Genomic DNA, 97,835 nt, shown 5'->3' with positions numbered 1-97,835 from the left:
GCCGCGGTGTCGGGGACGCCCTCGAACTCCGCGGGGTTCGTCCCGCCGCGGGTCTCGGGAGTGTCGATCCCGAGCAGCCGGACGGTGTCGAAGGTCCCGTTGTCGTACCGGATCTCGACGGTGTCGCCGTCGACGACGCGGGTGACCGTGGCGTCGACGGTGTCGCTCCCTGCCGGGACGGCGTCGCCGGGCGCGGCTGGCGTCTGTGGCCCGCCCGAGAGACAGCCGGCGAGGGCGGCCAGGGCCAGCACGGCGACGAGCAGTGAACACCGACGGTCCATCGTGTGTCCGGTGGCCGGGGAGACCCAAAGCTCTAGCGTCGGGACACGAGATTGATGTGGGAGGGCGGTGCAGTGACGGACGATGCCCTCCAAGCTCCGCGACCCTCGCGTCATCGCCGCCGTCGGTGGGATCGTCTACGCGACCGTCGTGTTCGCGTGGCTGCGCGCGAACGGCGTGTACTGGGCGACCGACGACGTGGCCGCGACCGCCTTTGGCGTCGGCTACGCCCTCGTTGGCCTCTTCCTGATCGGTGCCGTCCCGCTGTACCTGCTCGTCCGACTGTCACTGGTCACGCCGGCCGCCGCGACCCTCTGGGTGCTCGGCGATACGGTGTATCAGTGGGCCTACGGCACGCACCTGCATCCGCTCAGTTCGTACCTCGTCGTCTGGCCGCTCCTGCTGGGGTTCGCACTCCTCCCCGGCCTCGCGGAGGCACTCGTCCGGTACGGGACCGATCGGTTCGTCGACCGGGGCGGACTGGGACCGCTCGTCTAGGGGACGAGCAACAGGACCACCGCGAGCGCGATGAACACGACCTTCAGCGTCGTGTTGACCGCGATCACCTTCGAGCCGAAGTCGGCCCCCCAGATGCCGTACTGGAACGGGATCGAGCGCTTGAACGTCGAGACGGCGAAGGAGACGATCCCGCCGACGAGCATCGTCGCGACGGCCTGACGAGGGGTGAAGGTCCCGTTCTCGATCAGCGGCGCGAGGACGATCGAGCCGTTGGTGGTGTCGATGGTGTAGACCGCGACGACGCCGACGGCGGCGCTTGGCAGGCCGACGGCGCTCGTGAACGCGCCGACGCTCTCGGACAGCGACGGGACGACGCTGGCCGCGCCCGACTCGCTCAGGGCACCGACCAGCGTCACCAGCGCGGGGATCTCGCGCCAGGCGACGAGGACGGCGACGATCGCGTAGATGACCAGCAGACGTGGCAGGATGTCCCGGAGCTTCTCGGCGGTCGACGCCGCCGCGTCCCGAAACTTCTCGTGGGCGGTGTCGTTCTCCTCGGTCGGGTCCTCCACCTCGGGCATCCGGCTGCGGTCGACGTTGCGGTTCGAGAGGAGGAGTGCGCCTGCGAGAATGCCTACGAGCGTAATCGCCAGCGAGATACCGGCGCGAGCGCCGACGTACAGCAGTCCCACCCGGAGCCCGAGGATCGGGATCAAGACGGGCGCGTAGAAGGTGAAGATGTGCTGGGCGAAGCCGAAGAACGTGTTGATGGTGACGGCCACCAGCGTCGCGCGGTCGTCCAGCACGCCCGACTCGCGAAACTCCGCGAGCATCCCGTAGCCCGCCGTCGGCGAGGCCGTCGTCGCCAGGATCGCGGTGCCGACCTCGCGGGGGAGGTTCGCCGGCTCGGTGAGGTACTTCGAGAGCGTCGCGATGTACTCGACGATCCCGAAAGCGACGGCGAGATCGGCGAGGAACACGCCCAGCGCCAGCGTGACGGCGATGGTCCCCACCCGCGGGAGCACCGTCCCCCAGAGCAGATCGACGACCGGACCGACCGACTGGAGGGCGACGTGTGGCTGCACGGGCGGTGCTGGGGACCTGACGAGCAAAGGCGCGTCGGTCCCGGCCGATCACGCCACGACCCGGTAGACCCCGAACAGCACCAACACGCCCAGCACGTCACAGACGTTGGTGACGACCGGCACGACCACGTCGTCGGGGTCCAGACGGTAGCGGTAGGCCGCGTAGGTCGTGACCACGGTGACGACGACGGCCAGCACCGACAGCACGAGGCCACTCAGGAGCGCGATCAGGACCACGGTGCCCAGTGTGAGCCCCGTCTCGCCGACCACGGCGGTCAGCCCCCACGCGCCGGCCCCGACCAGCGGGAACACCGTCAGCGAGAGCCCGATCGTCGCGACGGCGTTGCCCGCGAGGCGGTCGTCGGTCGGCGAAAAGGAGAGCAGGCCGAGGTGAAGCGCCGTCGAGAGCCGGGCGGCCAGCACGCTGCCGAGATTGCCGCCCATCCCGATGGTCACCGGGACGAGCAGGAGCAGCGACGGCGCGGCCAGCAGCGTCGCCTCGAAGGACTCCAGGACGAGTCCACTGACCAGTTCGATCGCGGTCAACACGCACAGCAGCGGGAGCATCGTCCGCACGATGGCGGACACCGACCACTCGGCCGATCCCTCGACCATCTCAGCCACCCCCGACGGCGAGCACGACCCGTGCGGCCACGAGCATCGTCGCGATGCCGACCACGTCGCCCGTCGTCGTCACGACCGGGCCGGCGAGCGTGTCGGGGTTGAGTCCGCGACGGTAGCCGACGACGACGACCGTGACGACGGCCACCGTCAGCAACAGTCCCGACAGGAGACCGGCGAGCAACGAGATCGCGACGAGCGTCGCGAGGCCGGCCGACTCGCTGCCCAGGACACGCAACACGACGACGCCCAGCACGGCCGCGAAGCCACTGACGAGAACGCCGTTCGCCAGCGCGGCGGCGATCGCGGCGTTGAGCCGCTCGTCGCCGAAGCCGAGCGTGGGTTCGATGACACCCTGGTGGAGCGCAGAGCCGAGCCGCGCGCCCAGCGAGCCGTAGACGTTGCCCCGCGTCGCGAGCAGTGCCGGCACCAGGACCAGGAGACCGGGGACGGCCGCGAGTTCTGCCTCCATCCCCACCAGGACGAGCCCGGCGAACAGGCCGCCGATCGCACTCAACACCAGCACCGGGATCGTCTCCCGGTAGGCCGCCGCGGCGATCTCGCGGACCGTCATTGACGACGGAACGACCGGACAGTCCAAAAAGGGGGTGCATCGCTGCGCGTCGCGGGCCGACAACGTGAGTTGTCACTTGCCGCGGAGAGCGAAGCGGCCGGCGGGTGTGTCTGCGTGCAATCGACCGCCACTCGCATAACGTTTATCTGTCATTTCGACCATAGAGTTTTCAAACAGGCGTTAGTACCGACCCAGTGTACATCATGAAAAATGGTGATGCTGACGACGGCAGCACAGCCGACGAGTCGACCACCGAGTCCGACCCCCGCCCGGACGGCGGCGTCGCGACCGAGGACGGCGTGGCGTACCTGGACGCTGAAGTCAACATCTTCAGTCCGTCGACGCCGTTCATGCGCGACCACCTGCGGATCATCTGGTCGGGCTTCGTCGCGTGGCTGCTCATCGTGTTCGGCCCGGTCTCGCTGACGCCGATCATCCCCGGCGTGATGACGGCACCCATCCCGGTCATCGGGTTCCCGCTGCACTACTTCCTGGTCGGGATCGGCGCGCCAGTCGGCGCGTTGCTCCTGTCGATCTGGTACGCTCGCAAGCGTGACGCGCTCGACGAGGAGTACGGGATCAGCCACGAGACCGAGCCCGAACCGGAGACGGAGGTCGCGACCGCGGCCGACGGAGGGACCGCCGAATGAGCGGCCTCCTCCTCCAGTCGGGCCTGCTCCCGGAGGGACTCGAAATCTCGTTCAAGCTCATCCCCGGGATCATGGTCACGGCCATGCTCTTGCTCTTTCTGGCGGTCGGCTACGTGTTCAAGGTGGCAGACACCGAGGGCATGTGGGTCGCCGGCCGCTCGATCGGCAACGTCGAGAACGGGATGGCAATCGGCGCGAACTGGATGTCTGCGGCCTCCTACCTCGGGATGGCCGCGACGATCGCGCTGTTTGGCTTCTACGGATTGGCCTTCGTCGTCGGCTGGTCGACGGGCTACTTCATCCTCCTGATCTTCATGGCCGCCCAGATGCGCCGGTTCGGGAAGTACACCGCACCGGACTTCGTCGGTGACCGCTTCAACTCCGACGGCGCACGCGCGATGGCGGCCGTGACGACCTTTTTGATCGGGTTCGTCTACGCCATCGGGCAGGCCCGCGGGATGGGACTGGTCGGCCTGTACATCTTCGGCGACATCGGCATCCCCGGCCTCTCGGGGTACCAGTCGATGGTCGTGTTGATGATGGCGATCACGGTGGGCTACCTCACGCTGTCGGGCATGCTGGGCGCGACCAAGAACATGACCGTCCAGTTCGTCATCCTCATCGTCGCGTTCCTGGCCGGCCTCTACGCGGTCGGGTACACCCAGGGGTACTCGACGGTGTTGCCCCAGCTGGAGTACGGTCGGTTGATCGGCGCGCTCAGCGCCGAGTTCAGCGAGCCGTTCACCACCGAGAGCTACTACACGTGGATCGCGACGGCGTTCACGCTCGTGGTCGGGACCTGTGGCTTGCCACACGTGCTGGTGCGGTTCTACACGGTCGAGAGCGAGCGGACGGCCCGCTGGTCGACAGTCTGGGGCCTCTTTTTCATCTGCCTGCTGTACCTGAGCGCGCCGGCCTTCGCCGCCTTCGGGACCGACCTCTACGCCAAGGAGATCGGTGCCGTCTACGGCGATCCCGGCATGTCCAGTGCCGCGGGCGACGTGATCGTCGTGCTGGCGACCCAGCTCGCGGGGCTACCCGAGTGGTTCGTCGGCCTCGTCGCCTCGGGCGGGATCGCCGCCGCCATCGCGACGACCGCCGGCCTGTTCATCGCCGGCTCGTCGGCCATCTCCCACGACATCTACAAGGGCATGATCAACCCCGACGCGACCCAGCGCCAGCAGGTGCTGGTCGGTCGCCTCAGCATCGTCGCGCTGGGCGTCATCACGACGCTGGCCGCGCTCGACCCGGCCGCGCCGATCGCCGCGCTGGTGACCTACGCCTTCTCGCTGGCGGGCTCCGTGCTCTTCCCGATGTTCTTCCTCGGCCTCTGGTGGGAGAACACGAACCGACAGGGCGCGCTGGCCGGGATGTCGACCGGGCTCGTCATCTGGCTCGTCCCGATGATCAACGAGGTCGTCCCGAGCTACGGCATCCTCGCGGGTGCCGCCGGCTCCGACGGCGTGCTGTCGGCGGCCCTCGCACAGTGGCTCCCGGCGATCGGCTCGGCGCTGGTCGCCGCGCCGGTGGTGTTCGTCGTCACGATCGCCGTCTCGCTGGTCACCGACGAACCGCCACTGGAGACCAAACGGATGGTCCGCCAGTGTCACAGCCCGGAGCCGATGGGACAACAGCAGACGGCCGAAGAGGTCGTCAGCGGTGCGGAAACGCCAGGTGATGACTGATGTACGACAACATTCTCGTCCCGACAGACGGTAGCGACACGGCCGAGAGCGCGGTCGAGCACGCGATCGACATCGCCGCGAAGTACGACGCGACGCTGCACGCGCTCTACGTCGTCGACATCGACGCGACCAACTACTCGCTGGGCACCGAACAGATCGACCGCATCCGTCGGGGCGACCTCGACGAGATGACGGAAGTCACCGACGAGGCCGAGAACGCCACCGGCTACGTCGTCGACCGGGCGGCCGAGCACGGCCTGACCGTCGAGGAACACGTCACGGCCGGCCAGCCGGCCCGAGCGATCCGACAGTTCGTCGAGGACAACGACATCGACCTCGTCGTGATGGGATCGCACGGCCGGTCGGGGCTCTCGCGGGTCGTCCTGGGCAGCGTCGCCGAGAAGGTGCTGCGCCGGACTCGCCTGCCGGTGCTGGTCGTCGACGCACACGGGGAGGGCGACGAGGCCTGATGGGCGTCCTCGAAACGATCGGCAAACACGTCCAGGAACACCGCTCTGGCATGCTGGTCGACCTGGCCTTCGCGGTGATCTGGGTCACGGCCGTGACCCTGCTGTTCGACCTGCTTGCCGGCCCACAGTGGGCCTACTACCTCACGATGGGGGCCGGCGTCCTCGCCTACTACGGCTTCTTCTGGTCGCTCGCGGCGGCCAGGAGTGAGGGCGAGACGGACTGACCGCCCGAAAACGGAATCGCTTTTTTCGAACGGGACGTAAATCGCCCCATGGCGCGGCCGTTGTTCGTGCAGTCGCCGTACCTCCGCGTTCTCTTCGGGACGGCGTGCCTGCTGGCACTGCGGGAGGCCGTCGCCCGGTGGCTCTGGGACGCCGACACCGACATCCCCGTCGAGCGTGGCTCCTTCGGCGTCCTCTGGGCGGCGACGACGGTCGGGACCGCCCTCGCCGTGGGCGTCCCCTTCACCGGCGTCGGCTCGCTGGGCGCGCCCGTCCTCGCCTTCTGGCTCGGGATCGCCACCATGCTCGCGGGCTTTGGCCTGCGGCTCGTGGCGATGCTGGCGCTTGGCGAGCAGTTCAGTCACCGCGTCGCCGTCAAAGACAACCACACCGTCGTCGAGTGGGGTCCGTACCGGTGGGTGCGCCATCCCTCCTACACCGGCGCGGTCGTGACCTACCTCGGGATCGGCCTCGTCACCGGCAACGCCGTGAGCGTCCTCGCGGCGCTGGGCGGTGCACTGATCGGGTTCAGCCATCGGATCACCGTCGAGGAGCGCGCGCTCCGTGAACGACTCGAAGGCTACGAGAACTACGTCGAACGGACGCCCTACCGGCTGATTCCGGGCGTGTGGTGAGAAAAACTCAGTCGCCGAAGGGACCGCCACCGCCGCCCATCCCGCCCATGCCGCCGCCGGGGCCGCCGCCCTGCTGTTGCATCTGCTGCATCATCCGTTCCATGTCGCCCTCGCCCATGCCCTGGAACTGGTTGAGCATCTGGTCCATCTGCTTGTGCTGCTGGAGCAGTTCGCGGATGCGCTCCTCGGGTTTGCCCGACCCGCGGGCGATGCGCTCGGTGCGAGACTGGCCGACGACGCGGGGGTTCTCCAGTTCCTCTTCGGTCATCGAGTCCATGATGACCTCGAAGTCCCGCATCCGTTCCTGAGTCACGTCCATGGCGTCGTCGGGCAGCTGGTCCATGAGCCCGCCGCCCAGCCCGGGGATCATGTCCATCACCTGATCCAGCGGCCCCATGTTGTTCATCGCCTCCATCTGCTTGCGCATGTCCTTCAGCGTGAAGGAGCCCTCCATCATGTCCTCGGGCTCCCACTCGCCCTCCTCTTCGCCGGTCTCCTCCATGGCGCGCTCGACGCGCTCGGTGAGCTGCTTCAGGTCGCCCATGCCCAGCAGCCGGGAGATAAAGCCCGACGGCTCGAAGCGCTCGATGTCCTTGACGGTCTCGCCGGTCCCGAGGAAGGCGATGGTGGAGTCGGTCTGGTCGACCGCGGCCAGCGCGCCCCCACCTTTCGCCGTGCCGTCGAGTTTCGTGATCGTGACGCCGTCGATGCCGATGGCGTCCTCGAACTCCTGGGCCTGGTCCTTCGCGGACTGCCCCATCGCGGCGTCGATCACCAGCAGGTTCCGGTCGGGCTCGACCGCCGCGCCGATACGTTCGATCTGCTCGATCAGTTCCTCGTTCAGCCCGTCACGACCGGCCGTGTCGACGATGCGCACGTCGGCGTCTTCGGTGGCTGCCAGCCCGTCGCGGGCGATCTTCACGGGATCGTCGGCGTCCTCGTCGCCGTAGAACTCCACCTCCGCGCGCTCGGCCATCTGCTTGGACTGGTCGTACGCGCCGGGCCGGTCGGTGTCGGTCTGGATGATCGCCGGCCGGAGCCCCTTCTTCGAGAACCACCACGCCATCTTTGCCGCGGTCGTGGTCTTCCCCGACCCGTAGAGGCCGGCGAGCATGATCGTCTGGTTCTCCAGTGGGATCTCGGTGGATTCGCCGACCAGATCGACCAGTTCCTCGTAGACGATGCGCAAGACCCAGTCCCGCGGGGTCGTGCCGGCGGGCGGTTCCTCGTCCAGCGCCCGCGACTCGATGTTGTCCGATAGCTCCTGGACCAGCCCCACGTCCACGTCCGCCTGCAGCAGCGACCGCTGGATCTCCTTGACGATGCCCTCGATGTCCTCCTCGGAGATGCGGGACTTGCCACGGAGATCGTCGAGCGTCCCCCGCAGGGAACTGCCCAGATCGTCGAGTACCATTTGACGGAGATACGCGACCCCGTCGTTAAAGCCTTTGTCTGCTGGGACGAGCCCTCGGCAGTTCCACAGCACTTATATCAGTCGAATTCGGGGCGGAAATATGCCGGCTGAATCGCCGCCCTCGGAGCGAAGGCAGAGCCTCGTCGCGGCCCTCCAGTGGGGACTGTGCTGCTCGTTCGTCGTCGACAGTGCCGCGAGTGCGGTCAGGAACTACTACAGGGCGACCTCCGAGGCCTTCCTGCCGCCCCAGTGGGTGTTCGTCCTTCAGTTAGCGACGTTCCCTGCACTGCTCGTCGGCGGTGTCGCCGGGTACTCGTGGCTGCGGACCGACCGTGGGATAACGACCACCGACGCCCACCAGCGGCGGATACGGTTCACCGGCGCCCTCTTCGCCGGTTGGGCGCTCGCGATCGTCCCGACACTGCTCTACCAGAGTGTACTCGGTGACGGACTGTACACCGTGCCGTGGTTTCTGCTGCCGTCCCTGACCTCCCTGTTCGTCCTTTTGATCGCTGACGTGCTGGGCTATCGAACCGATCCCGGGTGGTACGAACAGTACCGGAACGTACTTCTCGGTGCTGTCCAGGGCGCTCTCGTTGGACTCTGTCTCGGGCTCGTCGGGTTCGCGATCTACACGGAGTACCTGCTGCGCTCTCCTGCTCGGAACGTCAGCGTTGACGCTGGGCCGGCGACGATCGGTCTCGCAGTGGCCGGCGCGGCAGTCTGTGCAGGCCTGAACGCTCGGTACGACGGCGGGGACCGGGCCTCAGAGTTCGTCACGCTGCTCGTCCTGTCCGTGTTCGGGCTCTCTCTGGCAACAGTACCGGCACTGTTCGTCCTCAGTGCCGTCGGAATCCCCTTCGGAGCGGCCGGCGGGCTCGTCTATCCCGGTCTGTCGACCGTTTGCGCGCTACTCCTCGCCACTATTCTGGCCTATCGGGTCCGGACGAACGTGTATCGACGGCTGACGGGCCAGTGAGTCGTGCCGTCACCCGAGCATCACCGGCGACTGTGGTAATTACCCAGCAAATTTATTCGGGCACATCGTCAATCGATAGGCATGTCCAACACCACGGAGGACGAGACGACGGTCAACGACAGTTACTCCGTGACGGTGCCGGCGAGCGTCCGGGACGAACTCGGACTGGAAGCTGGCGACAGACTCCGCTGGCGTGTCACGGACGACGGCGAATTGAGCGTCGAGATCGTCGAACGCCGTCGCGGGGCGTTCTCGGATCTCGATCCCGTCGAAGCCGAGGAACCCACAGACGCCGCCGCCGACCACGACGCAGTCGCCGGAGACTACTGATGGCGACTGCACTCGTCGACTCGAACGTCCTCATCGCGGCCCGGATCGCGAACGACCAGCACCACGAGGACGGGCGCGCGATCAGGGCGGCCATCGAGACCGGGACCCTGCCGACGGGACGAATCCCGGAACACACCCTCACGGAGACGCTGAACTACCTGCACACGCGGGTCGGCAACGAGACCGCGATCGAAACGCTCGACGCGCTCCAGGCGAGCACAGACTTCGAACTCGACGAGACGACCAGGACCGACTTCGACGGTGGTCGCTCACTGTTCCGACAGTACGACGGACTCTCGCTGACGGACGCGATACTCGTGGCCTACATGCGACGGACCGGCATCGAATACGTCTACAGCTTCGACGACGACTTCGACGCTGTGGACGAACTCACCCGTCTCGACACACCACACGATCCACACAGCTAACTCATGTACCACCAGATCGACCCCGACGAGATCGACGCGACGCCGGACTACCCCTGTGACCGACGAGCGGTCTCCGACCAGGCGGACACGTCGCTGCTCCACCTCGCCCGGTACACCATGGCCCCCGGCGAGCAACTACCCCGCGTCTACCACGCACACCGCCAGCGCGAGGAGGCCTTCGTCGTGCTCTCGGGGACGCTCCACGTCGAGACGCCCGAAGAAGCGTTCGTCGTCCCGGAAGGCGAGGTGTTCGTGGCCGAGCCCGAGAGCCCCCACCGGGCGTACAACCCCGCCGAGGCCGACGGCGACGTGACCGTGATGGGGACGGGCGCGCCCAAGACCGATCCGGCGATCCCCTACGACGACGCGGAGTGAAGCGTCTGCGATTCTCAGATCCGGCGGGCAAAGAGATGGGCTTTAGTCACCGCCCCACGCAGCCTCGCCCATGACGAACAAACAGGCAGTCGTGGACAGCATCGTCAACAGCGGCGTCACCGCAGTCATGCGCGACATCCCCGAAGACGACATCGTCGACGTGGCCGAAGCGATCCACGCGGGCGGCGTGACGGCGCTGGAACTGACCGCCGACGCCAAGCGCTGCAGCGAGATGATCGCGAAGGTCGACCGCGCGCTCGAAGGGACGGATGCGGTCATCGGCGCGGGCACCGTGATGGACGCCGCCGCGGCGCGCAACGTCATCGAGGCCGGCGCGGAGTTCGTGCTGGCCCCGAACCTCAACGAGGAGGTCATCGAGGTCTGTAATCGCGAGAGCGTCGTCGCCATCCCCGGCGTCATGACCCCCACCGAGGCCGACGCGGCGATGGCCGCCGGGGCGGACATCCTGAAGATGTTCCCCGCCAAGACCGTCGGCCCGAGCCACATCGGCGCACTCCAGGGCCCGCTCGGTGACGTGCCGATCATGCCGACCGGCGGCGTCTCGGCCGACAACGTCGCCGACTACTTCGATGCCGGTGCGGTCGCGGTCGGTGCCGGCTCTGCGCTGGTGAACTACGAGGCCATCGAGGCCGGCGACATGGACGGCGTCCGCGAACAGGCCGCGGAGTTCGTCCAGGCCGTCGAGGACGCGCGGAACTGATCGGCGACAGTTCGCGTCGGAGATCGCGAAAAACGGAGACGCGTACTCAGGTGTCGAGCAGTCGATCGACGACTTCCTCCGGATCGAACCGTTCGAGATCGTCGTACTCCTGGCCGGTGCCCAGGAAGAGGATCGGTTTCCCGGTGACGTGTGCGATCGAGATCGCCGCCCCGCCCTGGGGATCGGCGTCGGCTTTCGTCAACACCGCGCCGTCGATCTCGGCGGCCTCGTCGAACTCGCGAGCCCGGTTGACGGCGTCCTGTCCCGCGACTGCCTCGTCGACGAAGACGGTCATGTCCGGATCGATCACGCGGTCGATCTTCTCCAGTTGGGCCATCAGGTCGTCCGAGGTGTGAAGCCGCCCCGCGGTGTCGCCAAGCACTACGTCGGTGTCGTTCGCCTCGGCATACTCGACGGCGTCGTAGATCACCGCTGCGGGATCGGACCCCTGCTCGTGGGAGATCAGCGTCCGGCCGAGGTTGTCGGCGTGCTTCTGAAGTTGCTCGTTCGCACCCGCACGGTAGGTGTCGCCGTTCGCGAGCACGGTCGAGAGCCCCTGCCGTTCGAGTCGCTCCGAGAGCTTGGCGATCGTCGTCGTCTTTCCGACGCCGTTGACGCCGGTGAAGATGATGACGACGGGCTTGTCGGCCTCCCGAATCCGCTGCTCGAAGTCGAACTGCCCGACGCTGATCACGTCGTACAGCGACTCGCGGAGCGCGTCGCGGACGAGATTCCCCGTACTGGAGAGACGACGACGCGTCTCGCCGACGAGGTTCTCCTCGACGCCCGAGAGGATCTCTCCGGCGACGCCCATCTCCACGTCGCTTGAGAGCAGAGCAAGCTCCAGATCGTCGAGGTGGCCCTGGAGGTCCTCCTCGTCGATGATCGACTTGCCCGACGCGAAGATCTTGGCTTTCTCGGTCAGGCCGCGACCGTCGTCGTCCGACGCATCGTCCGCGTCGGCTGCCTGAGCGTCCGCTGTGTCCGCGTCTGCCGAGAGAGCGGCGTCCGTCTGTTCGGCATCGCTCTCGGGAGCCGCGCTGTCTGCCTCGGCAGCGTCTTCCTCGATGGCCTCCTGTGCCTCGTCGTCGACGTCTTCCTCGACGTCGGAGGTGAAGCTACCGAGCTTGTCTTTCAGTCCGTCGAACATCGGCCCCTTACTCGTCGTCGCCTTCTTCCTGCTGTTGCATCATCTGCTGCATCTGCTGTTGTTGCATCTGCTGGGCCTGCTGTTGCATCTTCTCGGCCTCGGTTTCGAGCTCGGCGATGTCGGATTCGAGGTCCTCGATGCGGTCGTCGATGGTGTCTTTCTTCGTCTCGAGGCTGTCGATGGCACCGGCTTCCGCGCGCTCTGCGGCGTAGCCGCCACCGAGCGAGACGATGACCTCGTCGATGTCCTGGATCTCGGCACGGAGGTAGGCGTCGCCACCCAGCGGGACCTGCACCGTGTCGCCGCTGTCGAGCGTCTCGATGGCCTCGATGGCCTCGTCGATCTCGGTCTGCTCGTTGCGCAGGGACTCGATCTCCTCTTCGATGGCTTCCTGCTCCTGTTCGATCTGCTCGATCTCCTGTTGAATCTGCTGCATCTGGCCGCCGCCACCGCCGCCACCGCCCATCATTGTGCCACCTCGCTGATCTCGACCTGTGTGCGCTTGAGGCCGTGCTCCGAGCCGAAGGCGGCGAACGCTCGGTCTCGCGCGACGTTCTCGTTCGGTGCTTCGACCGTCTTCTCGAAGTCTTGTGGGCCGTCGCGGGATTCGAACGTCCCGGTGACCGTGAATTCACTCATGACTCTGGATGCGGCGGGGATAGGGAAGTATCTTCTCCTTGCGCGACAGCGAACGGGCGTCGCCGATCGATTCGCGCCCAGCGTACGGCGTTCGTCGATACTGGTAGTACGTACGAGAACTGTGTGGCGAGAGCGCCACCGAGAGAACACGGAACGAATCGCCGACGACGGGAAACTAGTCGATGTAGCCAAGTGCGTCTTCGATCCGACCCAACTCTGGACCGGACGTGTCGTTGCCGACGACGTAGCCGTTGGTGTTTGCCAGCAGGCCAGAGCCCACCAGCGGTCCGCCGTAGTTGATCGTCCCGATGTCGGCGGGCACGCCCAGGAGCGCTTCGAGGGCGTCGAGCTCCGGGTCGGTCGCCTTGGGGTGACAGAGGACGCCGCGGTTCGTCGCGACGGCGGCGGTCCCGACGGTCTCGACGTCTGCGAGCGTCCCGCGCTCGACCGGCACGTCGAGTGCGTCCTCGACGACCGAGACGGCGTCGTCCGAGAGATTCGCGTGGACGTACGCACCGGTATCGTTACAGAGTACTACGTTCCCGGCGGCGTTGATCCGGCCGGGGAGTTCGTAGACCGGGATGTCGACGGCGTCGGTGATCCGGTCGACCTCGCGGTCGCGGACGCGACTGGAGACGAGGAGCCCGTTCTCGTTGCCGGTCGCGAGTGCGCCGACGGTGCCGGAGCCGCCGACGTTGGTCGGGACGACCGGCACGTCGAGTTCGGCACCGAGTGCGTCCTGTAGCGGCTGCTCGATGTCGGGGCGAACCAGCAGACAGTCGTCCGTCGCCCGTGCGAAGACACCGACGTACGACGAACCCGAGAAGGCCGCGCGGAGCAAGATTTACTCTGCAGTCTCGGCTTCCACGACGCTCTCGCCCTCTTCGTCGAATCGGGCGGCGCGTACGCGGAGCTTGCTCGGCGGGTTCGACCGACCGCGTTCCCAGATCGCTTCGTTGATCGATGGGTCCAGGCGGACGGCGTCCTCGTCGACGGCGAAGTGCTTCGCGAGGTGTTCGCGGACGATGGACATCGCCTTGTCTGCTTTCTTGTGGTTCGCTTCGGCGTCTGCGTCGCGGAGCGGAACGGTGACGACCCGTTCCTCGAAGTCGTTAGCGCTCATTATTCGTCAGTGTTGCCTCGCCGCCAGTTGCGACGCTTGTGGTTGCGCTGGACATCGCGGTCGGTCTTGAGCATGACCCACGCGGGGATGCGGCTGTTCTGGCGGTCGAGCTTTGCCAGGCGCTTCTTCTGGGCTTTCGATTTGTTGCTCATGATGTGCGTCCCTTCCGCGCCGTAGCTTAAATGTGTGTTCTTTTCGGTCAGCGTTGGCAGCACCGTCGACGACCACGGCGCTGTGGCGGGAGTTATCAGAGATGGAAACTGGCCAGACAGTATTATGCTGTTGTGATCGTGATAGTATCAGTAATGAAAAGGCGGAGCTTTCTGCGGTCTGCCGGCGTCGCAGTGTCGCTCGGAGCCACCGGTTGTCTGGGGCTGGGCGGAGAAGCGATCGTGAGCGTTCAAAAGAGCATCCGCGTCGAGCCCGGTAGCGGCTGGGTCGAGACGATCCCGGACGTGTCCGACACCGGCGGTGCCGTCTCGTACACGGTCCGATCGGACGATCGGCGCTTCGACGTGTATCTGTTCGTGGGCGAAGACCAGTACGAGCACTACGACGCGTACGTCAAAGACGAGGAGCCCACCGAGACCCCGAGCGGCCACGAGGAGTTCAGCAAGGCCGCGGTCCCGAAGTCGGACGACGGGTCGACCTACGAGGCGTCGACCCAGAACGGCGCACGGGAGTCACTCGACGTGGCCGGCCCCTACTACTTCGTCGTCGACCACTCGAACTATCGGATGGAGAACCGCGTCGACGAGTACGGGGAGACCCTCAGTGCGTTCGTCGACCTCGAAGTCGTCAAGAATCGCATCTAGGCGGCGGCCACTCCGAAATCGCGTCCCCCGCTGTCGTGGGTCGACCGGGCAAACGGCGACAACAGTTCGTCTCAGACGAACGCCAGTGGCACCATCAGGAGAATACCGGCAGCCGCACCGGTGACGAGTTCTCTCCGACCGCCGTCGGGGAGATCACGCCCGTATTCGAGGGCTTCCGGAACGAACTCCGTGACGACGAGATACACCATCGCCCCGGCTGCGAAGCCGAAGCCAAAGGGGAGAAACTCCTGTGCCAGTCGGACGAACGCGAAGGCGATGACCGCACCGATGGGCTGGGGCAGCGACGAGAAGACGGCCCACCATACCATCTTCCACTCGCTGACCCCAAGGGTCCGCAGCGGGATCGAGATGGCGACGCCCTCGGGGACGTTGTGGATCGAGATGGCGACAGTCATGAACACCGCGAGCACCGGGAGTCCGAGGCCGAGGACGGTGACAGTCTCAGCGCCGGCCAGCCCCAGTTCCGCGAAGCTCACGCCGACGGCGACACCCTCCGGGAAGCTGTGGATCGTCAACACCCCGAGGATGAGGACGAGCTTCTTGAAGTCCGCTTCCTCGAACGTTTCGGGATGATGGTCGTAGGAGTCGACGACGCGGTGACCGACGACCACGAGCACGACCCCCGCCAGCAGTCCGGGCACCAGCAGGATCGACGAGCCGTAGGCAAGCCCCTCTCGGACGAGTCCGAACAGCGACGCCGAGACCATGATCCCGGACGCGACGCCCCACAGCGCGACGTTCCAGCGATCGCTGAAGTCGTCGACGACGAAAAACGGGATCGCACCGAGCCCCGTGGCCAGCGCCGTAATCAGTCCAGCGACGAAGACCAACACGAGATTCTCGACGAGAGCCATATCGACCCTTGCAGATACGACGGGATAAAAACTATCACTAATCCGATGTTTTTGGGAGCCCTAAATCGGGGGACGGGGAAGTCCTAGTACACCTTCGATTGTCACATCGTCCTTGTACTGGCGGGCACCGGTATAACACATCGAACTGTTCTAACCACCTTTTGGGGAACGTTTATACAGGAATTAGTGGAATTCAGAAACATGTCTACGGTGAAGTCAGGAGATAGTGGGAAGACGTTCGTTATCGAGAATGCGGTCGGCGACGACGGCTCGGTGACGGTCCGGGAGACCGGCACGACTACCACCCACCACGTGGTCGACTACGCCGACGCGCTGGTCCGCGAGAAGCTGGCGGCGCGGCCGGTCGGCACCACGGTCCGGCTCGCACTCGCGCCGGCCGACTCGGCGGGCGAAGAGTGGATCGCGACTCGGATCAAACCGGGCGCACCGCTCGGGCTGGGTCCCTGATCGGCCGGTCACGACAGCGGCACCGACGCGACCGTCGAGTACAGCGCCCCCGCGTCGGTGCGGACGCTCTCGGTCAGTCTGATTTCCTCGATGTGGCGCGTGCCCACAGTCGGATTGCGCTCGCGAACGAGCTCCTGGACCAGTTCCTTGTCTCCGGCGTGGTTCATCCGGGCGAGCGTGACGTGTGGCGTGAACTCGTGGTCGGACGGTTCGAACCCCATCGCGGTGGTCCGGTCCTCGATCGCGTCGTGGAGGCGGGTCAGCTGCTCGCTGCCGTCCTCGACGCCCAGCCACACGACCTCGATGTAGTCCAGACTCGGGAAGACGCCGAGCCCCTCGAAGCCGGCGGTGAACGGATCGACGCCGCTGTCGGCGACGGCGGCGTGTAGCTCCTCGACGAGTTCCTCGACACGGTGGGACTCCGTCTCTCCGAGAAACTGCAGGGTGACGTGGGCCTGCTCCGGGTCGACGTGGTTCAGGCCGCTGGCGTCGACGAAGGGTTCCTGGACCGTGGCGACCGCCTCGGACAGCCCGTCCAGTCCGACGCTGACGAACAGTCGCTTGCTCATACGGAACGGTCGGGCGTCGCTGACTTGAGTCTTCCACAACCACTATTTCGCCCGGCGCACAGAGACCGATATGGAAGACGTTGTCGCCCTGCAACGGACTGTCCGGCGCTGTACGGCGGTCGTCGTGGTCGCGGTGGGACTCCTGGTCGGTGCTGTCAGTCCGGGAAACGTCCCCATCGCCGCGCTCCTCGTCGTCGGCGGTCTCCTGTACCTCGGTGTGAGTGCCGTCTACGTTCCGGCAGACGCCGTCGAGTCAGACGCGACCGCCGCGGACGGCGAGTGACGTAGCCCTTAACCATCCTGACCGCCAACCCCGGTGTATGACTGATCGAGAGCGCGACGACCACGAGTTCTCCTCGGGGCAGGGGTTCGACGAGCCCTACGAAGGGTTCGACATCGATCCGCCCGAGCTGGCCGTCGACACGGACAAGGTCGATCCCGTCGACTCCCGAGTCGTCACCGACATCCTCGACGAGCAGAACGTCCCGACCGACGCAGTCGACGCCGAGGAACTGCTCGACGTGGGCGTCTCGTACGTCCACATCAACCGCCACGAACAGGCCGCCGAGACCTTCGAACGAGCCGCTCGCTTCGCCGACGACGAGCGGATCGAACAGGAGGCCTGGACCAACAAGGGCGCGGCCCACGCCGAGATGGAAGAGTGGGACGCCGCCATCGGTGCCTACCGGGAAGCCCTCAACGTCGAAGAAGAGAGCGACGCTGGCGGTGCCCTCGGGGACGACGCGCCGAGCGCGAGCAACGAGCACGCGGCCACGGCCGAGACGAACCTCGCGTACGCGCTGTGGGAGTCCGGGCGGACCGAACAGGCGCTCGAACACGCCGAGCGAGCGGTCGAGATCGACCCGCGCTTCGCCGAAGCCTGGTATAACCGCGGCTTCTTCCTGCTTGAGCGTGGGCTGGCCGAGGACGCCGTCGACGCCTTCGACAACGCCACCCGCCTCGGCTTTCGCAACCCCGACATCCTCGAAGAGAAGGCCCGCGCACTGGAGGAGATGGAAGAGTACGAGCGCGCCGAGAAACTGGTCGAGGAAGCCGAAGAGATGCGCGAAGAGGCCGAACAAGAACTGCTCGAATGATCCTCAACGAACGCGAGACCGACGAAGGGACGCTGGTCTCCGTGTGCGATCCCGACATCATCGGCGAGACCTTCGACGACGGCGATATCTCGCTGACCGTCGACGAGGGATTCTACGACGGCGAGGAAGTCGACGAGCAGACCGTCCTCGACAGCCTCTCGCAGTGTACCGTCGCCAACCTCGTTGGCACCGAGACCGTCACGCTGGCGGTCGAACACGGGTTCATCGACGAGGAGAACGTGCTGGACATCGACGGGACGCGCCACGCACAACTGCTCTGGATGTGACGCAGGGATCGTCGAGTGGGTGATCGACGGCGGCTCGTACTGGTGGCCGTCCGTCTGGTCGTCATGCGCGTCCGGAATCAGGACGCCTCGAAACAGTGACGACCGGCGGGAGCGACCTGGCAACGAGCCGACGAACCGAAGGAAAGTTCCCCGTCCGAGCCTACGCTATAGGTAATGAGCCACAGTGAGACAGAGGCCCTCGACGTCGAGTCCATCCGGGACGAGTTCCCCATCCTCGACCGAGAGTTCGACGGAACGCCGCTCGTGTACCTCGACAACGCGGCGACGAGCCAGACGCCCGACCAGGTCATCGACTCGATCAGCCACTACTACCGACACTACAACGCCAACGTCCACCGCGGCCTCCACCAGCTGAGCCAGGAGGCCTCGATCGCCTACGAGGAGGCCCACGACCGGGTCGCGGAGTTCATCGGGGCCAGCGGCGGGCGCAAAGAGGTCGTGTTCACGAAGAACACGACGGAGTCGGTGAACACGGTCGCCTACGCGTGGGGGCTGGCAGAGCTGGGGCCGGGCGACGAGGTCGTCCTCACGGAGATGGAGCACCACGCCGCGCTCGTGACCTGGCAACAGATCGCCAAGAAGACCGGTGCGACGGTGAAGTTCGTCGAGGTCGACGAGGACGGACGCCTCGACATGGACCACGCTCGCGAGCTGATCACCGACGACACCGAGATGGTCAGCGTCGTCCACGTCTCGAACACGCTGGGGACCGTCAACCCCGTCGCCGAGCTGGCCGACGTCGCCCACGACCACGACTCGCTGATCTTCGTCGACGGGGCGCAGTCGGTGCCACACATGCCCGTCGACGTGGAGGCCATCGACGCGGACTTCTTCGCCTTTTCGGGCCACAAGATGTGTGGTCCGACCGGCGTCGGCGTCCTCTACGGCAAAGAGCACCTGCTCGACGCGATGCAGCCGTACCTCTACGGAGGCATGATGATCGAGAAGGTCTCGTTCGAGGACTCGACGTGGCACGAACTCCCCTGGAAGTTCGAGGCCGGCACGCCGGTCATCAGCGAGGGGATCGCACTCGCCGAAGCCTGTGACTACCTCGACGAGATCGGGATGGAGCGCGTCCACCGCCACGGCACGGAGCTGGCGTCGTACGCCTACGACCGCCTCCAGGCGTTCGACGACGTCGAGATTCTGGGGCCGGGCGGCGACGAACGGGCCGCGCTGGTCTCGTTCACGCTCGACGACATTCACGCCCACGACGTCTCGGAGATTCTCAACGCCAACGGCGTCGCCGTCCGCGCGGGCGACCACTGTACGCAGCCGCTACACGACAAGCTCGGCGTCTCCGCGTCGACGCGGGCCTCCTTCTACATCTATAACACGCGCGAGGAGGTCGACGCGCTGGTCGACGCACTCGATCAGGCCCGCGAACTGTTCGCTTGACATCCTCCTCCGCGTGAACGCGGAGGAATCCCGAGCGGTGGGAGTTTCAGGTCTGGAGTCCAATCACCGGACTCCCAGTCCTTTCGGGCACGGGTAGTCCCACAGTGTCGGACTGGTGGACTGCTGGCCATGCCAAGTGGCCGTTACCCCTATCCTCGACCGTATATGGCGTCCCGGTGTTGTTTTTGCCACAGGGACGCCAGTAGGCGTCAGCAGAGTCGGGGGTACCTTCTGACTCGCTTTGAGCAGTCGGCACAGACACACTCTGCTGGAATGTGCGTTCACCGACTCCCCTTTCGGATACTGTCTCATTGCGTGGGTGGACAGGCCACCTCCGAAGGACGGTTCGGAATCCGCTCCGTTCCGACCGATTCCTCCCTACTGATAAGGTTTCCTGTCGCTTAAACACCAGTATTCTGAAACTCAGAATGCTGTCGAACGTGGATACTTTCCCCAAGTGACGGCGCGTATCCACGGCGTGAACGCCGTGGTATTGCGCCTGTTCAGCGTATAACCGACGGGCGTCCGCGCCGGAGCGCGGTCCCGCGAGCGAGGTGCCACGCTCCGTGGGCGACGGCGGCGGCTGGCCCGAGGATGGCGTCAGCCGTCGTCACCGGGCTGGTGGCGCTCTCGGGCGACGTACTGCCACTCGTCGCGGCCGAGGCCGTCCGTGCCGTTCGAGTAATCGAGCTGGTCGTACAGCCCGTTGTAGTTCATGACGCTGTCGTACTCCTCGGTGGAGTACGTCTTGCTGTCGACGCCTTCGGCCCGGCCGTCGAGTCCGAAGGCGTGTCCCAGTTCGTGCATGAACAGCGACGCGGTGAGTTTCGGCGCGTCGAAGGTCTGCATCGCGACGATACCGGGTCGGCCGGCACCGACGTAGCGGGGCTGTCCGTCGTAGGCCACGTCGTCGGCCAGGACGACGTAGTAGTACGCCGAGCCGCTGGCGTCGAAGTGGTCCTCGCGGAAGTCGTACATGTCGTCGCGCGGTCCGGGTCTGTCGGTAGAGTAGACGGTGGCGTTGCTTTCGAGTCCTCCGTCGTCGACGAGCACGTGCATGTCGATCCCCGACTCACCGCTCGGATTCTCGACGGGCGCGTCCGCGAACGTCCGCTCGATCAGGTCGACCGCGGTCTCGCTCAGCCGATTCTCGCCGGTCGCGTCGACCTCGACGTAGATGTCGTGTTCGAGCGGGTCGGCGTCGGGGTACAGCACGTCGTCGACCTCGGCACCGTCGGGGATACCGTCACCGTCCGTATCGGGATCTGTCGGGTCCGTTCCCAGGCGGCGTTCCCGCTCGTCGACCAGTCCGTCTGCGTCGGTGTCCGTCGCGTTCACCGACGCGGTCGGACCGTCGGACTCGGTCGCACCGCCGACGCTCTGTCGGCGAGCCGCGGCCCCCTCGGTTTCGGTGTCGTCGGCGTCGGCCAGCCGCTCGGCCACCGTCGCGCCGCCGGCAGGCCGAACCTGCGTCTCGTCGTCGCTGACCGACACCGCCAGTGTGCCGCTGGCGACCGCCGCGACGACCAGCAGGGCGGTGACGACGTGGATCGGCCCCACGCTCACGGCGTCGGCGAGCGCGGCGAGGCGACGGCGAGCGCCCCGTGGCCGGCTAGCCATCGCCCACCACCCAGCAGGTATCAGAGCCGATACTGCTACATGGGACGCCGTGCTTCGGCCGCCGACGGTAGACGGGTCCTGTCGCCGCCCGAGCGAGTAAGCGGGTCGACAGAGCGATACGCATACGAGTAGAAGGAGGCGACTAACGGAACATAAGACACGGCATCAAATTATCGGCGCTGATACTGTGTCGCTCCGGGCCTCCCGAGCGCGTGGGCACGGCGTCGCAAGTGGCGCTACCTTTTTGCCGGGTGTCGTAAATCACAGAGTATGAGCCTGAGTGACCGGCTGCGGCGTAGTTTCGTCGCCGGCCTGATCCTCCTCGCGCCGCTGGTCGTGACCGTCTACGTCGTACGGACACTCGCCAACTGGACGCTCCAGCTCGTGGAACCGATCGTCGCCAGTACGCGACTGGCGAGCTACACCGGCGACGACCAGCTGCTGGCCCAGTTCGTCGCGATCGGTGCCGTCCTCGTCGCGGTGGTCCTGCTCGGCTCGCTCGCACAGCGCAACGCCGGCCGGCAGCTGTTCGGCAACGTGGGGCGGATCGTCAACGTCGTGCCGCTCGTGAACACGATCTACACCAGCGTCCGGCAGGTCGCCAACTCGCTCGTCGACCGCGACGAAGCCTACGAGAGCGTCGTCCTCGTGGAGTACCCCCGCGACGGGATCTACTCCATCGGTCTCGTCACCGGCGACAGCCCGGTCGACGTAGACGCCTTCGGTGGGGAATCGGTGTACAACGTCTACTTCCCCAACAGCCCGAATCCCACCGGCGGGCGTCTCGCGCTCGTTCCCGAGAGCGATCTCCACGAGACGGACATGAGCGTCAAGGCAGGACTGCGCCTGCTCGTGACGACCGGCGTCACCGAAGACGGCGAGCCGAAGTCGATTCCGGCGACGCCGGGCGAGACGATCGCGACCCGCGACGAGGCTACGGATCCCCGGTAGCGGGGACTCATCAGCCGAGACACCGGTATCTCTGGACGGCAGCCGTCGGACGGATGCCTGATCGTGGTCCTCCTTCGCCGGCGCGACCGGTCCGAGAGTCGTCGGCAGGACGAAATCCGGCGACGACTGGCCCTCCCCAGCAGTCGACACACTCGATCCCCCGGCGAGTGGTCGAACGACCGTCCGTGCGTCACCTGCTGAGATCGGTGTGATCAGGGCTGTACTGGCCGAACTACGTTCCGCCGCGCCAGCCACGCAATTGATCGCCGAGCACTGCCAGCACCGTCCCCAGAGCAGTTCCGGCGACAATCGGTCCCGTCCAGAACACCAGGATCGGGACCGTCCAGCGCCAGACGACGGGGCCGAGCAGTGCAAACAGGGCGGCGACGCCGACAGCCTGGACGATCACAGTCCGGGGCATCGCGAGTCGACTGGCCCCGAGGACGCCCACGCTGTACGCGAGGACTCCGCCGATGCCACACGCCAGACAGAAGCGAACGACGTGGACGGCCCACTGGAACGGGTGCAGCGGCGGTGAGTCACCGCGGACGACCGCCGGAACGGCGGCGGTGTCGAGGAGCCACGACGTGAGGGGCCAGTACGCGACCGCGAGCGCTCCCGAGAACACGGCGACACCGCCAGCGAGGAACGAGGCGAACCGGCGGCGTCGCTGCCACGGATCCGGGAGTGTCGCACGCACCGCTCGCCACCACTCGAACGAGAGACGTGTCGTCCCGACACAGATACCGAGGAGCCCGGCGACGGTCACCTTTGAGACCAGAATGTCGAACGGCGTGGGCGTGCCGAGGATGATGGCGGTCCCTTCCGAGAGCCGTCCAGCGAGCAGACCGTCGAGGAGTGTTGGCCAGACGAACCGCTGGAGGACGATGAGGGAGGCGACAGTCGTAACCAAGCCGTCTCGGATCACGCACCAGGCCACGCCCGGATGCCGAAACGGGACCGTCAGCAACCGAACGAGAGCGTCGAGACCGCCAGACTGGAGGGGGCCGCCACCACGACGGGGACACATACTCGACAATTCCCGAACGATCACATCAACTTTCTGTAGTGTCCGAGAACGACAGCGGCGCGCGGATTCGATGCCGACTAGTAGCGTCGGCGGCTTGCCCCAGGTATGGCTGCGTTCGATCCCGAGAAGTTCGAGGACAAGTACGAGCACTACTTCACCGAGCTACAGAAGGCCTACAAGCAGGCCTTCGAGGTGATGAACGACCGCTACGACTCCGAACTGATCCACGCCATCGACCAGCAGATCCTCAACGAGTCCGAGCCGGTCTACGAGGGCGACGGCGAGTTCGGGATCGACCTCCCGGAGAACCCGACCGAGCGCCTGACCGCGATCGTCGTCGACGACGAGAAACTGGCGACCGTCCTGGAACGGTACGTCGAGGAACTGGAGTCCCAACATCGGGAGGTCTTCGGGTTCGAGGGGTAGGCGAGGCATCGCGACCACCGGGAGCGATGCCTCGCCGGACAATCGAGCGGGGAGGAACGACCCGCGAGATAGCGAGAGCCCGAGCGAAGCGAGGGGTCTCCGGACATTCGAACGGCGACCACGCCTCGCCGCTTCCGAGATCCGGAAAATCCATACCCGTCGCCGGCCAACGACGATTCGATGGACGCACCGCTGTGGACCGAGAAACACGCCCCATCGCTCGCAGACATCCCCCAGCCACAGGCTCGCGAGCACCTCCAGGGCGCGATCGAGGAGCCGATGAACCTCCTCGTTCACGGACCGATCGGGGCGGGCAAGACCGCGGCCGTGCGGGCGCTGGCCGAGGAGACTCACGAGAACCCCGACGCCGATCTCGTCGAGATCAACGTCGCCGACGTGTTCGATCTGACCAAGAAGGAAGTCGCCAACGACCCCCGGTTTTCGTCGTTTATCGACTCGAAGCGTAGACGTGACTCCTCGAAGGCGGACCTGATCAACCACGTCCTCAAGGAGTCGGCGAGCTACACGCCGATGTCGGGCTCGTACAAGACGATCCTGCTGGACAACGCCGAAGGGATGCGAGAGGACTTCCAGCAGGCGTTGCGTCGCGTGATGGAGCAGTACTACGAGGCGACGCAGTTCGTGATCGCGACTCGCCAGCCCTCCGCGCTGATCCCGCCGATCCGCTCGCGGTGTTTCCCGATCGTGATGCGTGCGCCGACCCACGAGGAGACCGTCGGCGCGCTGGAACGAGTCGTCGAGAGAGAAGGCGTCGACTACGACGCGGACGGACTGGAGTACGTCGCGGGCTACGCCGACGGCGACCTCCGCCAGGCGGTGCTGGCCGCCCAGACCACCGGCGAACAGGCGGGCGAGATCACCATGAACACCGCCTACGAGGCCCTCAACGCCGTCGAGGCCGACGACCAGGTCGAGTCGATGATCGCGGCCGCCGAGGCCGGCGAGTTCACCGACGCGCGTGCGACCCTCGACGACCTGCTCGTCGACGAGGGCCACAGCGGCGGGGACGTACTCGAAGACGTACTCGAAGTCGTTCGGGCTCGCTACTCGGGCGACCGCGTCGCCGAGATCCACCGGATCGCCGGCCGGATCGACGCCGACCTCGTCGAAGGGACGAGCGACCGGATCCACGTCTCGCATCTGCTGGCCGAGATCGGCGAACTATAGTAACAATTGAAACGATTTACACACCGATCGCACTGCTGTCGTGCGATCGGGTGTGCATTGAATTTCAATGGCTACTATAGCACAGACAGAGGGGTGAGCGGCGGTGGTCGGCCGGGAGACCGGACCGACCGGCGTGCGTCGTGCATCTCCAAAAGTAGTTCAATATTTACACTATCAGAAATACTTTTCATCTGAGTATCAGTAGTACTCGGTGATATGAGTCAGATGTCAACCGGTGTCAGCACCGTCCAGCTCTGCATGCGACGGTTCGCGCCGGACGCGGCCCAGCAACGCCAACGGGAGGTGGTCGCACGGCTGGAAGCGCTGTCCGACCGGGGGCTCGTCGAAGAGGTGACCCGCGAGTGGTGGAGCACGCGCGTCTGTACACCGGGGACAGACGGCAACGAGGGTGCCCCCTGTCCGATGATCGTCGAAGAACTGCTCGACGCCGTCGAGGGAACGGGAATCTCGTTGCAGCCGGCCTTCCGTCACGCGACGGGCCACGAGACCGCGGACTCGGACGTGCTCTACCTCCCGGTGATCTGTCTGGTCGTCCGCGAGGACGGCGAGGTCGCGGGGATCTATCCGGCCTGTGACGGCCAGACTCATCACCGCGTCGAGGACGCACTCGACCGGATCGAGTCTGGCGAAGCCGTCTCGAACCTCTAAATAGCGGGCCACACAGAGGCCGGTGTCGACCACCCGTCGCTCGACATGGGAAGCTTCCTTAGGATCGAAGCAGTAGCTACCGTCATGAAACGAGAGCCGCCACAGACCGAAGAGGGCTGGTACGTGTTGCACGACCTGCGCCACGTCGACTGGGACGCCTGGCGGGCGGCCCCCGAACGAGACCGAGATCGAGCGCTGACCGACGGGATCGACTACCTGGAGTACTTCGAGGCCGTCGAGGACAGTTCGGAGGGCCAGTCTGCGGTCTACACTGTACTGGGCGACAAGGCCGACCTCATGATCCTGCACCTGCGGCCGACGATGGCCGACCTGGACGCCGCCGAGCGACAGTTCGAGCAGACCGAGTTCGCCCGCTACACCGAGCAGGCCACCTCCTACGTCTCCGTGACGGAGGCCTCGGGCTACACCGAGAAGGCCCGCGAGTACTTCGAGGGCGAGGTCGACGACGACTCCGGGCTGGCACAGTACATCCAGGCCCGCCTGCACCCCGACATCCCCGACGAGGAGTTCGTCTGCTTCTACCCGATGAGCAAGCGTCGCGAGCCGGACCAGAACTGGTACGACCTGCCCTTCGCCGAGCGGGCCGAACACATCAAGCGCCACGGTGACATCGGCCGTCAGTACGGCGGCAAGGTCGAGCAGATGATCGCCGGCTCGATCGGCTTCGACGACCACGAGTGGGGGATCACGCTCTGGAGCGACGACATGACCCACGTCAAGGACCTGCTCACGCAGATGCGCTTCGACCCTTCGACGTCGAAGTTCGCCGACTTCGGGCGCTTCTACGTCGGTCGCCGGTTCGCGCCGTCGGACCTGCCGGCGATGATGAACGGCCAGCCCGTTCCGGCCGAGGGCACGAACGCACCGGGAGCGACGACCGACGGACACGCCCGGCCCGCCGACGGAGACCATCCCGGGACCCGCGAGACCGCGACGGCCGGCCAGTCCGGCGACGCGGGCAGTCACGGCGGCGTCCATCCGGGCAGCTCCGCCGAGGGCGACCACCCACACGACGGCGGCGAGGTGGCCAACCAGGACGACGCGAGCGAGACCGACGACGACGGCCACCCCGGGAGCAGTGGCCGCCCGTCGCCGGGCGAGACCACGTACGAGGACGTCGACGACCTCACCCAGCGACTCGCCACGATGGGGCTGTCCGAGGGCGAGGACTACGACGCCGGCGACTACGGACTGCTGTTCTACTCGGAGAGCGACGCCGAGGCACTGGCCGACGAGGTCGCCGACCTCCGGGAGAGCTTCGACCACTACGACCGCCACGTCGCGACGACCGTGCGCGCCCAGAGCGGTCGGGCCGCCGTCGTCAGCATCTGGACCGCACAGGAAGCCGCCGAGACCGCCGCCGGGTTCCTGGGCGACGTGTCCGGCGTCGACGATACCTACGGGGGCCACCTCGGCGACGGCGCGGACGACGAGCCCGAGCCGACGACGGCGAACTCCAGCGAAGAGATCCAGCAACAGCTCGCCGACGCAAACGTCTACGCCGGGCAGCCGAACGGAGAGGACGTGTTCGCGCTGGTGCTGTACTCCGAGGCCGACCCCGAGACGCTGTCTACCGAAGTGGCCGAACTCACGGAGAGCTTCGATCACTACGACACGCACGAGGGCACTGCGGTCTACGAGGCCGGCGAGCCCCTCGACGCCGCGACGGCGGATGCCGACCAGCCCCAAGCGGCCGTCGTCAGCCTCTGGGAGACCCAGAGCGCCGCCGACACGGCGAGTGGCTTCCTCACCGACCTCCCGGGGATCGTCGGTCGCCCCGACGAGGGCGACGGCTTCGGTACGATGGGGATGTTCTACACCGTCGAGCCGGACCACCGCGAGGAGTTCGTCGAGACCTTCGATGAGGTCGGCGAGCTACTCGACGAGATGGACGGCCACCGAGAGACGACGCTGCTTGCGAACCGCGACGACGAGAACGACATGTTCATCGCGAGCCAGTGGGACAGCAAGGAAGACGCGATGGCGTTCTTCCGGTCCGACGAGTTCGCCGAAACCGTCCAGTGGGGGCGGACGGTCCTCGCGGATCGCCCGCGCCACGTCTTCCTGGCCTGAGAACGGCCACGAGTGACACGAGTGGTCGTTTTTTCACCACCGTCGCTCTAACGGCGTTTTGAGCGACGGGAACTATTTCGACGCGTCGGCCAGATCGACTGTGTATGTACCGACGTTCCTTCCTCGCGGCACTGACCGGCGGCGGCCTCGCCGCGGCCAGTGGTTTCGCGGCCCATCGACCGCGTCTGATCGACGGCGAGCGGCGCGGTCGCGGCGATCCCGTCTCGGTGACGCGGACGATCACCGACGAGTCGATCACGTACGACGCCGACCGCGACACGATCCGCTATCCGACGCTGGTCGGGAGCGACGGACCGATCGAGTCCCGGTCGGAGCCGTTCGTACTGTGGGCGAACCGGCGCTGTGCCAGCGTGGGTTCGGAGGCGGTGCTCCCGGTGATCGCGGATCGCGTCGACGGTGAACCGACTGGCATCGGAAAGGGAGTCCGCGGTGTGTCCTTCGGGCTGGCGATCACCGTCTCGGCGACGACGACGCGCGACCGCGACGGAGCGGTCGTCAGCGAGCCGACCCTCTCTGTCGAGCGACTGGTGGCGGTGACGCCGGCGACCGTCTCCGCGACGATCGCGTTCGACGGGCGGGAACACACCCGCCACGTCCCGGTGTTCGTCGAGGAGAGCGAAGTGAGTTACCTGTAGCGAGGCGATGGAGAATCGAGTGCTACTGGGCGTCGTCGGGCACGTCGGCGTCGTCCTCTTCGGTTCTGGTCTTTTCCACGTCGAGTTCGCCGAAGTAGATGTCCGCGCCGTCCTGTGCGACCTTCTCGGCCAGTACGGCACACTTGACCCGCATCGGGGAGATCTCGACGCCGAGCATGTCGACGATGTCGTCACGGTCCATCTCGTCGAGTGCTTCGACGGACATACCGTGGAGCTGTTCGGAGAGCATCGAGGCCGAAGCCTGAGAGATGGCACAGCCGTCCCCCCGGAACGCCACCCGTTCGATCGTCTCCTCGGCGTCGTCGAGGACGACGTCCATCTCGATAGTGTCGCCACACATCGGGTTCTCGCCGACGTGGGTGAACGTTGGCTCCTCGATCTCCCCGTAGTTGCGAGGACTCTTGTAGTGATCGAGGATCTGCTGTCGGTACATATCGGAGCCGCCAAGACCCATTGTTGGAGGCGAGTAGGGGAGTCCCGGCCAAAAGGGTTCCGGGGCCGACACAGTCCCGAGCGCCCCAGGTCGCCCGTCGAAACCGTCGTATCTGTCGATAGGGCGACAGACTTTCACGGACGATCACCGAAGATTATAATTGCAACAGCGTTGTTAATAGTTCGCAAGGAACTTCGATGTTCGATCGAATCAGTGAGCTGTCGAATAAGTCGCTGTCGAACGGTGAGACGCCGTCGGCCGACGAACTCGATGGTGGGCCGCTGGCGTCGCTGCTGGGAGAGGGGGAGACACTGCAACACGTCGTCGCCGGGAACGGTGGGCTCGATCACACGACCAACGGGCGTTCGACGTCGATCGAGCCAAGCGGCGGCCACACGGCGTACATGGTGGTCACGGACCGTCGCGTCTACTTCGTGCTCGGCGACGACCCGGAGACGGCCGAGGTGACCTTCCCCCACGCAGAGATCACGAGCGCGGAGTTCAACAGCGGGCTCCTCAACGCGACGATACTGGTCAAGATCGCCGACGGCTCCGTCCGGTTCACGCCCAAAGACGCCGATCAGGGGGCGACGGTCACCGACTACATCGAACGGATGGCCACCGCCTGGGGAGAGTTCGACGCCGCGCTGACGGACGCACGGAGGACGATCGAGGAGATCGAACAGCGACTCGCCAGCGGCGAGGAGACCTCGCGACTCGTCCAGGGTGCCAGATCCTACATCTCGAACGCCCACCACGCTGCCACCCACGACGACGACGCGCCCACAGAGCGCATGACGGAGCTGATCGAACCCGTCGAGACGCAACTCGACCAGCTCTGTGTGGCCATCGACACCGAGCAAATCGAGTCGCTGCTGGCCGAGGCCCGCCAGGCCAAGATCGAGGGCGACCACGAGACGGCCTTCGAAACCCTCGCCCGGGCTCACTCGACGATCGCCGACGGACGCAAGGCCGTCACCGACGGCGGCGTCCTCGAAGCGATCAACGAACTGGGATCGACCTACGACGAACTCGTGCAGATGACCTTCGAGGACGCGACAGCGGCCTGCCACCGCGGACAGTCGACGGACGATCCCGCGGACGCGGTCGACGCCTGGCGGGAAGCACGCCAGCGCTACCGGGCCGCGCTCTCTGCGGACTGGGACGGCGAGGCGAGCGTCAGCGCCGAGGCCCTCGAGTTCCAGCTTGCGTGGGTGACCCAGCGCCTGATCGACGCCCACATCGACTACGGCGACGCACTCGAAGCCGAGGGCGAGGAGATCGACGACAGCGACGAGGCGACCGACCGCTACGAACGAGCCAAACGACAGCTCACCCGCGCACGGGAGCTCGCGAGCCAGCACACCTACGCGACCGCGCCGGTCTCGACGGAGCGACTCGACGACATCGAAGAGAAGATCGAACTCGGAGCGTGGCAGTGGGGCGGAGCCGAGTAATCATCGTCTAGGGAGTCATAGAACGGTTGGCACACCCGTCTTCTGCCCTCTCGAATCGCTCAATGCAGGCGATACACGGATCACCAGCATCTGCGCGAGCGAAGCGAGCGCAGTTCACCGACGGCGAGACCAGTGGTCGAGCCGTCGGCCTTTTTCACCGACGTTTTTCGAGGAGCGGTTCCCGCAACGAGCGCAGCGAGTGAGGAAACCCGACGCAGAAAAACGTCGATGCGCAGGCTTACTGAGCAGCGTATTTAGTCAATCAACGCCGAAAAATAGTCACATTGTGAAGAGTTCTATGACGGCCTATCGTTGTCGGTAAAATATTCTGAATTTTATCTACTGGATCGATAGTTATAATCAGACAGCAGCGGGACTGCATCCCGGGGGCCACTCAATGCTCGACCGAATCAGCGAACTTTCGAGGGAGACCGTCCGGGGGGAACCGACGATCACGGAGCTCGGTACCGGACCGCTCGAATCGCTCCTCGGGGACGAGGAAGCCGCACAGTACGTCCTGGCAAGCACCAGCGCGATCGAACACACGGTCGACGGGCAACCGACGAGCATCGAGCCCGACGACGGCCACGGCGCGTACCTGGTCGTGACGGACCACCGGCTGTACGCGCTGCTGGGCGACGAGCCGACGACGGCGGCGCTGACCCTCGCCCTCGGTGCAGTCTCCCGGTCGGTGCTCGACGACGGACTGCTACGGACGACACTGACCGTCCGGACTCCGACGGAGGCCGTCGTCTTCCACCCGATCGACGCCGAACAGGCCGCGGCGGCCGAGGCGTACGTCGACCGCGTCGGCTCGTGCTGGTCCGAGCTGGCGACGGCACTCGACGACGCACGGGCCGGGCTCGACGCGCTGCGCGAGGCGATCGAGGCGTCGGACGCCGTCGACCGTCACCGACAGCACGCACGCGCCCGGCTCTCGAAGGCCTACCACTGTGCGACCCAGGCGGACGACGCGCCGACGGCGGCGATGCGGGCACAGATCGAGCCCGTCGAGGACGAGCTGGACCGGCTCTGTGCGGTAGCGACGGCCGACGAGGTCGAGACGCGACTCGAAGCAGCTCGCAGCGCCCACGAGGACGGCGACTACGAGACCGCCTTCGAGACACTGGTCGCAGCCGGCGAGTCACTCGACGAGGCCAGCGAGATCGACGACGTCGAGAACCGCTTCGAAGCGCTCCGTGAGACCCACGACGAGCTCGCGGCGACGGTTCTGGAGCGCGCAGAGCAGCGCTGTCGGGACGCACTCGATGCGGCGACGCCCCCAGAGAGGGTCGACGCCTGGGAGGACGCGCTCGACCGCTACAGGGCCGCAGTGGCCGCCGGATGGACGGCCGCCGCGGGCGTGACCGAGGCGATGGTTCGGTTCCAGCTGGTCTGGGTGGTCGATCGCTGCGTCGACGCGCTCTCGACGGCGGCCGCCGAACTGGCAGCCCAGGGCGACGACCGGGGCGAGGGACACGCGGACGCCGCCGACTACTACGAGCGAGCGCTCGAACGCCTCCGCCGGGCCGAGCAGCTCTCGGACGCACATCCCGAGGCCGGCGACAGCTTCGCGGATAGGATCGACGCGCTCGAAACGAAGGCCGAGCGTGCCCAGTGGCAGTGGGGCGGCGAGGACTGACCGAACGCAGCGTCAGTAGCTCACGACCGGATCGCGCTCCCGAAACCACCTTTTCGCCTCGTTCGTTCCTCACTCGGCGAAAACGTGGGCGAAAAACGACAGCGTCAGTAACTCACCACCGGATCCCGCTCCCAGAACTCGCTGCCTTTCTCCAGTTTCGGCACCCAGGTCTCCGCGTCGCGGGCCAGCAGCGTCACGTGGGACTCCTCGACCTCTTTCAGGGTGTCGTGCTCGGGGAGGAACTGGCCGACCTGCTCGGTGAAGGCCCGAACTTCGTCGTGGCTGGGCATCGACTCCCGATCCAGACGCCCGCGAGAGTGGCCGACGTGCATGTAGGCCTTCATCTCGACGTAGTCGGCGTCGGCGCGCTGGCACATCGCGGCGTACCAGGCGGGGTGGTGCATGTTGTGGCCCTTCACGAGCGTCGTCCGGATCACAGTCCGGGTGTCGTCTTTGTCGGCCAGCACGTCCAGCGTGTCGATCAGCGAGTCCCATGCGCCGTTCTCGACGGCTTTGACGGTGTCGTCGAAGGTCTTTCGGTCCGGCGCGTCGACGGAGACGTACAGCTGTGTGGGGTCACAGCGCTCCAGCACGTCGGGGTTCGTGCCGTTGGAGACGAGGAAGGTGGTGATGTCCCGGTCGTGGAACTCCTCGATGAGTTCCGGCAGATAGGGATAGAGGCTCGGCTCGCCGTCCAGCGAGATGGCGACGTGGCGGGGCTCCATCGCCTCCTCGAAGCGCTCGCGAGGGACCTTCTCGTTGCCGCCGAAGCCCGAGAGGAGTTTCTTCTGGAGTTCCAGCGAGGCGTCGGCGACCGCCGACGGATCGTCCCACTCCACGTCGCCCAGTTCGTAGGCGTGGCCCGCGTGGTCGCGCCAGCAGAAGACACACCGCTCGTTGCACTTGACGACGGGGGTCATCTGGATGCAGCGGTGGGACTCGATGCCGTAGAAGATGTACTTGTAACACTTCCCCTCACCGCGTAAAGCGTTCGCCGTCCAGCCACAGGTCTGTGCTGCAGTGTGATTCTCGCTGTGGTAGTCCGGGTCGTCGACCTGCTTTGGCCCGTCCGATTCGCTCATTGTAGAGCCGATAGACCGGGAGCCTGAAACATCCTTCCGTCCACAGCCGTTCGAGCCGGCGTCACCGACGCGTTTTCCACTCTCCCGGCCGAAGGGGAGCTATGGCAACCCAGCCCTGTGACGGCTGTGGCGTCGAAGTGACCATCGCCGGTGGCATCGCCAACATCTGGACACAGGACCACACCCCGACCGGCGGGATCACGCTCGAACTTGTCGACGACACCGAGCACTTCCTCTGTTTCGACTGTATCGACCGGCTCCCCGACGAGGACGTGACCGCCGACGACGTGGCGGCGCTGTAGCCTCGGCAGGACGGTCGGGTTCAGGCCTCGGGTCCGCTGGACGAGCCAAGCGTCACGCCACGGCCGGACTCGGGCGAGTACAGGACGAACAGCCGGTACGTCGGCGTGACACCGACGACGACACTGTCACCGGCGACGACCGTCTCGTCGTCACCGCTGGTCTCGCCGTCCCATAGCCCGGACTCGCTCTGATCGGCGCTGTCGCGCTCGGCGAAGCCGTCGCCCCGGAGTTCGAGTCGTGTGGCCGGGACGCTGTCGCCGCCGTTGTGGGTGACGGTGACCGTCCCCGCGTCGGCGTCGTAGTCGAAGTCCAGCGCGACCTGCGGTGCCGCGTCGGGCGACGAGGAGAGTTCGAACGGCCCCAGCTCGCCGGTCGGAACGTCGGCGGTCGCCGAGACGACCCGCCCGTCACTCGCGGTCGCTGGCGCGGTCTCGCCGAAGGGACCCGACGCGGCGGCCCAGGACGCCACGGCGTCTTCGTCCGTCGCGTCCGCGCTCTCGAAGACGGTCGCAGCGGCGACCGCCGTCGTCTCGCTGTCCAGTCGCCAGCGAGCGCCCTGTGCGACGCCGTCGTCGCCGTCGAGTGCCGTCGACCCGATCCGGCCGGTACGGACGTGGCCCGTCCCGAGCGCGTCGAGCAGCGTCGCGCAGTCGTCGCTCACGTCCTGGTAGCGGTCGCCCTCGCCGGTCACCGCGTCCAGGGCCGCTCCGGCGACGCTGTCGGCGGTCACGGAGAGGTCGCCACCGCGGAGGTCGACGAGCAACACGTCGCTCTCGCCGACGGCGACCAGACGCTTGTCGTCGGGCGTGTATCGGTCGAACCCGTGAGTGGAGCCGATCTCCTCGAAGCCCGCTTCGGTCAGTTCCGTGACGAGTGGGTCGCGGTCGAACGGACCGTCGTAGACGGCGACGCCCTGCCCGAGCTGGTAGAGGCCGTCGAGCGAACCGATCGTGTCGAAGCCGCTCAGCCCGATGTCGGACTGGAGGTTGCTGACGCGTGCCTCTGGCAGCGCGTCGGCGTATTCGAGCATCGCCGAGGGGTGCAGCGTGACGAAGGGGTAGTTGTCCCGTTCCAGCGCCGACGGCGGGAACAGCCACTCTGTGGCCGACGAGTCGCCGTCGAGGACCGGCTCGGGGGTGTCGGTCGCCGTTTCCGTCGCCGGTTCGTCGTCGCCAGAGAGGGCCGAACAGCCGGCGAGCCCGGCTGTCACACTCATCGGGACCGCACGGAGGAGGGCGCGGCGTGTCTGATCCATACAGTGGCCCACCCTCTGGGACGGCAAATACTTGTTCGTCTCGACGGCGCTCCGCTGACCGGCAGTTTTACGACCGACGCACGGTTGCCATCCCTCGTGGATCCCGCCCGTATCTTCGACGAGTTTCCGGCCCCGGAATACCGGGGGAACCAGCGCCAGGCGCTCGCGGACATCCGCGACGCCTTCGCGGCCGGCAACGACGTGGTGCTGGTGCGTGCGCCGACCGGGAGCGGCAAGTCCCTGCTCGCGCGTGCCATCGCCGGCTGTGCCCGGACGGCGGGAGAGGCCGGGGCCGAGGAGGTCATCGACGCCTACTACACGACCCCGCAGGTCTCGCAGTTAGACGACGTGGCGGAGGACCCGCTGCTCTCGGATCTCGAAGTGATCCGCGGGAAGAACAACTACGACTGCATCCTCCCCGGCGAGACCGACACGCCGGTCGATCAGGCACCCTGTGCCCGCGAGCGGAAATTCGACTGTCAGGTGAAACACCGCTGTCCGTACTTCTCGGACCGGGCGATCGCCTCGAACCGGCCGGTCGCGGCGATGACGCTCGCTTACTTCATGCAGACGGCCGGCTCGGACGTGTTCGGCCCGCGCGACGTGGTCGTGATCGACGAGGCCCACGGGCTGGGCGACTGGGCGGAGATGTACGCGACGATCGAACTCGGACCCGAGACGGTGCCGGTCTGGGAGGACACCAGGCCCCAGGCGGTCGACGATCTGGAAGACGCCGCGGGCTACGCGCAGCGACTCGCCGACGTGGGCGAGCGCCGGGTGCAGGAACTGCGCCAGCAAGAGGAGCTGACGCCCGAAGAGGTGGCCGAGCGCGATCGACTGAACAAACTCCGACAGGACCTCTCGTGGTTCGTCGAGGACTACCGCGATCCCGAGAGCGTGACGACGTGGGTCGTCGACCAGCCAGAGGGCGAGGGCGGGAGCGTGACGATCAAACCGCTGGATCCGGAGAAGTACCTCAAGCACACGGTCTGGGACCGCGGCCAGCGCCACGCCCTGCTGTCGGCGACGATCCTCAACAAGGAGGCGTTCTGTGCCAACGTCGGACTCGATCCGGACAACGTCGCCCTCGTGGACGTGGGCCACACCTTCCCCGTCGAACACCGGCCGCTGTACGACGTGACCCAGGGGAAGATGACCTACGAACACCGCGAGGAGACCCTGCCCAAGATCGCCCGGATCGTCGTCCGGGCGATGCAACACCACCCCGACGAGAAGGGGCTGATCCACTGTCACTCCTACGCGATCGCCGAGCAACTCGAATCGCTGCTCGTCGACTTCGGCGTCGGATCGCGCCTGCGGAGCCACGACAGCGAGGATCGGGACGGGCAACTCACCGCCTGGAAGCGCAGCGACGACCCCGACGTGTTCCTCTCGGTGAAGATGGAAGAGGCGCTGGACCTGGAGGGCGATCTCTGTCGCTGGCAGGTGATCTGCAAGGCACCGTATCCCAACACCCGCGACTCGCGGGTCGCCCAGCGCCTGGAGGACGGCCAGTGGGGATGGTACTACCGCACGGCGCTGCGGACGGTCATTCAGGCCTGTGGCCGCGTCGTCCGTGCGCCGGACGACCACGGCGCGACCTATCTCGCGGACTCGTCGCTGCTGGATCTGTTCGAGCGGGCCCGCGTCGACATGCCCGACTGGTTCGCCGAGCAAGTCGATCGGATGGCACCGCCGGACCTGCCCGCGTTCGATCCCGCGAGCGCGCTCGGTGGCGGCGGCTCCGGTGATTCGACTGGCGACAGTGCCAGTAGCGGGCGCTCGCGTTCGCGGTCCCGGCGGCGCTCCTCGGGAACGAGTCCGATGGCCGACGTGTGGGACACCGAGTGAGACGAGCCCTACTGGGAGTCCGTCTCCGGCGGGTACTGTAGGTCCGTCCAGTAGATGGTTCCCTCGTAGCGAGCAAGCCACGTCCCGCCGTGTTCGGTGGTGTCGATACCCGCTCGGTCGCGGAAGCGATCGGCCAGTGATCGGAACGCGTCGGGCACCTCGCCGCCGTCGGGGAAGTAGCTCCCATCGATCGCCTCGGTGACGATCTCGCGTTCTGCCTCGGAGAGCCCCGAGAGGGAAAACAGGTACTGCTCGCGGAGCTGTGCGCCCAGATCGGTAGCGCTCTCGGCGACCTGCTCGGCGCTGTACTCGTAGGTCTCGATCGTCACCTCCCCGCCGTCGGCCACTCTGACGCGGTAGGTCGACCCCTCGTGAGAGATCCCCTCGTACGCGGGATCGGAGGCCAGGACGCTCTCGGAGACGTCTTCGTACCGGTGTGAGCGCCCGATGTCGAACCCGTCGTTGTCGGGGTGATCTGCTACCGGCGGGATCAACTCGCCCAGCGCCCGCTTGTCGGCCTCGGGCAGGTCCTCGTAGGCGATCACCGACGACGGGGTCGTCTCGGGGTCGTAGTCGACGTCGATCGTGTACCGGGTCTCGGTACGGCTGTCGACGACCTCGTGAGTGATCCGGTAGTACGCGCCCTCGTGTTCGATCGGACGATCCCGTTCGTAGGGATACCGGCCCTCCCGTGTCGGTGCGTCACCGGCGACGGCGGCGTCGATCAGTGCTTTCCGTTCTGGCGGGAGTCCCTCCGTCTCGCCGGCATATCGCTCGGCGATGGCGCTGTCGCTCGTCAGTTCGCTCATCGAGAGCGAACCGTCGTAGGGGTGGCCACAGCCTGCGAGGGGGAGGGCAACGGCGGTCGCTGCGGTCGCGAGGAATGTTCGGCGGCGCATACGTCGGAGCACCGCAGGGTGTAGTGAATAGTTTGTGATACGCCATCGACAGTAGCCGCGGCGGCTGAGCGGCCGGCCGATCAGAACATCGAGAGTGCGTAGGCGGCCGAAGAGCCCACCATGAGCAAGACGAGGACGATCGCGAGGATTTGCTGTCGATCCATACCCACGCCTTGCCAGTGAGAACGGATAGTCGTTTCGAGGCGCTACGGCATCGTCTCCCCCGGCGTCGACAGTTTCGCCCAGTAGATCCGGCCGTCGTATCGGACCAGCCAGTGGCCGGTTTCGGCCGTCGATCGGACCGGCTCGTGTGAGCCAAGTCGTTCGGTCAGCGACCGGAACGCCCGGTTCGGGCTGTCGGGATAGTAGCCCTCGTCGGCGGCCGCCAGGACGATCTCCCGTTCGGCCTCTGGGAGTCCGCTGAGGGTGAACAGGTACCGCTCGCGCAGCTGACGGCCGAACGCCGCCGGGCTGTCGGCGATCCGATCGGCGCTGTACTGGTATCGGTCGACTTCGATCTCGCGGCTCCCGCCGACACCGACCCGGTAGGCGGTGCCGTCGTAGGAGAGCGCCTCGTACTCCGGTTCCGGGACGAGGACGCTCTCAGTGTCGTCGAGGTACGTGTCGGCAACGTCTACGTCGAAGCCCCTGCCGGTCGGGGGGTCTGCCGGCGGCGGCAAGAGCCGGGAGAGGGCGCGCCTGTCGACGGCCGGGAGGTCGGCGTACGCGACGACCGACGACGGTTCCGCGACCGGATCGTAGTCGATCTGGAGATCGTACTGGGTGGCCGAACGGCGCTCGACGACCTCGTACCCGATGTCGTAGAACGCACCGTCGTCTTCGAACGGCCGGTCGGCGTCGAACGGCGGACCGGTGTCTGCTCTGGTCGGCGTCTCGCCGTCGATGGCGTCCCTGACGAGGGCACGGGAGTCCGGCGGGAGAGCGTCGAGGTCTTCGGCGTGGCGTCGAGCGATCGCCGCGTCGGACGCCATCGACGCCATCGTCAGCGAGCTGTAGTCCGGACGCACACAACCGGCAAGCGGGAGGGCGAGAGTCGTCGTGGTCGCGAGGAACGAACGGCGGCGCATACGTACCCGATCCGAGACCAGCGCCGAATAGGTTCCGGACGCGGACGGGCGGCTGTCACCGCTGGGAGCGGTTCGCAATCCCGAGCAGATGCCGACACGATCACTCGATCCGGGCGTCGACGACGACGTGTGCGACGCCCTCGCTGTAGCTCTTGACTCGTCGGGTGTCGAGGATCTCGACGCCCCGGCCCGCGTCGGCGGCCGCGGCCTCGATCCGCTCGATCGGGCGCTCGAAGACCAGCCCGTCGGGCGTCGCCTCGTGCATGTGGACGACGCCGCCGGGAGCCAGCGCCGGCAGTGCGGCGTCGAGATACTCGTGGGCCTCGTAGTAGCCCATCACGATCCGGTCGACCGGGTCGGCGGCGAGATCGGGAGTCACGTCCCGGCAGTCGGCCCGGTAGGGCTGGACCCGGTCGGCGACCTCGTTGAGCTGGACGTTCTCGATCAGGTACCGGAAGGAAGCGGGGTTGCGCTCGACGGCAGTGACCGTCGCCCCAGCGCGGGCCATCGGGAGCGTGAAGTAGCCGATGCCGGCGAACATGTCGAGTACCCGCTCGCGCTCGCCGCTTTCGATTGCACCGCTGGCGCTCGTCGAGGCTCCCGACTCGCTCCGTCCCTCGTGGGCCTCGCGGACGACCTCGCCCATGTGGCTCCGCTCGGCCTTGTTGCCCGGCGAGAACATCACCTCGGCGAGGTCCAGCGCGTAGGCGGTCCCGTGCTCGCGGTGGACGGTCTCGGTGTCGCCGGTGCCGGCGACGACCTCGACCGCGGGTTCGCGGTGTTCGCCGGTGATCGGCCCCCGCGCGAGGACGGTGTCGGCCTCGCCGTGGAGCTGTAAGAGTGCCTCACCGACCTCCTCGGGCCGTGGCGCGTCGCCGATGTCCACGAGGACGACGCTGCCGACGACGGCCCAGGACGCGGGTGCCCGATCGATCTCCGCGTCGGTCCACCCCCGTTCCCGGAGGTAGTCGTCCAGGTCTCGGAGCCGGGGCTCGCCGACCTGCTTGACCACGTCTCGAACGGCGAGGTCGGCGGGGACGCTGGTCACCGGGACGGCGACGCTGTCGTCGTCCCACGGCTGGACCGTCCGGTCGTCGTCGTAGGCGTCCAGTTCCCGGAGCCGGTCGATGACCGTCTGGGTGCGGTCGCGGGCGACGACGACGGCCAGTCGATCGTCTGCGCTCATCGTGGGACGACAGGCGGCCGGGACGGAAACCCGTTTCGTGTCGACCGGTCGGCCGTCAGCCGGTCGTACCGGCCACGGCAAACCTCAAGCGGGGCCGAACCCGTACACGGCCCCCTCCCGAAGTCTCTCCTCAGCTCTCGTCGGGCAGGACGTGCAGCCCCTCGCGGTGTTTGAGGACCGGCACCTCGTCGGCGTCGGTGTCGAGGTAGTCGGGACGGGGGATCGTCTTCGACTCGTAGGTCTCGGGGTCGAGCACCTGGACCGCACGCTCGTCCTCGACGGCGACGAGGGTGGTCCGTTCGGCGTCGGCGTCGGTCCCCAGGCGGCGGGCGTCGGGGGCGTTCTCGTCCTTGAAGGACGCTTCGAAGGAGTCGCCCGTCGCGAGGCGCGTCCCCTTGAGGTTGCCCTGCACAGAGCGGACCAGCACCGGACCGTCGCCGTCCTCCGGATCGATCACCTCGCCGGGGCGATAGCGCGGCAGCCGGATCGCGTACGTGACCCGATACACCTCGTTGCCGTCCGTGTCTTCGGTGACCAGCGTCTCGTTGTCGGTGAACGTCCCGCCCAGCTCGGTCGTGATCTGGCGGGCGACTTTCATCCCGATCTTGTTGGTCGAGACCTTGATGTTGACGCCCGCTTCGGGCTCGGAAATTTCGGTGACGAAGGCGTCCCGGTCGCCCGTGGCCTCCATGGCGTCGACGACCTCGTGGGCGATCTCCTTCGCGCGTTCTGCCTCCTCGTCGGTCGGCGTGCGCTCGTCGGCCCGCACCTGCACCGTCGAGGCGTACGAACCGCCCGCGATCTTGCCACAGCGCGTGCAGGTCTGGCGGCTGATCTTGACCGGGACGACCACCTCCTCGGTGACCGGCGTCTCCCGGATGACCCCGGAGAACTCCGCGTGCATCCGGATCGTGTTCTTGTCGACCTGTTCGGGCGCGACCTGCCAGGCGACCGACTGGGCGTCGACGTGGACGCCAAGGGCCTCGCTCACCTCGTCGACGGCGATGTCGGTGTAGTCCTCGGCACCCACGTCGACCCAGCGGTTGCCCCGGTGGACGGCACCACACTGGGCACAGACCCGGACCTCGATGCGGTCCGGCGCGTCGACGAGATCGAACTCCTCGAAGTAGCAGGCGTCACAGAGCACGCTGTCGGGGTCGTGCTGGCCCGCGACGCTCGGGCGCTCGCGCTCGTGGTCCGGTATCTCGTCGCCACAGCGCGGGCAGAAAGCTCCGGATCGACTCATTGCGACGCCGTTGGTGGCTGTCGCGGTTAAGTCGTGCGTTCCGGAGTCGGGAGCCGAATCTTCAGGCGTTCAGGACCCAGAACCGATAGTTCAGCAGGGCCGCGAACAGGACCCAGACGAGATAGGGAACCAACAGCGCCGCCGCCCGGCGGTCGACGCGATCGAAGGCCCACGTCGTCGGGACGATCAGGACCGCCAGCGCGACGATCACCCCGAGCGCGGCCAGCGGTCGCTGGAGCGTGAAAAAGACCGGCGTCCAGGCGACGTTGAACGCGAACTGGAGGGCAAACAGCCCCAGCGCGACCCGGACGCGACGCTCGTCCAGCCCCTCGCTGGCGACCAGGTAGACCGCGACGCCCAGCAGGGTAAAGAGCAGCGTCCAGACGACGCCGAAGGCCCAGCCCGGCGGATAGATCGCTGGCTCGACCAGCCCCTCGAACCACGCCGAGTCCGGGCCACCGAGGACGGCCGGGACGCCGCCGACGACGTTGACGAGGACGACGGCCGCCAGTGCCCAGAGGAGATCGCGACGATCGAACCGATCGGGAGCAGCGTCGGCGAGTGACATACAGATAATACAGCCAACAGGAACAAACCAGTTGTGGTCGAATCGGCTCCGTCGGTGTCGTTGCGTGCCAGAAACCGGTAGAAAGCGGCGAGATCCATTCGCAGTCCGTCGAACAACCCTTTTACTCGTCAGCCCCGTAGCACGGATATGGAGTGGCAAACAGACTGGGGTCTCCGCGCTCGCATGATCCTGACGATGTTTCTGCTGTTCGCGCTGTACATCGTCTTCGTCGCGGTGATGACCCAGACTCGCTTCTTCGGTATCGCGATCCTGGGGATGGGCGTGTTCCTGCTCGGACAGTTCTTCTTCAGCGACAAACTGGCGCTGTACTCGATGGGTGCCCGCGAGGTCGAACCCGACGAGTACCCGGAGCTCCACCGCTCGATCGAGCGCCTCGCCCAGCAGGCCGACCTCCCGAAGCCGACGGTCGCCGTCGCCGACTCTCGGGTCCCCAACGCCTTCGCGACCGGCCGCTCGAAGAAGAGTTCGGCCGTCTGCGTGACGACCGGGATCATGGAGACGCTGGATCAGGAGGAACTGGAGGGCGTCCTGGCTCACGAACTCGCTCACATCAAGAACCGCGACGTGATGGTGATGACCATCGCCTCGTTCCTCTCGACGATCGCCTTCCTCGTCGTCCGGTGGGGCTGGCTGTTCTCGGGCGGGCGGGATCGCGGGGGCAACGGCGGCGCGCCGGTGCTGGTCGCGATCCTCGTCTCGCTCGTGGTGTGGATCGTCTCGTTCCTCCTCATCCGTGCGCTGAGCCGCTACCGGGAGTACGCCGCCGATCGCGGCGGCGCGTCGATCACCGGCAACCCCTCGGCGCTCGCGACGGCGCTGATGAAGATCGACGGCCGGATGGACAAGGTCCCCAAAGAGGACATGCGCGATCAGGCCGAGATGAACGCCTTCTTCATCATCCCGATCAAGTCCGGCTTCGTCGGGAAGCTGTTCAGCACGCACCCCTCGACGGAACAGCGGATCGATCGCCTCCAGGACCTGGAGCGCGAGCTGGAACAGCGGTAACTATCAGTTCTACATAACTGTCGGTACTTGAATAGTCGGGAACTGGTCAGAGTACCCACCGAAATTCAAAAGCGGTGAGCAGATTCGTCTTCGAGGTCGCTGCGAAGTTCTCGGTAGACAAAGAGAAGCTGACGTGCTCTCGAAGCGAGGTCACGGACACCGAACGCTATTCCCCTACTTTCACCACGGATAGCCCGCCTGCACTTCGGTATGTCACAGGCAGGCCGGTCGAACGTCAACTGATGCGCTACTGTTCGGAGACAGTCACAAATGCGAAGCCATACGCAAGTTACCACTCCTCTCGGACCATCGTGGTGCGACGTGGCGGGGGCGTCCGTGTCGCCGTACGGACCGTCCTCCCGTGACGAACGCCGGTGTAGACGAGACTGGTGACGGTCCCCATCGCCACCATTATTGGCGTCGGCGTCCTTCGATGGACGATGAGTGATTCGCTTAGCCACGGTGTCCTGACACACGACATCGAGTCAGTGTCGGCCGACGAGGTCTCGGCGGACGTGCTCCGGTCCGGACTCGAACACGAGACGAACCTCGTTCGTACTCACGCCGTGCGGGTCGCCGCCGCCGTCGCGGACGACGACCCCGCGACAGCGGTCGAACACGCTCCGCAGTTGATCGCCAACCTCGAACACGAGCGGACGAACGTGAAGCTCCACAGCGCGCTGGCGCTGGCCTCGCTCGTCGACGAAGCGCCCGAGGCCGTCGAGGACGCGGTCGGACCGATCGTCGACCTGCTCGATCAGGACCCGCCGATTCTGCAGCTGGCGGCCGTCCAGTTCGTACGCGAGTCGATCACGACGATGCCACGAGCCTACCGTCCCCACCTCCAGCAGCTGGTCGATCGGACGATGGAAGACCCGGCGGTGGATTTCACCGAGGGACGGGCCGGCGAAACGCCGAGCCAGGAGCGAGCGGAGTTCTACCAGAACGTCTCGGAAGACGAGACCAAACGGCAGTGGGCGACGCGGGTCGTCACGGCCAACATGATCGCCGAGCTGGCGTCGATCGAGCCGGCGGCCGTCGCCGACCACATCCCGACGCTGGTCGGCGTCCTCGACAGCGAGAGCGACGCCGTGGGGGTGTTGACGACGGTCGCGAACATCGTCGCGTCGGTCGCCGAACACGATCCGACGCTCGTCGACGGTGCCGTCGATCCCCTCGTCGAACTGCTGGCCCACCACGACACGCCCACGGTCAGTACGGCAGTCGCCGCGCTGGGCTTTCTCGCACCGCCAGCCGCGATCGAGCCGCTTCGCGACGTCGCTGCGGACGAGCAGCGTGACGAGGACCTGCGCGAACTGGCCAGCGAGACGGCGACGTTCATCGAGGAACAGGCCGACGCCTAGTACTCTTCTATCTCGCGGCGAGTACACGCGTAGAACACGAGGAAGGCAGTCCCACCAGACACCGTCAACAGGCCGACGTTGACGAGCGAGAGGGTGTACGACGCCGTTCCCGGCTGTCCGACCACCAGTCCGAAGATCGCGAGCAAGAGCAAGAAGATGTGGACCATGACGGCGAGCCAGATGTACGACCGGTACGCACACATGGTCCGCCAGAAGGCCTCGAAACGCGCCATGGAAGTGTACTACCGGCGAGTAGACAAGAATCTTGCTCTGTCCACTGGCATTGGATCACGGGCGTCGAAGAAACGCGGATGGGCAGACCGCTGCTACTGTCAGGTCACCGCCTCACGACCGTAGCGGCGAGGGTCCTGACAGACTGCGAGCAGGATCAGTCCGTCAGTTCCGGGCTCTCCCAGTACTCGTGGTCCTCGTCCTCGCGGAAGCACCTGACGCGCTGGTTCTCCGCGTGGTAGCTCTGTGGGTCTGCCTGCCGGCAGGCTTCTCGGGCCTCCGGACACCGCGTCTGGAAGTTACAGCCCTTCGGCGGATCGACCGGATCCGGGATGTCGATCTTGCGCATCGGCAGGTCGCCCGCGTCCTGCAGGGAGAGGTCCGGCGTCGCCCACCGGAGGACGTTGGTGTATGGGTGGTGGGGATCCTGGATCATCGCCTCGGCCGGACCGATCTCTGCGATCTGTCCCAGGTACATCACGCCGATTCGCCCACCGCTGTGGGCGGTGAAGTAGCGAGCGTTCGAGAGGTCGTGGCTGATGAACACGTAGGAGGTGTCGAACTCCTCTTGGAGGTCGAGCATCAGGTCCATCATCTCGACGCGCAGCGACACGTCCAGTGCGCTGATCGCCTCGTCGGCCAGGATCACGTCCGGGTTCATCAACAGCGCCCGGCAGAGGGCCACGCGCTGTTGTTCGCCGCCCGAGAGCTGGTGTGGGTAGCGCTCGGCGAAGTCGGCGGCCGGCGTCATACCCACGCGCTCCAAGAGCGCGTAGATGCGTTCGCGCTTCTCCTGTTTCGAGAGGTCCGGGTTGACCTGTCGGAGCGGCTCCGAGAGGATCGAGACCAGCCGGCGGTTCGGGTTCAGCGACGCGCCGGGGTCCTGGTGGATGATCTGCAGCGATTGGCGGATGTCGGCCCACTCGGTGTCGGTGTCGACCTTTCCGTCACGGATGTCCCAGATGTCTTCGCCGCGGTACTTCACCGAGCCGCCGGTGGGTCGCTGGAGACCGATCGAGGTCTTGCCCAGCGTCGTCTTCCCACAGCCGGACTCGCCGACCAGTGCGATCACGTCGCGCTCGTAGATGTCGAGCGAGACGCCGTCGACCGCTCTGACGACCTCGTCTTCGCCACCGAAATCGAGGAGCGACGACTTGTTCTCGAAGTGAACCTCGACGTCTTCGAGGCTCAACACGACTTCGTCACCCGGCATCACTCCTCACCTCCGGAGCGGGCGGCGTCGCCAAGGTTCTCCGAGTAGTTGAGCGAGATTTCGTTTCGTGCGTCCTCCCAGTGGTAGCACGCAGACGCGTGACGATCGCTGATCGACGCGTAGTCCGGTTCCGAGGAGCGACACTGCTCGTCGGCCAGCGGACACCGCGGATGGTACGCACAGCCGTCTGGCACGTTGATCGGTGCCGGCTGTGAACCGGGGATCGGGACCATCTCTTCGATCGGTGCGTCGAGGTTCGGCGTCGAGTTCAGCAGCGCCCGCGTGTACGGGTGGGCCGCGTTCCGGACGATCTCTTCGGTCCGTCCGATCTCGACGGGGTGGAAAGCGTACATGATCGCGAGTCTGTCTGCGAGTGCCGCGATGAGCGGGAGGTCGTGCGTGATAAAGACCATCGTCAGGTCGTACTTCTCTTTGAGCTCGCGGAGCAGTCGCAGGATCGAGCGCTGCATGAGCAGGTCCAGCGCCGCCGTGGGCTCGTCCATCACGAGGACCTCCGGCTCCAACACCAGCGACAGGGCGATCAGGGCCCGCTGTTGCATCCCGCCGGACAGCTCGTGGGGATAGGAGTTCAACACGCGGTCAGGTTCGAGATAGAGGTCCTGGAGCAGTTCGCGAGCGAACTCCAGCCCCTCGTCGACGTCCGCGTCGTGGGCGGACAGCGTCTCCTCGAAGTGCTTCCCGACTCGCATCGTCGGGTTGAACGACGACATCGCGCCTTGGAACACCATCGAGATCTCTTCCCAGCGGAGCTGTCGCAGCTCTTCGGTCGTCAGGTCGAGCACGTCGACTGGCTCGCCCTCACTCGGGTTGTACGTGACCTGTCCGCGCAGTATGCCGGGGTCTGGAATCGAGTCCAGCATCGACTCGGCGAGCATCGACTTGCCCGAACCGCTCTCGCCGATGACACCGATCACTTCGTGACGGTGAACGTCCATCGAGACGTGATCGAGGACGTAGGAGTTGCCGTCGTCGTAGGTCACCGAGGCGTTCCGGATCTCTACGACGGGATCCTCTGCGTCTGGCTCGCGAGTTTCGACAGTGGTACTGGCCATTTAGACACCCCCCGTGTGGACGACATCGTCATCATCTTCTTCGATCGACTCCGACTCCCCGGCCATCCGAGTGCGAACGCGCGGATTGAAGATCCGGTCGAGCCCCTGGGCGAGCAACACCAGCGAGAGCGACAGCAGGGCGATGGGGATCATCGGAACGATCACCAGATACTCCGAGCCGCTGCCGACAAGCGCGCTGTAGTCGTTGTACGCACTGTCGAGTTGCAGCCCCCAGTTTGCCAGGTCCGCCGGCAACACGCCGAGGTAGTACAGTCCGACGCCCGCGAAGATGCAGTATCGCGCGGCGAACGCGAAGTTGACCAGGATGTACGGCATCAGGTTCGGGATGATGTCTTTCGTCAGAATCCGCCGGGTGCTCACACCCATCGTCCGCGAGGCCTCGACGTACGACTCCTCGCGCAGCGTCAGCACCTGCGACCGGATCGCTCGGCCGAGGCCGGACCAGTAGTTGATCGTGAGGAGGATCCCCACGACAGCCGGGTTCTCGGGCTTGATGGTCACGGCCAGCACCATCACCAGCGGGAGTCCCGGAATCGACATCGCGATGTCCGAGATCGTCGTGATGACGCGGTCGGTCGTGCCGCCCTTGTATCCCGCGACGGTCCCGGTAAAGACCGCGACGAACGTCGAGAAGACCGCACCCGCGGTCACCAGGATCAGCATCGACGGCGTCGCGTGGATGACCTGCGCGAGGAGGTCGGTCCCCGACGGGTTCGATCCCAGCGGTGCGTTCATCGTCTCGAACGGCTTGAGGCTTCGCTCGACCTGGTTGGTGACCGGTGCCGGATACACCCGCGTCCCGACCAGTGCGATGAGGATGAACACGAAGAGGATCACGCCGCCGATGAGGGTCCGCGAGTCGTCGAGGGCGACGAGACCCGGCTTGTAGATGAACTCCTCGTAGAAGTCTCGCAGCCGTTCGCTGCGAGACGTTTCGACAGTCGAGGTCTGTGTTTCGAAGACGAACTCTTCTCCGTCCGTGTCTGAGTCAGTATGCTTCACTTGCATCACCCGATTTGACCCGCGGATCGACCCATGAGTAGGTCAGGTCTGCGATCAGCACTGCGATGACGAGAACGATGGTAAACACCAGGAACACGCCCATCAGTATCGAGTAGTCCTGGATTTCGAGCGCGTCGAACATGACGTAGCCGATCCCCCGGTAGGTGAACACCTGTTCGAGGATCACGGAGTTTCCGATGTTGAAGCCGATCAGCGTCAGGAAGCCGGTGTACATCGGCAAGATCGCGTTTCTCGCAACGTACCGCGTCGAGATCCGGCGGTCAGAGAGCCCACGAAGTCTGGCCACACGGACGTAGTCTTCACCCAGCACCTGGATGCTGTTCCCACGCATCGACAGCATCTGGAGCCCGGCCTGGACGACGACGACCGACGCGATCGGCAGCGCCGCGTGGTGTAGCACGTCGATGACGAAGCCGACCGAGAGGCGCACGTCGGTCAACGCCGTCATCCGGCCACTGGCCGGGAAGAACTTGTTCTGGTAGGCCAGGAACAGCAACAGGATGAACGCGAACACGTAGAACGGGATCGATCCCAGGAGGACACCCACCACCGACGAGACCTTGTCGAACGTCGACCCTTCCTTGTAGGCCGTCAACGCCCCCCAGACGATCGCGATCGCGAAAATCAGGATCGTCGCCACCGTCATCACGAACACCGTCCATGGGAGCGCTTCGCCGATGAGCTGGAGCACCGGCTCCCCCTCTTTGAGCGATTGGCCGAAGTCCCCCTGAAGCAAGTTCGAGACGTATGCGATGTACTGCTCGTGGATCGGCGCATCGACGAGATTGAGTCGTTCTCTGTACACTGCGATCTGGTTATCTATCTCCTCCGGTGTCATGTTCTGGCGAGACAGTTGCCCCCGGAGCTGTACCAGTGGTCCCCCTGGCATCAGTCGAAGGATTCCGAAGGTTAGTGTGATGGCGGCCCACACCGTTAACACGGAGCGAGCTACCCGTTCTGCGTAGTAGCGCATGGTGGAGTCCTTACGCTTCACACAAATATGGATTACGGTTCCCGGCGGTTCGTCGAACCGGGTGCCCCCGAAGAAAACGTCAGTTCATCAACTACGTCGATCGTAGGCCCCCTGTCACTCCGTCGATGCCTGGACCGAGCCTCGCGACGACAGCGGCGTGGCCCCGACCTCCCACCCAGGGGACCGGGCCAGGTAGCTGTCCGTTAGTTACCGTTGTACGTCATCTCGCCCTGGCGCGGGAGCCAGGTGTTGGCGTACTGCACCTGTGCGACTTCGGCGTCTTCGGCCGGCACGTCGAACCGCTTCGAGGAGATGAACGTCTGGTTCAGCCCCTCCTGGATCGGGATCATCGGGAGATCCTGGTTCGAGACCCACAGGAGTTCGAGTGCGAGCTCGGCCTCGGTCTCGCTGTCGGAGGTGGTCCCGAGCGTCCCGACGTCCTCGACGGGGTTGACCGTCAGCTCGCCGGAGCCGTCGCGTGCCGGAACGGTGATGTCGGCTTCGGAGCCACCGCGGTCCTCGACAGCACCCGGATAGGAGTAGTTGTTTTCGCGCAGCGTCGCCTTGGGGTTGACCATCTGGTGACGCAGGTTGTGGTACGGGTGAGCGGCACGCGCGAACGCCGCAGTCCAGTACTCGGCCGTCGCGTCGAAGTTCCCGTTCGCCCAGCGACCGTCGGAGCCACCGAGTTCGCCGAACGGCACCGTCGAGAAGCTCACGTCCATCCCGAAGGCGTTGAGCTGGTCGGCCACGGACTCCATCGCGGTGACCCAGTCGGACCAGCCACCGGGCGCGATGAGCTCGAAGGAGAGGGTGTTGCCGTCCTCGTCCTCCCAGACATCGTCGCCGTTGCGGCTGTAGCCGGCCTCTTCGAGTACGCTCGCGGCCTGCTCGGTCTCCTTGGACTCGCGACCGTACGTCTCGAAGTCATCCATGGCGTCGCCGAGCCAGTTCTCGAGCTGGGCGTTGGGCAGTGCCGTGGGGACGCGCGGAGCGACCTTGGTACGCGGGTCGGAGTTGGCTGCGACCTGCGTCCGGTCCATGGCGTACGCGATCGCCTGGCGGACCTCGCGTCGACCGAGGTGCTCGTGGGTGTGGTTGGGGATCAGCCCGACGCCACCGTTGCGGGGCGTGCGGTACTCGTTGACCGCGTCGGGCAGGTCAGAGACGACGTTGCCCGGCGTGTAGATGGTGAACATGCTCTCGATGTTGCCCGAGAGCAGCGCCTGGTGGATCGCCGTGTTGCCGTCGAAGTACTGGAACGCGTACTCTTTGAAGTTGACGTTGTCCGCATTCGGGTGATCGGCGTGACGCTCCGTGAGGATTACCTGTTCGTCGGCTTCGCCGTACTGGAAGATGCCGTTGCCGATCGGCTCCTCGTCGACGAACTCGGTCAGTGCCGAGTTATCCTCTGCTTCCTGAACCTCCGAGAGAACGTCACCGTAACGGGAGTGCTTGGTGACGAGTCGGTTCTCCATCACGGAGAACTCGATCAGCGACGGGTTGATGTCGCCTTCGACCGTGATGGCGACGGTCCGCTCGTCGATCTCCTCGACGTCGCTGCCCCAGTCCCAGATCGAGCTACCGGACTCGCGGTCGAGTCGCAGATAGGTGGCCAGGTCCTTGGCGGTGACCGGCTCGCCGTCGTGCCAGGTCGCACCCTCCTGAAGCACCATCTCGAAGGCGTCGCCCGTGTACTCCCACTCCTCGATGATCGCGGGCTCATACTCGCCAGTGGCGTAGTTGAACTCCGCGAACGGATCGAAGATGAGTTCGTTCGAGATCTGTGCCGTGTTCTGGCCCCAGGGGTTGAACTGGATGTCCGCGGGCGAAAGGCTCGTCCCGCTGAGGTGACGAACGTCAGCGACCTCCATCGAGTCGTCTTCGGTCGACATGTCGTCGTCTTCGGTCGACGTGTCGTCCCCACCCTCGTCGGCCGGCGTACTGTCATCCGTACCCTCCGAGCCGTCACAGCCGGCAAGTGCAGCAGCACCTGCCGCGCCTGTCAGCGCGACGAACCGGCGGCGGCTAAGAACGTCTTTGTAGTCGTTGGACTTGTCTGCCATATCCACGTTATCCCGCGTCGTTGTCTGATAATAAAGGTTTTGGATGATTCTACACAGGGGGTTCAGATAAGGATTTGAAGAAGTTAGCTAACCTTTTTTCGGCCTATGTCGGAAAACCCGAGCCTCAACGTGCATGTCGAACAGATGGTATTGATCCACACACTGAACGGCGGATGGCTCGCAGACAGCAACGTCTGCCAAGCTATGACGGACATAGTTATGCATATTCCATACAATATTGATGCAGGGAGAAGCAGTCAGCCGGTGAGCAGGCACCACAGCCAGATACATGCCAGCGTCGCCGAGATACCGACGAAAGTGCTTCTCTCCGAGGATTCAGACCCGATACACGATCGAGGACTTCGACGGCGAACGCCGGCTAGCATCTGAGATCGGACCGTCGGCGTACCGGTGTGAGCGAGTCTATTGCGATAGGCAGCCAAGACCATCACTATCGATGTTGAACGAGACACCAATCGACAGCAATTCGTTGTGGGTTCGACTGATAGGGGATCGTTCGACTATCGTCCACCTATGACCGGATCAGAGCGTCTCTCGATAGGTGTTGCGCGATCAGTACGGGAGAGTAACCAGGGAATCAGAGAGCACCAGGAGTGTGCTGGTAGCCACGAGAGGAGAGGATTCAGCTGTTGTCCGATTAAATCCGCTTCACAGACCTCGACGAGAAGGTCTGCGTATTCGTACGACGGTCGTCGAAGACCTGGTCTCGTACTACCCGAACAGTGTCTGGGCGGCTGTATTATCACTTTTCTATACCATCTCACATCTTGAATGTTTGGCGGACAGCCAGAGTCACGCGCGTGAGACGTTCGGTGCTGATACTGTCAGATGTGAATCTGCAAACGACTTACCACCCCACATCGGAGAATATCTTCGTGGACCGAAGCTAACAGTACAGGACCACGTACGCTCGACGATCGGACCGAAACGCACCTCGACCGGCTCGAACTGAGAGAGCAGCGATGTCGTCGGCCGTCCATCCCCGAACGTGATCGGCAGTTCAGAGCTGCGAAGCTGACAGTGCAGGCAGCGGGGTAGAGATTCGGCGAGACACGAGAGACGCAGACTCCCGAACCCTGTTTCGGTTGAGTATCTCTGTGAGAGTGTTTCCCCTAAGATTCCTGATTGTTTCTATATAGCGGCGATGGTCTCGGCACGACTGTCTGTCGGCATTTTCGATCATGGGGTTCATCTGCGAGTTCGACCGCAGTGACCCACTCAACGCCTTTGCTGTGCGTTGTTGGTCGTTCACACGCCCCGTGTCCCCTGTTGACTTTCATCATAGAAAACGCACGCTGGATATGTCCTGAACAACTGGCATACATATACTATCAAGAAACGCCGGGCGGAAGAGTAATACTAGTACAATTGTTATTGCTATCAGAGATCGCCACATCGGCGGCCGAACTCTGAGGACGACTTCCCTCGAGAGCGAGTCTCGACGGACTTGAGAAGCGTGTCGGCCACCCGGAAACGTCGTACAGTCCACTCGTCCAGCAGTGAAAAGATCCGTTATACGGGATATCCCGAGGTCCTAATAACCAGGGACCGTAGATTCTTCCAGTAGGCGGCAACCCAGACAGTGGGAAACACACGTCGGCTGGAGTGGTCCGACGCAGCCGTGTATTGTGCGAAAGATCGTGTACTTGTTCTCTAATAGTGAACAGCTGGCGAGGATAACACTGGTGCTCTCGACACGGGCGTCGGACGGTGCATCGTGACTACCCTTCACCGAACCGCGGCCGTCGATGCCTGTATCCGTCTAGCGAAGCAGCGTATGAGGGTTTGAGTTATTAACGAACCCATTTGTATAGATATTCTCCCATGATATACTTGTTTAGCCCTATCTATATCCGTAATTCTATATTTGGTAGAGTTCTGGGCCAAGTAGTACCACCAATCAGTCATATAAGGTTTATATTGTCTATTCACACACCAGAGTGGGAGATTCCGATCGGTGTGCTGGATGGCCCCGTTCTACAACACATAAGAGCACACGTCCCCACGGAACGTGTATGGGACTGCTGGACGGACTCAAGAGCATCCTCGGGACGAAGGCCGAAGCCGACGCAACTCGGGACGCCGACCCGGAAGACCTCTTCGGGATGTCGACGGCCTACGTCACGATGGAGGCCGACCTGGGCTACGCCCCGACCGGCGACGCCGCGCTGTGTTTCGCCGACGTCGACAACACCGACTTTCAGGACGCCATGGCGGAGGTCGAGGCGATCCTCGAAGCCGGCGAAGTGGATACGGGAACGACCGCCGACTTCACGACCGACGAACACGGCTACGACTGGATCGTCCTCCACGACGACGGCTTCGAGGATCTGGTCACGTCGATCCACTTCGCCGCAGACACGCTGATCGAGGCACGGTACGGATCTCGGCTCCTGGCTGCGGTCTTCGCCTTCGAGCGCGAACGCGACGGACAGCTCGTCTACTGGGTGTACTCTTTCCGGCGAGGTGCGTACTACCCGTTCGCACCGAAAGACGACACGGACCACGAACGCGACGCCAGCGCCGAGTTCAAACTGGACTCGAACCTGAGCGGAGAGCTGACTGTCGAATCGGACAAGGAGTACTGGTATCCGCTGTGGCCCGACCGGCCGGGGAACCACCCGTGGGAGTGACGCCAGTGCCTGACGGCATCGCGGTCTCGGACCACGTCTCGCTGTCGGAGCCAGCGGCGATCGACCCCGACGCCACGCCCGGCGTCTACCGCGTGGTCGGAACCGGCGACGGGACGGTGACGCTCCTCCGGGTCGCTGACGCGGACGCGCGCCGCGAGCACACCGGGGAGGTGTTCACCGTCGACCGCGACGATCTCGCGGCGTTCGAACCGGCCGACGACCCCGACGGTAACCGCTCAGTCGGTGAGCGACTCCGGGGCGGTCTCGATACGCTCGGCTGGCAGCTCCGGGCGTTCGCCGGCTCGCTGGCCGACAGTCCCAGCCGTTCGACCCTCGCGGGGGCCGTCCTGCTCGTCGGGCTCGTCGGCGAGCAGTTCGTGTCCGCGCCCGAGTGGGTCTTTTCGGTCGCGGTGTTCGCGGGGAACCCCTCGCTCGGCGCGCTCGACTCGAATCTACTGTAGCCCGCAGCAAACCAGTTCTCTAACGCTGGTAATCTATATTCGTCTAAACCCTAATATCGGAAAGTTATTTGTACATACCTCTGCAACGCGGTATCGGATGACACGAAAGACGACAGTCCTGTTCATCGCACTCCTGCTCGTGTTCGGCGGCGGCACGGTCGCGTATCTGGTCCAGACCGACGGCGGAAGCGTCGACACCAGAGACGTGCGCTTTGCCGCTCCGGACGGACAGATGATCCACGGGACCCTGTACGTCCCGCCCGGTGTCAGTGCCGACGACCCCAGTCCGGGCGTCGTCGCGACCCACGGCTACATCAACACCCGCGAGACGCAGTCTCCGTTCGCCATCGAGTTCGCGCGTCGCGGGTTCGTCGTCCTGGCGATCGATCAGGCCGGTCACGGCCACTCCGATCCGCCAGCGTTCGGGAACGGCTTCGGCGGCCCGCCAGCCCTGTCGTACATGCGGTCGCTGGCGTTCGTCGACGACGACAACGTCGGGCTCGAGGGGCACTCGATGGGCGGCTGGGCCAGCGTCGCGGCGGCCCAGAGCGATCGCGACGGCTACGAGTCGGTCGCACTGGTCGGCTCCTCGACGGGGAACTCGGGCGTCGCCGAGGGCAACGCGACCTTCCCGCGCAACACGGCCGTCGTCTTCAGCGAGTACGACGAGTTCTCGATGCTGATGTGGGGTGTGCCCCACGCCTCGAACGTCGAGCGAAGCGAGAAGCTCCAGACGTTGTTCGGTACTGACGAGCCCGTCGAAGAGGGCCGGACCTACGGGAGTCTCGAAGACGGGACCGCTCGCCGTCTGTACACCCCGGCGACGACCCACCCCGGTGACCACCTTTCGACGACCGCCGTCGGCGACGCGGTCGAGTGGATGCAGGTGACGCTGGACGGCGAGGACGAACTGCCGCCGGGCAACCAGATCTGGTGGCTCAAAGAGCTGGGAACGCTGGCCTCGCTGCTCGGTGGGGTCCTCTTCCTGTTCCCCTTCGGCGCGATGGTCCTCTCGGACCGGCGCTTCTCGGAGCTCCGTCGGACGGTACCCGAGCCGGCCGGCGTCGAGGGGCGGAGCTGGTACGGCGCGGTCGCGGTGGCCGCACTCGTCCCCGTGGTGACCTACTTCCCGCTGAACCTCGTCGGCCAGGGGTTCGTCCCGATCAACTGGCTGTTCCCCCAGCAGGTCACCAACGGCGTGATGGTGTGGGCCCTGGGGAACGGTCTGATCGTCGCCGGGCTGGTCGGCGCGTGGCACTACCGATCCGACCGTGACTCGCTCGCGCGCTACGGGTTCGACACGGACGGCTGGCGAACGGTCGCCCGGTCGGCCGTCGCGGCGGCGACGATCGTCAGCGGCTTCCTCGGTACGCTCGGAGCCGTTGGCTACCTCTTTGGCACCGACTTCCGGTTCTGGGTGTTCGCGATGAAGCTCCCGACGCCCACGCAGTTCCGGATCGCGCTGGTGTACCTGGTGCCGTTGACGCTGTTCTTCCTCGCACTGGAGCTGCTACTACACGGTCAACTCCGAACGGGTGACCGCTCCTTCCGGGAGGCACTGGCCCACAACTGGATCGCCGTCGTCGGCGGGTTCGTCCTGCTCCTCGCGGTGCAGTACGGCGTTCTCCTGACGGGGAGTCCGTTGCCCGTCGTCCAGCCGCTCCTGACGGTGCTGGCGTTCCAGTTCGTCGCCCTGCTCTCGATCGTCACCGCCGTCTCCACGTACTTCTTCCGGCGGACCGGCCGCGTCTGGGTCGGCGCGTTCGTCAACAGTCTGCTCGTGGCGCTGGTCCTCGTCGCGGGGACCGCGACGCACGCGCCGCTGTAGCCGTCCGGTCGGCTCTCTTTTGGCCGTCCGTTCCCGACGACGAACCGCTGCTCTCGTTTGAACGTTCGCATCGACTGTCGAGTGGCCCGTCGCCGGCAGCCACTTTCACTTTCACTCCCCTGTTAACGGAGGTTTATTACCCCCGACGCACAAGCCCCGTGTATGTCCACATCAGAGGACCTCGAAGAGCTGCCGGGCGTCGGTCCGGCCACAGCGGAGAAGCTCAAGGACAACGGCTTCGACGGCTATCAGGGAATCGCCGTCGCCTCCCCCGGCGAGCTGTCGAACACGGCCGACATCGGCGAGTCGTCGGCCGCCGACATCATCCAGGCCGCCCGAGAGGCCGCCGACATCGGCGGGTTCGAGACCGGCGCGACCGTCCTGGAGCGTCGCGAACAGATCGGGAAGCTCACCTGGTCGGTCTCGGAGGTCGACGACCTGCTGGGCGGTGGCATCGAGACCCAGTCGATCACCGAGGTGTACGGCGAGTTCGGGGCCGGCAAGTCCCAGGTCACCCACCAGATCTCGGTGACCGTCCAGCTACCCGCCGAGCACGGCGGTCTGGAGGGCAGCGCGATCTTCGTCGACTCCGAGGACACGTTCCGGCCCGAGCGGATCGATCAGATGGTGCGTGGCCTCGACGACGACGTTCTCGAAGACACGATGGTCCTGCACGGCGTCGTCGAAGAAGCGGGCGACGCCGACGCGGGCGACGAGGAACTGCTCGAAGCGCTCGTCGAGTCCGTCCTCGACAAGATCCACGTCGCGAAGGCGTTCAACTCCAACCACCAGATCCTGCTGGCAGAGAAGGCCCAGGAGATCGCCAGCGAGAGCCAGGACGACGAGTTCCCCGTCCGCCTGCTCTGTGTCGACTCGCTGACGGCCCACTTCCGTGCCGAGTACGTCGGCCGTGGCGAACTGGCCGACCGCCAGCAGAAGCTCAACAAGCACCTCCACGACCTGATGCGCGTCGGCGACCTCAACAACACCGCCGTCGTCGTCACCAACCAGGTCGCGGCCAACCCCGACTCCTTCTTCGGCGACCCCACCCAGCCCATCGGCGGGAACATTCTGGGCCACACGTCGACGTTCCGCATCTACCTCCGGAAGTCCAAGGGGAACAAGCGGATCGTCAAACTCGTCGACGCGCCGAACCTCCCGGACGGCGAAGCGGTCATGCGCGTCGAAGAGGGCGGCCTGATGGACGAGTAACGCACGACGCCCGCCGTTCGAGACCGGCCCCCGCGATGCGGTGAGAACACTCACCACGACCCCTTCGTTTCCCCTCGAACCCGCCGCCGTCCCGCGTCTTTCGCGCGTCTGACGCACCGCGGTGAAAGTGAAATCGGTCCAGAAGAACCACAAGACGGCAGTCGATCTCTAGTCGAAACGAGGGGGTTCGTGACGTGAGAGCGTCTCACGTCCGTCGAATCAAGCCGCCGACCGAACGGGCGGCAGCATTTTGTGGGATGGTGACGTACCACGCGGTATGAAGTTCGTCATCGTCGGCTACGGTCGGGTCGGGACGCGGACGGCACGCATCCTGGACAGCGAGGGCCACGCCGTCGTCATCGTCGAGAACGACCTCGACAAGGCCGATCGGAGCGCGGAGGAAGGGTTCGAGACGGTCCGGGGCGACGGCAACGACGAGTCCGTCCTCGAAGCGGCGGGGCTGGACGACGCCGACGCCATCGCGGGGCTGACCGGCGACCTCAACACCAACTTCGCGGCCTGCATGGTCGGCAAGGAACACGGCTGTCGAACGGTCCTCCGGATCGACGCCGACTACCGGGAAGAGATCTACGAGAAGTACGCCGCCGACGTCGACGAGATCGTCTACCCCGAGCGGCTCGGTGCGGCGGGTGCGAAGACCGCACTGCTGGGCGGGGATTTCAACGTCCTGGCAGATCTCACCGAACAGCTCTCGGTCGCCAGCGTCACCGTCCCAGACGGATCGCCCGTCGTCGGCGAACGCGTCGTCGCGCTCGATCTCCCCGGCGACGCGCGGATCTACGCCCACGGGAGCGACCGCGAACCCATGACGATCCCGCTCCCACGGACGAAGCTGGCAGCCGGCGACACCGTCGCGGTCATGGCCAGTCCCGAGACGCTCGACGACGTGCGAACGTCGCTCAAGGGAACGTAGTCTACCGCTCTCGGCCAGCGGCGTCGGCAGCGCTGGCGGCCAGGCGCGCGACCCGGAGCGGTTCCGGCCGTCCGCCCTCGGGCGTGAACGCGCAAACGACCTCGCCGGCCCTGTCCTCGTCGATGCCGACACTCCGGACGTACACCGTTCCGTCTGCGACCGAGACCAGACGGCGCTCTGGCTGGGCTCGATAGATCGCCAGCCGATCGTCCGCGACCGCGGGATCGTCGAACGCGTCACGGATCGCCGATTCGAGACCCTCGCTCGCCTCGTAGGTGATCGAACAGACCGGGAGTCCGGTGGCGTCGTGGAGTTCGGTGAGATCGACGACATTGAACCACGCGGGCGCGATGCCCGAGACCAGCAGGTATCGAACGTCCTCGCGGTCGAGTCGGTCGACCATATCGGCGATCTCGGCGGTCGCGTCGCTCCCACCGACCGTGCAACTGCCGAAAACGAATCCGTCGACGACCCGGCTGGCGCGGACGACGACGCCGGCCAGCGTACTCGTCGCCCCGCGATACGACTCTGCGACGCCCAGCGCGCGGACGCCGGCTTTCATCTCGAAATCACTCCCGAGCCCGCAGGCTGTCGATTACGTGTTCTCGTCTTTGATGTCGTCGAGCCGATCCAGTAGTTCGTCGTTCGAGGCCGTAAACTCGAACTCCACGTCACCGTCGTGCTCGTTTTCCGAGGTGGACAGTCCATCCTCGTCGTCGTACTCTGTGTCGTACTCCTGATTGTCTTGTTCGGATTCGTCGTAGCTCCCAAACCCCATACATGTAACCATTATAGATTCCCCGTGATAAATCACTCGGCGGTTTTGCCGCTACCGTCGCAGAACACGACAGCGAGCCTATAAGAAGCCGCTGTGTCACGACAGTCGCCGCCTCGGGTGTGACGTCTCTTACCGGACAGCCGGCAGTCTGAAACACGAGCCACCCCTATCGAGAACGATGGCAGTCTACACCGTCACCGACGGCGCAGAGACGTTCACCTGCAACGCCTATCTGGTCACGGGCGAACGGACGACACTGGTCGACGCCGGTGCGTACGTCGGCGTCGTGGACGCGATCAGAGACCACGTCGACGAACTCGATCGGGTCGTCCTGACCCACCAGCACGGCGACCACGTCGCGGAGCTGGCCGCCGTTCTGGACGCGTTCGACGCCGAGCTGTACGCCTACGGCGAGCACCCGCGACGGGACCACGCGCTCGCCGACGGCGACACCGTCACGGTCGGCGACCACGACTGTACGGTCGTGTACACGCCGGGCCACGCCGACGACCACGTCTCGCTGGTCTCCGAGACGGCGCTGTTCTCCGGCGACGTGGTCGTCCACGACGACGGCGCGTTCGACGACGGGAGCTTCGGCCGGACCGACGCCCCCGATCAGTCTCGCGAGCGGCTCATCGAGTCGATTCGGAACCTCCTCGACCGACTCCCCGCGTCGGTCGAGGCGATGTACGCCGGCCACGGCAGCGTCTTCGAGGGCGACGTGCGAGCGGTCGTCGAACGCGCGCTCGAACGGGCAGAGCGCCGAGAGCCGAAGTACCCAGACGAGTAGCGAGAGGTCCCCCCCCACGGCTGCGAGCGATCGCGAAGACCGCTCTCGTTGATTGTCGGGACGGACGGGCAGTCGGCAGTGTCACTCGAACACTCGACCGAGGACGTACAGCCCGGCACCCACGACTGCGAGCGGCGCGTGGACGACGCTGGTCACGCCGTCCCGGACGATTTCGAGTCGGCTGGACAGGCCGTCGGTGACGGGGACGATCTCGATCCCGAAGCCGACGGACGCGAGCGAGCCGACGTCGCGGGGGGCGGCCGCGACGAACATCGCCGTCGTGCCGAGCACGACCAGCAGGAGGGTCGTGTGGGTCCCCGTCCAGTTGGGGAGCGCGTCGGTGAAACGGACTACGATCCCGAAGACCACCGGCACGGCGATCGCGGCGGCAGTCACGGCCAGGGGTGGTGCGGTCGCGAACGCGACGATCGAGACGATCCCACCCGCGACGAGGACGACCGTGACGCCCATGAACTTCAGCGAGAAGCCGTCGTGGAGCCGCAGCGTCCAGGTACAGGCCAGCGCGGTCGTCATGATGTAGGCGATCCGGTGGGCGATCGTCAGGACACCGTCGGCGAAGCCACTCGCTGCGTAGACGAACTGCAGCGCCAGCAAGACGCCGAGGACGCCGAGCGCCTCGACGACGCTAACGCCCGGGAAGCCGGGTCTGGTCTGCTCTGTGGCGGTGTTGCTCATCGCTTCGGCGTCCACTGCGTGGGGCCGACGTAAGTCTCTGTGGGATCTGGTTTCGGCGCGTCAGCTCGCGGACGAAAGAGAGGGGTGGGTTGCGGTGTCCGGGCGCGCTCGGGAGGATGGGAGACTGAATGTACAGTCGGTGTGCGCGCCCGTGTCGACGGGTCATGACGACCGTACATAAATACCCGTCAGACGGGCGTTCGACGACGGCGTAGTCCGTGGGTTTTTCTCTCGCGCGTGCCTCCCCTCGGGCATGACCTGGGCGGCACTCTTCGAGCGAGCGACGGCGTACGAGACGAGCGTCGAGAGCGTGCGTTCGGCACTGGAGGAACGACGCCGTGACGAGTGAGTCGACCCGAGTCGTGGCCGACGCCGACGTACTCGCCGCGGACCTCCTCGTCGGTGGGGACGCCCGCGCCGCGCTCGATCACGTGCGCCGGCACGACTGGGTGACGCTGGTCGCCAGCGTCCCGCTGCTGGACGACGCCGAGGCGGTGATCGCCGATCTCGCAGACGCCTCGCTGGCCAGCGACTGGCGCGAGCGCGTGACGACGGCGTGTCACTGCGTCGAGCACCCGCCCGACGACCATCCGGGGCTGGCCGCCGCCTACCGCGGCGAGGCCACGCACCTGCTGTCGTACGACGATACGCTCCGGTCGGCCAGGACCGGACTGTCGATCCAGCCCCACGCCGACCTCAGCGTCCGTCCGCCGGACGCGTTCGCCCGGCTGTTCGATCCCGCGGCGGTGTACGAGGCGACCCACGACGGCGACTACCCCGGACCGGACAGCGACCCGCGAGCGTAGGTCGCCGTCAGCGGTTCCCGTTGACGAGCCGGCTCCCCCACCGCTGGAGTGGGCGCGGGACGAACGAGAGCAGCCCCACGAGGACGGTCATCGCCAGCCCCGGCACGACGACGGCCTCGCCGCGCTGGAGTCCCCGGTATCCCGCCCGCGCCACCCGTTCGGGCGTGTCACAGAGCGTGCGACCGACCGCCGAATCGCCCATCCCCGCCCGCTCCTGGAACTCCGTCTCGGTCGGGCCGGGACACAGGACCGTCACGTCGACGGCGCTGTCCCGGTGTTCGGCCGCTAGCGCCTGGGAGAAGCTGTTGACGTAGGCCTTGCTGGCGTAGTAGCCAGCCATGTACGCGCCGGGGACGAAGCCCGCAACCGAGCCGACGTTGAGCACCTGCCCGGCGTCCCGGCCGTCGAGAAACCGGCGGGTCAGTTCGACGAGCACCGAGACGTTGAGCCGGAGCTGTGTCCGCTCCTCGTCGGGGTCGCTCTCCGCGAAGGGGCCGTGCGTACCGACGCCGACGTTGTTGACCAGCGTCTGGACGGCGATGCCACGGTCCGCCAGCGTCGCCCACAACCGATCGGGCGCGTCGTCCGCCGCCAGATCCATCGCGACGACGTGAGTCGTGACGCCGTAGCGTTCGAGGTCGGCCGCGAGTGATTCGAGGCGGGCCGCCCGGCGGGCCACGAGAACGAGGTCGTGTCCGTGGCGGGCGAACTCCCGGGCCAGCGCCGCACCGATCCCGGCGCTGGCACCCGTGATCAGCGCCGTCCCGGCCGTCTCCCGTTCGCTGGTCACGCGTCACCCACCCCAGGGCCGTCGCTCGCGTACAGCGATGGGCGACGGGACCGGTGGGTGTGGGCTCGCTCGTTAGCCATCGATCCGACCCGTCGTCTCGACCCACTCGGCGAACGTCGAAAGCGCCCGGCCCCGGTGGCTGACGGCGTTTTTCCGCTCGGTGTCCATCTCGGCGAAGGTCGCCCCGTCGTGTTCGAAGATCGGGTCGAAGCCGAAGCCGCCGTCCCCTCGGGGCGCGACGATCGTCCCGGGGACGCGCCCGCGGAACAGCTTCACCGGGAGCGCCGCACCGTCGACCTGCGCGTCGGTGGTCGCTCCGCCCCGCTCGTCGGCAGCCAGGTCGTGTCCGCGCCGGTCGTCGTGATCGACGGAGCTGGGTGCAGCCTCGAAGCCGTCGCCGTCGCAGTAGGCGACGACGGTCTCGAAGGCGGCGCTGTGGTCGTCTTCCGGTTCGGTGAGTCGCCAGACCCGCTCGATGCCGAGTCGGTCTTCGACGTACGACGAGTACGGGCCGGGGAACCCATCGAGCGCGTCGACGAACAGACCGGAGTCGTCGACGATGACCGGCTCACCGACCGCCCGGTAGGCCTCGCGTGCGCCGTGGGCAGCGACGGCGGCGAGGTCGTCGCCCTGCACCTCGGTGTAGTCGAAGTCGAACTGTTCGACCGTCTCCGCGCCCAGGTACTCCCTGGCTTCGTGGACCTTCCCGGGGTTGGTCGTGACGAACTTGAGCATACCGCGAGTCGGGCGAGGACGGGAAAATAGCCGTCGATGTTCGCGACTCAGTCGACGACGACTTCGACCGCTTCGTCCTCGGCGTCTGGCTCCTCCTCGATGCCGCCCTGCTCTTGCCAGACCAGTGCGCCGACGACCGCGAGGACGACCCAGGAACGCCAGTTGGCGAGGTTCAGCGAGTACCCGATCCCGAACGGTTTCTCGACGAGCATCGAGTCGCCGGGTTGCCAGTACGAAGACAGCATCCGTCGAACGCTCGGGCGTTCGAAGTTGTACGGCACTCCGAAGAGTTCGCCGGACTGTGGTTTGTCGGCCATGGAATCCGGTACGGCACGCCGCGTTAAGTCGTTTTTCCTCGCTCAGCCCAGCAGTGAGGTGACGGGGCCGTCGAAGTTGATGATCACGGCCTGGGCCCGGTCGCCGAACACCGCCTTGCCGGTCGGGGACCGCTGGTCGCCGGTGAGAAACACGTGGTCGATGTCGTTGTCCGCGGCGGCTTCGAGGATGCGGTCGGCCTCGGTTTCGGCCTGTCCGATGCGTCCCGCGAGGACGTCCCACTCGACGTCGTAGTCGCCGACGACCTCCTCGACGACCGCCGCCGCCTCCTGGTGAACGTCGTCCATGATCTCGCTGTCGTCGTAGCTCGTGTGTTCCTCCTCGGCCACGGCGTCGAGCGAGTCGCGTTTCTCTTCGAACGCCTCGTGAGTGAGCAAGGAGAGCACGTGGAGTCGCGCGTCCGCGCCACCGGCCAGCTGCGCGGCCTCGGTCAACAGTTCGCGACCGCGTTCGTCCGTATCGAGTACGACGAGTGCGTCGTCCATGTCAGGAGCGATCTGGCGGAACCCACTTAATTTTCACTGGTATCGGCCGCGATCTTCGATCGCGTCGAGACGGTCGAGGACGGTGTCGTCGCGCTCGCTTGCGGTCCGGTAGGCGTCGGCCACGGCGGCCCGGAGCCGCTCGGCGTCGTCGGTGGTCCCGGCCAGCGACTGATCGAGGACGTGCAGGTCCATCGCGTGGTCCTCGGTGTCTCGCGTGTAGTAGCCCAGTCCGAAGTCGATGAGGAAGACGCCGGGGTCGCCCTCCCCGACGCGGACGTTCCGCGTCGTCGGATCGCCGTGGACGAAGCCGGCGTCGTGGATCGCAGCGAGGTGCCGGCCGACCGCCCGGACCCGCTCCTCGGTCAGCCCGTCGCGCAGTTCTCGCCGGCCGACCCGCTGGAAGACGATCCGGGCGTCTCGTGGGTCCACGTCGTAGATCACCGGCGTCGGAACGCCGTGCCGGCGGGCCTCGCTGGTGAGGCGGGCCTCCTGTCTGGTGCGCTCCGAGCGCAGCCGTTCGTCCAGTTTCGGGTGGCGATACGAGCGAGGGCGGCGCTCCTTGATCACGCGGTCGCCCTCGAAGCGGACGAGCGCTTCGGCCCCCTGAATCTCGTCGGCGTCACCGCCAACGCGGGCGACCGGTTCGCCCGCGTCCCAGGTCACCTCGACCTGATCGGGCCGGAAGTCAGAGTCGATGCCGGAGTCGGGTATCGACAGCGTGTCGCCGGCCGCGTACATCCGCGCGCCCAGAATCGCGATCATCCCGGCGTTGTCTCGGAGAAAGCGGGGCTCGGGCGCGTAGAACTCCGCACCGCGCTGTGTACACATCTCCGCGAGCATCGAGCGGAGACGCTCGTTCTGGCCGACGCCGCCCCCGAGGACGAGTTCGTCGGCGTCAGTCAGCGAGAGGGCGCGCTCGGCGACTTCGGTCAGCATCGCGAAGATCGTCTCCTCGAGCCCGCGACAGACGTCCTCGACCGGCGTACCGCGGTCGGTTGCCTGCTTGGCGGCGGACATGATCCCCGAGAAAGAGAAGTCCATCCCCTTGACCACGTAGGGAAGGTCGACGTACGTCCCGCGCGTCGCGTGGTCTTCGACCTTGGGACCGCCGGGGTGAGACCAGCCGACGTGGCGCGTGAACTTGTCGAGGGCGTTGCCGACGCCGGTGTCCATCGTCTCGCCGAGCACGCGATATCGTCCCGATCGGTACCCGAGGACGTGCGCGTTGGCACCGGAGGCGTTCAGGCAGATGGGCGAGGAAAACCCCGAGAAGTAGCGCCCGACTTCGAGGTGTGCGACCATGTGGTTGACGCCGACCAGCGCCACGTCGAACCGCTGTGCGACCGCCCGCGCCGCCGTCCCGACGATCCGCAGGCACGGTCCCAGGCCGGGGCCACGCGAGAAGGCGACGGCGTCGATTGGCGGGCCGGTCTCCGTGTCGGGCGCTCGCTCGCGGGCGTGTTCGAGCGCGCGCTCGACGACGGCTGGAATCGCCTCACCCATGTGTTCTGCGGCCTCGCGGGGGTGGATGCCGCCGCTGTCGGGCTGGTAGGCGTCGGTCTCGATGAAGACGTGGTCGTCACTGGCGGCCGCCGAGGGATCTCGAAGCTCACTTTCGTCCGCCTCGAAGATCGCAGCACTGGCTGCCCAGGCTGTGCCTTCGATGCCGAGAACGCGCATTGTGAAGCCGCTATGCGGGCGTTACTCCCACTCGGTGTAGCCGCACTTGCCGCAGTGTTTGCGGTCGTCGTGCTCGGCGAGGAAGGTGTCGCCACACCGGGGGCACTGCTCGCGCTCGATCTGACCGTCGTCGCTGTAGTACTCGTGACGGGCCATCTTATGCCTCCTCACCCGACTCACCGTCGGCGACGATCTTGTTGCGTTCGAGCATGTGGTCTTGCTCGACCTCGCGGGCGAACTCGGGCGCGTCGTACACTTTCGCGTAGCCGACGGTCTTTCGCATCCCGAACTTCGTGTCGAGCTCGTGGACGACGACTTCTTCGGCGTCCTTGTTGAGCTTGGCCGTGAGCGAGTCGCGCACGGAGAGTCGCGACGGCGTCGCCTCGTCGTGTCGCACCTCGAACCGAACGTCGGTCCGGTGTAACATCGGGTTGTCGTCTTCTTTGATGATGTCGATTTCCATGGTTCGTTGTCCCTACATTGCCCCTGAAGCGCGTAAAAGGATTTCGAACGGCGTACAGCTCCCAACCCTCGCGGCGGGCGCGGACCCGACGGCGTCGCGAACGACACGTGAAGAGAGAGCCGGATCGACGGGGACGACGAGTCGACCGTCGACACGCTCTACCAGACGATGTATAAGAAAGTGGAGTTAAGAAAACGAATACCGTGGTAACTGTTGCACCACATTTTGAGGCGTGAAAAGTATTTCTACAGAGTGTGCCGTGGTACCGTCTCTCAAAACCAATCGGCTTTCTGAAACTTTTTGTATGGCGAGAGTCTTGGTGTACGTACGGCAGTGGTCCCGCGACCGCTCGCCCCCACGGAGCACCCACAATGTCATCGAACACGTCCCATCTTCGCACACGATCCGAGCGTGGTCCCGCAGTCGATTCCCCGTCGTTCGCGACGCTGGTCGGTTTCCCCGTCCTCCTCGTCGCCGCTCTCGTCGCCCTGAGCTATCCGCTCGCGGCCGCGACGGCACTCGCCGCGACGGCACTTGCAGTGAAAGGCACACAGTTCGGACTGGCCGCACTTGTCCGCCGGACGAACGACGCGCCTCGTCGGGTCACCGTCCCCGGCGTCGGCACCGTGACCGTCAGCATCGCCCCGCTGTGAGACTACCCGTCACGCCGTGACAGCCGCCGGTGCGAGAACGAGACGCCACGCTCTTTGAATCACGACTGCTTTTCGCTGCGACGACGCCACCGCGGCGAGGTCGCCGTCACCTACTCCTCGGTGACCGGCGCGTCCATGCGTCGAACGTCGAGCACCAGCTCGTCGGCGGTCTCGGAGACGGCCGTCACTTCGCCCGCGACGACCAGATCCGCGCTGGGCGTCGGCCCGACGACGACCGGATCGCCGACCTCGATACTGCCGAGGGTCCCCTGGAGGGAGACGTGTGCCGTACACTCCGTCGGGTGGTGGACGTTGGTCAGGTCGATCTCCTCGACTGTGGCGTCGATCCTGTCGAACGCCTGCGAGACGGTCACCGTCTCGGCGTCGTCCATCGGTTCTCGCCCGATCGCGGCGAAGGCCGCTGGCGTCGGCTCGTACCCGCCGGTGGGTCCCTGGACGCTCTCGACGAGTCCGATCGACTGGAGGGTCGTGAGCTGGTTCTGGACCGTGCCCGAGCTGCGGTCCAGGACCTCGGCGACCTGGCCGCTCGTGACCGGGCCGTCCGCGGTCTCGTGTTCGTTGATGAGTGTCGTCACGAGCTGGGTCTGTGTCGGAGAGAGGTCGATGTCGTTCGTATTCATTTGTTGATTGTCTGTTGACGGTCGGCAACCATGAGTTTCGTGGTCGTGACTGCTAGAGATCGATCGACGGCGTCAGCGGCGGACGGCGCTTGTGTCTGGTGGTTTCGCACCATTTCCGGACCCGCTGGACCGTCGCTCGATCGACGGCGAGTCGCTCGGCGACGGCGGCCGGTGGTTGTGCTTGGTCGACGAGCGCGTGGAGGATCTCGTCGAGCGTCTCGGGGTCGACCCCGAGTTTCTGTGGGTCACTGTCGGCGCGTTCCGCCGTCCGGGTCGACCGGTCGAGAATGTTCGACGGCACGTCGACCGCTCTCGCGAGCGCACGTACCTCGGTGTGATAGAGCGGTGCCAACGGCGCGAGGTCGACGCCGTCGTCCCCGTGTTTCGTCACCGACCCCAGGAGCTGCCGGGTACGGTCGACGGAGCCGAGCACGAGCCGGTCGGTCGTGTTGGCGACGTAGTACAGGCAGGCCATCCGGAACCGTTCGCGTGCGTTGTCGAGTGCGACGACGTCGTCGGCCGGTTCCCCGGCGGCACCGATCGCGCGCTGGAACGCCGAGAGCAGCGGCCGCAACTGGAGTCGCTCGTACTCGATCGACAGCATCGACGCGACCGCCTCCGCTGCCCTGGCCGAAGCCTCGTCGTTCATGTTGGCCGGCAACACGAGACCGCAGACCCGATCGACGCCGACGGCCTCGATCGCCAGCACCGCCGCGACCGTCGAACCGACTCGCCCGTCCAGCGCGACGACGACGCCCTCGGCACCGGCCCGTTCGAGCGTCCGTTCGACGAAGCGGGGCAACTGCTCGCGAAGTTGCTGGACCGCCTCCGACTCGGTCGCAAGCTCGGAGCGCTCACGGGCCAGTGCAGGATCGTGTGCGCTGGGCTTCGAGTCACTCACGACGACCACCACCCGGCGACGCGCGCGAACCGCGACCGTGTCGCTCCAGAGGGCGGACACCGCCGGACCCACGGCGGTGCCGGCTGCCCCGCCCTCGTGAGACGGAGACGACCAGCGCGATAGCTGTCGCCGGCCACCGGACAAACGACGTCGGCTGTCGGCCGGACGACTCGATCACAGATCGTGGCGTGCAGTACACGATACCAGCAGTTCGACTCGTTACTGATAGTGATTCCCTACCAGGAGAACTAATGGGTGGGGGTCTCTGGGAGGTCCTAGTACAGGTACAGTGGCCATCGACTTTCAATGGCTACGATATCAGACGGGCAGCCGGCGCATCAGCGCGGGCAGACGGTTGCGAAGCTTCGTCTTGAAGCCCCCCTCCAGCTCGTGGATGCGGGCCATCTCGTCGTCGGTCAGGGAGAACTCGAAGACAGCGAGGTTGTCGGCCAGGTGATCGCGGCTGGTGCTCTTCGGGATGGCGACGACGCCGTCCTGCTGGACCAGCCAGCGCAGTGCGACCTGTGCCGGAGTCCGGTCGTAGCGGTCGCCGATCCGGGCCAGCAGATCGTCCCCGAGGACGCGGCCCCGCGCGAGCGGGCTGTAGGCCGTCAGTGCGATCCCCGCGCCGACGCAGTACTCTCGCAGCGCCGACTGATCCTTGTAGGGATGGTACAGCACCTGATCGGCGACGATCGGGGCGTCGACGGCGTCGCCGGCCGCCCGTAGCTGCGACCGCGTGAAGTTGCTCACGCCGAGGTGTTCGACCAGCCCCCGCTCGCGCAGTTCGGCCATCGCGGCGAGGGGTTCTTCGACGGGGACGCGCGGGTGAGGCCAGTGGATCAACAGCAGATCCACGTAGTCGACGCCGAGCGTTGCCAGACTCGCTTCGACCGTCGAGACGACCGCCTCGCGCCGGAGGTTCGAGCGCCACACCTTCGTCGTCAGGAAGATGTCGTCGCGATCCACGTCGGCCGCGGCGATCCCTTCGCCGACCGCCCGCTCGTTGTCGTACACCTGTGCGGTGTCGACGTGTCGATAGCCGAGATCCAGAGCGGTCCGAACCGTCTCGGTACACGCTGTCCCGGTGTTTTGCCACGTCCCGAGCCCGATCTTCGGGATCGACGCACCGCCAGCTTCGACGTGTTCCATAGCCGACGTTGCGCCGGGACCACAAAGAACGTCGCGGCGTCGCGGGAGGGAAAGGACAATGACACTTGGCCCCGACAGTCGACGTATGAGTGCCGACACTGTTCTCGTCGAAGACGTAATGTCGACGCCGCTCGAGACGACGAGCCCGAACGCGACCGTCCGAGCCGTCGCCGAGCAGATGCGCGAAGCGAACGTCAACGGGCTCTTCGTCCCCGGTGCAGACGCAGGGATCGTCACGACGACCGACGTGGTCCACGCCGTCGCCGAGGGCGCGGACCTCTCGGAGACCCGGGTCGCAGACGTGATGACCTCCCCCGTCGAGCGCGTCGAGACGACGACGGAACTCAACGAGGCCGCGGCTATGATGACCAACTTCGGCATCAAACACCTCCCGGTGATGGACGACCACGGCGACTACGTCGGGATGGTCTCCTCGACGGACACGACCGGCGAGTTCGCCTAGGCCGTCTCGGGGCGGGCTCTTTTCTCCCGCACGCTCGAACGACCGGACATGAAAGTCGACTGCGAGGGGTGTGCCGGCTGCTGTATCGACTGGCGGCCCCTGACCGACGCCGACACCGATCACGAGCGGCGCGGCAGTCGCCAGCCACTCGACGAGACCAGCAACCTCGTCCCGCTGACCCGCCCGGAGGTGCGTGCGTTCGTCGACCGCGGTCACGGCGACGCCCTCACGCCCCGCCTGTTCGCCGACGACGACGGCGTCACCATCGACGGGCACAGCGTCGCCGCGATCGACGGCCGGCCGGCGTTCTACGTCGGCCTTCGCAAGCCGCCAAAATCCGTCGCGCCGTTCGACGCCGACCCCACCTGGCTGGAGACCTGTGTCTTCCTCGATCCCGTGACCCTCCAGTGTCGGCTCCACGACGGCGAGCTGTACCCGGACACCTGCGGAGCCTACCCCGGCGAGAACCTCTCGCTGGCCGTCGAGACCGAGTGCGAGCGCGTCGAGGCTCACGCCCCCGGCGAGGCCGCTGGCGAGCGACTCAGCGACGACGAGCCGCCGGCCGACGCCACGCCGCTGCTCGGCCCGGCCACGCTGGGCTCGAAGCTGTTCGCACACCCCGAGCCCGAGCGCCTCTCCGGCGTCGTGTCCCGCCTCGTCGCCGACGAGCTGACGGCCGCCGACCGCGCGGAGTTCGTCGCCGTCGCGGCCGCCTCCGCACCCGGGACCGGAGCGATCAGCGACGACTGGTACGAACGGTACCGCGAGCGCGCGCGGGACGCAGCGTCGTGGACCGGGCGAGCGATCGAGCGCTGGCAGACGATCGCCGACGCGGTCGGCGAGCCGGCACCGGAACCCGAATGCGCACGCGAGATCGAGGACGACGACGGCGCACCGCCGACGCCGGGGTGGGACTCGATCGACGACGACACGTCCACCTGAAGCGAGCGCTCGCCGGTCGCCGCGACGAGACGGCGCTCGTCCTGCCAGGTCCCGGCGTTGTTGACGAGCGCGTCGAGCCGGTCGTAGTCGTCGGCGATCGCGTCGGCCAGCGCACCGACGGCGTCGAGTGTCGACAGGTCCGCGTGGTGGAACGTCGCCGTGCCTGCCGTCTCCCGGCGGACCGCCCGACAGATCTCGTGGCCACGCTCGGCGTCGCGGCCGTGGACGAGGACCGTCCAGCCCCGTGCTGCCAGTCCGCGGACCGTCTCACGTCCGATCCCGCTCGTTCCCCCAGTGACCAGCGCGACCCGGCTGTCGCTCATGGCAGGTCGTTGGGCGACCGAGCGAAAAAGAGCGGGGTTACAGTGACTCGTCCTCCGGGCTGCCGGCCACCGCGAGCGAGGAGCCCCGATCGTCGTAGTACTTCCGTCCGATGTAGGCGTCGGGCAGCCGCGAGACGACCGTCTCGAACAGTTCGTCGGCGCTCTCGTAGCTGTCGTCGTCGACGTGCGCGACGATCGACGCCAGCGTCTCCGACTCGTCGCTGTCCGGCGCGATAACCGTCACCTGTCCGAGTCGGTCACGCACCGTCGAGAGGGTGACCGGGTACGACAGTTCCGCGTCGAGATACGCCCGCAGGTCGTTTCGCTCCGTCAATCGTTCCTGTGACATAACGCGACGGTGTCGACGGCCCGCCCGCCCCACCGTCGTCCGGACCTTCCCGTGACGGTACTTCGTTATAGGGTGCTTTGTGAGTCGTCGGCATCGTCGCGCCCGGCTTACCGCCACCGGGCAACCACGCGCCGGCCGGCTTACTCGTGGCCGTACACCGGGACCGGCTCGTACGGTTCTTCGAGGTACTCCATCTCCGAGGTCGAGAGGTCGATCTCCAGTGCTTCGACGGCCGCTTCGAGGTGTTCGATGCTCGACGTGCCGAGAATCGGCGCGTCGGTGTACTCGTTCTCGAAGTGCCAGGCCAGCGCGATCTGGGCCATCGTCACGCCCTTCTCGTCGGCCAGTTCCTGGACGCGCTCGTTGATCGCCTCGCTCCCCGGCCCCTCGTCGTAGGGGAGCCCGATGTTCTCCTTCTCGTGTTCGCCCCGCGTCGTGCGAGTGAACTCCTCGTGGGGGCGGGTCAGATAGCCCGCGCCGAGGGGGCTCCACGGGATGACGCCCACGTCCCACTGCTCGCAGACGGGATACATCTCGCGCTCCTCCTCGCGGTAGGTGAGGTGATAGAGGTCCTGCATCGTCTCGAAGCGGGCCAGGCCCTCGCGCTCGCTGACGTGCAGGGCCCGCTGGAACTGGTGGGCCCACATCGAGGAGGCACCGATGTGACGCACCTGGCCGCGCCGGACGGCGTCGTCCAGCGTCCGCAGCGTCGTCTCGATGGGGGTATCGTAGTCCCAGCGGTGGATCTGGTAGAGATCGACGGTGTCCATCCCCAGCCGCTCTAGCGAGGCCGACAGCTCCTGTTCGATGGCCTTCCGCGAGAGCCCCTGCCTGTTGGGATCGTCGCCCATCTCGCCGAACACCTTCGTGGCGACGACCTGCTCGTCGCGGTCGTACTCGCCGAGCACGTCGCCGAGGATCGCCTCGCTCTCGCCCGTCGAGTAGACGTTGGCCGTGTCGAAGAAGTTGATCCCGAGTTCGAGCGCGCGCTCGATCAGCGCCTCAGAGTCGTCCCGGTCGAGCATCCACTCGTCGCCGCTGCCGAAGCTCATACAGCCCAGGCAGATCTTCGAGACCTCGATCCCGGTCGAGCCGAGTGTCGTGTACTCCATACACGACCCCGTTGTGGGGACTGACCAAGTAGTCAACGGCACAGTTCTGACACGACGAGGGCGAAAACTGGCCGGCCGGAAGCCGATACACACAACTACCGGGCCGCGCACCTCCGAGCATGGACGTTGCACACGTCGCGCTGTGGGTCTCGGACATGGATCGTGCGATCGAGTTCTACACCGAACTGGGGCTGGAACGCCAGTGGTCGTTCACGCTCGACGGCGTCGAGAACGTCTACGTCGGCGGCGACCACGGCGAACTCCAGTTGCGCCACGACCCCGACCGGACGACGCCGATCGCGCCGAATCGGGCGGACGTAGACCACGTCGCGCTCACCGTCGACGACACCGAGGCGACGGTCGAGCGCGCCACCGACGCCGGTGGGACGGTCGTCACCGCGCCGACCGTGATCGAACCGGCCGACGCCTACGTCGCCTTCGTCGAGGACCCCGAGGGGTACGTCCTGGAGTTCGTGGAGCCGCTGGACTGAGAGGACTGATTTCGGCAACCGCACGTCATTCGTCAGGCAGTGAAGTTGCGATCCGCTGTAGAGGAGGTTCCACCGCATTTATTATTGTTGTCTGAGTTAACAGAATGTGGAGATTCCGCCGAAAGATTACCTCCTCATGCGAGAGGATGCGTGGTCAAGTCGATTAGAAATATTCGCCATAGGGATGTTTTCGATAGCCGTCGCAGGAGTAGTTATGTTCGGAATGAGGCCAGTCGTCCCTAACACAATCTGGATCGTCGAACTCCTCATCATCCTTTTGCTCAATGCGTTTATCCTCACATTTTCAATAATTCTCGTACCGTTCGTATCGTATCAGGTTGGTATCGGTCGGTGTGAATCGAAGTGAACTGTTTGATACTGGGTTTCTCCCTGTTGTCCAACTACCGGCCGGCTTGCTGGGGACGATTTCGCCAATACGTTCTCAAATTCCAACGAGAGATCAGTGATCGGGACTCCAGAGACGCCAACGCCCGAGACTGACCGATCGTCCAGTCCTCGGGGCGACTCGGTGGGGTATTAGTCGCTAGCGCCCGACCAGTCTGATACGATGGCAGAAGCGAAACCGGTCCAGCGAGCCGACGATCCGCTGGATCTGACTCTCTCCGAGGCGGAACTGGAGGCGTATCGCGACCACATCACCGACTTCGTCACCGAGCAGGTCGGGGCGGCCGGCGTCGAGACGGCGGTCATCGGGCTCTCGGGCGGCATCGACAGCACGCTCACCTCCCACCTCGCCGTCGAGGCGCTGGGCGCGGAGCACGTCTACGGGCTGGTGATGCCCAGCGAGGTCAACCGCGAAGCGAACATGAGCGACGCCGAGCGCGTCGCCAGCGAGCTGCTGGGGATCGAGTACGACGTGATCGAGATCGAGCCGATCGCCGACGCCTTCCTCGAGGGCTACCCCGACGCCGAGGGCGACCAGCTCGCCGTGGGCAACCTCCGGGTGCGCTGTCGGGCGGTGCTGAACTATCTCGCAGCCAACCACCGGGACTCGATCGTCCTCGGGACGGGCAACAAGAGCGAGGCGCTGGTGGGCTACTTCACCAAGTACGGCGACGGTGCCGTGGACTGTCACCCGATCGCGAATCTCTACAAGGGCCAGGTCCGCCAGCTCGCCAAACACGTCGGCGTCCCCGACGACCTCGCGGAGAAGACCGCCAGCGCCGAGATGTGGGTCGGCCAGACCGACGAAGAAGAGATGGGACTCGACTACCCGACGCTGGACTCGATTCTCGCGCTCCACGTCGAGGGCGGAGTCTCAGCCTCGGCGACGGCCGCCGAGATCGGCGTCGACGAGGACGCCGTCGCTCGGGTGCGGGCGCTGTACGAGGGCAGCGCGCACAAACGGGCTGCCCCGCCGGGTCCCGACCCGCTGTTCTGACTGTCAGTGGCCGCTCGGACGGGCGACGGTGTCAGCGGACCTGTTGCTCGGGCCCGCGCCCGATGTACTCGGCCATGAACTGCCGCATCGTCTCTTCGTCGTACTCGTCCATGTCGAGGCGCTTGGTCCAGGCCGTCAGGACGTACGTCGCCGCCGGATCCTCGACCGGCGTCGGGACCGCGAGGAAGCTCATGAAGTCGTCCGTGTACCGGTTCCCGTACTGCCGGAAGCTCTCGCGAACGTCCGGATCGATACCGTCTGGATCGTAGTAGACGACGATCGCCCCGTGTTCCAGTGCGTGGACGACCTCACCCAGCGGCGGAGCCGTCTCGTCGTCGTAGTACCCGCCCGTCGCCCAGTCGGCGTAGTGTGGCCCGGAGGTCGGCGGCATGTGCTCGTACGTGAGTTCCGTGCCCCGGTCGACGTGCTGGGTGCCTTCGGACTCCTGTGTCGTCACCTGCGAGACGACCGCCTGATCGCCGCTGTCTGGGAGACTCGATCCACCACCGCCTGCGCCCATGAACACGACGACGTAGACCACGATCGCGATCGAGAAGCCGACGACACCGATCAGGATAGCCGGCCCCAGCGAGAGGCTCCGGCCCTCGTCGCTCCCGTCGCGCTCGGCGACCCGTCGCTGATCGATCGACCCCAGCTCACCCTCGTGGGCGCTGCCGAGGTGATCGAGGTACGCGTCCTCACTGTCGAAGGACCCGTCACAGTACTCACAGTCAACCATTGTCTCGTAGTGCGCGTGGGACGGCTTCAATCCTTGCGCTTGGCCCGCGCTTCGACGAGGGTCGCGAACGCCTCGCGTTCCCGCTCGAACTGGCGGTCGTCGTCGGCCGACTCGGCGAGCAGCTCCTTGATCGTCCGGACCGCTCCGGCGTCGTTGTCGGCGACCGCGTGTGCGACCGCCAGCGGATCGTCGACGACCCGCGAAACCAGGCCGACCCGCAGCGCCTCGTCGGCGTCGACGACGCGACCGGACAGCGAGAGATCCATCGCCACGCTCCGGCCGACGGTGTCGACCAGCCGATCGGTCCCGCCCCACGCGCCGAACAGCCCCAGCGTCACGCCCGACTCGGCGAACGTCGAGCGGGGCGTACAGACCCGCAGGTCACAGGCCAGCGCGAGTTCGACGCCGCCCCCGCGTGCCGGCCCGTCGATGGCCGCGACGGTCGCCCCGTCGTAGCCAGCCAGCGCGTCCGCGACGGCCTGGCCCAGCCGAGAGAACGAACGCGCGTCGTCTCCGTCGAGGGCGTCGACGGTGTCCAGATCCGCGCCGGCACAGAACGCCGTTCCAGCGCCCCGAACTGCGACCACCGGCGCGCTCGCGTCCGCGATTCGGTCCCGGAGCGCCGCCAGCGCGTCGGCCGTCAGCGCGTTGCGGCTGTCGGGCCGGTCGATCGTCACGACCAGTACCTCGCCCGTCCGCTCGGTCCGTATCGTCCCCATGCCCGACCCGACGTTTCCAAAGGTCTTTGCCCTTCCCGTCGCTAGGCGAAGGTAATGGAGGAAGCCGCTGCGGTCCGACGAGCCGCACTGGCGGCAGTCGACGACGTCGACCCCGCTCGTCTGCGCGACCGTATCGAGGACCGGCTCAACGCCGCCTCGATGACCCCCGGCGTCTGCACGCTCGTCAGCGCGAGCGCCGCCGGCTGCGAGGGACAACTCGACGGCCTCAGCGACCGCGCCGCCGGTGTCCAGTTGATCTACGAGGGACTCCGGCTGACGCGGGCGCTGGCCCACGACGACCCCTGGGCGGGCGGCGACCGCGACGCCGCCGACTTGGACGTTCTCATCGCCGACATCCTCGTCTCACGTGGATTCTATCTGCTGGCCCGAACCGAGGCCGCCGACGCCGCCGTCGACGTGGTCCGGGCGTTCGGTACCGACCAGACCGTCCGCCGCGAGACCGACGACCCCACGCTCGATCGGAACCTCGAAGCCGACGTGCTCGAACTCGCTGCCGTGGCCGGCGTCACCGCCGCCGGGAGCCGACCCGCGCCACGCCTGCGTGAGTACGCCAGCGACCTCGTGACCGACGGGCTGCCACCCGTCGAGACGTTCGCCGACGAGGACGTACGCGAGACGCTCGCGACACTGACGACCGACGCCACGAGCGCCGACGGCGTCCGCACCTCGGCCGACCACTGAGAGAGAGTAGCGTGCCGTCCCCGAATCGTAACGCCTAAAGACAACTCCGGACAACGGATGAATGCGCGCCTGGGTAGCTTAGAGGTAAAGCGCGTCCTTGGTAAGGACGAGAGCCCGGGTTCAAATCCCGGCCTAGGCTTCTCGATTTCACTTCTGCGAGGCGCTCTGTCGCCGAGCGATCGCTGAAATCGATGAAGTCGTACCCGGAATTTGAACCCTGGAAGTCGCAGCCCCGGAAGCGCAGCGAACGCAGTGAGCGAGCATCCCGGAACGTCTTCCTCCGGTTCAAATCCCGGCCGAGGCTTTCTGCGATGAACGAAGGTGAAGAGCGAAAGCTAGACACGGGATCTGAATCACGACAGGCCGAGCGAAGCGAGGTCTGGTATCAGTTCAGATTCCTCTGGGCTTTTCTCACGACGCTGCATCGACGAGCGGATCGAACGACTCCGGGCAATGGCCGATCACCGACGAATCGACGGACGGTGACGACATCATACCGTTCTGTATCGCGGATAGCGATATATCACGTCGATCGCGGAGCCACGCTACCGAACTCCCGAAGCAGCCAGAACGTCTGCGAGAGCCGTCAACGAGTCGCAACCTCGCGAGCGTGCTCGACCACCGTCGACGGCCTCTCGCGGGGCGGCCAGTGGGCACACGAGTCGAGGACCACCAGCTCGCTCTCTGGAATGCGATCGGCCGCCCGCTCGGCCCAGGACAGCGGGACCACCTCGTCGTGGCGGCCGTGGAGGAGTCGTGTCGGGACCTCGAGCGCCGGTAGCTCGTCGACGTAGACGGTCCGGTATCCCGAGCGCGTCACCTCGGCCTCGCGGAAGCGACGGAACGCGACCCCGGCAGTAGGCCGCTTGACCTCCTCGTAGACCGCGTCGACCGCTTTTTCGGAGAGGTCGTCGAGGTCCGCGACGATCCCGTTCAGGCTCGCCTTCGTGAGCCGGCGGCTCCGGCGGAACAGGGCGATGGCGACCCGATTGAACAGTTGGACGCGCGCGAGGGCGTAGGAGAGTCGACCGTTTGGCAGCGCTCGGCCCAGTCCGTAGCTGTCGATCAACAGGAGATCGTCGACGAGAGCGGGACGGCGGAGTGCCACGCCGAGTCCGACAGCACCACCGAGCGAGAGTCCGGCGATCGAGAACGTGTCGACAGCCAGTTCGTCGAGAAACCTCGTCATAGCGTCGACGTGCCGGCCGACCGGGTAGGAGCCCGGCGGGAGAACCGTCCGGCCGTCCGTGCTCTCGCCCCTGTCGACGCCGCTCCGGCCGTACCCCAGGAGATCCGGCGCGACGACGTGACAGTCCGCGGCCAGCGGCTCGATCACCTCGCCCCAGGAGACGTGTGCTGCGTCGATGATCCCACCGTGCAGGAGGACGATCGTCGGATCCACTGGATCGCCGGCTTCGAGAAAGTGGATCGCCAGACCGTCGGTGGTGACCGTCTCACTGATCGGCATACAGAGACGACGACCGCCGGCAGCAAAAACCCACGCGCTGCCCGCCCAGCAGCGTCTCATCAGTCTGCTCGTCGGATACGACGCCGTCCCGACGAGACGGCCTATAAATCACTATCCGCGATAGAGAATGAGGGCCGTCGGTCCGCGAGCCGTCGCCTCGGGAACGGCGTCGTGTTCCACAATCGCTTTTTCACCGGTCGACGACGCCCCGAGCGATGCCCTCCACACTCGATTCGCTCGCACGATCGCTGGCGATGCCGTACTACGACGCTGCCCTCCCCGCGCACGATCGGTTCCACGCGAAACGGGTCCGCGATCTCTCCCTGCGATTCGCCGAGAGGTGGGACCGCGCTGTCGATCGCGACGTGCTGTCCGGGGCGGCGTGGCTTCACGATATCGGCCGCCCCCTGGAGCGCGTCGGGGAAATCGACGACCACGGCGAGTGGACCACGGTCACGGCCAGGGAGTTGCTGGCCGAGGAAGGCGTCGCTGCCAGCCGAATCGACGCCGTCGCACACTGCCTGCGAACTCACAGCATCCGATCGAGTTCACCGGAGCCCGAGAGCCCGGAAGCGAAGCTCCTGTTCGACGCCGACAAGCTCGATGCGACCGGTGCGGTCGGGATCGTCCGACTCGCGTGTGTCGTCGGCGAACGATCGGGGCGAACGGGGACCCAGTACGCACACCTCGACGACGCCTCGACACACGAAGCGACGACCGACCGTCGCGACATTTCGGTCCTCCGTGAGTGGGCGCGCGAACGACCGGCACGACTACACACGCCACCGGCCCGGCGGCTCGGCAGGTCGCGGTGGCGTTTCATGGAGGCGTTCTTCGAGCAGTTCGAGAGCGAGATCGGCGTGCGAGCCGACGCCTGATCGATCGTCGACAATCTCGATCCCGGTGTACGCACGGCACACGAGAGCGGTCACTATCGCCGTCGCCGCGAGCCCAGTGAATCCATCCCGACGCCGCTTTGATATCGCGGATAGCAGTTTATGGCGTGGGGCTAGCGCGTGTCTCTGGAACAGCTGCCACAGCCACAAACGTCCGTTTCACGGCGTTATATGTACCTCAACGGCGAATTCGTGAGCTGCGTCCGTCTCGAACAGATGTCGGTCGTCATGCGTGGTTGTAACCCCGTGGCGAGATTCGCCATCCGGGGTGGCGGAATCGGTCACAGCCGACAGTGTCAGAACTCGCCGGGACCGGGTGCCGGCACGCCACCGTCGTCTTCCCCGCCGAGTTCGAACTCCGCGCGGAGCTCGCGGATCCGATCGCGGATGTCTGCAGCGAGTTCGAACTCCAGGTTGTCCGCGGCCTCGGCCATCCGTGTTTCGAGCCGTTCGATCTGTCGGGCAGCCTCGTCGGCGTCGGCCGGGCCGTCACCGGCCACGTCGCTGGTGTCCGTCTCGGCACCCGGAAGCGAGGACTCGCCGATCTCTTTCTCGATAGTCGTCGGCTCGAAGCCGTGTTCCTCGTTGTACGCCTGCTGGATCTGGCGGCGGCGCTGGGTCTCCTCGATGGCCGACCGCATCGCGTCGCTCGTGTCGTCGGCGTAGAGGACGACCTCGCCGTTGACGTTGCGGGCGGCCCGCCCCATCGTCTGGACGAGCGTCGTCTCCGACCGCAGGAACCCCTCCTGGTCGGCGTCGAGAATCGCGACGAGGCTCACTTCGGGGATGTCCAGTCCCTCCCGCAGGAGGTTGATGCCGACGAGCACCTGGATCTCGCCAAGCCGCAGCGACCGGATCAGTTCGTGGCGTTCCAGCGTGTCGGTCTCGTCGTGCATGTAGGCTACGTCGACGCCGCTCTCTTCGAGATACTCGGTGAGGTCCTCGGCCATGCGTTTGGTGAGTGTCGTCACCAGCACGCGCTCCTCGTCGGGCATCGATTCGATCCGTTCGAGCAGGTCCTGGACCTGGCCGCTGGCGTCTGCGACCTCGATCGCGGGATCGATGAGGTGGGTCGGGCGGACGATCTGCTCGACGACCTGGCCGCTCTCCTCGCGCTCGTAGTCGCCCGGCGTCGCCGAGACGTACAGCGTCCGGTCGGTCTTTTCCTCGAACTCCTCGAAGGTCAGCGGACGGTTGTCGAAGGCGGTCGGCAGGCGGAAGCCGTTCTCCACCAGACTCTCCTTGCGTGACTTGTCGCCCTCGAACTGGCCTTTGATCTGGGGGATCGTCTGGTGGGACTCGTCGACGACGGTGAGGAAGTCGTCGGGGAAGTAGTCCAACAGCGTGTACGGCGCTTCGCCGCTCTCGCGGTCCGAGAGGTGGACCGAGTAGTTCTCGATCCCCGAGCAGTAGCCGGTCTCTTTCATCATCTCCAGATCGAACGTGGTCCGCTCCTCGATGCGCTGGGCCGCGACGGCGTCGCCCTGCCGTTCGAAGTAGCGGATTCGGTCTGCCAGCATGTCCTCGATCTCCTCGATCGCCCGCTGGAGGCGCTGCTCGGGGATCGAGTAGTGCTCTGCCGGGTGGAGCAAGACGGCCGGCTCCTGGCTGACGACCTCGCCTTCCAGGGGATCCATCTTCACGAGGCGGTCGATCTCGTCGCCCCACATGTCCACCCGGACGGCGTAGCGGCCGTACATCGGGTAGATCTCGACGGTGTCGCCCCGCACGCGAAAGGTCCCCTGCGTGAAGTCCACGTCGTTGCGCTCGTAGTTCAGGTCCACGAGCTGGCCCAGGAGTTCGTCGCGCTCGATCTGCTGGCCCTCCTCCAGCCGGAGGCTCATGTCGACGTAGTTGCGCGGGTCACCCAGCCCGTAGATGGCCGACACCGAGGCGACGACGATCACGTCGTCGCGGGTCAGCAGCGAGCGGGTCGCAGAGTGTCTGAGGCGGTCGATCTCGTCGTTGATCGAGGCGTCCTTGTCGATGTAGGTGTCGGTCTGCTCGACGTAGGCCTCGGGCTGGTAGTAGTCGTAGTACGAGACGAAGTACTCGACGGCGTTGTCGGGGAAGAGGCTCCGGAACTCCTCGTAGAGCTGGGCCGCCAGCGTCTTGTTGTGGGCGATGACCAGCGTCGGCTGCTGGAGCTCCTCGATCGCCCACGAGACGGTGTTGGTCTTGCCCGACCCGGTGACGCCCAGCAGGGTCTGTTTGTCCATTCCCCGCCGATATCCGTCGACGAGCTGTTCGATGGCGTCTGGCTGGTCGCCGGCTGGCTCGAACGGTGCGTCGACGCGAAACGCCGTCTCGGCGTCCGGTCGGTCCGGAGACAGTGGGCCGGAGTCGCTCATTGTCCGACAGTAGGGCTCGATCGACTTGAGCGGTGTGCTTTGGGCGGATTCGACGGTTTTCCGTGCTTTCGGCCGTGTTTTGGGGCGAGGCTCAGAATCTGGGTCGCGAAGTAATAAACTGCTGTACGCTATATCGAATGCGGCGAGTGGCGTCCGCCCGTGGTAGACAGCGGTAGCACAGTCGAAGGGCGTCACACCGACCGCACGACGGCCGGCGATCGGGTGTGCAGAGATGCGATGCGGCGACGGGCGCGACGGCCAGCCCGAGAGCTACGGGAAGATCAGTGCCGAGACCAGCACCGTCCAGGCTATTGGTCAGACGTGTGACTGGTCGTCGGCAGTTTCTGGGTCGTTAGATCCTGCTGTTCGGCCCGGAACCGTTCAACCGCCACGTCACCCTGAAGTTCCAATTGTCACGGCGCTCCTCGATTACGTCGGAGGATATCCACCAGAGAGGTCCCGGCCCACCACAGGGAAACGAGAGTAACCAAGACGCCGAACCAAGCAGGGATATCTGTGCTGCTGTACATAATGACACCGCCAGCGATTCCGGCGACGAATATCGCCAGTTCCACGTACCGAATGTCGTTGTTCGTAACATCGACCGCCGCAAAGGTCAAGAATACGAGCATGACGACCGCGGGTCCGATAACTGACGTGAAAACATCTCCCGTAGTCAAATACAACACGAGCGCGACTGCCGGTATGATAATCACGTCTTTCAGTTCGACTCGCTCACTCAGTTTTCCGACGACAGATTTCACCGTATCGACCATCCTCAGCAGACCTTGATAATACTGCCTACATGTCTTTTGTACTTCATTAAACGGCGATTATTAGCCACCCCGTCGGCCACTGTCAGAAAGGGAAATTCTGGTGGGAGCCAGTGGGATTTGGTATTAATGTCCGAACGCGACTTCACAAATAATCACTGGCGGCGCTGCACAAGGGTCACGTAGCGACAGCAGAACCCGCAGGCCGCCACAAGTACCGAATACATCGAAGTATGCCCCACATGGTGGATAGTCAACAGATCAGCCTCTTACGGACAACCCACCCAGATCCGCTACGCCGCCGTGTCGACCCGGTCCATCGTCCGCTGGATCGTCAGCCCCGAGAGCATCGAGGTGGCGATGTACCACACCGTCCAGACGTGCAGCGGTCCGATCAGTTTGGCCGTCCAGGTGATCCGGCCGAGCATCGGGAACACCGTCGCCGTCGGCGCGATGGCGGCGGCGGGCGCGACGGCCAGCCACGAGAGCCACAGAAAGATCGGTGCCGAGACCAGCACCGTCCAGGCCATCGGTCGGAGCATGTGCTTGAACATCGACAGTTGCTGGGTCATCAGCTCCTGCTGTTCGGCCCGGAGCCGTTCGACCGCCTCGTCGTCGCCGCGCTCGCGGGCGTCGTCGAGTCGCTCGCGAACGTCGGTCAGCCGGGTCTTGAGCCGCTCCATCCGTTCTTTCGACTGGAGTCGGCGGCGAATCGTCGTCGACGCCAGCGCGGTCACGACCGCGAGTAGTGTGATCGTCGCGACGAAGGGCAGTTGTGCCGCGAGCGGGCCGAGGACGGTGTTGACGCTCTGGCCGACCAGTTCGCGCCCGCCGGGCAACTGGTAGCTCGCCATCAGTGCGAGTGCGCCGACGCCTGCCAGCTTGTCCGCGCGCGACCAGCCGCCGGTCTCTGGGGCGTCGGGGTCCGCGTCGTCGAGGTCTCGCTGTGCGAGCAGTTCGCGCGCCGCGGTCGGGTCGTCGACGACGAAGCGATCACCAGCGGGGACGACGACGCCGTGGTCGAGCAGTCGGCCCCACTCGACGGGATCGATCTGTCCCCGGAGATCCGTCCACGCGACGGTTCCGTCGCCCGCCTCGGCACGGTCGAGGACGACCGCCAGCGCCACGGCGAGGTCGTCGTCCGCCCGGACGGCGTCGAAAGAACTGTCCATGCCTCAACTGGTCCCACCAGATACATGAATCTTCTTCCTCGGCGAATCCGGTCGGAAGCAGGTGATCGGCCACGCAGCGAGCGCGGTGGCCGGGACCGCAGGCACTCGACCAGGTTCGGAAATAAGCCGGCTGTTTAACAATTAAAGACCAGAATTTTGCTAGAGATTGTACATAAAGTGGCGTATAATAGCAGCTGTTTTAACAAACAGGTCGTCGAACTGCCGACTATGATCGATCGCGAGACGGTGACGGCCGCGCTCGACGGCTACCGGCCCGATCCGAACGACGCGATGTTCGAAGTACTGACCGAGCCGGCACCGGCTGTCGTCGCCATTCGAGTCGGCGACTGCTCGCCCGCCGGATTCAGGGACCTCTACCGACTCCTCTCGGCGACGACCGACGCACACGACACCGTCAACCTCTACGGGTCGACGTTCGACATCGGTCGCTACGCTGCAGTCGGTGATTCGGTCTGGGCCCGGGGACTGTTCGACTGCTGGCGAGCCATCGCGCCGGTCTGGCCGGTCAGTCCCGACGAGATGCAGTACTTCGGTCCGGCAGAACGCGAGGCGGCACGCAGCTGGGTCCGGACCGGCGAGCTCCCGGGCGATCGTGGGAGGGCTACACAGTGACGGCGGACTTCGTCGTCCACGACGCGGTGGTCGTGACCGTCGACGAGCGCAACCGCGTCTACGAGTCCGGTACCGTCGTGGTCCGGGACGGCGACATCGCGACCGTCCGAGAGAGCCGGGCGGGCGACGCCCAGATCGAGGCCGATCACGTCCTCGACGGAGCGGGACGGCTCGTGTTGCCCGGGCTCGTGAACGCCCACGCACACCTGGAGGGGACCGCGCTGACGGGTGCCTTCAGCGAGATGGGGCCGGTCGAGCTGTTCGCCCAGATGACGCCGCTGATCGCCGACATGGCCAGCGAGCACGACGACCTGCTGCGAGCGGGGTACGAGCTGGCGGCCCTGACTCACCTCCAGGGGGGCGTGACGACGGTCAACACGATGGACGTGCGCCCGGCACTGGGCGCGGACATCCTCGGCGAGGCGGGGCTGCGGGCAGTGATGGGACCCATGCTGTCAGACCTGTTCTGGGACCGGTCGGTCGACGCACAGTTCGAGCGGGCCCGCTCGTTCGTCGAGCAGTTCGACGGCAGCTACGACGGCCGCATCAGCGCCGCCCTCTGTCCCCACGACGACTGGTCGTGTACGCGCGACCTCTGGGAGCGCGTCGCAGACCTGGCCGCCGAGTACCCCGAGGTGCCAGTCCACACGCACCTGCTGGAGCTCGGCGAAAGCGACGAGATGGCCCGAGCGAACGGGAGCGACGATTCGCTCGCGCTGCTGGACGCGGTCGGGCTGCTCGACGACCGACTCGTGGGTGCGCACTTCCGGGTCGCCGACGAGAGGGACGTCGAGCGGATGAGCGAGGCCGACGCCGGTGTGGCACACTGTCCGTCCATCTTCGGCTACTACAACCTCGATCCGGAGACTCCCTGGACGCCGGTGGCCGACCTGCGCGAGGCCGGCGTGGCCGTCGGCCTCGGTCTTGACGACCACTACTGGCACGACTCCGTCGACCTGTTCGAAGAGGCGCGCTCGGCGCGCCTGCTGGCCAACCTCGACGCGGGAGCACAGCAGTACGACTCGATGGCGCTGGTCCGGATGCTCACCGCCGAGAGCGCCGACGCGGTGGGCATCGAGTCGGTCGGCCGCCTCGTCCCCGGTGCTCGTGGCGACCTCGCCGTCCTCGACGTCGACCAGGCGAAGTTCACGCCGTTGACGAACGTGGCGGCACAGCTCGCGAACGGTGCCCGCCGTTCGGACGTGGAGACGGTCGTCGTCGACGGCGAGGTGGTCGTCGAGGACGGCGTCGTCCAGACGATGGACGCGCAAGCGGTCCGGGAACGGGCCACGGCAGCCGTCGAGCAGTTCGCGGCGGCGACCGAGTGGGACCTCGGGCTCGGAACGCCCGAGCCGCCGTCACTTCGGGACGTGCTCGCCGACGCGCCAAAGCGCGGGCCGGCGAAGCTTCTGGGACGGATCGGCGCACAGAAACTGCGGGACGTGTTCAGGTGACGGCGGGGGAGAACGCGATCAGCAGACCGGCTTGGGGTTGACGCCGAGGGCCTCCAGCGTCTCGAAGTAGTCCTCGTAGGCGGCCTGAACCACCGCGCTCGCGGCCGTCTCGGCGGCGTCCCAGTCGCCGTCTTCGGCCAGCGCGTCGAGTGCCGCCTGGCGCAGCTCCTCGATGTCACCGCCCAGATCACGAAACACCTGCGAGGTCTGGGGGTCGGCCTGCCCGACGAAGAAGCCGGTAAGCTGCTCGAAGGTCTTCTTCGCGACGAGCGTCCAGCCGACGAGCCCGCCCAGGCGGGCAGCCGTCTCGTCTTGCTCGGCCAGCGTCTCGAACATGGCCGGCCGCTCGCCCGGTTCGTGGTCGCCGTGCTCGTCGACGATCGTCTCGTAGTGCTCGCGGGCGGTGTCGGCGGCCGTCTCGAAGGCGTCGCCCTCCCACCCGTCGACGGTCTCGAACGCGTAGTGTGCGCGGTCGGCCGCGCCAGCGAGGATCGGCCCCTCGTCCATCTCGCCGCCGGTGAGCGCGTACAGCGCCTTGGACGAGCCGAGCCGCGAGAGCGCCGTCTTGTTCTCGGAACTGATCGTGTCGACGAATTCCTGAGCGTCCATACTGGTCGCTACGGTCGCCAGGGCTTGTAACTGCCGGGATCCGACGGCAGCCACCGGGCCGACCGGCCATCACGGGCGTTAAGCCCGTCGGCGTCCAGATACGCTGTAATGAGCGAGTCCCCGCTCGTCGTCGCCATCAGCGGCAGTCTGCGCGAGACGAGCACGACGTGTCTGGCACTGGAACACGCGCTGTCGGCCGCAGAGACGGCCGGCGCGACGACGGAACTGGTGGACCTCCGCGAGTGGGAACTGCCGCTGTTCGATCCCGACGACCGCGACCGGGGCGACGCCGTGGCGTTGCGGGCGCTGCTCGACGACGCCGATGCGGTGGTGCTGGGAACGCCGGTGTACCACGGGATGGTGTCGTCGGCGCTGAAGAACGCGCTCGACTACCTGGGGCGCGACGAGTTCCGAGACACGACGGTCGGACTGCTGGCGACTGCCGGCGGTGGCTCCTACGGCCCGGCGCTGGAACACCTCCGGACCGGCGTCCGGACGGTCCACGGCTGGACGCTCCCCCACGAGGTCGGAATCCGCAACGCGTCCGACGCCTTCGACGACGACGGAGCCTTCGTCGACGCCGACATCGAGGCCCGGGTGCGGACGCTCGGCCGGATGGTCGCTGCCAACGCCGGGACCGAACCGAAAGCCGCAGTATAGCGGGTCCCTGCCCGATTATCGAAGTCTGAATCGATGTCGGTCGCCGGCAGCGTCGGTGAACGACCAGACAGGTATATGGTGGCTCAGCCGAATCTCACCACCATGTTCGACCAGCACCTCGGCGACGACCGCCCGTCCGAGTACCACGTCCTGTGGGACGGCGGCCGGTCGGGGTCGAACCCGCAGATCGACGTGCGCCTCCTCGAAGGGTGGGCTCGCAAGTGGGGCTACGACGTCGATCGCCGTCGCCGCGTCGACAGCGACCGAGCCGACGAGCCCCGCGAGCAGTGCCAGATCGCCTTCGCCTTCGGCGAGATCGTCGAAGAGACGCTCTCCTACGGCGACCGGGAGTACACGTTCACGACCGATCGGACGCCAGCGACCTACTTCGAACTCGACGAGTGTGGCGACGCGCGCCTCGCGACCTGGGCCAGCGAGCGCACGCTCACGCTCCGAGAACTGCGTATCGACGGCCGGGACCTCGTCTTCGACGCGGTGTTCGAGCCCGGACCGGGCCGCGTCCACGGCCAGTGGCTCTCGACGACCGTCGATCAGACGCGGTACTGGCTGACAGGATAGTCGGAGCCGCGAGCGATCGGCCTGTCTGTACGGGAACCCCGAGCAAAACGGAGTGTCCGACAGTCGTTTCGAAAGCGTAGCGAACGGACACTCCGACCGTCGAAGTATGACAGAATAGTTTTAAGAATGGCGAAAAGACAGCGTTTTTCGGACAGAACCGCAGTACGGTAGCGGGTGGTTTTCCATGCCCATTGTTGTCTATATACCGTATATATGAGCGGGATTTATCCGACAGTGCCGGCCCGATCCACGTAATGGATTCACAGGGGGATTCCGGGTCGGACGGCTGGTCTGTCCTGCCGAGCGCGATCCGGCGACGGTTCGTGTGGAAGTTTCTGACGACGGTCGCGGTCGTGATCGTCGTCACGGCTGGCATCGGCATCGTCTCGTTGAACACTGCGACGGCGACCCTGACGGGGCAGGTCGACGAGCGGACGACGACGACCGCGGAGTTACAGGCCGACGCGCTGGACCGGTGGCTCGACGGTCACCGAGACACGGCCAACCAGATCGGACTCCGCCCGGACGTACAGGCCGGGAACGCCTCGTCGGTCCAGTCGTACTTCGACGCTCATCGCTTCGGTCCGGACGTGGTCAGCGTCAACTACGTCGCCGACGACGGGACGGTGCTCGCGAGTACGAACGCTTCGCGGGTGGACACAACCGTCACCGGCACGGCGGTCGGCGAGGCCATCACCGCGGGCGTTCCGGTCGGACCGGCACAGGTCGTCGACGACACCTACGCCCGCCGAGGGACGACCGTCGCCGGCATCGTCGGCAACTCGGTCGGGAGCGAGGGCGTGATACTGGTCGAGGCGTCGCTGGGCGAGCCGGTGGCCGGCTTCGATCCGAAAGACCGGTCGGGGTACACGACGCTGCACGACTCGGAGGGGATGCTGTTTGCTACCGTCGAGTCGCCAGCGAACGTTCCCGAACGGGTCCGGCGTGCCAGCGACACCGGGTCGGTGAACCTCGAATCGTCCGCGAGCGAAGTCGTGGGCCACGCCCCCGTCGCAGGGACCGACTGGGTGATCGTCCGCCACCTCCCCGCGTCGGCCGCCTTCGCCGTCCGAGAGGAGATCCGGACGGGCATCCTCGCCGTGATGGGCGCACCGCTGGTGTTGCTCGGCGGTCTCGTCCTGGTGAGCGGCCGCCGAACCGGTAACGCGCTCGAACGGCTGGAACGAAAGGCCGGACGCATCGAAGACGGCGACCTCGACGTGACGCTCGAACAGACCCGAGCCGACGAGATCGGGCGACTCACGGCGGCCTTCGACAGTATGCGCCAGTCGCTCCGCGAAGAGATCGAGGAGGCACGATCTGCGCGCAAAGCCGCTGAAGTCTCTCGGGCCGAGGCGATGGAACTGACCGGCTACCTCGAAGCGACTGCCGACGACTACTCGGACGTGCTCGCCGAGTGCGCTGCGGGGGATCTGACGGTCAGGATGGAGCCCGACGGCGAACACGACGCGATGGACCGCATCGCGCGCGACTTCAACGATACCGTCGCCGAACTGGAGAAGACGACCGGTCAGCTCAAGACGTTCGCCGAGGACGTGGCCGATTCGGCAGACCACGTCGAGACCAGTACCGCGACGCTCCGGCAGGCCTCCGAACAGGTCGCCGAGGCCGCCCAGCAGGTGTCGCTAGACGCGTACGAGCAACAAGAACAGCTGGCCGAGATCAGCGAAGAAGTAGACGCCGTCGCGAGGACGCTCGAACGGCACGCCGACCAGCACGAAGCGCTGGACCTCGACGAGCCGCTGGCTCGCATCCGGGCGGTAGCGACGACCCTGTCGGACGTGGCAGAGATCAGCGAGGAGACGACGCAGGCCGCTGAGACCGTCGCCGGTGCGGCAGAGGAACAGACCGCCGAACTCAACGAGGTGTCCCAGCAGGCCAGCACTCTCAAACAGTACGCCGGGCCGCTGGGTGACGTGCTCAGTCGCTTCCGGACCGAGTCCGAACGGGAGTTCTTCTTCCCGTCCGGTCCGGGCAACGTCGGCGAGGAAACCGCCAACGACTCGGGTCCGGGCGAGTGACCGCTCGCGGACCGACCACCGCAGGCGCGGCGTTTCCGCCGGTAGTCGGCCGGCCGAACAGTCAAGAGCGTGTGTGCTCATAGCTGGGCTATGGCCGAATTCGCCCGGCTGGCGGGCGCACCCGATCGCCTCGCGGGCCTGGTCGGAGAGACGACGCTGACGCCGGACGCGACCGATCCGTACTACGAGCGGGTGCTCTTCGCGCTCAGAGAGAACGAGCTGACAGCCCCGGCACGGTCGGGCTCTCCGGCGGTGTACACGAGCTATCGACCCGACCACTTCGACAGCTACGCGGTCGACCGGCCCAGCTACGTCGTCCTCGGCGCGGTCCCGACGTTGCAGTGGCTCGACTGGCTGGACGACGACCGCGTCGAGGTCGTCTTCGGGGGCGATCCCGGCCGGCAACTGGTCCAGTGGGCCGAGATCCGCGGACGGGACCACCGTATGCGCGCCGAGCCGCTCCCGACCGACATCGCCGTCGAGTCGGTCGATCTCGGGATGCCCGCGGCGTTCGACGACGACGGGCGGTTCGCGCCGGACGGCGACCCCGCCCCCACGCGGGTCGAGACCGACGCCGCGACCCTCGAACGGCTCGTGACGGCCGCCGAGATCGTCGACAGCGAGAGCGTGCCCGTCGTCGTCGAAGACGGGCAGTTCCGGCTAGCCGTGTCCGGGGAGGTCGTAGCAGGGACGGGAACGCTGTCGGCCCGGACCGTCGAGGGACCAGACTGCCGGAACTGGTACGGGCCGGAACTGGGCGCGCTCACGCGGACCCTCGGCGGACCGGTTCGCCTCGAAATCGTCCCCGACGGACCGATGGCAGTCGTCCAGGAGACGGAAAGCGCGACGCGGCGGTACGTGTTCGACGAACGGGTGTAGCGACTGTCGGCACTCGTCGTCGTGGCACGAAAGAAAGAACAGAAACTGACCTCAGTTGCCCTTTTCGATGGGCGCGCCGACGAGGTTGCCCCACTCGGTCCAGGAACCGTCGTAGTTGACGGTGTCGTCGTAGCCCAGCAGCTCGTGGAGCGCGAACCAGGCGACCGAGGAGCGCTCGCCGATGCGGCAGTAGGCGACGGTCGTCTCGTCGCCGTCGATGTCTTCGTCGGCGTACAGCTCCTGCAGCTCGTCGAAGTCCTTGAACGTGCCGTCGTCGTTGGTCACGGCCGCCCAGGAGATGTTCTTCGCGCCGGGGACGTGGCCGCCACGCTGTGCGGTCTCCTGCAGGCCCGGGGGTGCCAGCACTTCGCCGGAGAACTCCTCGGGGGAGCGAACGTCCACGAGCGGGAGGTTCTTCTCGATGGCGTTCTCGACGTCGTCGCGGTACGCGCGGATGGACTCGCGCGGGCCGGACGCCTCGTAGTCGACGGCGGAGAACTCGGGGACCTCGTCCGTGGTCGTGTAGTCGTTGTCGAGCCAGTACTCGCGACCGCCGTCGAGGAGCCGAACGTCGTCGTGGCCGTAGTACTTGAACTGCCAGTAGGTGTAGGCGGCGAACCAGTTGGAGTTGTCACCGTAGAGGACGACCGTCGAGTCCTCGCTGATGCCGTGGCTCCCGAGCAGGTCCTCGAAGTCTTCCTTCGAGAGGATGTCGCGGGTGGTCTGGTCCTGGAGCTGTGTCTCCCAGTTGAAGCCGATCGCGCCGGGCGCGTGGGCCTCGTCGTACGCTTCGGTGTCTACGTCGACCTCGACCAGTCGGTGGTCGGGATCGTCACTCTGGAACGAGTCGAGGTTGTCCTCGACCCACTCCGCCGTCACGAGAACGTCGTTTGCGTAGTCGCTCATAATACAGGCCAAAATATGCACCCCATCCATATAACCCCACCCTCTCTCGGCATAGCCCGCCACTCCTCCCCTCTGGCGGCAGTTTCTGCCCCTTGTCGGACGTATTAGTATGCGAATATTTCGCACGGTTCCGGCGGCGCTCCCCGACTGCTGGCGGTTCGCTCCGGACGGCGGGCCGCGGGCTGGAAAATATCTCCGCTATCTTCGAGCGACCGAGACGAACGGTTTCAAGCCGTCGCGTCCGCAACGGTCGAGCAATGACAGATATCGTGTCCCAGTCCTGGCTCGCGGAGCGTCTGGACGACGTGCGCGTGGTCGACGTCCGCGACGCCTGGGAGTACGACGGCATCGGCCACCTCCCGGGTGCGGTCAACGTCCCCTTCGACGCGTTTCGCGCCGACGAGAGCGGCGAGCACGACGAGGGGATGCTCCCCGGGCGAGCGAACTTCGCGACGCTGCTCTCGGAGGCGGGAATCGCCAACGGAGACGAGATCGTCGCCTACGACGACACACACGGGGTCTTCGCCGCTCGCTTTCTCGTGACGGCGGCGCTGTACGGCCACGACCCCGCGGCGCTGCACCTGCTCGACGGGGACTTCTCGGCGTGGCAACTCGAGCGCGAGACGACCAGCGAGACGCCTGCGCCGACGCCGACGGAGTACGCGATCGAGCCACCGGCCGAGACGCCACTGGTCGACGCCGACGCGGTCGCCGAGGCCGTCGACGGCGACGCCGTGATCGTCGACACCCGAGAGGGGTGGGAGTACGAAGAGGGCCACATCCCCGGTGCGGTCCGGCTCGACTGGCGCGAACTGGTCGACGACGAGAGTCGCGGCCTGCGCCCCGAGACGGAGGTCCGGGAACTGCTGGCGTCGCGCGGAATCGTCCCCGAATCACGGATCGTCCTCTACTGTAACACGGCGCGCCGGATCAGCCACACCTACGTCGTCCTGTCTCACCTCGGATACGACGACCTGGCCTTCTACGAGGGCAGTCTCACCGAGTGGAGAGCACAGGACCGTCCCCTGGAGACCGGCGAGAGCTGACCGTCTGGCGGTCGACGGCCTACTCCGTGTGTTCGGAATCCAGTTGGCGCTGGACCGCCGGCCGGTCGTTGGTGAGCAACTCGACGGCTTCGACGAACAGCGCGACGACGAGCGGGCCGGCGATGAATCCGACGAGCCCGATCGAGAGCACGCCACCGGTAAAGCCGATGAAGTAGAGGCTCGCGGGGATGTCCGCGGTGTAGGGTGCGAGCTGTGGCCGGATGATCGCGTCGGGGAGGAAACCGACGAAGACCAGTCCGATCACCAGCAGCGTGGCTGCCGCGGTCAGATCCCCGGCGACCACGTCCGTCGCGGCGACCAGCGCGATCAGGATGCTCGGGCCGACCACCGGAACGAACTGGAGGATGCCGGCCACGGCCGCCAGTCCGAAGGCACCGGAGTAGCCCAGACCGGCGAACACGAGGTAGGCGATGAGGAACGTGCCGAGTGCCGTCGCCCCCTGGAGGACGTAGATCGCGTACAGGGTGTTTCTGGTCCGCTCGTGCATCGTGCGGACGAGCGAGTGGAACTGGTCGGGGACCGCACGGAAGACGACCGCCGGTGCGGCACTCGGTCGCAACAGGAGCGCGTACACGAGCAGCGTGAAGAGAAACAGCTTCAGCCCGATGATCGGCGCGCTCCCGGCCACGTCGACGGCGAGGCCGGTGATCGCGACACGAGCGGTCGCGACCAGCGATCCGACTTCGAAGCCAAACGGCATCCCCAGGATCTCGAACTCGAAGCCGGTCGGAAGCGTCCTGAGATACGCTAGCAGCGTTCCACGACGGCGGTACAGCGACCACAGCAGCGGGCCGATCAGCGCCGCAACCGAGAGGAAGGCGACGCTGGTCGCCGCGGCGGCGGCGATCCGACGGTGGATCCCTCGGTCGACGAGCAGTCGGCGAAGCGGATAGAGCACGTACGCGACCGTGATGGCGAAGAAGACGGTCGTCACGACGCTCCAGAGTAACACGACCGTCAACAGCCCCGTCACGGCGACCAGCCCGACGAGCACTCCCTGTCGACTTCGCATGCCACAGTACATTCTCCCCGGTCTCAAAAGCGTTCCCCGGCGGGAAGCGGGCGAACTCGGTCACAGTTTCCCACCGAGAAACTCCGAGTTCCGTTTTATGTCGTCCGACGGTGAAGGTCGGATATGCGACGCACACTCTGCGCACTGCTCGTAGTGATCCTCGTGGTCGGCACGCTCCCCGGGACGGCGGCCGCGGCCAGCCGGACCGGCGGGACAATCACGGTCGGCCCGGGCGAGACGATCGACGGCGACCTCGAAGCGGTCGGGGGCACAGTCGTCGTCGAAGGGACCGTCACGGGCGACCTCGAAGCCACCGGCGGCACCGTCGTGATCGACGGCACGGTCGAGGGCGACGTCGAGGCGGCTGCCGGAACCCTCGACATCGGCGGGACCGTCGGCGGCGACGTCGAGGGCGCGAGTGGGTCCCTGAAGGTCGACGAGGGCGCTCAGATCGGCGGCAACCTGACCGCCGGGGCCGGCTCGGCCACCGTCGACGGACGGATCGACGGCAACGTCGAGATCGGTGCCGAGGAGATCACGCTCGGCCCGACCGCCGACATCCGCGGCGATCTGACCTACGACGGCACCCTGAACCGCGCGGACGGCGCGACCGTCGGCGGAACAGTCGAGCGGACCGACAACGTGAGCGTCAGCCCCAGCGGCCCGTCGTTCGCCTTGCCGACCGGGACCTTCACCGCCTACGGCGTCCTCGCGAACCTCGTCGCGGGGGCCGTTCTCCTGGTGGCGTTTCCCCGCTTCTCGACGAGCGTCGCCGACGACGTGACCGACGATCCCCTCCGGATGGGGGCGTTCGGACTGCTCGCGCTCGTCGGGGTTCCCCTGGTCTGTGTGCTCCTGTTCGTGACGCTGGTCGGCATCCCGCTGTCGATCGCCGGCATCGTCGCGTACGCCTTCCTCGTGTGGGCTGGCGCACTGTACGGCCGGTTTGCCCTCGGGCGCTGGCTCCTCCGACAGATCGACCGGGACAGCCGGTGGCTCGCGCTGCTGGTCGGTGTCCTCGGAGTCGCTGCGGTGAAGTTCGTGCCGATCCTCGGCGACCTCGTCGAGGCCGTCGTCGTGCTGGTCGGACTCGGCGCGCTCGTCATCGGCATGTACGATCGCTACCAGAGCGACGAGGACGAGGCCGAACCCGCCCCCGAGCCGGCCGCTGTCGACACCGAGCCGTCGGCCTGATACTGCCGGCTGTCACTTCGTGACGAGCTTCGCCACCCCGGGGTGGCGAAATCGGTCACAGATGTACAGCCGGTCGTATGAGCGCCACGCGGCGACACGCTCAAGGGCGACCGTCCGAATCGAACCGTATGCGCGTGACAGTCGAGATCGTCGGGGGCGAGACCCACGAGGTCGATGTCGCGGCCGGCGACAGCTACGCCGACCTGCTGGCTCCGACCGACCTCAGCCCCCACACGGTCTCGATCCTGGTCGACGGCACGCCCGTCCCAGAGGACCAGCCCGTCGAGGCAGACCACGTCCGCGTGGTCCGGCTGGTCAAAGGCGGGTGAGCGTGGTGGCCGTCCCGAGAGAGCGAAATACTTTCTGGCGGGCGAGTCGCCAGTACGAGACGATGCGGGTCCGCGAGGCGACGCCGGCCGACCGGGCCGCCGTCGCGAACGTCCTCGACGGGGCGGCCCTGGAGACCGAGCCGGCCCGGCTGAAAGCGAGCCTCCAGCGCGGCGAGACGCTGCTGGCGGTCGCCGACGACGGCGAGCGCGTGCTGGGGGCGCTCGTACTGGACGGCGATCGGATCGTCAGCGTCGCCGTCCGCCGTCGCCGACGCGGGCAGGGGATCGGCTCGGCACTCGTCGAGCGTGCCCTCGCGGAACGGGGGCGGCTCGTGGCGGCGTTCGACGAGCGGGTCCGGCCGTTCTACGAGACGCTCGGCTTCGCGATCGAGCCGGTCGACGGGGACGAGTCGCGCTATCGCGGTCGCCTGGAAGATGAGTAGCGTATCGAGGGTCGTGCTGTCGGCTGTCACTCCGCGCTGGCGACGAGGGGCGTGACGATCTCGCGCCCGGCGGCGAGTAGCTCGTCGACCCGCTCGCGGCTCGTCGCCTCGGCGTACACCCGGAGCTTGGGCTCGGTGCCGGAGGGGCGAACGAGGAGCCAGGTGCCGTCTGCCAGCGTCATCTTGAAGCCGTCGACCGTCGAGACCGAGTCGACGGACTGGCCGGCCACGCTGTCCGGGAGCGACGACTCCAGTGCCGCCAGCACGCGCTCCTTTCGGTCGTCCGGACAGTCGACGCTGATCCGGCCCTGGTGGATCTCGCCGTGCTCGGCCAGCAGCGCGTCGACGCGCTCGTCGAGCGGGCGGTCGTGTGCGGCCGCGGCGGCCAGCAGCGACAGCAGGACGCCGTCCTTGTTGCGGAGGTGTGCGGTGAGCCCGAACCCGCCCGACTCCTCGCCACCCATCAGGGCGTCGTGTTCGGCCATCGCCGCGGCGACGTGCTTGAACCCGACGGCGGTCTCGTGGACCGACTCGCCGTGAGCCGCGGCGACGCGGTCGACGATCGAACTGGTCGAGACGGTCCGCACGACGCCGGCCGATCCAGCACCGTCCGGTCGCTCGCTCCCGCGTGTCGCCAGCAGGTCGTCGTACACCGCGGCGAAGAAGAGGTTCGGGTCGAGGAAACCGCGGTCGGGCGTCACGACGCCGATCCGGTCGGCGTCGCCGTCGTTGACGATCCCGAGGTCCGCGTCGCCGTCTCGGACCCGCTCGATCAGCGCCTCGACGCGCTCGGCGACGGGCTCCGGTGCGCCACCGCCGAAGTCGGCGTCTCGCTCACAGCGCAGGCGGACGAGGTCGGCCCCGGCCCGCTCTAGCAGGCGGTCGGTGACGCCGCGGCCGCTGCCGTGCATCGCGTCGTAGGCGACCGTCAGCCCGTCCAGATCGACCGGCTCGTCGCGGCTCTCTCCGGCGAACTCGACGGCGTGGTCGAGGTACGCCGCCAGCAGGTCCGTCTCCTCGACGCTCCCCCACTCGGACTCTGGCAGCGAGTCCGGTCGGGCAAGCGCCGCCTCGACGGCGTCGGTCGCGTCGGCCAGCGCCGGTTGGCCCCCGGCGGGCACGAACTTCACGCCGTTGTACTCCGGCGGGTTGTGCGACGCCGTCACCATCAGCGCGCCGGCCAGTCCGCGGGACTTGACCGTCCACGCGACGACCGGCGTCGGCGTGTCCCGGTCGGGCAACACCACGTCGAAGCCGTTCGCACACAGCACGCGGGCCAGTTCCTCGGCGAACCCTCGCGAGTGCGAGCGTGCGTCGTAGCCCACGGCGACCGTCTCGCCGTCGTGACCCGCCTCCCGGAGGTGAGTCGCGACACCCTGGCCCACCATGCGGACCCGCTCGTCGGTGAACTCGTCGAGCGTCGCCCGCCAGCCGTCGGTGCCGAAGGCGATGGCCTCGGCGTCTGCGTCTGTCATGGCTGGCAGTGCAACCCCGGCCGGCAAAAAGCTCCCGTCCTCGCTACTCCCGACAGTCGCACTCGATCAGCCGCTCTTTTCGCCCCCGTGAGTACTGCTTGATCTCGTACTCGCGGCTCATCGCGGCCGAGCGGCTCTCGAAGGACTCGACGTGGACCAGCGCTACGGGCGTCCGACCGCGGGTGTACTTCGCGCCCTCGCCCGCGTCGTGTTCGGCCACGCGGCGCTGTACGTCCGTCGTGTAGCCCGTGTACAGCGTGTCGTCGGCACAGCGCAGGACGTAGACGTAGTGGTCGCTCATCGGTCGCGTACCTGTGGCTGGGGCGTTCGTCGGCAGAACAGGGCGTCGCGTGGTACTGGTACCACGGTACGGGTGGCCCAGTCGGGCCTCACACCTTGTGGGCGCGCTCTCGGGCAACCTCGGCGATTCCAGCGTTCGCCGAACAGCTCGGGCAGGCGCGGACGTTGCCGCTCTTGTCCGCGAACACTCGAGCGAAACGATCCGACACGTGCGCGCCGCAGTGATCGCACTCTGGCATGGTTGGGGCCGGTTTCTCGGCGTCCGGCACTCGTACGTATGGGAGCCAGTTCCATAGCCTCACATGCCAACACAGTTAGGGCGTTACGCACCGCTCGCATCGTCGATCTGGCGGGCGATCAGCCCGGCCTGCGTGCCGGCCGTGAAGCCGGCGTCGACGTTGACCGTCGAGAGGGCGGTACAGGACTGGAGCATGCCGGACAGCGCCGCTTCGCCCTCGCCAGCGTGGCCGTAGCCGGTCGAGACCGGGAGCCCGATCACCGGCACGTCGACGAGGCCGGCGACGACCGTCGGCAGCGCCCCCTCGCGACCGGCGGCGACGATCAACACGTCCTGCTCGCGCAGGGCCGGGAGCTGGTCGACGACGCGGACGAGGCTGGCGACGCCGACGTCGTCGACGCGCTCTACGTCGGCCCCCATCTCGCGAACGATCATCGCCGCCTCGCCCGCCGGGACCGCGTCGGAGGTGCCGGCGGTGACGACGCCGACGCTGGCGTCGAGGTCGGGTCGGTCGTACTCCGGGCCGTGGGCCACGAGCCAGCGGGAGCGCTCGGACCAGGACAGCGTCGCCGCCGGTGCCACGTCGTCGAGTCGCTCGCGGACTGCACCGGCCTGGGCTTCGTCGGCCCGCGTGACGATCGCTCGACCGGTCGTCGACAGCGCGGTCGCGGCCAGCTGTGCGACCTCCGTCGGTGTCTTTCCGTCCGCCAGCACCGCCTCCGGGACGCCGGAGCGTTGCTCCCGGGTCGCGTCGAATCGACCGGCCTCACCCGTGGCGTAGCCGGCCAGTTCCGCCTCGGCCTCGGCGGGCGTGACCTGGCCCGCGGCGACGGCGTCGAGTAGTTCGCGCATACCCACTCTCTGGAGCGCGCACACTCGACTCTTTCCTAATACTACCGGCTGTACGTCTGTGAATGATTTCGCCACCCCGGGTGGCGAAGCTCGTCACGAAGTGACAGCCGGCAGTATAACTGTTCGCCCGCCGCGTTCGCGCGCGAGCGCCACACCAGCGGTCGCCAGCGGCGGTTTCGGTGGTCGAGGCCGCCCGAGGCGAGCCAGACCACCGTAGTTTATATGGGCTGCCGAGTGTCAAAGTGGCTCAAACCCCCGTCAATACCGGCGAGAGGGCCAGGATTCAGGAAAGTATTTAACATGGCACCTGGAACACGTTCTCTGTATGGCAGACCTAATCGTCAAAGCAGCCGTGAAGGAAGAGCTCGATGACATGAACGTTGCCTCCGACTTCTACACAGCCCTCGACGACGAGGTCGAGGAGCTGCTCGCAGACGCCGCCCGCCGAGCCGAGGCCAACGACCGGAAGACCGTCCAGCCGCGCGACCTGTAAGGTCGACACCCGATCGATTTTTTCGACGCGAACCGACCAGCCACAGCGCCCGAGCTACAGTTCTCTGACGGCGACACCGTCGTCGGTCCCACAGTGGACCTCGTCGGCCACGTCGACGAACAGGCCGTGCTCGACGACGCCGGGGATCGTCGCGAGGTCCGCCGCCAGCGCGGCGGGGTCGGCGATCGCACCGAACGCGCAGTCGAGCACGAGGTTGCCGTTGTCGGTCACGACCGGCCCGTCCTTGCGCTCGGCGCGGCGAAGCGTCGGCTCCCCGCCGAGTCGCTCGACGGCCGTCGCGACGGGCCGCCTGGCAGCCGGCAGCAGTTCGAGTGGGACCGTGTGATCGAGCACGTCCGCCTCCTTGGTCGGATCGACGACGACGAGGAGCCGGTCGGCCGCCGTGTCGACGATCTTCTCGCGGGCGTGGGCCGCGCCGCCGCCCTTGACGAGGTCGCCGCCAGCGACCTGGTCCGCGCCGTCGATCGCGAGATCGATCTCGGCGGCGTCGAGGTCGGTCAGCGGGATCCCGGCGTCCCGCGCGAGTTCGCGGGACTGAAACGATGTCGGAACCCCGGTCACGTCCAGCCCGGCGTCGACGGCCGCGCCGATGGCCCGTATCGCGTGGGCCGCGGTCGAGCCGGTCCCGAGTCCGACCACCATGCCGTCCTCGACGGCCTCGGCGGCCGATTCTCCCGCCGCGCGCTTCGCGTCGTCGCTTCCGCCCTGTTTCATGCCCGGAGGGTCCA

111 protein-coding genes, 1 tRNA gene and 1 pseudogene are annotated in these 97,835 nt (G+C 66.4%); 55 read left to right on the top strand and 58 right to left on the bottom strand.

The genetic code is table 11. The annotated features are described in order from the left end of the window. Window positions 1-281, bottom strand: a 281-nt coding sequence (locus IL252_RS09545; protein WP_369334726.1) for a thermonuclease family protein, incomplete at its 3' end; no start/stop codon positions are given. 82 nt (window positions 282-363) lie between these two features. Between IL252_RS09545 and IL252_RS09540 the strand changes: the two genes are divergently transcribed. Further along, on the top strand, window positions 364-777 hold the full coding sequence (locus tag IL252_RS09540) for a hypothetical protein (RefSeq protein ID WP_208627803.1): 414 nt from the start codon (window positions 364-366) through the stop codon (window positions 775-777). Here the strand turns inward: IL252_RS09540 and IL252_RS09535 are convergent. The 3 genes from IL252_RS09535 to IL252_RS09525 are packed head-to-tail and all read right to left on the bottom strand — an operon-like array spanning window position 774 to window position 3,018. Next, window positions 774-1,823, bottom strand: coding sequence for a nucleoside recognition protein (locus IL252_RS09535; protein ID WP_208627802.1), 1,050 nt, complete (start codon window positions 1,821-1,823; stop codon window positions 774-776). The two genes, IL252_RS09540 and IL252_RS09535, sit on opposite strands and share 4 nt — an antisense overlap. A gap of 48 nt (window positions 1,824-1,871) precedes the next feature. Further along, window positions 1,872-2,438, bottom strand: coding sequence for a magnesium transporter (locus IL252_RS09530; RefSeq protein WP_208627801.1), 567 nt, complete (start codon window positions 2,436-2,438; stop codon window positions 1,872-1,874). 1 nt (window position 2,439) lies between these two features. Continuing rightward, window positions 2,440-3,018: a magnesium transporter gene (locus tag IL252_RS09525; RefSeq protein WP_208627800.1), complete on the bottom strand. Its 579-nt coding sequence runs from the start codon at window positions 3,016-3,018 to the stop codon at window positions 2,440-2,442. A gap of 203 nt (window positions 3,019-3,221) precedes the next feature. On the opposite strand from IL252_RS09525, the gene IL252_RS09520 reads away from it, so the two are divergent. Genes IL252_RS09520 through IL252_RS09500 form a run of 5 tightly spaced genes read left to right on the top strand, consistent with a single transcriptional unit; the run spans window position 3,222 to window position 6,680 of the window. Further along, window positions 3,222-3,668 carry a DUF4212 domain-containing protein gene (locus IL252_RS09520; protein ID WP_170095335.1) on the top strand — a complete coding sequence of 149 codons (447 nt, stop codon included), beginning with the start codon at window positions 3,222-3,224 and terminating at the stop codon, window positions 3,666-3,668. Beyond that, window positions 3,665-5,353 (top strand): cation acetate symporter, encoded by a 1,689-nt coding sequence (locus IL252_RS09515; protein ID WP_208627799.1) that lies wholly within the window; start codon window positions 3,665-3,667, stop codon window positions 5,351-5,353. The genes IL252_RS09520 and IL252_RS09515 overlap by 4 nt, the downstream gene beginning before the upstream one ends. Next, a complete protein-coding gene (locus tag IL252_RS09510) occupies window positions 5,353-5,823 on the top strand; it encodes a universal stress protein (RefSeq protein WP_208627798.1) in 471 nt (156 codons plus the stop codon). The genes IL252_RS09515 and IL252_RS09510 overlap by 1 nt, the downstream gene beginning before the upstream one ends. Next, entirely contained in the window at window positions 5,823-6,047 is a 225-nt protein-coding gene (locus IL252_RS09505; RefSeq protein ID WP_208627797.1) for a hypothetical protein, read from the top strand. The genes IL252_RS09510 and IL252_RS09505 overlap by 1 nt, the downstream gene beginning before the upstream one ends. 48 nt (window positions 6,048-6,095) lie before the next feature. Further along, window positions 6,096-6,680 carry an isoprenylcysteine carboxylmethyltransferase family protein gene (locus IL252_RS09500; protein WP_208627796.1) on the top strand — a complete coding sequence of 195 codons (585 nt, stop codon included), beginning with the start codon at window positions 6,096-6,098 and terminating at the stop codon, window positions 6,678-6,680. Window positions 6,681-6,687: 7 nt separating this feature from the next. Here the strand turns inward: IL252_RS09500 and IL252_RS09495 are convergent, their stop codons facing one another. Beyond that, window positions 6,688-8,094: a signal recognition particle protein Srp54 gene (locus IL252_RS09495; RefSeq protein ID WP_208627795.1), complete on the bottom strand. Its 1,407-nt coding sequence runs from the start codon at window positions 8,092-8,094 to the stop codon at window positions 6,688-6,690. 100 nt (window positions 8,095-8,194) lie between these two features. Here IL252_RS09495 and IL252_RS09490 point away from each other — a divergent pair, with 100 nt between their 5' ends. From IL252_RS09490 to IL252_RS09470, 5 genes are all read left to right on the top strand, one after another. Further along, window positions 8,195-9,073: a hypothetical protein gene (locus tag IL252_RS09490; RefSeq protein WP_208627794.1), complete on the top strand. Its 879-nt coding sequence runs from the start codon at window positions 8,195-8,197 to the stop codon at window positions 9,071-9,073. A gap of 81 nt (window positions 9,074-9,154) precedes the next feature. Then, window positions 9,155-9,403, top strand: a complete 249-nt coding sequence (locus IL252_RS09485; RefSeq protein ID WP_153552382.1) for an AbrB/MazE/SpoVT family DNA-binding domain-containing protein — start codon at window positions 9,155-9,157, stop codon at window positions 9,401-9,403. Then, entirely contained in the window at window positions 9,403-9,831 is a 429-nt protein-coding gene (locus IL252_RS09480) for a type II toxin-antitoxin system VapC family toxin (RefSeq protein ID WP_208627793.1), read from the top strand. The genes IL252_RS09485 and IL252_RS09480 overlap by 1 nt, the downstream gene beginning before the upstream one ends. A 3-nt stretch (window positions 9,832-9,834) precedes the next feature. Further along, complete coding sequence (locus IL252_RS09475) at window positions 9,835-10,206, top strand: cupin domain-containing protein (protein ID WP_208627792.1); 372 nt, start codon at window positions 9,835-9,837, stop codon at window positions 10,204-10,206. 70 nt (window positions 10,207-10,276) lie between these two features. Next, entirely contained in the window at window positions 10,277-10,927 is a 651-nt protein-coding gene (locus tag IL252_RS09470) for a bifunctional 4-hydroxy-2-oxoglutarate aldolase/2-dehydro-3-deoxy-phosphogluconate aldolase (RefSeq protein WP_208627791.1), read from the top strand. A 46-nt stretch (window positions 10,928-10,973) separates the two neighbouring features. Here IL252_RS09470 and ftsY read toward each other — a convergent pair whose 3' ends face one another. The 6 genes from ftsY to IL252_RS09440 form a co-directional block, all read right to left on the bottom strand. Continuing rightward, entirely contained in the window at window positions 10,974-12,077 is a 1,104-nt protein-coding gene (ftsY, locus tag IL252_RS09465) for a signal recognition particle-docking protein FtsY (protein WP_208627790.1), read from the bottom strand. Window positions 12,078-12,084: 7 nt separating this feature from the next. Further along, window positions 12,085-12,546: a prefoldin subunit alpha gene (gene pfdA, locus IL252_RS09460; RefSeq protein ID WP_170093403.1), complete on the bottom strand. Its 462-nt coding sequence runs from the start codon at window positions 12,544-12,546 to the stop codon at window positions 12,085-12,087. Continuing rightward, window positions 12,543-12,716, bottom strand: coding sequence for a 50S ribosomal protein L18Ae (rpl18a, locus tag IL252_RS09455; protein ID WP_170093402.1), 174 nt, complete (start codon window positions 12,714-12,716; stop codon window positions 12,543-12,545). Before rpl18a ends, pfdA begins: the two co-directional genes overlap by 4 nt. Window positions 12,717-12,891: 175 nt before the next feature. Then, a complete protein-coding gene (locus IL252_RS09450; protein ID WP_208627789.1) occupies window positions 12,892-13,557 on the bottom strand; it encodes a translation initiation factor IF-6 in 666 nt (221 codons plus the stop codon). A gap of 3 nt (window positions 13,558-13,560) precedes the next feature. Beyond that, the gene (locus IL252_RS09445; protein WP_153552375.1) at window positions 13,561-13,839 is read right to left on the bottom strand and encodes a 50S ribosomal protein L31e; all 279 of its coding nucleotides are present in this window, start codon (window positions 13,837-13,839) and stop codon (window positions 13,561-13,563) included. After that, the gene (locus tag IL252_RS09440; RefSeq protein ID WP_015762202.1) at window positions 13,839-13,991 is read right to left on the bottom strand and encodes a 50S ribosomal protein L39e; all 153 of its coding nucleotides are present in this window, start codon (window positions 13,989-13,991) and stop codon (window positions 13,839-13,841) included. The genes IL252_RS09445 and IL252_RS09440 overlap by 1 nt, the downstream gene beginning before the upstream one ends. A 153-nt stretch (window positions 13,992-14,144) precedes the next feature. On the opposite strand from IL252_RS09440, the gene IL252_RS09435 reads away from it, so the two are divergent. Then, the gene (locus tag IL252_RS09435) at window positions 14,145-14,654 is read left to right on the top strand and encodes a hypothetical protein (RefSeq protein WP_208627788.1); all 510 of its coding nucleotides are present in this window, start codon (window positions 14,145-14,147) and stop codon (window positions 14,652-14,654) included. A gap of 71 nt (window positions 14,655-14,725) precedes the next feature. Here the strand turns inward: IL252_RS09435 and IL252_RS09430 are convergent, their stop codons facing one another. After that, the gene (locus IL252_RS09430) at window positions 14,726-15,529 is read right to left on the bottom strand and encodes a ZIP family metal transporter (protein ID WP_153552373.1); all 804 of its coding nucleotides are present in this window, start codon (window positions 15,527-15,529) and stop codon (window positions 14,726-14,728) included. Between the two features lie 201 nt (window positions 15,530-15,730). Here IL252_RS09430 and IL252_RS09425 point away from each other — a divergent pair, with 201 nt between their 5' ends. Further along, on the top strand, window positions 15,731-15,997 hold the full coding sequence (locus IL252_RS09425) for a hypothetical protein (protein ID WP_208627787.1): 267 nt from the start codon (window positions 15,731-15,733) through the stop codon (window positions 15,995-15,997). 8 nt (window positions 15,998-16,005) lie between these two features. On the opposite strand, the gene thpR is transcribed toward IL252_RS09425, so the two are convergent. Beyond that, on the bottom strand, window positions 16,006-16,566 hold the full coding sequence (thpR, locus tag IL252_RS09420) for an RNA 2',3'-cyclic phosphodiesterase (protein WP_208627786.1): 561 nt from the start codon (window positions 16,564-16,566) through the stop codon (window positions 16,006-16,008). Between the two features lie 70 nt (window positions 16,567-16,636). Here thpR and IL252_RS09415 point away from each other — a divergent pair, with 70 nt between their 5' ends. The 4 genes from IL252_RS09415 (at window position 16,637) to IL252_RS09400 (ending at window position 19,369) form a co-directional block, all read left to right on the top strand. Beyond that, window positions 16,637-16,849 carry a hypothetical protein gene (locus IL252_RS09415; protein ID WP_208627785.1) on the top strand — a complete coding sequence of 71 codons (213 nt, stop codon included), beginning with the start codon at window positions 16,637-16,639 and terminating at the stop codon, window positions 16,847-16,849. Between the two features lie 37 nt (window positions 16,850-16,886). Then, window positions 16,887-17,663, top strand: coding sequence for a tetratricopeptide repeat protein (locus tag IL252_RS09410; RefSeq protein WP_208627784.1), 777 nt, complete (start codon window positions 16,887-16,889; stop codon window positions 17,661-17,663). Continuing rightward, window positions 17,660-17,950, top strand: coding sequence for a DUF424 domain-containing protein (locus IL252_RS09405; protein WP_153552368.1), 291 nt, complete (start codon window positions 17,660-17,662; stop codon window positions 17,948-17,950). The genes IL252_RS09410 and IL252_RS09405 overlap by 4 nt, the downstream gene beginning before the upstream one ends. A 174-nt stretch (window positions 17,951-18,124) precedes the next feature. Beyond that, complete coding sequence (locus tag IL252_RS09400) at window positions 18,125-19,369, top strand: aminotransferase class V-fold PLP-dependent enzyme (RefSeq protein WP_208627783.1); 1,245 nt, start codon at window positions 18,125-18,127, stop codon at window positions 19,367-19,369. A 600-nt stretch (window positions 19,370-19,969) separates the two neighbouring features. Here IL252_RS09400 and IL252_RS09395 read toward each other — a convergent pair. Continuing rightward, the gene (locus IL252_RS09395) at window positions 19,970-20,989 is read right to left on the bottom strand and encodes a hypothetical protein (RefSeq protein ID WP_208627782.1); all 1,020 of its coding nucleotides are present in this window, start codon (window positions 20,987-20,989) and stop codon (window positions 19,970-19,972) included. A 270-nt stretch (window positions 20,990-21,259) separates the two neighbouring features. Between IL252_RS09395 and IL252_RS09390 the strand changes: the two genes are divergently transcribed. Continuing rightward, the gene (locus tag IL252_RS09390) at window positions 21,260-21,940 is read left to right on the top strand and encodes a DUF502 domain-containing protein (RefSeq protein ID WP_208627781.1); all 681 of its coding nucleotides are present in this window, start codon (window positions 21,260-21,262) and stop codon (window positions 21,938-21,940) included. A gap of 232 nt (window positions 21,941-22,172) precedes the next feature. Here the strand turns inward: IL252_RS09390 and IL252_RS09385 are convergent, their stop codons facing one another. Then, complete coding sequence (locus IL252_RS09385; RefSeq protein ID WP_208627780.1) at window positions 22,173-22,853, bottom strand: hypothetical protein; 681 nt, start codon at window positions 22,851-22,853, stop codon at window positions 22,173-22,175. 222 nt (window positions 22,854-23,075) lie between these two features. On the opposite strand from IL252_RS09385, the gene IL252_RS09380 reads away from it, so the two are divergent. The 5 genes from IL252_RS09380 (at window position 23,076) to IL252_RS09360 (ending at window position 28,003) form a co-directional block, all read left to right on the top strand. Next, window positions 23,076-23,396: a DUF5783 family protein gene (locus tag IL252_RS09380; protein WP_208627779.1), complete on the top strand. Its 321-nt coding sequence runs from the start codon at window positions 23,076-23,078 to the stop codon at window positions 23,394-23,396. Between the two features lie 180 nt (window positions 23,397-23,576). Then, the gene (locus IL252_RS09375) at window positions 23,577-24,584 is read left to right on the top strand and encodes an AAA family ATPase (RefSeq protein ID WP_208627778.1); all 1,008 of its coding nucleotides are present in this window, start codon (window positions 23,577-23,579) and stop codon (window positions 24,582-24,584) included. 216 nt (window positions 24,585-24,800) lie between these two features. Further along, a complete protein-coding gene (locus IL252_RS09370) occupies window positions 24,801-25,253 on the top strand; it encodes an HTH domain-containing protein (RefSeq protein ID WP_208627777.1) in 453 nt (150 codons plus the stop codon). 45 nt (window positions 25,254-25,298) lie between these two features. Further along, window positions 25,299-27,347: a heme-binding protein gene (locus IL252_RS09365; protein ID WP_208627776.1), complete on the top strand. Its 2,049-nt coding sequence runs from the start codon at window positions 25,299-25,301 to the stop codon at window positions 27,345-27,347. Window positions 27,348-27,451: 104 nt separating this feature from the next. Further along, window positions 27,452-28,003 carry a hypothetical protein gene (locus IL252_RS09360; RefSeq protein ID WP_208627775.1) on the top strand — a complete coding sequence of 184 codons (552 nt, stop codon included), beginning with the start codon at window positions 27,452-27,454 and terminating at the stop codon, window positions 28,001-28,003. Between the two features lie 22 nt (window positions 28,004-28,025). Here the strand turns inward: IL252_RS09360 and IL252_RS09355 are convergent, their stop codons facing one another. Then, window positions 28,026-28,478 carry an iron-sulfur cluster assembly scaffold protein gene (locus tag IL252_RS09355; protein WP_170093382.1) on the bottom strand — a complete coding sequence of 151 codons (453 nt, stop codon included), beginning with the start codon at window positions 28,476-28,478 and terminating at the stop codon, window positions 28,026-28,028. Between the two features lie 176 nt (window positions 28,479-28,654). Here IL252_RS09355 and IL252_RS09350 point away from each other — a divergent pair, with 176 nt between their 5' ends. Then, window positions 28,655-29,914 carry a PH domain-containing protein gene (locus IL252_RS09350; RefSeq protein WP_208627774.1) on the top strand — a complete coding sequence of 420 codons (1,260 nt, stop codon included), beginning with the start codon at window positions 28,655-28,657 and terminating at the stop codon, window positions 29,912-29,914. Between the two features lie 397 nt (window positions 29,915-30,311). Continuing rightward, window positions 30,312-31,556 carry a hypothetical protein gene (locus IL252_RS09345; protein ID WP_208627773.1) on the top strand — a complete coding sequence of 415 codons (1,245 nt, stop codon included), beginning with the start codon at window positions 30,312-30,314 and terminating at the stop codon, window positions 31,554-31,556. A gap of 104 nt (window positions 31,557-31,660) precedes the next feature. Here the strand turns inward: IL252_RS09345 and twy1 are convergent, their stop codons facing one another. Then, window positions 31,661-32,638: a 4-demethylwyosine synthase TYW1 gene (twy1, locus tag IL252_RS09340; protein WP_208627772.1), complete on the bottom strand. Its 978-nt coding sequence runs from the start codon at window positions 32,636-32,638 to the stop codon at window positions 31,661-31,663. A 101-nt stretch (window positions 32,639-32,739) separates the two neighbouring features. Here twy1 and IL252_RS09335 point away from each other — a divergent pair, with 101 nt between their 5' ends. Next, window positions 32,740-32,940: a hypothetical protein gene (locus IL252_RS09335; RefSeq protein ID WP_153552346.1), complete on the top strand. Its 201-nt coding sequence runs from the start codon at window positions 32,740-32,742 to the stop codon at window positions 32,938-32,940. A gap of 20 nt (window positions 32,941-32,960) precedes the next feature. Here the strand turns inward: IL252_RS09335 and IL252_RS09330 are convergent, their stop codons facing one another. Further along, complete coding sequence (locus tag IL252_RS09330; protein WP_208627771.1) at window positions 32,961-34,196, bottom strand: type IV pilin N-terminal domain-containing protein; 1,236 nt, start codon at window positions 34,194-34,196, stop codon at window positions 32,961-32,963. 96 nt (window positions 34,197-34,292) lie between these two features. Here IL252_RS09330 and IL252_RS09325 point away from each other — a divergent pair, with 96 nt between their 5' ends. After that, window positions 34,293-36,047 (top strand): helicase C-terminal domain-containing protein, encoded by a 1,755-nt coding sequence (locus IL252_RS09325; protein ID WP_208627770.1) that lies wholly within the window; start codon window positions 34,293-34,295, stop codon window positions 36,045-36,047. An 8-nt stretch (window positions 36,048-36,055) separates the two neighbouring features. Here the strand turns inward: IL252_RS09325 and IL252_RS09320 are convergent, their stop codons facing one another. The 5 genes from IL252_RS09320 to IL252_RS09300 form a co-directional block, all read right to left on the bottom strand. Continuing rightward, window positions 36,056-36,946 (bottom strand): hypothetical protein, encoded by an 891-nt coding sequence (locus tag IL252_RS09320; RefSeq protein WP_208627769.1) that lies wholly within the window; start codon window positions 36,944-36,946, stop codon window positions 36,056-36,058. Window positions 36,947-37,152: 206 nt separating this feature from the next. Continuing rightward, window positions 37,153-38,034 carry a hypothetical protein gene (locus IL252_RS09315; protein WP_208627768.1) on the bottom strand — a complete coding sequence of 294 codons (882 nt, stop codon included), beginning with the start codon at window positions 38,032-38,034 and terminating at the stop codon, window positions 37,153-37,155. 100 nt (window positions 38,035-38,134) lie between these two features. After that, window positions 38,135-39,220: a class I SAM-dependent methyltransferase family protein gene (locus IL252_RS09310; protein ID WP_153552340.1), complete on the bottom strand. Its 1,086-nt coding sequence runs from the start codon at window positions 39,218-39,220 to the stop codon at window positions 38,135-38,137. Between the two features lie 130 nt (window positions 39,221-39,350). Beyond that, a complete protein-coding gene (locus IL252_RS09305; protein ID WP_208627767.1) occupies window positions 39,351-40,466 on the bottom strand; it encodes a 60S ribosomal export protein NMD3 in 1,116 nt (371 codons plus the stop codon). 61 nt (window positions 40,467-40,527) lie between these two features. Continuing rightward, complete coding sequence (locus tag IL252_RS09300; protein ID WP_208627766.1) at window positions 40,528-41,034, bottom strand: TspO/MBR family protein; 507 nt, start codon at window positions 41,032-41,034, stop codon at window positions 40,528-40,530. Window positions 41,035-41,181: 147 nt separating this feature from the next. Between IL252_RS09300 and htpX the strand changes: the two genes are divergently transcribed. After that, the gene (gene htpX, locus IL252_RS09295; protein ID WP_208627765.1) at window positions 41,182-42,060 is read left to right on the top strand and encodes a zinc metalloprotease HtpX; all 879 of its coding nucleotides are present in this window, start codon (window positions 41,182-41,184) and stop codon (window positions 42,058-42,060) included. 440 nt (window positions 42,061-42,500) lie between these two features. Further along, window positions 42,501-43,424 (top strand): HEAT repeat domain-containing protein, encoded by a 924-nt coding sequence (locus IL252_RS09290; protein WP_208627764.1) that lies wholly within the window; start codon window positions 42,501-42,503, stop codon window positions 43,422-43,424. Here the strand turns inward: IL252_RS09290 and IL252_RS09285 are convergent. The 6 genes from IL252_RS09285 to IL252_RS09260 form a co-directional block, all read right to left on the bottom strand. After that, complete coding sequence (locus IL252_RS09285) at window positions 43,421-43,657, bottom strand: hypothetical protein (RefSeq protein WP_208627763.1); 237 nt, start codon at window positions 43,655-43,657, stop codon at window positions 43,421-43,423. The two genes, IL252_RS09290 and IL252_RS09285, sit on opposite strands and share 4 nt — an antisense overlap. A 155-nt stretch (window positions 43,658-43,812) precedes the next feature. Beyond that, window positions 43,813-44,868, bottom strand: a complete 1,056-nt coding sequence (locus tag IL252_RS09280; RefSeq protein ID WP_208627762.1) for an oligopeptide/dipeptide ABC transporter ATP-binding protein — start codon at window positions 44,866-44,868, stop codon at window positions 43,813-43,815. Next, window positions 44,868-45,941, bottom strand: coding sequence for an ABC transporter ATP-binding protein (locus tag IL252_RS09275; RefSeq protein WP_208627761.1), 1,074 nt, complete (start codon window positions 45,939-45,941; stop codon window positions 44,868-44,870). The genes IL252_RS09280 and IL252_RS09275 overlap by 1 nt, the downstream gene beginning before the upstream one ends. After that, window positions 45,942-46,970, bottom strand: a complete 1,029-nt coding sequence (locus IL252_RS09270; protein WP_208627760.1) for an ABC transporter permease — start codon at window positions 46,968-46,970, stop codon at window positions 45,942-45,944. It abuts the gene before it with no gap. Then, the gene (locus IL252_RS09265) at window positions 46,951-47,958 is read right to left on the bottom strand and encodes an ABC transporter permease (protein WP_208627759.1); all 1,008 of its coding nucleotides are present in this window, start codon (window positions 47,956-47,958) and stop codon (window positions 46,951-46,953) included. Before IL252_RS09265 ends, IL252_RS09270 begins: the two co-directional genes overlap by 20 nt. Before the next feature lie 203 nt (window positions 47,959-48,161). Next, window positions 48,162-50,024: an ABC transporter substrate-binding protein gene (locus IL252_RS09260; RefSeq protein ID WP_208627758.1), complete on the bottom strand. Its 1,863-nt coding sequence runs from the start codon at window positions 50,022-50,024 to the stop codon at window positions 48,162-48,164. Between the two features lie 2,036 nt (window positions 50,025-52,060). Between IL252_RS09260 and IL252_RS09255 the strand changes: the two genes are divergently transcribed. From IL252_RS09255 to IL252_RS09235, 5 genes are all read left to right on the top strand, one after another. Continuing rightward, window positions 52,061-52,678 carry a hypothetical protein gene (locus IL252_RS09255; RefSeq protein WP_208627757.1) on the top strand — a complete coding sequence of 206 codons (618 nt, stop codon included), beginning with the start codon at window positions 52,061-52,063 and terminating at the stop codon, window positions 52,676-52,678. A gap of 5 nt (window positions 52,679-52,683) precedes the next feature. After that, entirely contained in the window at window positions 52,684-53,139 is a 456-nt protein-coding gene (locus tag IL252_RS09250) for a hypothetical protein (protein WP_244256996.1), read from the top strand. Window positions 53,140-53,236: 97 nt separating this feature from the next. Continuing rightward, entirely contained in the window at window positions 53,237-54,967 is a 1,731-nt protein-coding gene (locus IL252_RS09245) for an alpha/beta hydrolase (protein ID WP_208627755.1), read from the top strand. 162 nt (window positions 54,968-55,129) lie between these two features. Next, a complete protein-coding gene (radA, locus tag IL252_RS09240) occupies window positions 55,130-56,179 on the top strand; it encodes a DNA repair and recombination protein RadA (protein WP_208627754.1) in 1,050 nt (349 codons plus the stop codon). A 277-nt stretch (window positions 56,180-56,456) separates the two neighbouring features. Further along, a complete protein-coding gene (locus IL252_RS09235; protein WP_208627753.1) occupies window positions 56,457-57,113 on the top strand; it encodes a TrkA family potassium uptake protein in 657 nt (218 codons plus the stop codon). Window position 57,114: 1 nt separating this feature from the next. On the opposite strand, the gene IL252_RS09230 is transcribed toward IL252_RS09235, so the two are convergent. Both IL252_RS09230 and IL252_RS09225 read right to left on the bottom strand, forming a co-directional pair. Next, a complete protein-coding gene (locus IL252_RS09230; protein ID WP_208627752.1) occupies window positions 57,115-57,675 on the bottom strand; it encodes a DUF99 family protein in 561 nt (186 codons plus the stop codon). Window positions 57,676-57,708: 33 nt separating this feature from the next. Continuing rightward, window positions 57,709-57,891: a DUF5786 family protein gene (locus IL252_RS09225; RefSeq protein ID WP_208627751.1), complete on the bottom strand. Its 183-nt coding sequence runs from the start codon at window positions 57,889-57,891 to the stop codon at window positions 57,709-57,711. A 178-nt stretch (window positions 57,892-58,069) separates the two neighbouring features. Between IL252_RS09225 and IL252_RS09220 the strand changes: the two genes are divergently transcribed. After that, window positions 58,070-58,681 carry an MBL fold metallo-hydrolase gene (locus tag IL252_RS09220; RefSeq protein ID WP_208627750.1) on the top strand — a complete coding sequence of 204 codons (612 nt, stop codon included), beginning with the start codon at window positions 58,070-58,072 and terminating at the stop codon, window positions 58,679-58,681. A gap of 81 nt (window positions 58,682-58,762) precedes the next feature. On the opposite strand, the gene IL252_RS09215 is transcribed toward IL252_RS09220, so the two are convergent. After that, window positions 58,763-59,377, bottom strand: a complete 615-nt coding sequence (locus tag IL252_RS09215; RefSeq protein ID WP_208627749.1) for a hypothetical protein — start codon at window positions 59,375-59,377, stop codon at window positions 58,763-58,765. A gap of 338 nt (window positions 59,378-59,715) precedes the next feature. On the opposite strand from IL252_RS09215, the gene IL252_RS09210 reads away from it, so the two are divergent. Continuing rightward, window positions 59,716-60,183 carry a hypothetical protein gene (locus IL252_RS09210; RefSeq protein ID WP_208627748.1) on the top strand — a complete coding sequence of 156 codons (468 nt, stop codon included), beginning with the start codon at window positions 59,716-59,718 and terminating at the stop codon, window positions 60,181-60,183. A gap of 7 nt (window positions 60,184-60,190) precedes the next feature. On the opposite strand, the gene IL252_RS09205 is transcribed toward IL252_RS09210, so the two are convergent. From IL252_RS09205 to IL252_RS09175, 7 genes are all read right to left on the bottom strand, one after another. Beyond that, window positions 60,191-60,973 carry an SDR family oxidoreductase gene (locus IL252_RS09205; RefSeq protein ID WP_153552321.1) on the bottom strand — a complete coding sequence of 261 codons (783 nt, stop codon included), beginning with the start codon at window positions 60,971-60,973 and terminating at the stop codon, window positions 60,191-60,193. A 72-nt stretch (window positions 60,974-61,045) separates the two neighbouring features. Continuing rightward, window positions 61,046-61,708, bottom strand: a complete 663-nt coding sequence (locus IL252_RS09200; protein WP_153552320.1) for a non-canonical purine NTP pyrophosphatase — start codon at window positions 61,706-61,708, stop codon at window positions 61,046-61,048. A 47-nt stretch (window positions 61,709-61,755) separates the two neighbouring features. Then, window positions 61,756-62,025: a DUF5808 domain-containing protein gene (locus tag IL252_RS09195; protein ID WP_015762147.1), complete on the bottom strand. Its 270-nt coding sequence runs from the start codon at window positions 62,023-62,025 to the stop codon at window positions 61,756-61,758. Window positions 62,026-62,067: 42 nt separating this feature from the next. Beyond that, a complete protein-coding gene (locus IL252_RS09190; protein WP_208627747.1) occupies window positions 62,068-62,529 on the bottom strand; it encodes a universal stress protein in 462 nt (153 codons plus the stop codon). 33 nt (window positions 62,530-62,562) lie between these two features. Then, on the bottom strand, window positions 62,563-64,209 hold the full coding sequence (locus IL252_RS09185; protein ID WP_208627746.1) for a bifunctional N(6)-L-threonylcarbamoyladenine synthase/serine/threonine protein kinase: 1,647 nt from the start codon (window positions 64,207-64,209) through the stop codon (window positions 62,563-62,565). 21 nt (window positions 64,210-64,230) lie between these two features. Beyond that, window positions 64,231-64,365, bottom strand: a complete 135-nt coding sequence (locus IL252_RS09180; RefSeq protein ID WP_015762144.1) for a 30S ribosomal protein S27ae — start codon at window positions 64,363-64,365, stop codon at window positions 64,231-64,233. A gap of 1 nt (window position 64,366) precedes the next feature. Beyond that, window positions 64,367-64,672, bottom strand: a complete 306-nt coding sequence (locus IL252_RS09175) for a 30S ribosomal protein S24e (protein ID WP_208627745.1) — start codon at window positions 64,670-64,672, stop codon at window positions 64,367-64,369. Between the two features lie 371 nt (window positions 64,673-65,043). On the opposite strand from IL252_RS09175, the gene IL252_RS09170 reads away from it, so the two are divergent. Then, window positions 65,044-65,325 carry a hypothetical protein gene (locus IL252_RS09170; protein WP_153552315.1) on the top strand — a complete coding sequence of 94 codons (282 nt, stop codon included), beginning with the start codon at window positions 65,044-65,046 and terminating at the stop codon, window positions 65,323-65,325. A 110-nt stretch (window positions 65,326-65,435) separates the two neighbouring features. Here the strand turns inward: IL252_RS09170 and IL252_RS09165 are convergent, their stop codons facing one another. The 3 genes from IL252_RS09165 to IL252_RS09155 form a co-directional block, all read right to left on the bottom strand. Next, complete coding sequence (locus IL252_RS09165; RefSeq protein ID WP_208627744.1) at window positions 65,436-65,966, bottom strand: HTH domain-containing protein; 531 nt, start codon at window positions 65,964-65,966, stop codon at window positions 65,436-65,438. 52 nt (window positions 65,967-66,018) lie between these two features. Beyond that, complete coding sequence (gene nadE, locus IL252_RS09160; RefSeq protein ID WP_208627743.1) at window positions 66,019-66,867, bottom strand: NAD(+) synthase; 849 nt, start codon at window positions 66,865-66,867, stop codon at window positions 66,019-66,021. A 318-nt stretch (window positions 66,868-67,185) separates the two neighbouring features. Beyond that, on the bottom strand, window positions 67,186-68,019 hold the full coding sequence (locus IL252_RS09155) for an aldo/keto reductase (RefSeq protein WP_208627742.1): 834 nt from the start codon (window positions 68,017-68,019) through the stop codon (window positions 67,186-67,188). An 85-nt stretch (window positions 68,020-68,104) separates the two neighbouring features. Between IL252_RS09155 and IL252_RS09150 the strand changes: the two genes are divergently transcribed. Continuing rightward, window positions 68,105-68,482, top strand: coding sequence for a cyclic nucleotide-binding/CBS domain-containing protein (locus IL252_RS09150; RefSeq protein WP_208627741.1), 378 nt, complete (start codon window positions 68,105-68,107; stop codon window positions 68,480-68,482). A 48-nt stretch (window positions 68,483-68,530) separates the two neighbouring features. Then, on the top strand, window positions 68,531-69,424 hold the full coding sequence (locus tag IL252_RS17600) for a YkgJ family cysteine cluster protein (protein WP_244256984.1): 894 nt from the start codon (window positions 68,531-68,533) through the stop codon (window positions 69,422-69,424). A gap of 20 nt (window positions 69,425-69,444) precedes the next feature. On the opposite strand, the pseudogene IL252_RS17595 reads toward IL252_RS17600, so the two are convergent. The 3 genes and pseudogenes from IL252_RS17595 to IL252_RS09135 form a co-directional block, all read right to left on the bottom strand. Then, window positions 69,445-69,747: pseudogene (locus IL252_RS17595) on the bottom strand (SDR family NAD(P)-dependent oxidoreductase); the annotation flags it as partial. 37 nt (window positions 69,748-69,784) lie between these two features. Then, window positions 69,785-70,096 carry a hypothetical protein gene (locus IL252_RS09140; RefSeq protein WP_208627739.1) on the bottom strand — a complete coding sequence of 104 codons (312 nt, stop codon included), beginning with the start codon at window positions 70,094-70,096 and terminating at the stop codon, window positions 69,785-69,787. Between the two features lie 140 nt (window positions 70,097-70,236). Continuing rightward, complete coding sequence (locus tag IL252_RS09135; protein WP_208627738.1) at window positions 70,237-71,208, bottom strand: aldo/keto reductase; 972 nt, start codon at window positions 71,206-71,208, stop codon at window positions 70,237-70,239. Between the two features lie 119 nt (window positions 71,209-71,327). Between IL252_RS09135 and IL252_RS09130 the strand changes: the two genes are divergently transcribed. Both IL252_RS09130 and IL252_RS09125 read left to right on the top strand, forming a co-directional pair. Continuing rightward, on the top strand, window positions 71,328-71,699 hold the full coding sequence (locus IL252_RS09130) for a VOC family protein (protein ID WP_153552306.1): 372 nt from the start codon (window positions 71,328-71,330) through the stop codon (window positions 71,697-71,699). A 568-nt stretch (window positions 71,700-72,267) separates the two neighbouring features. Continuing rightward, complete coding sequence (locus tag IL252_RS09125) at window positions 72,268-73,101, top strand: NAD+ synthase (protein WP_208627737.1); 834 nt, start codon at window positions 72,268-72,270, stop codon at window positions 73,099-73,101. Window positions 73,102-73,132: 31 nt separating this feature from the next. Here IL252_RS09125 and IL252_RS09120 read toward each other — a convergent pair whose 3' ends face one another. After that, window positions 73,133-73,840 carry a DUF3105 domain-containing protein gene (locus tag IL252_RS09120; protein WP_208627736.1) on the bottom strand — a complete coding sequence of 236 codons (708 nt, stop codon included), beginning with the start codon at window positions 73,838-73,840 and terminating at the stop codon, window positions 73,133-73,135. Window positions 73,841-73,866: 26 nt separating this feature from the next. Continuing rightward, window positions 73,867-74,559, bottom strand: coding sequence for an enoyl-CoA hydratase/isomerase family protein (locus IL252_RS09115; protein ID WP_208627735.1), 693 nt, complete (start codon window positions 74,557-74,559; stop codon window positions 73,867-73,869). A gap of 54 nt (window positions 74,560-74,613) precedes the next feature. Here IL252_RS09115 and IL252_RS09110 point away from each other — a divergent pair, with 54 nt between their 5' ends. Both IL252_RS09110 and IL252_RS09105 read left to right on the top strand, forming a co-directional pair. Then, on the top strand, window positions 74,614-75,261 hold the full coding sequence (locus tag IL252_RS09110) for a hypothetical protein (RefSeq protein ID WP_208627734.1): 648 nt from the start codon (window positions 74,614-74,616) through the stop codon (window positions 75,259-75,261). A 67-nt stretch (window positions 75,262-75,328) separates the two neighbouring features. Further along, window positions 75,329-75,400 (top strand) — tRNA-Thr (locus IL252_RS09105). A 447-nt stretch (window positions 75,401-75,847) separates the two neighbouring features. Here the strand turns inward: IL252_RS09105 and IL252_RS09100 are convergent. After that, window positions 75,848-76,729 (bottom strand): alpha/beta fold hydrolase, encoded by an 882-nt coding sequence (locus IL252_RS09100; RefSeq protein ID WP_208627733.1) that lies wholly within the window; start codon window positions 76,727-76,729, stop codon window positions 75,848-75,850. 215 nt (window positions 76,730-76,944) lie between these two features. Here IL252_RS09100 and IL252_RS09095 point away from each other — a divergent pair, with 215 nt between their 5' ends. Continuing rightward, window positions 76,945-77,607 carry an HD domain-containing protein gene (locus tag IL252_RS09095; protein WP_208627732.1) on the top strand — a complete coding sequence of 221 codons (663 nt, stop codon included), beginning with the start codon at window positions 76,945-76,947 and terminating at the stop codon, window positions 77,605-77,607. 314 nt (window positions 77,608-77,921) lie between these two features. Here the strand turns inward: IL252_RS09095 and uvrB are convergent, their stop codons facing one another. The 3 genes from uvrB to IL252_RS09080 all read right to left on the bottom strand — a co-directional run bounded on the left by uvrB (window position 77,922) and on the right by IL252_RS09080 (window position 81,921). Then, window positions 77,922-79,976, bottom strand: a complete 2,055-nt coding sequence (gene uvrB / locus IL252_RS09090; RefSeq protein ID WP_208627731.1) for an excinuclease ABC subunit UvrB — start codon at window positions 79,974-79,976, stop codon at window positions 77,922-77,924. Window positions 79,977-80,389: 413 nt separating this feature from the next. Further along, entirely contained in the window at window positions 80,390-80,752 is a 363-nt protein-coding gene (locus IL252_RS09085; protein ID WP_208627730.1) for a hypothetical protein, read from the bottom strand. A 290-nt stretch (window positions 80,753-81,042) separates the two neighbouring features. Continuing rightward, window positions 81,043-81,921, bottom strand: coding sequence for a DUF106 domain-containing protein (locus IL252_RS09080; protein WP_208627729.1), 879 nt, complete (start codon window positions 81,919-81,921; stop codon window positions 81,043-81,045). Between the two features lie 228 nt (window positions 81,922-82,149). Between IL252_RS09080 and IL252_RS09075 the strand changes: the two genes are divergently transcribed. Together IL252_RS09075 and IL252_RS09070 are read left to right on the top strand one after the other, a co-directional pair. Further along, window positions 82,150-82,554 carry an STAS/SEC14 domain-containing protein gene (locus IL252_RS09075; RefSeq protein ID WP_244256982.1) on the top strand — a complete coding sequence of 135 codons (405 nt, stop codon included), beginning with the start codon at window positions 82,150-82,152 and terminating at the stop codon, window positions 82,552-82,554. Further along, a complete protein-coding gene (locus IL252_RS09070; RefSeq protein WP_208627728.1) occupies window positions 82,551-84,008 on the top strand; it encodes an amidohydrolase family protein in 1,458 nt (485 codons plus the stop codon). Before IL252_RS09075 ends, IL252_RS09070 begins: the two co-directional genes overlap by 4 nt. A gap of 18 nt (window positions 84,009-84,026) precedes the next feature. On the opposite strand, the gene IL252_RS09065 is transcribed toward IL252_RS09070, so the two are convergent. After that, window positions 84,027-84,617, bottom strand: a complete 591-nt coding sequence (locus IL252_RS09065; RefSeq protein WP_208627727.1) for a rubrerythrin family protein — start codon at window positions 84,615-84,617, stop codon at window positions 84,027-84,029. Window positions 84,618-84,725: 108 nt separating this feature from the next. On the opposite strand from IL252_RS09065, the gene IL252_RS09060 reads away from it, so the two are divergent. From IL252_RS09060 to IL252_RS09045, 4 genes are all read left to right on the top strand, one after another. Next, window positions 84,726-85,277, top strand: coding sequence for an NADPH-dependent FMN reductase (locus IL252_RS09060; protein ID WP_208627726.1), 552 nt, complete (start codon window positions 84,726-84,728; stop codon window positions 85,275-85,277). 102 nt (window positions 85,278-85,379) lie between these two features. Then, window positions 85,380-85,856, top strand: a complete 477-nt coding sequence (locus IL252_RS09055; protein ID WP_208627725.1) for a hypothetical protein — start codon at window positions 85,380-85,382, stop codon at window positions 85,854-85,856. A 254-nt stretch (window positions 85,857-86,110) separates the two neighbouring features. Further along, window positions 86,111-87,898: a methyl-accepting chemotaxis protein gene (locus tag IL252_RS09050; protein ID WP_208627724.1), complete on the top strand. Its 1,788-nt coding sequence runs from the start codon at window positions 86,111-86,113 to the stop codon at window positions 87,896-87,898. A gap of 90 nt (window positions 87,899-87,988) precedes the next feature. Then, the gene (locus IL252_RS09045; protein ID WP_208627723.1) at window positions 87,989-88,777 is read left to right on the top strand and encodes a hypothetical protein; all 789 of its coding nucleotides are present in this window, start codon (window positions 87,989-87,991) and stop codon (window positions 88,775-88,777) included. Window positions 88,778-88,828: 51 nt separating this feature from the next. On the opposite strand, the gene IL252_RS09040 is transcribed toward IL252_RS09045, so the two are convergent. Next, window positions 88,829-89,683, bottom strand: coding sequence for a sulfurtransferase (locus IL252_RS09040; protein WP_208627722.1), 855 nt, complete (start codon window positions 89,681-89,683; stop codon window positions 88,829-88,831). 257 nt (window positions 89,684-89,940) lie between these two features. Between IL252_RS09040 and IL252_RS09035 the strand changes: the two genes are divergently transcribed. Continuing rightward, a complete protein-coding gene (locus tag IL252_RS09035) occupies window positions 89,941-90,729 on the top strand; it encodes a sulfurtransferase (protein ID WP_208627721.1) in 789 nt (262 codons plus the stop codon). Between the two features lie 19 nt (window positions 90,730-90,748). Here the strand turns inward: IL252_RS09035 and IL252_RS09030 are convergent, their stop codons facing one another. Next, on the bottom strand, window positions 90,749-91,762 hold the full coding sequence (locus IL252_RS09030; RefSeq protein ID WP_208627720.1) for an AI-2E family transporter: 1,014 nt from the start codon (window positions 91,760-91,762) through the stop codon (window positions 90,749-90,751). Between the two features lie 123 nt (window positions 91,763-91,885). On the opposite strand from IL252_RS09030, the gene IL252_RS09025 reads away from it, so the two are divergent. From IL252_RS09025 to IL252_RS09015, 3 genes are all read left to right on the top strand, one after another. Continuing rightward, window positions 91,886-92,956, top strand: coding sequence for a polymer-forming cytoskeletal protein (locus IL252_RS09025; protein ID WP_208627719.1), 1,071 nt, complete (start codon window positions 91,886-91,888; stop codon window positions 92,954-92,956). A 128-nt stretch (window positions 92,957-93,084) separates the two neighbouring features. Then, on the top strand, window positions 93,085-93,285 hold the full coding sequence (locus tag IL252_RS09020) for a ubiquitin-like small modifier protein 2 (RefSeq protein ID WP_208627718.1): 201 nt from the start codon (window positions 93,085-93,087) through the stop codon (window positions 93,283-93,285). 62 nt (window positions 93,286-93,347) lie between these two features. Continuing rightward, a complete protein-coding gene (locus tag IL252_RS09015; protein ID WP_208627818.1) occupies window positions 93,348-93,728 on the top strand; it encodes a GNAT family N-acetyltransferase in 381 nt (126 codons plus the stop codon). 26 nt (window positions 93,729-93,754) lie between these two features. Here IL252_RS09015 and IL252_RS09010 read toward each other — a convergent pair whose 3' ends face one another. The 3 genes from IL252_RS09010 to larB all read right to left on the bottom strand — a co-directional run bounded on the left by IL252_RS09010 (window position 93,755) and on the right by larB (window position 96,593). Then, window positions 93,755-95,203 (bottom strand): phosphoglucomutase/phosphomannomutase family protein, encoded by a 1,449-nt coding sequence (locus IL252_RS09010; RefSeq protein ID WP_208627717.1) that lies wholly within the window; start codon window positions 95,201-95,203, stop codon window positions 93,755-93,757. A gap of 43 nt (window positions 95,204-95,246) precedes the next feature. Next, the gene (locus IL252_RS09005; RefSeq protein ID WP_153552258.1) at window positions 95,247-95,504 is read right to left on the bottom strand and encodes a GIY-YIG nuclease family protein; all 258 of its coding nucleotides are present in this window, start codon (window positions 95,502-95,504) and stop codon (window positions 95,247-95,249) included. Window positions 95,505-95,825: 321 nt separating this feature from the next. Next, on the bottom strand, window positions 95,826-96,593 hold the full coding sequence (gene larB, locus IL252_RS09000) for a nickel pincer cofactor biosynthesis protein LarB (protein WP_208627716.1): 768 nt from the start codon (window positions 96,591-96,593) through the stop codon (window positions 95,826-95,828). 325 nt (window positions 96,594-96,918) lie between these two features. Between larB and IL252_RS08995 the strand changes: the two genes are divergently transcribed. After that, complete coding sequence (locus IL252_RS08995; protein WP_015762108.1) at window positions 96,919-97,086, top strand: DNA-binding protein; 168 nt, start codon at window positions 96,919-96,921, stop codon at window positions 97,084-97,086. A gap of 54 nt (window positions 97,087-97,140) precedes the next feature. On the opposite strand, the gene rpiA is transcribed toward IL252_RS08995, so the two are convergent. Next, a complete protein-coding gene (gene rpiA / locus IL252_RS08990) occupies window positions 97,141-97,821 on the bottom strand; it encodes a ribose-5-phosphate isomerase RpiA (RefSeq protein WP_208627715.1) in 681 nt (226 codons plus the stop codon). Between the last annotated feature and the right edge of the window lie 14 nt (window positions 97,822-97,835).

Source organism: Halomicrobium sp. IBSBa, assembly GCF_017612575.1.
Classification (GTDB): Archaea; Halobacteriota; Halobacteria; order Halobacteriales; family Haloarculaceae; genus Halomicrobium.
This window is presented reverse-complemented; position numbering and strand designations above follow the sequence as displayed.

Coding starts and splice junctions, on each gene's coding strand:
- IL252_RS09345 (WP_208627773.1), top strand. CDS start 30,312: ATGCTCGACCGAATCAGCGAACTTTCGAGGGAGACCGTCCGGGGGGAA.
- IL252_RS09140 (WP_208627739.1), bottom strand. CDS start 70,096: ATGTCACAGGAACGATTGACGGAGCGAAACGACCTGCGGGCGTATCTC.
- IL252_RS09400 (WP_208627783.1), top strand. CDS start 18,125: ATGAGCCACAGTGAGACAGAGGCCCTCGACGTCGAGTCCATCCGGGAC.
- IL252_RS09015 (WP_208627818.1), top strand. CDS start 93,348: ATGCGGGTCCGCGAGGCGACGCCGGCCGACCGGGCCGCCGTCGCGAAC.
- IL252_RS09285 (WP_208627763.1), bottom strand. CDS start 43,657: ATGGCGCGTTTCGAGGCCTTCTGGCGGACCATGTGTGCGTACCGGTCG.
- IL252_RS09245 (WP_208627755.1), top strand. CDS start 53,237: ATGACACGAAAGACGACAGTCCTGTTCATCGCACTCCTGCTCGTGTTC.
- IL252_RS09390 (WP_208627781.1), top strand. CDS start 21,260: ATGAGCCTGAGTGACCGGCTGCGGCGTAGTTTCGTCGCCGGCCTGATC.
- IL252_RS09080 (WP_208627729.1), bottom strand. CDS start 81,921: ATGGACAGTTCTTTCGACGCCGTCCGGGCGGACGACGACCTCGCCGTG.
- IL252_RS09505 (WP_208627797.1), top strand. CDS start 5,823: ATGGGCGTCCTCGAAACGATCGGCAAACACGTCCAGGAACACCGCTCT.
- IL252_RS09115 (WP_208627735.1), bottom strand. CDS start 74,559: ATGGGGACGATACGGACCGAGCGGACGGGCGAGGTACTGGTCGTGACG.
- htpX (WP_208627765.1), top strand. CDS start 41,182: ATGGAGTGGCAAACAGACTGGGGTCTCCGCGCTCGCATGATCCTGACG.
- ftsY (WP_208627790.1), bottom strand. CDS start 12,077: ATGTTCGACGGACTGAAAGACAAGCTCGGTAGCTTCACCTCCGACGTC.
- IL252_RS09475 (WP_208627792.1), top strand. CDS start 9,835: ATGTACCACCAGATCGACCCCGACGAGATCGACGCGACGCCGGACTAC.
- IL252_RS09405 (WP_153552368.1), top strand. CDS start 17,660: ATGATCCTCAACGAACGCGAGACCGACGAAGGGACGCTGGTCTCCGTG.
- IL252_RS09065 (WP_208627727.1), bottom strand. CDS start 84,617: ATGGACGCTCAGGAATTCGTCGACACGATCAGTTCCGAGAACAAGACG.
- IL252_RS09175 (WP_208627745.1), bottom strand. CDS start 64,672: ATGGAAATCGACATCATCAAAGAAGACGACAACCCGATGTTACACCGG.
- IL252_RS09515 (WP_208627799.1), top strand. CDS start 3,665: ATGAGCGGCCTCCTCCTCCAGTCGGGCCTGCTCCCGGAGGGACTCGAA.
- IL252_RS09190 (WP_208627747.1), bottom strand. CDS start 62,529: ATGGACGACGCACTCGTCGTACTCGATACGGACGAACGCGGTCGCGAA.
- IL252_RS09255 (WP_208627757.1), top strand. CDS start 52,061: ATGGGACTGCTGGACGGACTCAAGAGCATCCTCGGGACGAAGGCCGAA.
- IL252_RS09030 (WP_208627720.1), bottom strand. CDS start 91,762: ATGCGAAGTCGACAGGGAGTGCTCGTCGGGCTGGTCGCCGTGACGGGG.
- IL252_RS09095 (WP_208627732.1), top strand. CDS start 76,945: ATGCCCTCCACACTCGATTCGCTCGCACGATCGCTGGCGATGCCGTAC.
- IL252_RS09280 (WP_208627762.1), bottom strand. CDS start 44,868: ATGCCGGGTGACGAAGTCGTGTTGAGCCTCGAAGACGTCGAGGTTCAC.
- IL252_RS09470 (WP_208627791.1), top strand. CDS start 10,277: ATGACGAACAAACAGGCAGTCGTGGACAGCATCGTCAACAGCGGCGTC.
- IL252_RS09365 (WP_208627776.1), top strand. CDS start 25,299: ATGGGAAGCTTCCTTAGGATCGAAGCAGTAGCTACCGTCATGAAACGA.
- IL252_RS09055 (WP_208627725.1), top strand. CDS start 85,380: ATGTTCGACCAGCACCTCGGCGACGACCGCCCGTCCGAGTACCACGTC.
- IL252_RS09290 (WP_208627764.1), top strand. CDS start 42,501: ATGAGTGATTCGCTTAGCCACGGTGTCCTGACACACGACATCGAGTCA.
- IL252_RS08995 (WP_015762108.1), top strand. CDS start 96,919: ATGGCAGACCTAATCGTCAAAGCAGCCGTGAAGGAAGAGCTCGATGAC.
- IL252_RS09540 (WP_208627803.1), top strand. CDS start 364: ATGCCCTCCAAGCTCCGCGACCCTCGCGTCATCGCCGCCGTCGGTGGG.
- IL252_RS09265 (WP_208627759.1), bottom strand. CDS start 47,958: ATGCGCTACTACGCAGAACGGGTAGCTCGCTCCGTGTTAACGGTGTGG.
- IL252_RS09225 (WP_208627751.1), bottom strand. CDS start 57,891: ATGGGGTTTGGGAGCTACGACGAATCCGAACAAGACAATCAGGAGTAC.
- IL252_RS09020 (WP_208627718.1), top strand. CDS start 93,085: ATGCGCGTGACAGTCGAGATCGTCGGGGGCGAGACCCACGAGGTCGAT.
- IL252_RS17600 (WP_244256984.1), top strand. CDS start 68,531: ATGAAAGTCGACTGCGAGGGGTGTGCCGGCTGCTGTATCGACTGGCGG.
- IL252_RS09075 (WP_244256982.1), top strand. CDS start 82,150: ATGATCGATCGCGAGACGGTGACGGCCGCGCTCGACGGCTACCGGCCC.
- IL252_RS09410 (WP_208627784.1), top strand. CDS start 16,887: ATGACTGATCGAGAGCGCGACGACCACGAGTTCTCCTCGGGGCAGGGG.
- IL252_RS09360 (WP_208627775.1), top strand. CDS start 27,452: ATGTACCGACGTTCCTTCCTCGCGGCACTGACCGGCGGCGGCCTCGCC.
- IL252_RS09520 (WP_170095335.1), top strand. CDS start 3,222: ATGAAAAATGGTGATGCTGACGACGGCAGCACAGCCGACGAGTCGACC.
- IL252_RS09510 (WP_208627798.1), top strand. CDS start 5,353: ATGTACGACAACATTCTCGTCCCGACAGACGGTAGCGACACGGCCGAG.
- IL252_RS09320 (WP_208627769.1), bottom strand. CDS start 36,946: ATGCGCCGCCGAACATTCCTCGCGACCGCAGCGACCGCCGTTGCCCTC.
- twy1 (WP_208627772.1), bottom strand. CDS start 32,638: ATGAGCGAATCGGACGGGCCAAAGCAGGTCGACGACCCGGACTACCAC.
- IL252_RS09495 (WP_208627795.1), bottom strand. CDS start 8,094: ATGGTACTCGACGATCTGGGCAGTTCCCTGCGGGGGACGCTCGACGAT.
- IL252_RS09485 (WP_153552382.1), top strand. CDS start 9,155: ATGTCCAACACCACGGAGGACGAGACGACGGTCAACGACAGTTACTCC.
- IL252_RS09125 (WP_208627737.1), top strand. CDS start 72,268: ATGGCAGAAGCGAAACCGGTCCAGCGAGCCGACGATCCGCTGGATCTG.
- IL252_RS09005 (WP_153552258.1), bottom strand. CDS start 95,504: ATGAGCGACCACTACGTCTACGTCCTGCGCTGTGCCGACGACACGCTG.
- IL252_RS09180 (WP_015762144.1), bottom strand. CDS start 64,365: ATGGCCCGTCACGAGTACTACAGCGACGACGGTCAGATCGAGCGCGAG.
- IL252_RS09010 (WP_208627717.1), bottom strand. CDS start 95,203: ATGACAGACGCAGACGCCGAGGCCATCGCCTTCGGCACCGACGGCTGG.
- IL252_RS09375 (WP_208627778.1), top strand. CDS start 23,577: ATGGACGCACCGCTGTGGACCGAGAAACACGCCCCATCGCTCGCAGAC.
- IL252_RS09085 (WP_208627730.1), bottom strand. CDS start 80,752: ATGGTCGATACGGTGAAATCTGTCGTCGGAAAACTGAGTGAGCGAGTC.
- IL252_RS09425 (WP_208627787.1), top strand. CDS start 15,731: ATGTCTACGGTGAAGTCAGGAGATAGTGGGAAGACGTTCGTTATCGAG.
- IL252_RS09230 (WP_208627752.1), bottom strand. CDS start 57,675: ATGAAAGCCGGCGTCCGCGCGCTGGGCGTCGCAGAGTCGTATCGCGGG.
- IL252_RS09445 (WP_153552375.1), bottom strand. CDS start 13,839: ATGAGCGCTAACGACTTCGAGGAACGGGTCGTCACCGTTCCGCTCCGC.
- IL252_RS09315 (WP_208627768.1), bottom strand. CDS start 38,034: ATGCGCCGCCGTTCGTTCCTCGCGACCACGACGACTCTCGCCCTCCCG.
- IL252_RS09260 (WP_208627758.1), bottom strand. CDS start 50,024: ATGGCAGACAAGTCCAACGACTACAAAGACGTTCTTAGCCGCCGCCGG.
- IL252_RS09185 (WP_208627746.1), bottom strand. CDS start 64,209: ATGCGCGTTCTCGGCATCGAAGGCACAGCCTGGGCAGCCAGTGCTGCG.
- rpiA (WP_208627715.1), bottom strand. CDS start 97,821: ATGAAACAGGGCGGAAGCGACGACGCGAAGCGCGCGGCGGGAGAATCG.
- IL252_RS09120 (WP_208627736.1), bottom strand. CDS start 73,840: ATGGTTGACTGTGAGTACTGTGACGGGTCCTTCGACAGTGAGGACGCG.
- IL252_RS09355 (WP_170093382.1), bottom strand. CDS start 28,478: ATGGGTCTTGGCGGCTCCGATATGTACCGACAGCAGATCCTCGATCAC.
- IL252_RS09215 (WP_208627749.1), bottom strand. CDS start 59,377: ATGAGCAACACCGCCACAGAGCAGACCAGACCCGGCTTCCCGGGCGTT.
- IL252_RS09045 (WP_208627723.1), top strand. CDS start 87,989: ATGGCCGAATTCGCCCGGCTGGCGGGCGCACCCGATCGCCTCGCGGGC.
- IL252_RS09170 (WP_153552315.1), top strand. CDS start 65,044: ATGTCATCGAACACGTCCCATCTTCGCACACGATCCGAGCGTGGTCCC.
- IL252_RS09430 (WP_153552373.1), bottom strand. CDS start 15,529: ATGGCTCTCGTCGAGAATCTCGTGTTGGTCTTCGTCGCTGGACTGATT.
- IL252_RS09130 (WP_153552306.1), top strand. CDS start 71,328: ATGGACGTTGCACACGTCGCGCTGTGGGTCTCGGACATGGATCGTGCG.
- radA (WP_208627754.1), top strand. CDS start 55,130: ATGTCCACATCAGAGGACCTCGAAGAGCTGCCGGGCGTCGGTCCGGCC.
- IL252_RS09155 (WP_208627742.1), bottom strand. CDS start 68,019: ATGGAACACGTCGAAGCTGGCGGTGCGTCGATCCCGAAGATCGGGCTC.
- IL252_RS09060 (WP_208627726.1), top strand. CDS start 84,726: ATGAGCGAGTCCCCGCTCGTCGTCGCCATCAGCGGCAGTCTGCGCGAG.
- IL252_RS09380 (WP_208627779.1), top strand. CDS start 23,076: ATGGCTGCGTTCGATCCCGAGAAGTTCGAGGACAAGTACGAGCACTAC.
- IL252_RS09415 (WP_208627785.1), top strand. CDS start 16,637: ATGGAAGACGTTGTCGCCCTGCAACGGACTGTCCGGCGCTGTACGGCG.
- IL252_RS09440 (WP_015762202.1), bottom strand. CDS start 13,991: ATGAGCAACAAATCGAAAGCCCAGAAGAAGCGCCTGGCAAAGCTCGAC.
- IL252_RS09305 (WP_208627767.1), bottom strand. CDS start 40,466: ATGAGTCGATCCGGAGCTTTCTGCCCGCGCTGTGGCGACGAGATACCG.
- IL252_RS09335 (WP_153552346.1), top strand. CDS start 32,740: ATGGCAACCCAGCCCTGTGACGGCTGTGGCGTCGAAGTGACCATCGCC.
- IL252_RS09195 (WP_015762147.1), bottom strand. CDS start 62,025: ATGGCCGACAAACCACAGTCCGGCGAACTCTTCGGAGTGCCGTACAAC.
- IL252_RS09220 (WP_208627750.1), top strand. CDS start 58,070: ATGGCAGTCTACACCGTCACCGACGGCGCAGAGACGTTCACCTGCAAC.
- larB (WP_208627716.1), bottom strand. CDS start 96,593: ATGCGCGAACTACTCGACGCCGTCGCCGCGGGCCAGGTCACGCCCGCC.
- IL252_RS09110 (WP_208627734.1), top strand. CDS start 74,614: ATGGAGGAAGCCGCTGCGGTCCGACGAGCCGCACTGGCGGCAGTCGAC.
- IL252_RS09330 (WP_208627771.1), bottom strand. CDS start 34,196: ATGGATCAGACACGCCGCGCCCTCCTCCGTGCGGTCCCGATGAGTGTG.
- IL252_RS09050 (WP_208627724.1), top strand. CDS start 86,111: ATGGATTCACAGGGGGATTCCGGGTCGGACGGCTGGTCTGTCCTGCCG.
- IL252_RS09480 (WP_208627793.1), top strand. CDS start 9,403: ATGGCGACTGCACTCGTCGACTCGAACGTCCTCATCGCGGCCCGGATC.
- IL252_RS09350 (WP_208627774.1), top strand. CDS start 28,655: ATGTTCGATCGAATCAGTGAGCTGTCGAATAAGTCGCTGTCGAACGGT.
- IL252_RS09275 (WP_208627761.1), bottom strand. CDS start 45,941: ATGGCCAGTACCACTGTCGAAACTCGCGAGCCAGACGCAGAGGATCCC.
- IL252_RS09490 (WP_208627794.1), top strand. CDS start 8,195: ATGCCGGCTGAATCGCCGCCCTCGGAGCGAAGGCAGAGCCTCGTCGCG.
- IL252_RS09150 (WP_208627741.1), top strand. CDS start 68,105: ATGAGTGCCGACACTGTTCTCGTCGAAGACGTAATGTCGACGCCGCTC.
- IL252_RS09025 (WP_208627719.1), top strand. CDS start 91,886: ATGCGACGCACACTCTGCGCACTGCTCGTAGTGATCCTCGTGGTCGGC.
- IL252_RS09235 (WP_208627753.1), top strand. CDS start 56,457: ATGAAGTTCGTCATCGTCGGCTACGGTCGGGTCGGGACGCGGACGGCA.
- uvrB (WP_208627731.1), bottom strand. CDS start 79,976: ATGAGCGACTCCGGCCCACTGTCTCCGGACCGACCGGACGCCGAGACG.
- rpl18a (WP_170093402.1), bottom strand. CDS start 12,716: ATGAGTGAATTCACGGTCACCGGGACGTTCGAATCCCGCGACGGCCCA.
- thpR (WP_208627786.1), bottom strand. CDS start 16,566: ATGAGCAAGCGACTGTTCGTCAGCGTCGGACTGGACGGGCTGTCCGAG.
- IL252_RS09500 (WP_208627796.1), top strand. CDS start 6,096: ATGGCGCGGCCGTTGTTCGTGCAGTCGCCGTACCTCCGCGTTCTCTTC.
- IL252_RS09525 (WP_208627800.1), bottom strand. CDS start 3,018: ATGACGGTCCGCGAGATCGCCGCGGCGGCCTACCGGGAGACGATCCCG.
- IL252_RS09270 (WP_208627760.1), bottom strand. CDS start 46,970: ATGCAAGTGAAGCATACTGACTCAGACACGGACGGAGAAGAGTTCGTC.
- IL252_RS09135 (WP_208627738.1), bottom strand. CDS start 71,208: ATGGAGTACACGACACTCGGCTCGACCGGGATCGAGGTCTCGAAGATC.
- IL252_RS09395 (WP_208627782.1), bottom strand. CDS start 20,989: ATGGCTAGCCGGCCACGGGGCGCTCGCCGTCGCCTCGCCGCGCTCGCC.
- IL252_RS09200 (WP_153552320.1), bottom strand. CDS start 61,708: ATGCTCAAGTTCGTCACGACCAACCCCGGGAAGGTCCACGAAGCCAGG.
- IL252_RS09100 (WP_208627733.1), bottom strand. CDS start 76,729: ATGCCGATCAGTGAGACGGTCACCACCGACGGTCTGGCGATCCACTTT.
- IL252_RS09300 (WP_208627766.1), bottom strand. CDS start 41,034: ATGTCACTCGCCGACGCTGCTCCCGATCGGTTCGATCGTCGCGATCTC.
- pfdA (WP_170093403.1), bottom strand. CDS start 12,546: ATGATGGGCGGTGGCGGCGGTGGCGGCGGCCAGATGCAGCAGATTCAA.
- IL252_RS09165 (WP_208627744.1), bottom strand. CDS start 65,966: ATGAATACGAACGACATCGACCTCTCTCCGACACAGACCCAGCTCGTG.
- IL252_RS09370 (WP_208627777.1), top strand. CDS start 24,801: ATGAGTCAGATGTCAACCGGTGTCAGCACCGTCCAGCTCTGCATGCGA.
- IL252_RS09310 (WP_153552340.1), bottom strand. CDS start 39,220: ATGAGCGCAGACGATCGACTGGCCGTCGTCGTCGCCCGCGACCGCACC.
- IL252_RS09040 (WP_208627722.1), bottom strand. CDS start 89,683: ATGAGCGACTACGCAAACGACGTTCTCGTGACGGCGGAGTGGGTCGAG.
- IL252_RS09035 (WP_208627721.1), top strand. CDS start 89,941: ATGACAGATATCGTGTCCCAGTCCTGGCTCGCGGAGCGTCTGGACGAC.
- IL252_RS09435 (WP_208627788.1), top strand. CDS start 14,145: ATGAAAAGGCGGAGCTTTCTGCGGTCTGCCGGCGTCGCAGTGTCGCTC.
- IL252_RS09530 (WP_208627801.1), bottom strand. CDS start 2,438: ATGGTCGAGGGATCGGCCGAGTGGTCGGTGTCCGCCATCGTGCGGACG.